Genomic DNA, 115,343 nt, shown 5'->3' on the forward strand with positions numbered 1-115,343 from the left:
AGTTGGTTGACACCAGTCAATAACACTTGAGAAAGCTGATTCAACCCAGTGGTCGTTCGACTAATCAGATCGCCCACCTGATGATTATCAAAAAAAGACATCGGTAATTTTTTGATTTTTTTCGTAATCAGTTTTCGAGTATTCAAAGTAAGTCGTTCGCTCAATGTCGCCATTGCTCGTTCTTGAACGTAAGAAAGTCCACTGCTGATTAGCGAAAACAGGACTAAAAGTAAGACCGTTGGAAGTAATTGCTCTGTAAGTAAGCCAAGAGTCACTGACAATGGTTCTTTCAGTTGGATGATTGCAACGATTTTATCAATACCTAATGCCATCAGGAAGGTCATTGCAACCACTAAAATATTTCCAAGCAAACTACAAAACATCAATAGATAAAAATATTTATGTTCAGAACGATGTAATTTCCAAAAGCGATACATCACATGTTTTTTATTCGCCACCATGTTGTTTTGTTTCATCTTATCACTCCTTCATTCCTTGCGAGGCTGCAATTTCTTGATAAATTTTATTGGTGCCTAACAATTCTTGATGTGTTCCTTCACCAGCTACTTTGCCATTGTCCATGAGGATGATGTGATCAGCATGGGCGATTGTACTCAAACGCTGAGCAATGATTACTAGTGTTTTGTTCGAAAATTCTTTGGTGAGTGCTTTTCGCAAAGCAGCATCTGTTTGATAATCCAAAGCAGAGAAGCTGTCATCAAATACATACATTGAAGCAGGTTTGATTAGTGCTCGTGCAATACAGATCCGTTGTTTCTGTCCGCCAGAATAGTTACTGCCTCCTTGTGCCGTGACTGATTCATATTTATCAGGTAAAGTATCTACAAATGGTTTTAGCTGAGAAATTGTTGCTGCTTGATCAATTTCAGCTGGCGTGGCATCCGCTTTTCCCATTAAAAGATTTGATTTAATTGTTCCTTTGAATAAAAATGCTTTTTGGGGAACATAAGCAACCTGTTCACGAATACTATTTTGTGTTAAAGCGGTTGTTGGGATATCATTCAATCTAATTTCACCACTTGTAGGGTCGTTGATTCGTAAAAGAAGCTTCATCAACGTACTTTTTCCAGAACCAGTTGCGCCAACAATTGCTGTTGTTTTTCCAGCTAGGATGGTCAATGAAATTTTTTCAATCACTGGATTGCTTTCTTCTCCGTAGGCAAAAGAAACATTTTGATAGCTAGCAGCGCTCGCATCTCTCGCATCTCTGATTTGAAAAGAAGGCGATTCTTTGGGGTCAATGATTGACGGTTCAAAATTGATTACTTCTTCTAGTCGTTTCAATGAAGCAACGGAGCGAGGGATGACCACAAAAACCATTGCTGCAAGCATAAGATATGAGAGTGCTAAAAGCGCATATTCAGTAATTGCTGCGATATTCCCGATTTGGATGGTCTGATTGCCAACTAGGTAGCCACCGACCCAAAGAATGGATGCGTAGACAACGCCCATAATCAAAAAAGCGGTAGGAGTGATGAAAGCGAAAATTTTATTCACTTGAATCATCTGATTTGCATAATTAGTAAAGGATTCATTGGTTTTTGCTTCTTCGTGGTCTTGATTATTGAATGCACGAATCATATTGATCCCAGTAAAAAACTCTCTTAGTTTGGTAGTAATACGGTCCATTTTGGGCTGAATACTTAATGCAATAGGCGTTCCTTTTTTCAGCAAAAATAATAATACAACCGAATAAAAGACGATGGCTACCAGTGGAATCCACAATAAGTTTGGAGCATTGAGATATGTCATGGTCAAAGCAAAAACAGCAATGATTGGAGCAGGTAAGATCAGTTGACAAAACATCACAATCATTTGTTGAACGTTGTCCACATCGTTTGTCATACGCGTGAGCAGGGTGCTAGAGCCAATTTTATCAATATCAGAAATGCTTAGTTCTTGAAATTTTTGGAAAAACGATTTTCTGATTTGGCGACCAAAACGTCCGCCAAGAATTGCTGATAGATAGCTACCAATCACGGCAGCAATTGTGCCTAAAATCGTAATGACAATCATTTGAACAGCGATGTGCTTGATTGCATCAAGATCATTTTTTAAAATACCAAGATTGATTAGTTGTGCTACTAACATAGGCACTCCTAAGATTCCGATGATTTGTAGAACAATGAAACTGCTGGTCAGAGCAACGATGCCCTTATTTTGTAACAAGAAATTTTTTAGTACTTTCATAAGTCATGCCTCCTTAGTTTTGACAATAATGGAGTATACAGGTTAAAGTAGCTTTAAGGTCAAGGAGGTTTTTTCAAATGACTAAAACATTTTCTATTGGTGAAGCTGCAAAATTTTTGAACTTGCCAACATCTACGATTCGCTATTGGGATTCGATTGGTTTGCTAACGAATTCCCGAAACGAAGCCAATGATTATCGGACATTTACATATGATGATTTGTTTGCATTGTACGATGTCAAATTCATTCGAAGTCTAGGTTTATCAATCAAAGACGTTCAGGGAATTTATCGAAAATCAGAAAAAGAAGTTTATGACGTATTGGAGCAGACAGAAAAACGTTTGGCAGAAGAAATTAAAAAATTAAAGGAAGAAATGGCACAAATTGAGCAACGAAAACGACATCTTTCATCAACTGGGTTTGATTTAACTGGAACACACGATTTGAAAATTGATTTTACGAAAATGGTTCGTGCCGATTTAGATGAAAACTTTACCGCACGAAAATATTTAGAAAAAAACTGCAACTCTGGGATTATTTGGCAAGAAAAAAATCAATCGTTAGAATATGTTTTTTGTATCGATGCAACATTTGAAGGTGAAATAGAAGAAGAAATCCTTTGGGAATACAATCCAGCGTTTGATTACCAACCAGTAATCATTGAAATAGATCCTGCCGATAATGATCGAAATAATCTGCAAGAGGCCGTCGCTTTGTTAACAGCCGAAGGTTATGAGATTCAGCAAATTATTGGCGAGTTTCTCGTAAGAAAACAATATGAGCAGACATCTGATAAGGAATATTATTTGTCATGGATTGAAATCAAAAATAAAAACAAACAATAGACGGTCGAGTGAATCTGTCTAAAAGTACGATTTGGAAATTTATCTTGTTCGTTGTAAGATAAAAGAAACCAACAAGTCATGATGAAGAGAAGGGAGAAGATGGTTAAAATAGAAGTAATCACCTTTGATCTTCAGGTCAAGATAAATTCCTTTGTTTCTAATTCAACTATTAATCCTAGATTCATCAATTTAATGTGAACGTTATTGCCGGAATTTGGAATGATAAAAAATAGTCACTAATCTTATAGATGAGGAGTATGTTTATAATGAAAAAGAGAATTTGCTTTGTCTTAGCGGTAGACGGTGGATTGGCCTATTCCACACTTCCTATAGGTTTAAGAAATCAGGAACGCTTAAAAGAGTTTTTCTCCAAAGAATATGAGGTTTCATTGAATTATCTTCGAGACAAAGAGCAGGTAGATTACCTGATCGTACCAAGACAATTGGCGCCATTCATCAATGAAAAAAAGTTGCCGATCATTGAAGTGCCATCCAATCTATTTGTTATCAAAGATTATCAAGGAATCAAAGAAATCATCGACCACTATTTTGAGCAGGAAACCAATTGATGTAGAAATAGGCTGAGGGACAGTCTTAAAAAATAGAAATATGAAGTGAAAAAACGTTTGACAGCGCTTTCTATAAATGGTAATTTATTTGTATAGTAAATTGAATAGGGAAAGACAATAGGATTGTGATTATTAAGTTAAGCAAGACCTGACTAGTTTCGGCTGGTTAGGTCTTTTTTTGTGTCATTCTATCTAAGGGTAGTTGGCAATAGAATTACATGTTACTAAAATGAAATTTTTAGTAACAAGAAGCTTAAAGAAAGGAGGAGTTAGATTAGTATGGCAACTTGCCATCACTAAAAAAGAATGTGCTAAAAAGTAAGTTGTTGTAGCATTCGATGAAATTTTTTACAAGTGCTTAAAAAAGAAAGGGGATAGAAATGAAAAAATGGTTGAAGGTAGTGGGAATAATTGGATTAATGTTTTCTTTATCAGCTTGTCAAGAAACAAATTCAGCAACAAGCAATGAAAAAGAGGCAAATAAAGAATCAGACCGAGTAGAAATTTATTTAGCGAGACATGGCAAAACCATGCTGAACACGACGGATCGCTCACAAGGCTGGATCGACGCACCGTTGACACCAGCAGGCATCGCTGTTGCAGAGGATTTAGGGAGAGGATTAGCAGATGTAGACTTTGATGCAGTTTACTCTAGTGATAGTGGGCGAGCAGTCGAAACTGCAACATTAGTATTGAAAAATAATGGACAAGAAAAGCTTTTAGATACATTACACACCGATAAACGATTACGTGAATTTAACTTTGGCACCTACGAAGGAATCCCCAATCCTGAAATGTGGAGTGAAATTGCTAAAGAGCAGGGCAAAACATTAGAAGAGTGGCAAAATGAAATGGGTGAAGAAGGATTTGTCAAAACCATTCAAGAGTTTGCCGACACCTTGCATGAATTAGATGAAAAGAAACTTGAAGAATTAGGAAAAGAACATGACGTCGCTGCTGATGAAGTGAGTTGGCAAGCGGAGGATTACCAAACCGTCATTGACCGTGTTTCGAGTGCAGTAAACGATATTGTCAAAATAGCAGAAGAAAAAGGTCAAGATAAAATATTAGTTACTTCACACGGCATGACAATTGCTTCATTTGTCGCATCAATCGATGAGTCAGCAGAAGTTCCATCAACTGGGTTAAAAAATGCTAGTATTTGTAAAATTATCTATCAAGATGGCAAATACACAGTAGAATCAGTTAATGATTTATCTTACTTAGAAAAAGGTGCAAAAGATAAATAGACTAAATTTTTAGGTAAATAGCAATTTTTTGAAAGTTCATACACAAAAATTTTTTATAAGATAACTAATCAATAGAAAAAACCTTGGCTTTTTTTGGATAGCCAAGGTCTTTTCTATTTTACTTTCAATAAAGTATTCATTCTGTTCATGCAAATAATCAGTAAGTTATCCAAATTACTCTTCGATTAGTTCTTTGAGCGCATTGGGGCGACTAGTTAAAGGTTTTCCAAGTACCTTCTGTAGATCATCAGAAACTACATCTAACTGACCTGTTTCAATATCCATTTGAAATGAGAGAAACATTTCGGCAATAGGTTGAGGAAGACCGCCCGCTACTAAGTTGTCGATAAATCCCGTTTCATCTGCAACCACGGCTTCGATTTCCTTACCACTTGCTTCCTTTAGTGCACTTGCTAATTCTGAATAGGTGATTGGTGTATTCGATAGTTCAAGAATTTCTGGATAGTCATTGTTAAACAAAACTTTTGCAGCAGCCTCAGCATATTCTCTTTTGAGAGCCCAACCAGTTTTTCCATTTTTTGCCACATATACAAATTTTCCAGTTGCTAATGCGCGCTGAATAATCGGCATTTCGTTTTCCAAATACCAATTATTTCTTAAAAAGGTATGTTTGATCTCTGCTTGTTTTATTTCTTTTTCAGTGAAAGAATGATCGGCAGCTAGTAGACTTGTTGATTGATCTGTCTTAGGAAAACTTGTGTAAACAATATATGAAACACCAGCTTTTTTTGCTGCTCTAACAACATTCCCATGTTCTGCTTGTCGATTTCCCGGAGCACCTGACACAAAGAGCAAACGATCGATTCCTTGCAGAGCTTCAACCATGGAATCCTCATCCGCATAATCACCTATTCGAACATTAAATCCCGCCTCTTGCAATTTTGCTCCTTTTTCATTATCTCGAGCTAAAGCATAAATACTTTTTTTATCAACTAGCTTGCTTAGATATTCTAATGCGTAGCCTCCAAATCCACCAGTTGCTCCAGTTACTAAATAGTTCATAATAAACACTCCTTTAAATTTTCGTCTGACAGCTGTACAAATATGATTTACACCTTTATCATAAAGAGTATGTTAAAATAAGTCAAGAAATAAATGTAAAGGAGCTTTAAAAATGAAATACTCCATACAAATGAGTGATGCAATCCACATTCTTGCTTACATCGAGCTTTTCAAAGATACAAATCAACTTTCTAGCGAAATGATTGCTAGCAGTGTTGAAACAAATGCTGCTAATATCCGAAAAATTATGGCGAGCTTAAAAAAAGCTGGTTTGATACACACAAAAGTAGGTAAGCCAACTCCTGTTCTTGCAAAAGATCCTAGTGAAATAACTTTTTTAGATATTTATAAAAGTATTGAGGGAAATACGAATCTAATCCAAGTCGATCCCAAAACAAATCCTAATTGTGTGGTTGGTGCAAATATCCAAGATGTTCTTCTAAAAGAGTATGATTTTCTCCAAAAAAAAGTGGAAGAACAGATGGAACAAATCACATTGGATACCATTCTTCACGATATCTCTTTATTGGAAGTTCAACGAAGACCAGAAAATAAAAAAATCATAGAAAAATATCTTTAAGCTAGCTAGAATGCAGGAGTACAAAGGAATAGTGAACTTAAATATAAAATCTTTAAAGAAAACTAGAAAGTGCGAAAAAAGCTGTCAAGGAAAAAATGACCTACTGGGGAACCTTGGTAGCTTTATTTATTTGTATACATAAGATAATTTTATTCCTCCTTTTGTTGATGTTTCTATAACAATGTTAGTTGTAGAAACCACGACGCTCCCATAAGTAAAACAAATAATTTTTTAGATTTGCTACTAGTATGTAAATGTTTACATCTAAAAGGATGACTGCATTAAATTTCTACGCATCAAAAAGATGAAAAAACGAGATGAGGTAAATGGTACGAATCAGCACGACAATGATTAGAATTTTGTAGTGGGTACAATAAAGTTCCTGAATAAATTTTTTGTTAAGGGTTTCTTGAAAAATTTGATTAAAATCAGATGATAATTTTCTGTTTTTCGTGATAATTGCATCAAATCTTTTGAAATTCTTGGCATTTAGTCAGAAAATAGCATCAGGAGGCAGTAAAATGTTAGACAAAGAAGTATACAATCAATTATTTAAACCATCTTTTTCAAAAAAAACACAAGTGACGTTTTGGGACGGTTCTACTAAAGAATATGGGGAGACTGAAGGCGAAGTCGCTTTTCACATTGTTTTTAATGAAAAAATCCCAGTGAAAGAACTAATCAACAATGCTTCATTAGCACTAGGTGAAGCGTACATGAACAAAAAAATTGAGATTGAAGGCGACTTACAAGAACTAATTTATGACGTGTATAATCAAGCACATGGTTTTTTTCACAATAATAACTTTAAAAAGTGGATACCAAAAGAAAAACATACAAAAAAACAGTCTGCTCATGATATCCATAGCCATTATGATTTAGGAAATGATTTTTACGAAATGTGGCTAGACCATACCTTAACTTATTCTTGTGCATATTTTGAAACACCAGAGGACACCTTGGAACAAGCACAAATCAATAAAGTCCATCACATCCTCGATAAACTATTTATCAAGCCGGGAGAAACACTCTTAGATATCGGCTGTGGTTGGGGGACTTTAATCTTAACAGCAGCCAAAGAGTATCATGTCAAAGCTAGTGGAATCACTTTGAGTGAGGAACAGTACCATCATATTCAAAAAATCATTAAAGAAGAAAACTTAGAAGAACTAGTTACGGTTGAGTTAAAGGATTATCGAGACTTAACTGAAACTTTTGATCATATAACTAGTGTTGGAATGTTTGAACATGTAGGAGCAGAAAATCTAAAAGAATATTTTGCAGTGATCAATAAACTTTTGGCAAAAAATGGAACAGCACTAATCCATGGCATCAGTCGTCAGCAAGGTGGTGCAAAAAATGCATGGATCAATAAATATATTTTTCCAGGGGGCTATATACCCGGTGTAACAGAATTAGTAGAACATATGACTGAAAATGATTTGCAGATAATTGACCTTGAAAGTCTACGTCGTGATTATCAATTAACTTTGGAACATTGGACGACTAATTTCCACCAAGTTGCTGATAAAGTGATTGAACAAAAAGATGAAGTCTTTTATCGAATGTGGGATCTATATTTACAGGCTTGTGCTGCATCATTTCAAGCTAGCAATATTGATGTTATCCAGTATTTATTAGTTCACCCAAATAACAATATGATTCCAATGCATCGAAATGTTTAAGGAGCGAATATCTCGCTTCTTTTTTTTTTTCGGTAAACAGATGATTAGATAAGAAATAATAAATAACTTTTGATTTTTCACAAGCATATGGTATGACAGATTAATTCGTTCGTACTATTCTGGAGTTGTGAGGGGAGAAATTAATTTTATAATAAGGAAGGAGATTTATCGTGAGTAAAAGTAAAGTTATTATTGTAGGTGCATCACATGGCGGACATCAATCTATTTTAGAGTTATTATCTAGATATGGTGAAGATGTGGAGATTACGTTATTTGAGGCTGGAGACTATATTTCGTTTATGTCGTGTGGCATGGAACTTTATTTAGAGGACCAAGTAACAGACGTAAATGATGTCAGAAACTTCCGACCAGAAAACTTTCCAGAAGAAAATGTCCACATTTTGAATAATCATTTAGTAAAAGCAATCAATGCGGATCAAAAGACAGTGACTGTCACTAATACACTGGAAGATCAAACTACTGATTATGCATATGACAAATTGATTTTAAGTTCTGGTGTTACACCCAATTCTCTTCCAGTTCCAGGTACTGATTTAGAAAATGTTTATTTGATGCGTGGATATAACTGGGCAACGAAAATCAAAGAAAAGCTCAACAACCCTGATGTTAAACAAGTAGCAGTTATTGGTGCCGGATACATCGGTATCGAGGCAGCAGAAGCTTTTTGTAAAGCCGGAAAAGAAGTAATACTTTTAGATATGATTGATCGCCCATTGGGAACTTATCTAGACCAAGAAATGACAGATATTTTAGAAAAACATCTAACAGAAAAAGGAATCCAAGTAATGACTGGCGCAAAAATTGAAGCATTTTTAGGAGATGGGAAAGTTTCAGCTATTCAAGTAAACGGCGAAGAAATTCCAACTGATTTAATCATTCAAGCAGCAGGAGTGAAAGCCAATACTGAATGGTTGGAAGGAACGGTTGACTTAGACAAACGTGGTTGGATCGTAACCAATGAATACTTACAAACAAATCTCCCAGACGTATACGCTGTTGGTGATGCAACACTTGCTTATTCGATTCCAGCACGTACAAAAATGCCGATTGCTTTGGCAACAGTGGCTAGAAGAGAAGCACGTTATGTTGTTCAACATTTATTTGAAAGTATCCCAAATAAACCTTTTGGCGGAGTGATCGGCTCATCAGCTTTGAGTGTGTTTGATTATCATTTTGCTGCAAGTGGTTTGAATAGTTTTACTGCAGATAAAGCAGGTGTATCGATCGCTTCAGCTTATTTTGAAGATACATTACGACCTAAATATGTACCAGAAAAATTCGGAAATACAAGTGTTTCTGTTCAATTGTTCTTCGATCCAATGACCCATCAAATTTTGGGTGGAGCTGTGTTATCAACCTATGATATTACTGCTCAAGGAAATGTGTTAGCTTTGGCAATTCAACAAAAATTGACCCTAGAAGATTTAGCTGAGGCAGACCTTTTCTTCCAACCAGGATTTGACCGCCAATGGAGCTTAGTGAATTTGGCAGCCCAACATGCATTAGCTGAAAAAGAATTTATTGAATAATTTTCGTATATTTATACGATGATTTCTAGCTAATTAAAAATAAAAAACACCTTCCAGATGTTTGTTTAACTTTTGGAAGATGTTTTTTTCGTTTCAGAAGGAATTAGGTGATGAAATGAATGAAAGAATTTTAAATAGATAAATCGGTGTGTACGAATGACAATGACAAAAAAGCAGAACCATTCATATTCAAAATAGAGATGCTTTGTTACTTCAACTGATTTGGATAACTTTAACACCAGTGTTTCGAATGTCGGTCAAAACTTTTTCAGAGCAAAAGCGATCCGTAATCAGATAGTCAAAGGCAGAAACATCCGCAATTTTAAATTTTGATGTTAAACCGATTTTTCGATGATCAGCAACAAGAATTTTACACTTGAAAGTTTGCCGAATCATCATTTCGTTAATGGTAGACTCATTCAAAATTTTTGTTGTTACACCGTTGTCAAGGCTTACTCCGCTACATCCAATAATGCAAACATCAGCATTCATAGAAGAAATTGTATTTAAAGCGATGTCACCAACTAAAGCTTCCTTTGGAAAACGCATCTCGCCTCCAGTTAAAATGTAATTACAGTTTTCTTTATGATAAGAATAGTTGATTTTTACATTATTTGTCACAACTGTTAGATGATTTGCATGAACAAATTCAATCGTTTTTAAAGCAGTTGAACTTGAATTTATAAAGACAGTGTCATAATCATTAATATATTTACTTGCCTCGCGAGCGATTGCTTGTTTCAATCGTTCTGGTCCAGATTGATCGAAATCAGTGTTGTTCTCATAATTATAAGAACAAGAACCATACGTTCGAATAATCTCATTTTTTTCCTCTAGTAAGTTTAGATCTCTGCGAATCGTGCTGATTGAAACCTTTAAGTTCTCAGACAACTCAAGAGCAGTCATTTGCTCTTGTTGTTGAAGTAAGTCCAAAATATTTTTTTTTCGTTCCTCAATATTTGCCAGTGAGTTTTTCACCTTTAACCTCCTATATAATTTTCTTTTTAAATTAAATGATTTTTTATCTCCGAAGAATCATATAAAGTTCTTTAACTGCATCTATCATACTAAAAAAATCATTAAAACTGTCAATAACGTCATATAAATTTCAAACAATCATATAAAAGGGTTCTCAGATTCTTTTTGACACATTATGATTTAAATGTAATTAAGAAAGGAGCAATGAAAATGACTAAACAGATCACCGATGTGACAAAAGAAAGCTGGATTCTAGAGACATTCCCAGAATGGGGCACTTATTTAAATGAAGAAATTGAAAGAGAAGAAGTAAAACAAGGAACGTTTGCAATGTGGTGGCTAGGCTGTACAGGTATTTGGCTAAAGAGTGATGCAGGTACCAATATCTTATGTGATTTATGGTGCGGGACGGGGAAACGCAGTCATGGAAACGGTAAGATGAAAAAAGGCCATCAAATGATGCGAATGAGTGGTGTGCAAAAAATGCAGCCCAACTTACGGACACAACCATTCGTAATCGATCCATTTGAAATCAAAAATGTAAACGCTTTAGTTGTTACGCATATCCATTCCGATCATTTGGATATCAATACAGCGGCAGCAGTCCATCAAAACTGTCCCACAGCAAAATTTATTGGACCTAAGGAAGTAGTGCATACTTGGTTGAAGTGGGGAATTCCAAAAGAAAAAACGATGATTGTTAAGCCTGGGGATGAAGTGAAAATCAATGATATCACGATTGTTGCGTTAGAGGCTTTCGATCGTACGGCATTAGTTACCTGCGAAGATCCAGAAGTAACATTAAAAGGAACGATGCCACAAGACATGGATGAGATCGCTGTGAATTATTTATTTGAAACATCAGGAGGTAATCTTTATCACGCAGGAGATTCACATTATTCAAATTTATTCGCCAAGCATGGGAATGAACATGAAATTGATGTTTGCCTGGGAGCATATGGAGAAAATCCTCGTGGTATCACTGATAAAGTAACCTCTGTTGATATGTTACGAATGGCAGAGTCTTTAAATGCGAAAGTAGTTATTCCAGTTCACTATGATATCTGGGCAAACTTTATGGCTGATCCAAAAGAAATTACTGAGATTTGGAAATTTAAAAAAGATCGTTTGAAATATGCGTTCAAACCTTACATCTGGCAAGTTGGAGGTAAGTTTACTTATCCAACAAATAAGGATGATTTGGAATTTAATTTTTACCGCGGCTTTGACGATGTATTTACTGTAGAAAACGATACACCATTTCCATCATTCCTATAGAAAAGAGGTAAAACAGCATGCTGAACTATTTTTTCGATAATGACTTGGTAAAATATTCCGATAAAAAAATCACTGATTGGAAAGAAGCAATTAATGAAAGCTGCCAACTATTATTAGATAAACAACTAATTGATCAAACCTATATTGATGAAATCATTCATTGTGTCGAAGAATATGGTCCTTACATCGTCATTGTTCCACAAGTTGCTATGCCACATTCTTCTGAGAAAAGTCGAGGCGTGTTTGGTACAGCTATCTCATTTACAAAGATGCAGGATCCCATTCAGTTTGAAAGTGACGGTGAAGAGAAATCAGCAATTTTATTTTTTACTTTAGCAGCTAAAAACCCAAAAGAACACGTGGAAAACATTCAACGTTTATCTGAGTTATTGATGACAGATGGTTTGATTGACCGGTTAGCAGCAACTCATTCGCTTGAGGAATATCAAATGGTGATGCAAGAGTACAAGTTATAGGAGGAAAAGTGATGGCGGACTTTTTATTAAATATTTGGACATATTTTGCAACAAACATCTTAACTCAGCCAGCATATCTCATTGGTTTTATTGTTCTGCTGGGCTATCTTTTATTAAAACGACCATTGTATGAGTGCCTTGCGGGTTTCCTTAAAGCTACGGTTGGTTACTTCATTTTGACGGTTGGTTCTGGAGGATTAGTCAACAACTTTCGACCAATTTTAGTTGGTTTAAAAGAGCGATTTAACTTGGATGCAATGGTTACCGATCCATATTTTGGTCAAAATGCAGTAGATGCAGGGTTAATGGAAACTTTTGGTCGAACGTTTGGCGATGTGATGATCTTGTTATTGATTGCTTTTGTCATGAATATTTTACTTGTACGTTTTCAAAAATATACGAAGTTGCGCTCAGTCTTTACCACTGGAAATGTCCAGATTCAACAGTCTGCAACAGCATTCTGGATTTTGCTGTTCTGTTTTCCAGATTTAGGCAGAATCCAAGTCTTGATTTTTATGGGCCTGATTCTAGGGTGTTACTGGGCCGTTGCCTCTAATTTAACAGTTGGAATTACGCAAGAATTGACAGAAGGTGCTGGGTTTGCCGTGGCGCATCAACAAATGTTTGGGATTTTTATCTTTGCCAAGTTAGCTGAATGGATGAAAAAGCGTGATAAGAGAAAAAATAAATCCAAAAAAGTTGATAAAAAAATAGAAGATATGGAATTGCCAGGATTCTTGTCAATTTTCAATGAAAACATGGTAGCAACTTCTTTATTAATGCTTTTCTTCTTTGGCATTATCTTATTGGTCTTAGGGCAAGATTATTTAATCCAAGCTGAGTTTATGCAAGAGGGTCAAAGCTTCTTATTCTATATTATGACAACATCACTAAACTTCGCAGTTTATCTTGCTATTTTACAATTAGGTGTCCGGACATTCGTTGATGAGCTGACACAATCCTTCCAAGGAATTTCAAATACAATTTTACCGGGAGCAGTACCGGGAATTGATGTCGCTGCTACGTTTGGTTTTGGTTCACCAAATGCTGTAACGATTGGCTTTTTATTCGGCGCTTTAGGTCAATTCTTGATGATTGCTTTACTCATTTTGTTTAAGTCACCAACCATTGTGATTGCAGGATTTATCCCACTGTTCTTTGACAATGCAGTAATCGCTGTTTTTGCTAACAATCGTGGAGGGTTTAAAGCCGCTTGTCTTTTCCCATTCATTTCTGGAATTATTCAAGTTGGTGGATCTGCCATTTTTGCCACATGGATTGGTATGTCCAAATTTGGTGGGTATATTGGAATGTTTGACTGGGCTACAGCATGGCCGCTCTTTACAATTATCATGAAGGTTTTAGGATATGTTGGAATTGCCATAGTTGTGATTGGTTTGTTGATTATTCCGCAATTGCAATACCGTAAAAATCCAGATGGGTACTTTATGATTGTCGATGATTACGAACAATATGCAGAAAAATATCAAAAACAAAACTAAGTAAATAAGGAAAACAAAGTGAACATTTAGGAGGAAATCAAAATGAGAATTTTAGTATCTTGCGCAAATGGATCAGGAACAAGTTTGATGATGATGAGAAGTGTGGAAAAGGCGATGAAAGAATTAAGTATACCGATCACTAAAATTCATCATTGTTCCATTTCAGAAGGAAAAAGTTCTGCAACACAATATGATGTAGTTTTTACACCAGTAAACTTTTTGACTATGTTTGCTCAAGCGCAGAAGAAGGGGATCACCGTTATTGGAATCAAAAATGTCATGTCAGCCAAAGAAATCAGTGAAAAATTTGCTGAGTCAGAACTCTATCAAAAAACTAAATAAAGGAGCACAACAAAATGAGTAGACCAACATTACAAATTGCTTTAGATCACAATCATTTGGAACATGCGTTAGCAGACGTTATCAAAGTTGGAAAAATCGTCGATATTATTGAAATTGGAACAATTTTATGCTTGCAAGAGGGATGGAAAGCGATTAGTTGCATCCGTAGTATGTTTCCAGAAAAAACAATCGTGGCTGATACAAAATGTGCGGATGCAGGTGGAACCGTGGCTAGAAATGTTGCGAAAGCTGGTGCTGATTTCATGACTGTTATCTGTTGCGCCACAATTCCTACTATGGAGGCTGCCCAAAAAGAAGTTAAAGAACTACAAGTAGAGCTATATGGTGACTGGACTTATCAACAAGCAACCGAGTGGCGACAAATTGGTATTAAACAAGTAATTTATCATCAAAGTCGAGATGCATTATTTTCTGGTGAAACTTGGAGTGAAAAAGATTTGTCAAAAGTCAAAACATTGATTGAAATGGGATTTGATGTATCTGTTACGGGAGGCTTAACCATTAGTACACTTCAATTATTTTCCGGAATCGATGTCTCTAATTTTATTGCTGGGAGAGGAATTTCTGATGCAACTGATCCAGTTAAGGCTGCAAATGACTTCAAAAAAGAAATCATTCGTATTTGGGGGGAATAGTCATGGCTCAAATCGGCATCTATGAAAAAGCTCTACCTAAAAATATCTCTTGGAAAGAACGTTTTGAATTGGCAAAGGAAATGGGATTTTCCTTTATTGAAATGTCTATTGATGAAACAGATGGGCGTTTAGCTCGTCTGGATTGGCCTACTGAAATGATTGCTAAACTACGTGAAGAGATGTTGGAGACAGACATCCGAATCCATTCGATTTGCCTAAGTGGTCATCGAAGATTTCCTTTTGGCTCTGCAAGCATAGCAAATCAAAAAAAAGCAAAAGCAATCATGCAAAAAGCAATCAAGCTTGCTCACAAATTAAATGTCAAGATTATCCAAGTAGCAGGATATGATGTTTACTATGAAAAAAAATCAATGTTCTCACGAGAAGCTTTCATTGATGGCCTGAAAGAAAGTATCAAAATGGCTTCGGAATATGGTGTCCTTCTTTCCATTGAGATTATGGATGATCCATTTATGAATTCAATGACTAAATTTTTGGAAATAAAACAACAAATTCACTCGCCTTATTTACAAGTATATCCTGATTTAGGCAATCTTTCCGCGTGGCCGGAGAACAATCCGAGTGTTGAGTTGGAGCGAGGAATTGACTACATTACCGCTATTCATTTAAAAGATACGTACCCATTAACTCAAGATTTCCCGGGACAATTTCGTGATGTACCATTTGGTCAAGGGTGTGTGGACTTCTTAGGTTTATTAAAGACGCTTAAACGATTAGAGTATGATGGGACCTTTTTGATTGAAATGTGGAGTGAAACAAACCCTGATTTTAAGAAAGAAATTGAAGCAGCAAAAAGCTATCTTTATCCAAAGTTAAAGGAGGCAGGTTATGTTATCGCATGAGCTGATCATCAAAGAAATGAAACAACGTGTGTATGAAGCTAATCTAAAACTGCCTCAATACGGATTAGTGAAATTAACATGGGGTAATGTGAGTGAAATTAATCGCGCACTTGGTGTAATCGTGATCAAACCAAGCGGGGTAAATTATGAAGAAATGACAGTAAATCAAATGGTTGTTACAGACTTGGCTGGAAATTTGTTAGAGGAGGATAGCATGAAACCATCTTCCGACTTGCCAACACATATAGTTTTGTACGAAGCTTTTGAACAAGTCAATGCGATCGTTCATACACACTCGACGAACGCTGTGATGTGGGCGCAAGCTGGTCGAGACTTACCCGCTTATGGAACGACGCATGCAGATGCTTTTTACGGAACAATTCCTTGCACGCGCCAATTGACGAAAGCAGAAGTCAAAGAAGCCTATGAAAAAAATACAGGCTGTGTCATTATTGAGGCCTTCCAAGAAAGAAAGTTACAAGCAACTGAAATTCCTGGTGTATTCGTTTATGGACATGGTCCATTTACTTGGGGAGAGACACCTGCGAAAGCTGTAGAAAATAGTTTGATTTTAGATGAGATTTGTTTGATGGCGAAAGAAAATGAAAAAATCAATCCAGAAATTCAGGAAATCCCACACTATTTGTTGGATAAACATTATTATCGTAAACACGGTATCCATGCCTATTACGGACAAAAATAGCAAAAGCGATCAATCAATTGATTGATCGCTTTTATGATTTCTTTTAGTTGTAGGAAGTCCTATTTATCTTGTGTGTATGCCCACGAAATATGCCGCAAAAGAATAGCTAAAAATATAGGTTGCAACAATACTATCTAAGTTATTCCATTTATAACATATATGGTTGTCATCAATCAAAAAATTGTTGTATTGCTATACAAAAAAGGAAAGGGTAACAAAAACATGCTACTATTTTTATGTAGTCAGAGTCGTTATTCAAAAATAGAGGAGGAATCTTAATGAAAAAAGGAGTCAAGGCAGGGCTAGCAACTTTCACGATTGTGGTATTTGGAATTGTAAGCGGTAATCAAACAGTGGCGGCGAGCGCGAATGATGCTGGAGCGAAATACGACGATAAACTCGTTACAATCCAGAGTGTCTTAGATCCTTGGTGGGTCGTTGATTATGACATAGAAACTTCAGAAATATCGACAGATTTGAGCCAAAAAATTGATAGCCAAAAATGGCTCATGTCCTATAATGAACAAGAAGATGCTTATTCTATTTCTTCGCACTATGTTCCTGCTGTATTCGATGAAGATGAACCATGGAGATATCCTAAATATTTAATCGCATCTTCTGTGAAAGATGCTCAAGGTAATGAGGTTATCAATACAGAAATAGAGTATCCTAATGAACGAAGCTTCTGGCGATTAGTTGAAGATGATGTACATAAGGATAAGGAAGTTTATTACTTAGAAAGCCTTTATAATGGTAAAGTAATGGACGCGCCAAAGTTACATTTGGGAAAAAATCATCAGTTGATTACATTCCCAAAAAATGGTGGAGATAATCAAAAATGGCACATTCAAGTTGAGGAAGCTGTCAATCAAAATTAAGTTGAAATTTTATTACATAAAAAAATATACTTGAATAACGAACGATGATTTGTAAAAAAACAGAGTGCTGTTTCATGAATCCCTAGACTTTTGCTTTAGGTTATTCATGAAACAACACTCTTTTTAGTAACGAATAGTGGATAAAAACAGTTCAAAATTTTGCGCGTCAGCTATCTTTTGCTGTAGTTTTTGATTTTCAACTAGATCAGATAAATATTCAAAAAAAACTTGTAGTTGCTCTTTATCTTCTTCAGCAACTGCCAGCAGAAAAATAATTTTGACTGTTGCAGTTTGACGCCAGACAATCGGTTCTTTCGAGATATAAACAAAAATTTTTGTTTGCTGGATCGATGCATCGATTGCATGAGGAATGGCAATCAAATTCGTGATATTCGTGGGTGCAATTTGCTCTCGTTCAATCACTTTTGCAATAAAATCTTCAGATACAATTTCTTGTTCTTGTAAAATCGTTCCGATTGACTGGATTAATTCGTCCCGCGTAATTTGTTGATTGTTGACGACAAATAAACTTGGATCGAACAGGCTTAAAAAATGGCGTTTTTCTTCTTCCTCCACTAAAAGTTTTTCAATTTTCTCCATTCCTTGTTTGATATCTAAAAAATCGATCTGGATAACAGGAATCTGTTTATTTTTAAGTGGAACTGTTGAGATGAGAAAATCAACAGTTGTTAGTTTTTTTGTTTGATAAGCTGCGTAAGAAATAGTATCAACGATTTCTAACTGATCAGCAAAACGCTTCTTTAACATCGCTTCAATCAGTCGACTAGTCGAGACACCTTGACCACAGACAACCAAAATTCGTTTTTTATCTGTTGTGTGTGCTTTTTTTCGTTCGATAGCTGCTGCAATGTGCAAAGCTAGGTACCCAATGTCATCTTCTGTGAACTCAAAAGTGCTTAGCCATTTACTATTGTTTGTTGCCAAAACTGCTAGCTCAAACGCATACGAAAAATTCTTTTTGATCTCCGATAATAGGGGATTTTTTTTATTTTTCATAATCTCCTTTAATGTCAGATAACTAGAAAAATGGGTAAAGAGATCCTTTCGTAAAATGTCATCTTGTTGCAGATCTTCACCAATCATTTCGTTAATTTCCATCAACATCTGGTCAATGAATTGATAGATTTTAGTTGTTTGACTACTAGAATGTTGTGGCTGTTGTAAATCTAAAAACAGATGATTCTGTAGCCAAATTTCGTCTTGAAGATCAAATCTGACTTGATTCTTTTTTTCAATAGCTGCTAAAAGTTTTCTGATTGAAGATTGAATCTTTTCATCGATGACAAAAAAACTGGAAACGGATTCAAGATGATGCTGATTTTTGACTCGAAGAATAGCAATTGCTAAGTGAATAACAAAGTTTTTTCGATGATAGTCAGAAATTTTATACAGATCAGGTGGGAAAAAATCTGTTACTAATTGAGATAGTTCGACTAAGTTGATTTCGTGAAACAGTTCGTATTCATCTCGTGAAAATTGTGAGATATAGCTCTCAAAGTTTTTTTCAATCAATTGATCTGAGATTACTTGACGAATAGCTGATTCTTCCCCCATGATTTTGTAGCCAATATTAACTTTTGAAGTGATTTTGACGTCGTAAGAAGCAAGTAATAAACGAAGCTGGCGAATATAACCTAAGATCGTCGTTCGTCCGACATATAATTGATTGCACAGTTCGTCTAGTGATTTTTCTTGCTCTGAGAATAAGAATAAAAACAATAATTGCCTGATTCGGTCTTCAGAAGTTTCTAATTGGTGGGATGGTGTAGTTGATTGTGAATGTAGCTCAGTAAATAGTTCTTGAACATTTTCTTTGTGTAACATTTCGTATCCCACGCCTCTTTTGAGCACGATTGTTGTATCATATTTTGATAGAAAATCATTTAGTTCTTTCACATCATTTCTGATTGTTCGCTTAGAAACCGAAAAATCAGAAGCTAGTTGTTCACTTGAACAATTTTTTTCGCTATAGAGTCGCTGAAACAACTGATTCAACCTCTTGTACGCAAACATACTTATCTCCCCCTTAATTGTTATCATATATAGGAATGATCTGAATTACAATTGGCAGATTTAGGTAAGAAATCAAAAAGATAGAAAATGCTTACAATGTCAAGGTACTATGATTAGTTCGAAGCTAGTCGAATGATTTCCGTTTAATAAAGGAAATCCTTGAACTAAAAAATTCATCTTTTTCCAGTTTGAAAGGGAAATAGAAGTGGTATCGAATGTATGCGATTTCATTTATAGTATGGATAGCAAGGAGGTAATCGAGTGAAAGAAATCAAACAGCACTATTTATGTGAAAAGCATCTGACATTCCAATCAAAAGTTGCTAACTGGGAAGAAGCAGTAAAGTTAGCCGCAGAACCTTTATTACAAGAGCGGATCATTGAAGAAAAGTATATTCAGGCAATGATCAAAAACGTTCGAGAAATGGGCTCGTACATGGTATTAGTACCACGAGTTGCAATGCCTCATGCTCGACCAGAAGCGGGCGCTTTAGGAACAGGATTTAGTATTTTGAAATTAGCTGAGCCAATTTCTTTTGGCGATGCAAAAGAGGTGTATCTCATTATTTGTTTAGCAACGGATAATAATGAAGCGCATCTAGCAATGCTTCAAAAAATCTCCGCACTAATTGATGAAGAAGAAAAAGTTGACGCATTATTAGAGACATCGACAAAAGCAGCATTTATAAAATTAGCAGAAAAGTTTATCAAAGAAGAGGAGGAATTTTAATGATTAAAATTATTACAGTGTGTGGGAATGGAATTGGTAGTAGTAATTTATTGGCGATGAAAATCAATCAGATTGCCAAAAAGAATGGGTTTGAAGTTGATGCGAAATCCAGTGATTTTAATGCAGCGTTAGGTGAAGAGCCTGATCTTTTTGTAACAGTCGATGAATTTGCCAAGCAGTTTCCTGCAAACAAAAAAGTTGCTGTCGTTAGAAGTTACGCAGACAAGAAAAAAATTTCAGAAGATATTTTACCAGTATTAGAAGAACTCAGTAACAGATAATCAATTATCTTATATGGCCGTATAAGAGGATTAAATAGATCAATAAAACAGGAGGATTCATAATGGAATTTTTGGAATTTCTCAAGGATATGTTTAGTGAACCAGCAATTTTGATGGGATTAGTTGCTTTGGTTGGATTGGTTGCAATGAAAGCACCCGGACACAAAATTTTAACTGGAACATTGGGTCCAATTCTTGGTTACTTAATGTTAGCGGCAGGTGCAGACGTTATTAGTGGAAATTTAGATCCACTTTCTCAAATGATTGAAAAAGGATTTCACATTACAGGAGTAGTACCAAATAATGAAGCTGTAACTTCTGTCGCACAAAAAATTCTTGGTGTTGAAACAATGTCAATTTTAATTGTTGGACTGATTGTTAATTTATTAGTCGCACGCTTTACTCGTTATAAATATGTCTTTTTAACTGGTCATCATTCATTCTTTATGGCGTGTTTATTATCGGCAGTATTAGGTGCAGTTGGCTTTTCTGGAACTTCTTTGATTTTAGTCGGCGGCTTTTTCTTAGGTGCATGGAGCGCGATCTCTCCAGCAATTGGTCAAAAATATACCCTTCGCGTCACTGATGGCGATGAAATCGCTATGGGACACTTTGGCTCGATTGGTTATTATTTATCAGCGTTTATTGGTAGCATCGTTGGGAAAGGCTCAAAGTCGACAGAAGATATTCAAGTGCCAGAAAAATTTGGATTCTTGCGAAACACGACAATTTCCACGGCATTAACGATGGTAATCTTTTATTTGATTTCTGCAATTGCAGCAGGACCTGAATTTGTTTCAACTTTATCAGATGGAAAATCACCGTACTTGTTCGCGATTCTTTGTGGATTGAAGTTTGCAGTAGGCGTTACAATTGTTTATTCTGGTGTTCGCATGATTCTTGCTGATTTATTACCTGCGTTTCAAGGGATTGCTGATAAGGTCATTCCAAATGCTGTGCCAGCTGTTGACTGTGCCGTATTTTTCCCATATGCACAAACAGCAGTTATCATTGGCTTTATTTCAAGTTTTGTTGGTGGTTTGATTGGCATGTTCATTCTCGGTGCTTTTGGTGGTGTGTTGATTATTCCAGGATTAGTTCCACACTTTTTCTGTGGTGCGACTGCAGGTGTTTATGGTAATGCTACTGGGGGAAGACGTGGCGCAGTGGTTGGTTCCTTCGTCAACGGCTTATTCTTAGCCTTTTTACCAGCCTTATTACTACCAGTTTTAGGACAGTTAGGGTTTTCAAATGCAACCTTTGGTGATTTTGACTTTGGTTGGATTGGTATTTTATTAGGAAAAGTTGGTGGTCAATTTGGACAAACGGGGATTTATGTCATCATTGTGGCAGTTCTAGTCGCTTTGATTGCCCCAAGTATTATTCGACCATCCAAAACAGCAATTAATAATGAAGAAATGGAGCTTGATTAAAATGAATTTTAACCTTGATATTTATTCAGATGGTGCAGTGATTGAAGAGATGTTGAAAATGAAAACTGCTGGAATCGTTTCGGGATTTACAACTAATCCTAGTTTGATGAAGCAGGCAGGAATCACGAATTATGTCGCTTTTGCAAAAGAAGTATTGGAAAAAGTTGAAGGATTACCTATCAGTTTTGAAGTTTTTGCCGATGATTTTGCGACGATGGAAAAGGAAGCTTTGAAACTCGCCGCATTGGGTGATAATGTTTATGTCAAAATTCCAGTCATGAATACGAAAGGCGAAGCATCGACCGAATTAATTCAACGATTATCAGAAAAAGGGTTGAAACTTAACATCACGGCTATCATGACTTTAGAACAAGTAGAAACTACAGTTGATGCACTAGCAAAGGGAACTGAAAACATCGTATCGGTTTTTGCTGGACGCGTTGCTGATACCGGGATTGATCCATTGCCATTGATGGAAAAGGCGTTGAAAATTTGTCGCCGTAAAGAAGGAACCAAATTACTTTGGGCAAGTTCCAGAGAAGTTTACAATATCGTGCAAGCGGAACAGTTAGGTGTTGATATTATTACAGTTACACCTGCAATTCTCTCTAAATTGTCGATGTACCACATGGATCTGAATGAACTTTCACTGGAAACAGTCAAAATGTTCAATCGAGATATCCAAACGTTAGGATTTACTATTTTAGATGAAGAATAACTCAATCAACTAAAAGAGAAGCTTGAGCAATCGTTTGATTGTTCCAAGCTTCTCTTTTTATTACGTTTATTGGACTAGTTAGCAGTTACTAGTTTATTTTTTACTTTCTCAGGTAAGTCTTTTTGATCAATTGCGTTGGGACCTTCGATGATTCGTTTTTTACTCATTTTTACTTTGACATATGAATTTGGACTTAATGGTTCTGCATTGTCATTAGAAATCTGAATATCGCGTTTTTCAGTTGAGCCGTCTTCCTTAACAAAAGTGAGGTCGTAATCGTAAGAATACCAAGGACTATTGTCACCAATCCCGCTTTCACTTTTATGTTTCACTTTAGTTGGGACTTCGTTTGGCACGTGTGCATAGGCGATTTCGCCAACGTAAGTATCCTGATAATACTGATACCCTTTAAATCCACCAAAAGCCAATAATACTAAAAAAACTAAACCAATCACTTTTTTCATCTTATCACCTTTTCTCCTAGAAATATGTCCTAGTATAGCAAGGTTGCTCCAAGTTTGGGCTAACAGGGTACTAACAGTTTTGCAAGAAGAGTGAGTAATGCAATCAAGATTAGCTATCCATTTAATTGCGAATTATAGAAAGTTAGTAACAACACCAATGATTTCCTTTGAATGATTGTAGATATCAATAGGTTCTTTTAGTTCATATACAGTATGATTTTCATCATTTAATTCAATTTTCATGCTATTGATGTTGAAGTATACGCGTAAAATCCACTTTCTAATATTATTATCAAGTAAGATATTGAAGTAACTTCTATTGTCACGATAGAAGAGTCGGTCCAAAGGAATAGTATCTTTTAAGACAACTTTACAAATTGTATATGATTCTAGTTCTTCAGGTGTGGTTATAATATCATTATCCGAACTGTCTGTTGTATCAGAATCTGATGGATTATCCCTTTCCTCAACGGATACAGAAGTTTTAAGAGCGGCACTTAATTTATCATTTACTCTTTCAGAGATCAATTGATTCAATCCTTTTTTAATTATCGGTTTAAACTTTTCAATTGTTTGTTTGGTTTTCATCCCATCATATATTTCACCGAGAAGATACTTAACGAAGTCTTCAGTAGGATCATTGAGTTCCGAAGTAAGATAATTTTTTAGAGAACTTAAGTATTTAAGTTCGGCAGCAGAACTAGTAATTTTATCTACATCAAAGTTGTCTTTATGGAATTTTGCTAGCTCAGGAATTTGATTATCCTTAATATTTGTTATATCGATAGTTAAAAAGGGTGAGAGGTCCATTTTGTTAGGCTCGTCTAAATCGGTAAAGAATTTATATTCTTCACCATTTGTTAGAATACCAAATTTTGACATGGTTGTACCAAAGTATCTAAATAGTTGTGAATCATGCTTTGTCAAAGGTTCGTTAATTGATTTTGCTTCTATAAGAATTGTGGGTATACCGTCAAGTACTATGGCATAGTCAACTTTTTCTCCTTTTTTTATGCCAACATCCGCTGTAAATTCAGGAACAAATTCTGTAGGATTAAAGATGTCATAACCTAATGCTGAAAAAAAAAGGCATGATAAGAGAAGTTTTAGTTGCTTCTTCTGTACCAATATCATCTTTTAATTCAATGACTCTTTTTCCTAATTGTTTTAAAGTATCTTGGAATTTTTCCGACTCCATTTTAATCCTCCTCAGGTGTTTACTACAAGTCAAAAAGGTATATAGTAAACACACAAATTTTATCATTAAAGAATGATGGTTAAAATAGGCTTTCCCCACAAAGTCTTACACATAATTCCTTATTATCTGTAATAAAACTAACGTACAAATCAAAAAAAGAATAGTGACATATTATCATGATATTTTCAATATCTTGTATGTTTTTTAAATTAAACAACTTCGTAAACGTTCTACTATTATTATTCTATCATGGATTAAAAAAAAGAGATAAAAGAGATAAAAAAAAATAAACAAGAAAACAAACGAGTAACTCTGACAGTACAAAAAAAGCAGACCAATAAATAGTCCACACTTAATGTCATAAAATAGTTCTTCTCTTACATTTTTATTATACCGCAAAAAAAATTGTAATTGTAGCCTTGTTTTTGACCTGAAGTGGCTGTAAACTGCTATTCCGTAGATAAATCATTTACGACACAGTTTTAGCAATTCATAAAATAGGCAAAGGGCGTGTTTTCTTGAAGGATGTAAAGAAGAAAGAACAACAGCATTTAACGTCAGTTTATCGAGAGTTGAAAGCAGAACAAAAGCGATTACTGCAGTTGATTCAACAAAAAGATCAGCATGGGCGACAACACATTGAAGAAATGACTGGTGATATTCGCTTAAATATGGATAATATCACGGATAATTTAGACACCTTTGCCAATATTGAAGCTTTGAATCGGCAAATCGATCAGTACAATATTCAACTGGATTCTGCTAGAAAAAATTTGAAAAAGGTTGAACGATTATTAGCCTCACCTTATTTTGGTAAAATTTCTGTGGACTTTTTAGAAGAAGAGCCAGAAGAAGATTTCTATATTGGGATCAATGGTTTTACCACTGAAAAAGGATTCGATTTGATCTACGACTGGCGTTCGCCGATTGCTGAACTATTTTATAACAATGAATTAGGGAATTCTCATTATCAAGTGGATGAACGAGAAATTGAAGTAGCAATTCAAAATCGTCGACAATTAATCACGAAGGAAGGTCAACTAATCAATTATTTTGATACTAAGACCACCATTCAAGATGATGTGTTGCTCGATGTGCTGGCACAAAATACTTCAAACACGATGCGAGATATTACGGCGACAATCCAACAAGAGCAAAATCGGATTATTCGCGAGCAAGAAGCAAAAAATGTGCTAGTAAATGGGGTAGCTGGCAGTGGGAAAACTTCGACAATCATGCAAAGAATCGCGTATCTCCTTTATCAAAATCAGCAGGAATATTCTGCAAAAGATCTGTTGATTTTCTCACCTAACCAAGCGTTTGGTCATTATATTGCAGATGTTTTGCCTAGTTTAGGGGAAGAAAATCCGCCGACTTTAACTATTTTACAATTAGCAAGAGACTTTTCAGAAATTGAAGTAGAAGATGAGACAACTTATTTTCAACGAATCAGTCGGCAAGAGACAACCAAAAAAGAGCGCATTTTACGAAGCCAAGAATTTATCACATTTATTTTAGAAAATACTCGTTCACTACAGATTACCTTCAATGAAATCAACCAGAAGAAACAAGTTTTCTTTACATCTGAACAAATTACTGAATTGTTTAACGCGACACCAACAAATTATGGCTTACGTGAACGAATTGCAGGTACCAAGGAAAAAATGCTTCAGCAGTGGGAACATCATTTGCTGCAACAAAGCCAAAGTGCAAAATTGCGAAATCAGTTACTGGAACTGACAGAAAAACAACAACAAAAATATTTTGGTAAGTTATTAACTGAACACTCAGAAGCAGCGTTAGCAAAATATGCCGAAATCTTGTTAAGAAAAAAATATCGGAAAGTAACAGAGCAAATCAACGAGTTGGATTGGATAGACAGTACAAACTTGATTGTACAACTGTATCAAGCATTTACTGGGGAAAAATATTTGCTACCAGAAATTTGGACACTTGATGAAGCCATCATCCAATTGTTTATTCACCATACTTTAGTTGAAAAGTTTGAATTATTGGATTACAAAGTCATCTTGATTGACGAAATTCAAGATTACACACCTGCTCAACTTCAATTAATTCGTCATTTTTGGCCACATGCTGATTTGACAATGGTGGGAGACGAAAATCAAAGTATTTTTAATAGTCAGATTTCTTTTTCTGAAATCACTGAGATGATAGGGGAAGACATTGTTTATTATCAATTGACAACGAGTTATCGTTCAAGTGGTGCAATCACCAAATTATTTGCGTCATTACTGGAAAATCCGGAAAACATGCAAATTATTCCTATCCGTCCAGACGGTGAAGCTATTCATTGGTTTTGTTACGATCAGACGTCAGCATTCAATCGGTTAGTCGGACAGTTTGATCCGGAAAAAAATTATACAATCTTGACAAAAACATTAGCAGAAGCAGAAGATGTACGGATATTACTTTCTGATCATATGTCTCAAAAAATACAAGTTTTACCAATTGAATTGGCAAAAGGATTAGAGTTTGACAATGTTATCTTATTCAATGTTTCGGCCAAAAATTATCAGACGGAACAAGATCAACGTCTGCTTTATACAGCGATTTCTCGTGGAACGCAAGCGTTGTGGATGACGTATGAAGAAGAATTGACAAATTTTTTAACCAAACAGTTGAAGCAAAATTGAATTGATTAAGTAAAGGAAGCTGTTTAAACACAGTACTCCTATTTCTGCTGAACCGTATTCAAGAAATAAATAGACAAGATTTTTATTTATTTCTTGAACCATTTTAGAACAGTCAAAACAAAGTAAAACTCCTACCCAAATTTTACCGGGTAGGAGTTTTTTTGCGTTAAAAAACAGTTGTGACATGTTTATTTTTAAATTCTAATGGAGTCAGATTTTCAAATTGCTTAAATATTTGAATAAAGTGACTTTGACTAGAAAAAGTGAGCAACGTTGCAATTTCTTTATAACTTTTATCCGTAAAAAGTAATAGGTGTTTAGCCTCAGCTACTTTTTTTTGATTAATATAGGTATGAACTGTCTGTCCAAGTGCTTTTTTAAATTCGGCAGTGATATGTGTTGGATGTTTTTGAACAGATTCTGCTAAATCTTTTAAGGTAATCCGCTCATAAATATGTGTATCAATATAGTTCAACAGGTCTTTTACCAAATAATTGGTTTCTGAATAGGGAAAATCGTGGATGAGTTCCATAAACAAAAAAGATGTTTCCTTGATATGCGACATACATTCTGCTATTGTATGGATTTTTTGGAGCTTTTGGAGTAATGAATCCGATAAACTATACGCTTGATTAACTGGGACACCTTCATTCACACTAACTCTTGTCAAAATAGTGATCAATCCAGAATATTTATATTTTAAATTTTCGACTTTATTGTGAGAAAGCTTTGAGTTATATGTGTAGTTTACCTTTTTAAATAACCATTCGATTTTTTCTGGTTCATTTCGACGAACTGCTTCAACATATCTTTTCTCAAATTCAAAAGAATCAAGGAATGGATCCTCGAATCTTCGATTGTATAAATTATCCGCCAATATCGTTTCAGTATGTGCAGTAACTCTTCGATTTCGATAGATCCATTTATGTTGTTTCTTTGAAAGCACCTGCCCATTTAAGAGGGAGTAGAGGAGTTCAACAAACTCAACAAAAGTTGGTTGTGTTTCTTTTGAGTAATGAACGCCAGCTAAGTAATCATGATCGTGGAAAGTAAAAGTATCACTCTTTGTCCCTAAAATGCCACAAGGACCCACTAAAACTTGGTAATTCTTATCAGATAAATCACAGGTAAAAGTAGAAAAGAAGTAGTCTTGATCTTCATAAAAGAAAACGGTATTTTTTGGCGGAAGTTTTAAATAGTCTTGGTTCAGGTAATCAATGGTCCAATCAGAATTTTGTGGAATAATAATGTGCCCTTCGTCATTGATAACAAACAAAGGAATGAGATATTTATGGTAAAGACGTTTTAAAATTAATGAGAGGGCTTCAAATTCCATTAGATACTCCTTTTTTGATATAAAGTCATTTATTTTAGTATATCTTAGTATGAAATCTTTATATAATCAACCTGAAATTTAAAACGGTTACAGGAGGGCGAGATGGAAGAGCAAAAGTTAAAAGAACTATTTGATTCATTATCGATTGACGACAAAGTTTCTCAAACCATTCAGTTAAATGGGGATCTCTTTGTTGAAAGTGGTGTAATGAATACCGGTCCAGTGAAAGAACTGGGATTTAAAAAAGAGCCGAACTTTTATGAAATTGGTTCAATTTATAACGTAAATGATTATCAAAAACTATATCATATTCAAAAAGATGTGTTAACAAATAGCTCTCATAAAATTCCATTATTATTTATGTCAGATATCATTTATGGTTTTCGAACGATTTTTCCCATTCCATTAGCACAAGCAGGGTCCTACGATTTTGATTTGATTCAGCAAGCAGCTGAAATTTCTGCTAAAGAAAGTTACTTGAATGGAATACATGTTGTTTTTTCTCCAATGTTGGACTTAGTTCGTGACCCACGGTGGGGACGCGTAATGGAATCTCCTGGCGAAGACGTTTATACAAGTAAACGATTCGCAAAAAGTGTGGTGAATGGTTATCAAGGTGAAAAAGAAATGTACTTAAAAGAAAACCATGTTGCAGCTTGCATCAAACATTTTGCTGCTTATGGAGCTCCAGAAAGTGGGCGTGAGTATAACCAAGTTGAATTATCCAATCAAAAATTATTCAATGAATATTTACAGCCTTATCAAGCAGCAATCGACGCAAATTGTGAATTAGTTATGACAGCATTTCATTTATTGAACGGTGTTCCAGCAACTGGAAATCAATGGTTGAACCAGAAAATTCTAAGAGAACGATTTGGTTTTAATGGCGTATTGGTATCAGACTATGCAGCAATTGCAGAATTGGAAACCCATGGTTTTGCAAAAGATTCAAAAGATGCAGCCAAAAAAGCGTTGCTTGCTGGTGTTGATTTAGATATGATGACAGCTACTTATGCCAATGGATTACCTGAATTGATCAAGGAGCCCGAATTCGCCAAACAGTTAGATGAAGCAGTTTGGCGTATCTTAGTCTTGAAGAATAAATTAGGCTTGTTTGAAGAACCTTTCCGAGGATTGACGCAGGTGAACACGGGTGAAATTTTAACATATGAAGCGAAAGCTGTTGCTACAAAATTAGTTGAAAAAAGTTGTGTGCTATTAAAAAATGAATCTTTGCTTCCGTTGAAACCAAAATCCAATCAAAAAATCGCTGTCGTAGGTCCCTATGCTGAAAGCCATTTTACATTAGGTTTTTGGGCATCCGTCAGTGGAAAATCTTCAGATGTTTTTACACTGAAAGCTGGACTATTAGAGCAATTTGACGAAAGACAACTTTTTTTCACAAGAGGATTCAATCTTTATGAGAACTATGAACAATTTGGCCCAATGAAGACTGGCTTTGAGCAATTGAATGGTCCAATCGAAGATGAAAGCTTTCTGTTGCAACAAGCGATTGAACAAGCAAAAGCAACAGACGTGATTATCTTAACGATTGGCGAACAATTTTTGGAAAGTGGGGAAGGTGCTTCAAAAACAAATCTTCAGTTACCAGAAAAGCAAATTCGATTAATCAAGAAATTAGCTGAATTAAATAAACCAATTATTGGTTTGCTGTACACAGGTCGTCCCTTAGTGTTAACTGAAGTAGAAGAGTATTTTGACAGTTTGTTAGTCGTCTGGTTTCCAGGTGTGATGGGCGGAAAAGGAATCACGAATCTTTTGACTGGAAGAGCGAATCCATCCGCTCGATTGTCAATGTCTTTTCCAAAAAACGAAGGTCAAATTCCTGTGTATTATGCCCAAACAGCTACTGGTCGACCAGTAGCTAGCAACACACACAGTGAACGTTTTGTATCCAAGTATATCGATGCACCAAATGAACCGTTGTTTTCATTTGGCGCAGGATTAAGTTATGCGACATTTGCTGGTCACTGGCAAGCAGCAAAGGAAAAGAAAGAAATGATTTATTGTTCTTATGAACTAAAAAATAAGAGTGAGCATGATGGATGGATCACCCCGCAAATTTATTTGCTTAATTTTTCAGCGGAAATCGTCCAACCGATCAAACGCTTGGTTGCTAGCCAGCATGTCTTCTTAAAAGCAAATGAACAGAAAGTGTTGACAGTTGAAATTCCGAAAACAGCATTCACTTATTTTGATAACCAAGGAGACTTACATTTCGATGCTGGAGAGTATGTTCTTCAATTAGATATCTTAGGAAAACAAGAAAATCTACCAATAAAAATCAGCTAAAGGAGATTCGTTATGGAAAAATTAGAAGCATTTTTAGGAAATAAATTATTGCCACTGACTCAGAAATTGCAACAAAACAAAGTATTAGGTGCATTGATGGAAGGATTTATTCGGACAAGTCCTTTAACCTTGGGAATCGCATTACTGACCATCATCGGCAATTTCCCAATTCCTGGATGGATCGATTATTTGACGAAAATCGGGATTTATCAGCACGTAGAAGCATTCACCAATGGCGTGACTGGTGTTTTTTCTTTATATGTTGTTTATAGCTTAGCGTTTTCTTATGCCAAACAATTACAAACAAATGAACGAAATGCAGCTCTGATTTCTTTGGCTAGTTTTATCATGTTGATGCCACAACAAATCATGACAACAGTTACCCAAAATGGAGAGGCAACAGAACAAGCAATCGGTGCTTTACGATTAGACTATCTTGGTGGACAAGGGTTGTTTATTGGAATGCTAGTCGCATTATTGGTTACTCGATTTTATGCTTATTTGTCAAAGAAAAATTTGATGATCAAATTACCAGAAAGTGTTCCACCAATGGTCACGCAGTCACTTGCGCCAGTTTTTGTGGTTACGATCATCTTTACGCTGGTTTTTTGTATCCGTGTAGGATTTGGTTACACCGTATCTGGCAGCATCTTTCAATTCTTTATTGATGTAATCAATGCGCCTTTGAATTCACTAGTTGCCAGTCCAATCTCAATTATTATCATCATGGAATTATTGGCTGTATTGTGGTTTTTTGGTATTCATAATGCCGTATTGCAAGGACCTCTTGGCGCAATCAGCATGACTATGATTGTGGGGAATATGACTGCCTTCCAAAGTGGAGAAAAATTGCCTTACTTGTTACCATCAGTGATTTATATGGGAATGTACGCAGCTGGTTTTATGGGATTTGTTACATTTTTCATGATTCGTTGTCAATCGGCAAAAATGAAGCAACTTGGAAAACTGTCATTTATTCCATCCATCTTTAATATCACAGAACCATTGATGTTTGGTATGCCCATCATTTTGAATCCAATTTTCTTTATACCACAAGTTTTCACACAATTAATTGCAGGGTTTGTTACGTGGGGATTAACAAGTACGATTTTACCGATTTCACTTAATCCAACAATGTCTCTTTTACCATGGACTACACCAACCTTTATTAAAATGCCGTTTGCTGGTGGGGTAAATTATACAATTTTGATGTTGATTTGCTTAGGGATTGGGATCGTGATGTGGTATCCATTTATTAAAATCGCGGATAAAAAAGAATATGAGTTGGAGCTTGCTTTAGAAAAAAATAATGTATCAACTGAAAAGAAAGATGAAATTCAAGCTTAGACGAGGATGATAATGAGGAAAAGAATGAAAACATTAAGTATTGATATTGGTGGAACTTTTGTGAAGTCAGCCTTGGTATATGGAAACCAGCTGTCTGATAAACAAAGTGTACCTACACCAGAAAGCTTGTCAGAATTAACGCATTTATTTCAAAAATTAATTGACGAATATCAGCAAAAAGCGACCTTTGAAAAGGTTGCTTTAGCTGTACCCGGTTCTATCACAGACTCTGGTGTCGTTGAATTTGGTGGTGCAGTACCCTATTTGGATCAAGTAAATTTAGTAGAATGTATGAACGCCTTTTTTTCAGGTGAAGTGGTGATTGAAAATGATGCGAAAGCCGCTACTCTTGGAGAACTGAATAAAGGGAATTTACAAAATACCAAGAATGCTGCAGCACTTATTTTAGGGACAGGTGTCGGATTGGGTCTGGTAATTGATGGAAAACTATACAGAGGAACGCACCATCAGTCAGGCGAAATCAGTTTTTTGATTCGTGATCGTACCATTTTAGGTACGGATTCTTTTGTTGGTAAAGGGCTTTCAGCCGTAGCACTGATTGAACAACTCGCAAAAGTCCTTGAACTTCCTAAAGACGGGAAATTAGTATTTGAACAGCTGAAACAGACAACGAATGAAGAGGCAAAAAAACTATTTGCGACCTATTGTTACGAAGTAGCCATTCTTTGCTTCAACTTACAAACGATTTTAGACATTGAAAAAATCATAATTGGTGGAGGAATCAGCCGACAAAAAATATTGATTGACGGAATTCAACATCGCTATAATCAATTATTTGAACTTTCACCAATAATCGAACAAACATTACGAAAAATACCAATTGAATCGGCAAAATTTAAAGCAGATGCTAATTTGATTGGTGCAGCGGAGGGAACGAAGGAATGAAAGAAAATTTTTTGTGGGGCGCATCCACGAGTGCATACCAAGTGGAGGGTGCCTGGAATGAGGATGGAAAAGGACCTTCTGTTCAAGATAATAAGGTGATTCCTGAAGGAACAACTGATTTCAAAGTAGCCATTGATCACTATCATCGCTTTAAAGAAGATGTGCAACTTTTCAAAGAACTTGGCTTGAAAGCATATCGTTTTTCCATTTCATGGAGTCGAGTGATGCCAAATGGTCAAGTAAATGAAGAGGGGATTGCCTTTTACGAGTCATTGATTGATGAATTGATTCACCAAGATATCGAACCAGTCGTAACAGTGTTTCACTTTGATTTACCTGTTTATATGGCAGAAAAAGGTGGCTGGGAAAACCGCGAAACGATTGACGAATTCGCAAACTATTGCCAATTGTTATTTGAACGCTTTGGGAAAAAGGTTCCTTATTGGCAAACAATCAATGAACAAAATGTGATGGCGCTTGCAGGATCTGTCATTGGAACAAGTACCAAATCAATGAAAGAAAAATTTCAAGAAAATCATCATATGTTAGTTGCCCAAGCCTTAGTAACAAAACACTTTCATGAACAAGGTCACCAAGGAAAAATTGGACCAGCACCCAACATCGCTAGTGTATACCCCGCAACTGATAAACCAGAAGATCAGTTAGCCGCTTTGTACATGAGTGCGCTACGCAATTGGTTGTTTTTAGATGTTGCTGTCTACGGAATCTATAATCATAATGCCTGGCATTTATTAGAAAGCATTGGTGCAGCTCCTACTGTAACAGAAGAAGACAAAGCAATCTTAGCTGCTGGTACCTGTGATTATATTGCATTCAATTATTACAATACAATGACGGTTTCAGCTTATTATGAAAAGGAAAATAAAATCGATCAACAATCAGGTTTTGGCATTCCTGGTTTCTTCCAAGCTGTTTCAAATGAGCATCTACCTCTAACAGAATTTGGTTGGCCAATTGATCCAGCAGGTTTTCGTTTTACATTAAATGAGATTTATTCACGTTATCGCTTGCCACTCTTGATTACCGAAAACGGCATTGGTGCGAAGGACACATTAACGACTACTGGAGAAGTTCATGACAATTATCGAATTGATTATTTGAAAGATCATATTGAGCAGTTGGAATTAGCCGTACAAGATGGTGTGGAGATTATCGGCTACTGTCCTTGGAGTGCGATTGATTTGATCAGTACCCACGAAGGAATCGAGAAGCGTTATGGTTTTATTTATGTGAATCGAACGGAAGAGGATTTGTTGGATCTAGCCCGCTATAAAAAAGATAGTTTTTATTGGTATCAAAAAGTGATTGAAAATAACGGACTATAAATAATTAGTGAGAGGTGTCACTATGTATACGCAAAAAATGACTTTTGATCCTCATGCTGATACGGGATTAACGCTTTATTTAAATGATCAGTTAGTTTCAATGGATCGAATTGAAAAACGGCCTTTTATTCTAGTGATCCCAGGTGGAGGTTATAGTTTTTGTAGCGAAAGAGAAGCAGAACCAATTGCTTTAGCTTTCGTTGCCAAAGGATACCATGCTGGTGTTTTACGCTATCACGTGGGTGAACAACGAGATTTTGAGCAGTCGTTACAAGATGGTGAACGTGCCCTAATTGAAATCAAAAAAATCGATCCATGCTTTAAAGTCGCACATGACCAAATTGCGGTGATAGGTTTTTCTGCTGGTGGTCATTTAGCAGCAGCAATGTCGACCTTATTAGAGGAGAAACCTGCTTTGTGTATTTTAGGTTATCCTGCTATTTTAGCTTCCTTTGCAGAAGTGATGAAAATCGAAGCGCCTTCGTTAGATGCTTGTGTTACGCCAGAAACACCACCAACATTTTTATTTTCGACATTTGAAGATAATGTGGTGCCAATTGAGAATTCTTTACTTTATTTAGCTGCATTAGAAGCAAATGATGTTCCCTTTGAAAGTCATATTTTTCAAAAAGGATTACATGGTTTGTCGTTAGCGACGAAATGGTTTGGTGCGTCACCTGAAATGATTGATGAGCGGTTTGCTCGATGGTTTGAGCTAGCTTACGAATGGCTTGAATTGAATTGGTCACAACCTAAGTCTTTGGCAAAGGGGGAAGAAGAGGAATCACTTAAGCCTGTGTTCGAACAATCATTACAGCATTTAATGAAAGAAAAGCGAATACAAGAACTACTTATCAAAGAATTTCCGAAACTTTCCGAAAAGAGTTATTACAAAATCATTCGTAAGTTTACATTGAATCAACTGCATCGGCTAGCACCTGAGATTTTTTCATCAACGAAACTGACACTTGTTCAAGAAAAAATCGAGAAAAATTTTTAGAAAGCGAGAAGAAAGCAATGAAATGTTTGATTGTACCAGAAAGTTACAAGGCTTCGACTAATCTTAGCCAAACGCGTCCGCAACAGTTGGAAAAAATAATTGGATTTCGGAACCAGTGCGCAGCTTTTCAAATTTTATTACATGACGGCAAAAAAAATCAGTTTAGCTTAGACCATCAATTCGCTATTCCAGATGAGATCGAGATTCCCATGTATCGTGTATCTATTGAAACAACTTTACCTTATGAGGCGCAGTTTGTAGATTATTATATGGGAAAAGATGAGATTGCTTACGCAGACAAATTACTTGAAGAACGCGCGCATACATTTAGTGGTGATCGTTATGCACCTATTTATGTCGAAATTCCGTTAAGTAAAGACCTATTAAGTGGTTCTTATTCCATTGATTTTTCAATTTACCGGTCATTTATCAATCAAGAGGAACAACTGATCTTACAAAAATCAGTTGAACTGATGGTTTCAGACTTTGTCTTTCCTGATTGTCCGCAAGAAGAGTTCAAATTAGATCTGTGGCAACAACCATCTAATTTAGCACGCACTTTTCAAGTACCTTTATGGGGGGAAGCGCACTTTGAATTAATTGATAAAATGGCAAAACTTTTATCTGAGATTGGACAAAAATCCGTAACGGTTATTGCTGGAGAGATTCCTTGGAAAGGTTGGTTTAATTATATTGTCAAAGATTACCCGGCTAATCTTTACGAATACTCTATGATTCCAATTCGGAAAGATCAAACGGGAAAGCTACTTTGTGATTTTTCAATTTTGGATCGCTATCTTGCTTGTTTTGCAAATTATGGCATTAATCAAGAAATTAATCTTTTTGGATTACTAGGTGTTTGGTCTCCACCTTATTTTCCGATCAATAAACAATTTGAGCACACTGAAAAATTAGTTCTTCGTTATTTTGACGAAAGCACAAAGCGAATTGCATTTATTGAGCAAAAAGGTGATTTCACTGCCTATTTGGAACAATTAGTCACCCATTTGAAAGAACTTGGCGTTTGGGAAAAAAGTTATTTCAATGCTGATGAGCCAAAAAAACATGAGATCCATCAATTTATGACAGCATTACAGGAACTAAAAGCGATTGAGCCCACAATTAAAACAAAAGTTGCTTTTGACAAAGAAGAGGTCTTACACAGTTTGTTACCAGTGATTGACTATCCTGTGACATCTTTTTATTGTACCTGTCAAAATTACCAAGAACTAACAAAAAAATTTCCGGGAAAAACACAATATTATGTTTGCAACTATCCGTCAAAACCGAATACTTTTTTGCACAGTCCACTATTAGAAACAAGAGTACAAGGTGTTCTTGCTTACTTTTTCAAGACAGATGGACTTTTACGATGGGCATTGAATTGTTGGCCAACTAACGCACGTACTGATATTCGTTACAACACTGCAGCTTTACCTATTGGCGATAACTGTTTGATCTATCCTGGAACCAATGGTCATTTGCTACTTTCTTTACGCTACAAACAATTAAAACGTGGCATTGAAGATTTCTGGTTGTTAAAAGCGACGGAAAAACAGGATAAGAACGCAGTCAAGAACATTTTAGAAGGATTCTTAGAAATCGACTCGACAAAATGGATGCTGGATAGTCATCAAGCCAATGAACAAGCATTTCAATTATCGGAGAAACAATATCAGCACTTGAGATCGTCATTGATCCAGCAATTAACCCAAATAAGCCAAGGGAGCAGTGTACAATGAAGAAAAAATTTCAAGTAGTTACATTAATTAGTGCGTTGATTTTATCAGGTATCTCTTTTTCTTCAGCAGATGCGGTAACCAATGAAGATACGGCAAGTAGTTCCAGTGAACGAATTGAAACAACAACCGATACACAACAGACAAGTGAAACAAGTACCAGTACAACACTTGATTCACAGACCGATGAAACAAGCACTAATACTTCAAATACTAGTGACTCAACGAAAACTGAGTCCACCAAGGAAACCGAGTCAACTAACACAACAACGGATACATCTGTTGATCCCAATCAAACGAAAGTTGCTGATCCCGATGAACAGGCAATTCTTGATGCAATTGGCAAAGGAGATAATTTTAACTCACGCTTATATTTGAATTATTTTGGTGGAAAATTGGATACATTGTTTGCTACGACTAGTGGAGATGGATTCAAATTTGGCTTTTTGATGTTATATAGTGGGCAACTTCGCTTAGCGAAAACACAATTTGAAGTGGATTCATTAGTAATCAAACAATTGATGTCTACCTACTTGCTGTATGATATTGCTTTTGCAAAGGACAGTCACTTTATGTCTTTATTAGCAAATAATGATGGTACATCACCTTCTGAATACACAGGTTTTTATCCGAATACACAGCCATTAGAAGGAACTGCGCTGAATAGTCAGACAGGGAAATCAATGAACTTAAAAGCATATTACGTCAATCAGAATTCTGACAAAACAGTGATGATCCATGGTGGTTTTCGTGGAAATTGGGACAACGGTGTGGTGACACCAGAATACGATAATTTTTATCAGGCGGGGTACAATTTATTATTTGTTGATTCCCGTACTACTGGTGGAAGTGACGGAGATTTCGTTACGTATGGACAATATGAGTCAGATGATGTGTTGTACTGGATCAATCGTGAAGTTCAAACAAAACCGAATCAAGGTATTTTATTGTATGGTGGATCAATGGGGGCAGCAACAATGATGTCTGTTTTGGCGAAACCCATACCAAAAAATGTAAAGGGCATCATTGAAAACTGTGGCTTCCAATCTATTGATGAACAGTTACGTTATACGTATACGAACTTAGTTGCTCCAGCACTAAAAGACTTAGCATCAATTGTTGATTTAGACATTGTTGCAGATCAGGCACATGAAGATCTTTATATGCAGCTGCTAAAAGAAAACTACTTTGATCAAGAACTACATTTAAATACGACTGAAAATCTTCCGATTTTAGGAATGAGCCAACCGAATATACCTAAGTTACTGATTCATGGAACGGAAGATAACGTCGTACCCGTTTCAAATGCACAAAATCTTTATGATGTGTCAAAAGGGTACAAAGATTTGGTCTTAATCAATGGAGCAGGACATGGTGAGGCACAAAAAGTGGATCCGACGACCTATAATCAGCATGTGAGCGACTTTTTAGCTGTAGTTTTTGATGACCAAGTAAAAGTACGTTATGTAGACGAAAAAAACCAAAGTCTGTTATCAGATAAAGAGCTCATACTTTCTGGTTCTTATGGAGAGTCGTATCAAACAGAAGCAAAAACATTTGATCACTATGAATTATTTTCTGTTGAAGGTCTTGAGCAAGGAACATTTAATGAAACTATTCCAGTTGTGACCTATAGATATAAAAAAGTCTCCTCATCAACAATTGACTCTTCTACAAACGCTGATACTTCAGAAACAACAACAGATCCATCTTCTTCACAGCCAATAGTTACATCAGATACAAAAAATACAAAAGATATAAAAGGCACAGGATCTGAAACAAAGAAAGATTCGCAAGCATCAGCAACAAAAGCTAGACCAAAAAGTTATCCCAAAACTGGCGAAAAGAAATCAATAGTATCGCCAATTTTGGGAGGCTTGGTAGTCGTAATGGTCGGAGTCATCAGTTTTTGGCAGAAAAGGAGATTGTAGATGAAGTGGTTGAAACGAATTTTATTAGGGACTTTAATACTCGTAGGGATGGTTTTTCTCGGAGGTTGGCTAACCGTTCAATTAACACCTAGTCCAGTCAGCCATTTCGTTCGTAAACAATTTGATACAAGCCAGCAAGCGCAAATTTATCCACGACCAGATTTTTATACGCATGACGCACAAGAAGTATCAATTGAGAAGGATATAAACTATCAATCAACGGGAAAAAATAATCTCATGGATGTCTATATTCCTAAAAACCAATCTGAAAAAATGCCTATTTTATTCTGGATTCATGGAGGTGCCTATGTTGGTGGAGACAAAAAGGATTGTGAAGATTACTTAACAATGTTAAGTGCAGAAACAAAAACGGTCATAGTCAATCTGAACTACGAACTTGCTCCAGAAGCAAAATATCCAACACCTGTTAGACAATTAAATGAAGCAATAGCAACAATCAAAGAACGTACGATTGCTAATATCGACTGGGAACAGGTTTTATTAGGTGGTGACTCAGCGGGCGCACAAATTGCTAGTGAATATTTAATTCATTTATCTAATTCACATTTGAAAGACATTAATCAATTAAAACCTGTACTAAAAAGTACGCAAGTGAAGAAATTCATTTCGCTTTCTGGCTTGCTTGAGCCAGATAAATTTGCAGATGTCGATGACCCATCTCAAGTTTCTTATTTAAACAAAGTGGTTGGGCATACTTTGACCAAAAAGATTTTGTGAATGACACAGATATCAAAGAGTTAACATTAGCAAATCATGCCAATGAGCTATCACAGGCTTTTTTCTTTACGGATGGGAATGAGAATACATTTACGGAACAAATGAAAACTACTGTAAAATCTTTAGAAAAAGCAGAATTATCTGTTACAGAAATTTCGTATAAAAAACCAGCTTTAGGACATGAATATCAATTTGATTTTAGTAAACCAGAAGCAGAAAAAACCTTTGATGCACTGGTTCGTTTTGTAAATGATCAAAGTTAACAAAGAGAGACTGAAACATACCTTTGTTTCAGTCTTTTTGCTCATCATCATGAAAATTAAAGTTTCCTGTTGACTAGATGCATGGTATGTCTTTGCTGCTGTTGAAACCATCAAAATGGTCTGTTATGATTAATTCAACATTTAAAGGAGGGCTTTGTTTGACAGACTTATGTTTACTTTCGGTAGTCGCATAGTTAATAAAAAAATAGCTATAGAGAGGTTATTACAAAGTATGCAAATTAGAACAATAAACAAAAAAGATTTTTTAAAAGTTGATAAAATGATTCGTGAAGCTTTCGAACATACAGAACGTGGATATGGTAACGAAGCTGAATTAGTTGATAAAATACGTGCTAGTGACACCTACGATCCTGCATTAGAAATGGTTGCTGTTGATGATGAGAACTTTATAGTAGGTCACGGATTATTAAGTGAAGTGGAGATTGTCGATTCTGATGGAGTTGCATATGTAGGATTAGTTTTGGCTCCTCTTGATGTGGAAGTTAGTCATCAAGGGGAAGGAATAGGAACGAATATCTTGATAGAGCTAGAAAAGATAGCAAAAGAACTTCGTTATCGATTTATCAGCATCCTTGGTCATCCAGAATACTATCCAAGACTTGGCTATGTACCAGCAAGCAAGTACAGTGTTAAGGCGCCTTTTGATGTCCCTGATGAAATGTTTATGATAAAACCATTATATGATAATGCATTAGATTCAATTAGCGGCACAATAAAATATTCTGATGCTTTCAATGAATAAAAAAAGAAGCTGATATCAGCTTCTTTTTTGCGTTGTTATTTTCTTTTTCAAAATGAATAGAGAAAAAATATATAGTAGAACAGTGTGTGGCTCAAGCATCGATAAAAAGCATTTACATTTCCCTCACGATCCAGAAAGAGTAAAATGGTTCATGGAAGGACTTTGATTTTTAGTCAAGAAGTGTACAAAATGGTCAATTGATGGAGGAAAACAAGATGAATATCAAAGAAGCAGCCCAATTAACGGGACTATCCCATGATACCATTCGTTATTATGAACGAATTGGCATCATTATGCCGGTACCAAGACAAGAAAACGGTCTAAGAAATTTTTCAGAGAGAAGTATTAACCAGTTGAAGTTTGCAAAGAAAATGCGTCATGCGGGAATGGGTGTGGAAAGTTTACGTGAATATGTAGCAATGATTTATGAAAACGATGATTTGACCATCCCAGCTCGCAAAACATTATTATTAGAGCAAGCTGACTTGATGCAAGAAAAAATAACCAAAATGCAAGCAGCACATGATTATCTGCTATTCAAAGTCGAAAACTATGAAGACCACATGCGCAAGTCTGAACAAAAATTACAATAAAATAGCTAAAAAATCCCACTTTACCATGTAGGCGAGTGGGATGAGTAAATAGAGGGTTAGTTGTTGATTCGCGTCCGATTTGTCATACTGACATTTCCTAGATAGCGGTATAAAGGTAAGATATCTGTCTTCTTGGGAAACTCGAATTTATGTAACGCGTGTACTTCGTTGTTTGAACGTTGATTAATATTTTTAAGATAAGTAATTGTGATCTCGCTGTCGTCTAATCCGGTTCCCGCAGTTTCCATATCGACTTCAACAATTGAATCGAGATGAATCGAGTGGAAGGCGGTTTTCTTACCAGTTGCTCCTTGTTTGTCTACGAAAATCACTCGATGATTTGTAAAAATCAACGCATCCCTGACCAATTGATAGCCCATCGTGATTTCTTCGTTGTCGAAAAGATATTCTCCATATTCTTGAGTCAATTGTTCTGGTGTTTTTTCCGAGTAATTTCCTAAAGCTCCTTGTACAAGATTATTAAATAATGCCATAATGTTGCCTCCTAGGTTGTATTTTTTGTTTCCACAATGAGCATGGTCAACTAGTTAGCTAATCATACCCTATTTTATCGTACCATGTCAGGCATATTTTTGGTTCTAAAGTTGTTCTTTATTATTAAAAACTGAATCAAATGGCTAAGTGGTGCTATAATAAACTTATGATAATTGAAATGAGGTCTGTGAAATAATGAATGAAACATTTTTGGAAGTAATGAAGCATGAAGGAGTAGTGACAATAATTTCTTCGAGCAAAGAAACTCCAGGATTTCATGCAGTGAATACTTGGAACAGCTATGTTCAAATCAGTGACGATGAATTATATATCCCTGCGGCTGGGATGCACAGTGTCCAACAGGATATCGAAAAAAATAATCATGTAACGCTAACGGTTGGAAGCAAAGAAGTCATCGGTACGGTGGGACATGGCGCAGGATTCCACTTACATGGAACAGCCAATTTTATCACAGAAGGACCAATTTTTGATGAAATGAAGGAAAAGTTTCCTTTTTTAAGCCGTGTATTGCAAATAACTGTTACTGATATTGAGCAAAAAATCTAACAAAAAAGGACCAGCTCTCAATGGGCAGTCCTTTTTTGTTAGATTTAACCAAGTATTCAAAACAGCATAGCTCTAAAACATCACAATGAGTTCACCTGATAATAAATTTGTTTTGGAAGCATTCAAAACAGCATAGCTCTAAAACCGACTATCTGTAACCGTTACTACTAAGTTAGTTTTGGAAGCATTCAAAACAGCATAGCTCTAAAACATAAAAATTTCATTGTCAAATCATTTACTGAGTTTTGGAAGCATTCAAAACAGCATAGCTCTAAAACAAACCGAACTGCGACAATTACGGTCAATGTGTTTTGGAAGCATTCAAAACAGCATAGCTCTAAAACTATTAAATTGTTTGATAGAGAAGCTAATAAGTTTTGGAAGCATTCAAAACAGCATAGCTCTAAAACCTCGGATCAAAATTTTTGAGGTTCCGTAATCGCACTATTTGCCCATAGCGAGGCTCCAGTTTGAATGCTTCTTTATACTTATTTAGTAATCTGTTGGTTATTTGAATGTCAACGAACAGTTTTCTTTAGTATAACATAAACTGACTTTCTGTTATAACCAGTTTTTTAGTTGCTGAATGAGTCGAAGCTACAAAAAATATTTTTTAATGATCCAACAAATCAAGATCATAATCAAATCCGTTTTCGTCACTTAGTTTTTTATAAAATTCACCACTTTTTTTGATTGTTCGTTTTTGCGTAGGTAAATCTAAGGAAACTAATCCGTAACGATTTTTGTAAGAATTGATCCATGACCAACAGTCAATGAACGTCCATAGATGATAGCCCTTGATGTTACATCCGTCATTAATTGCTTTCCAAAGATAAGCTAAGTGGTCTTGAATAAATTCAATGCGGTACTCATCGATTACTTGCCCAGTTTCGTCCATAAATCGTTCTTCATTGGCAACCCCCATCCCATTTTCGGAAATGAATGCCTCAATGTTTCCATAGTTATTCTTGATATCCATACATAAATCATAGATTCCTTTTTCATAAATTTCCCAACCACGATATTCATTCATACGACGTCCAGGCATTATATGATTCTCAAAGAACCATTCAGGTAGGAAAGGGCCTTCTGGATTAATTGCTGTGAGGCGAGCTTTTACTCTGCGAGGTTCATAGTAGTTCAACCCTAAAATTTGGGTGGTATTTTCTTGAATCGTTGCTAGATCTTCTTGAGTAAAGTCGAGTGGCAACTGGTCGTATTTGTTTAAAAGTTCTACTAATTTTGGTGGAAAGTTTCCTTTTACCATTGGATCTAAAAAACTTCGCGTGTAAAATAAGTCTGCAATCTCTGCGGCTTTGACGTCAGCAGGATTCTGACTTCGTGGGAAGGTTGGGCTAAGATTTAAAATGACACCAATCTTGCTTGATAACTTGTAAGTTTTAAAAACTTCAATTGCTTTTGCATGTGCTAAGATTGTAAAGAATGCAGCTTGACTTCCACGTTTAAAGTCAACCAAATTTGGGTAATGAAAGTCTTCTAAGTAGGAGCCAAGAATGGGCCCAAGTGGTTCGTTAAACGTAAACCAATGAAAGACTAAATCGCCAAATTCTTCAAAACATGTTTTTGCAAAATGGACATAGGCATCAACGACATCTCGTGATTCCCAACCACCTTTGTCTTGTAACTTAGCAGGCATATCAAAATGATAAAGATTAGCAAAAACTTTTATTCCGTTTTGATTCATTTCAGTAAATAAATCACGATAGAAAGCAATCGCTTGTGGATTAACTTCTCCTACGCCATCATGTGGAAACATTCTTGCCCAAGAAATAGATACCCGAAAAGAATTATGTCCAGTTTGTTTCATTAACTGAATATCTTCTTTGTAACGATGGATATGATCGCTTGTGATTTCTGAGCTGATTCTTTGGTAGAAGCGATTAGGTTGTTCTTTGTACCAACGTTCCCAAACAGTTTCAGCTTTTCCTGTTTCGCCACGCCCTTCAGCTTGCTCAGCAGACCACGCAGATCCCCACCAAAAGTTTTCTGGGAATGATAATTTTTTGATTGTACTCATTGATAGACCTCCTTTAAATTCATTCCAATCATAACATCGCTTTCAAATAAAATAAATACTTTTTATATAAAATATATATCTTTATCGAGAGAGCTTGTTTTTTTTAGTTAAAAATAGCTAAAAGTATGGTAAAGTATAGAAGAAGCTATTGTTTTAAGTGGAAGGAGGATACGTATGAAACAAATTCCCAAATATATGGAAATTTATTTAGATGTTAAACGGAAAATCATGGATGATGGGTATCAGGTTGGCACCAAATTACCGACTGGTAACCAATTAGCAGAAGAATATGGAACAAGCAAATTAACTGTAAAAAAGGGGATTGATTTATTAGTATCTGAGGGTGTTTTGCGGACGCGTAGCGGATTTGGTACAGAAGTTTTGCGTAAACCAATTGATAATTCAAAAGTTTTTGGTCCAAACGAAGGTTTACTGAGCACGATGGGGGAAGAACATGTGGACTCTGAGATCCATACTTTTTCGATTGAACTTCCTTCAAATGAGGTGGCAGAAATGCTACAAATCAGCGAGAAAGATTACATTTACAATATTATCCGAAGTCGATTCATAGACCACCAACCTTATTCAATTGAACAAACATTTATGCCACTGGCTATTATACCTGGGCTGGAACCTAAGCATTTGAAAAAATCAGTTTATGCTTATATAACAGACGAATTAAATCTGGAAATAAAGTCCTCTCATTTGTGGATCAAGGGAGATGTGGCTAATGAGTTTGATGCAAAAATCCTAAATATCGATCCTGGTGAATTTATGATTGAAGTAGATAAAGTTGTCTCGTTGTCCTCAGGAGTACCGTTTGAATATTCTTTATCTAGACATATTTACAAGGACTTTGTTTTTGAAGCAATCTTTGTTGAAAAATAAAAATCGCATATTCAACTAAAATAAACAGCAAGTTAAGTCTATTTCTTGCTGTTTATTTTTTATTTTTGCAAAAGTATATATTTTTTAAAAAAGATATTTACTTTACTTAGAAGACGAGTTATTATCTAGAGGAAGGCAATCGCTTACAAACAAAGGGGGAGAGTTTTATGGGTAAAAGTAAAAAAGAGGTCATCCTTGAAAAATTTGGGATAATCGCAACAAGATTAGGAAATCAGATTCACTTACGAACACTGCGAGACGCATTTGCAACGTTCATGCCGTTTATGATGTTAGCTGGGTTTGTTACTTTGATTAACTATGTCATATTGGAGCCAACAGGTTTTTTAGGTCACTTTATTCGGCCCGAAACTTTATCAACGATTCAAGAAATCGGAATTTCAATTAGCAACGGTACACTGAGTATTACAACGTTATTAGTTGTAGCAGCAGTCTCTTATCATATGTGTGTTAGCCGCAATTATCAAAATTCAATCGCTGCAGTGCTAGTTGCTATTTCTACTTTCATTGTTCTCACACCAATGGTTATGATGTTTACTCCAGAAAATAGTCAAAAAGCAATAGAAGTGAATGGCGTGATTCCGATTGCTTACACCGGAGCTTCAGGCATGTTTGTCGGTATTTTTGTCGGCCTTGCAGCCACCGAATTATTTATCAAATTATCTAAAAATGAAAAACTTCAGATCAATTTATCTGGCAATATTCCGCCAGCTGTTCTGAAATCATTTAATGTCTTGATTCCGATTATGTTGACCATTACCATATTCGCAATTGGTTCATTTACTATCAATCAGTTATTCCATATGGATGTCAATACATTGATCACAACGATTATTACAAAACCTTTGAGCAAAATCACTACTGGGCTACCAGGATTCTTATTGTTAACATCCATTGCAAATTTATTTTTTGGTTTTGGCATTCATCAGGCTGTCATTTCTGGTTCATTACTCGATCCTTTTTTGATTCAAAATATGCAAGAAAACATGGCTGCCTACGCTAATAAAGAAGAGATTCCTCACATCATCAACATGGCTTTCAAAGATACGTTTGCTGTAATGGGCGGCTCTGGTAATACGATTGCCTTACTTATTGCGATTTTTATTTTTAGTCGTCGTAAAGACTACAAAGACTTTGCTAAATTATCTGTTACACCCGCTATTTTCAATATCAGCGAGCCGATTATTTTTGGGTTACCCATTGTGTTTAATATTAGCTTGATTATTCCATTCGTTTTAGCACCAATATTTTCACTAACTGTTGCTTATTTTGCAACAGCAGTTGGATTGATCAATCACGTCGTTGTCCAAATTCCTTGGACGACACCGCCAATCATTTCTGGGTTCTTAGCGACTGGTGGGGATTGGCGTGCTGCAGTTCTTCAAATTCTGATTATTGCTGCCAGTGTGTTCATCTACTTACCGTTTTTACGTATTGACGAAAAAGTTACGTCGAATATGACAAAATAACTTTCAAATAGCTTAAAAAAAGCGAACAGCCAATTGTTCGCTTTTTGTTTGCTTAAACAAAAAATTTCTTTTCACTTCTGACAAAAGAAAAAATATGTTATGCTAGATAAGTAAAAAATAATAGAATCTACTCACAAAGGGGAGCCTTTCGAGGCTGAGAATGAGTTTACTCTAAACCCTCCGTACCTGTTTCGGTCATACGAACGTAGGAATTGTGACGAGTGGAAGTGTAGCTAACACTTCTCCTTTGTGAATTGTGATGATTCTAAAGGAGGAGTTTTTTTATGCATTCAGAAACAAAAGTGTGGATTGAAGGGACGATTATTGCAGCATTAGCGATGGTGCTTTCACTGATTCCACTCGATATTGGAAGCAGTTTTACCTTATCAATTGGACAAATTCCAATAACTATTTATGCTTTACGTAGAGGCTTTAAAGCAGGATTAGGTGCTGGGTTGATTTGGGGATTATTACACTTTTTAATGGGGAAAGTTCAATTTTTGAGTGTCCCACAAGTTTTAATTGAGTATCCAATCGCATTTACCTTTGCTGGGTTTGCTGGAGTGTTTGCCTTGTCCTTACATCGCGCAATGGTGAATGGGGAAACATCCAAAATTTATGGGATCCTAATTGTCTCATCGGTGGTTGGAACCTTCACTCGCTTTTTCTGGCATTTTGTTGCTGGTGGTATTTTTTGGGGGGATTATGCACCGGAAGGGATGAATCCTTGGATATTTTCATTTGTTATGAATGGCGCGAGTGGTTTAGCCACTGCAATTGTCGTCGCAATTGTGGTCGTTATCTGTTATCGAGTAGCACCAAAGCTATTTGATCCACAAAAATAAAACAAAAAACTCTTAAAAGACTTTTTGTTATCGAAGTCTTTTAAGAGTTTTTTGTTTATGCCAGCGATTTCTTTGCTAGCTGCGAAGGAGAAAGACCATAATATTTTTTGAAGAGTTTACTAAAATGATACGCATCTTGATAACCTACAGCTTGAGAAATTTCTCTGATTGTTAATTGTTCGTTTGCTAGTAGTTCCTTAGCATGTTTCAGTCGAACTTGGATAAGATAATTGATAGGGCTCATACCCGTAGACTCTTTAAAAACTTTTGATAAATATGTGGGGCTAACATACAACGTGTCAGCTAATTGCTCTAAAGTAATTTCTTGCGTGTGATGATTTTCCAAATAATAAATCGCATGGTTGACTAAATATTGTTTTCGTTTGGCATTTTTTGAAAGTGCCAAAGTGACCGTATTATCTTGCGTTTTTTCTAGACTTCTTAAAATGAGTACTAACATCTCAATGATTAACGCTTTGACCATTAATTGAAATTCTGGTTGTTCTTCACCATATTCTTTGACGAGGCGCCACGCTTTGTCGAGAAACTCCCATTGATATTCTCCAAGATTAAGAATTGCATTTTTTGTTGGTAAGTGATTTCTCTTTAGTCCGTCTAATGAAATATTCGTTAACCCAATATGAAGTTGATGAGAATAGGTTCCTTGTTTTTGTTCTTCCCCGTGATGGGTTCCAGGATTAAAGAGCATAATTTGACCAGCATTTAATTGAAATTCTTGTCCTTCGATTGTATAGTTCGCTTGCCCCTCTAACACGATACTGATTTCTAGAAAATCATGGGTATGGCTGTCACTTTTGTTTCCTTGTTCGTTCCAAGGATCAAAAGCATAAATAATTTCTGGGTTAAATATTTGGGCATTTGTATAACTCATGAATGAAAACCCTTTCTTTTAGATTTGATAATATTGTACATCAAAACAAGTAAGAATAACCATTTTCTTTCGAATTTATTAAGAATAAGCTAATACTTGATTGAGAAAAGGCTTTCGTATAGGAGGGAAAATAAAATGAGCAATTATCAATGGATTTGGCAGTATGTAAAGAAATATGCAAATAAAGGATTTCTGGCAATTATTTTTTTAATAATCAATGCGCTTTTAATTGTAGTCAACCCATTAGTGGCTGGTGAGATTGTAGATAAAGTAATTGAAAAAGGGGAAGCAAATTTATTAATTCCGTTATTAGCATTGATGATTGGTATCACGATTTTTCGAACAATCATTCGTTATACTTATCAGATTTTATTTGAACGAATTGGTCAGAACAGTTTGTTCGAGCTACGGCAAGAAATGTATCAAAAATTACAAGAACTTGATTTTGATTTCTTCAATCACACTCGAGTTGGCGACATCATGGCTAGAATGACAGGGGATACAGATGCTATTCGTCATTTTGTTTCGTGGGTAGTCTATAACATCATTGAATGTATTTTATGGTTCAGTATTGCTGTCATCGTAATGGCAACAATTAATTGGCAATTGATGCTGGCACTGGTTGCAGTCACCCCAATCATTTTCTTACTTACTCAAAAGATGTCGAAGCAAGCGCGACCAATCTTTTTTGAGATTCGAGAAAGTTTTTCTCGTCTGAACTCAATGGTTGAAGAGAATATTGGTGGCAATCGTGTCGTCAAAGCATTTGCTAGGGAAGATTTTGAAATTCAAAAATTTGTGGAGCACAACGAAGATTACAAAGCACAGAACATGAAATCAGCTGAAGTTTCTATGAAATATCTCCCTTGGTTAGATGGATTAGCTGGAAGCTTGAATGTGATTACGCTGATTTTAGGCGGGTTATTTGTTATACAAGGAAAGATGACTTTAGGTGACTTGATTGCTTTTAATGGTTTTTTATGGATGCTGAATCAACCGATGAGAATGAGCGGCTGGTTGATTAACGATGTTCAACGTTTTTCGGCAGCTTGTATCAAAATTCGGCAAATGTTAGGAACTAAACCACAAATTCCTGTATTGACTCACAATGAAGTAAAAAAAATCAAAGGTCATGTTGAATTTAGAGATGTTTCATTTCACTTTTCTGATGATCCTACTACGTTAGTTTTGAAACACATCTCATTCAAGATTAGCCCAGGGCAAACAATTGGCATCTTAGGAGAAACTGGTTCAGGAAAAACAACGCTAGTTAATTTAGTTGGTCGTTTCTATGATCCAACTTCAGGTGAAGTTTTGATTGATGGAAAAAATGCAAAAGAATATCCTGTTCGTCAGTTACGTGAAAATATCTCGATGGTTATGCAAGATGTCTTTTTATTTTCCAATACGATTGAAGACAATATTGCTTTTGGCAATCCATTAGCAAATGAAACATACGTCCAACAAATGGCACAGATTGCTGATGCACATGAATTTATCTCACGGATGCCGGAAGGGTATGAAACGATTGTGGGTGAACGTGGTGTTGGACTTTCTGGTGGACAAAAACAGCGAATATCGTTAGCAAGAGCTTTAACAAAAGATCCCTCTATTCTTATTTTAGATGATACGACTTCAGCAGTTGATATGGAAACCGAATTTAAAATTCAACGAGAGTTAACACAGTTAACAACTGAAAAGACAACATTTATTATTGCTCATCGTATTTCTTCCGTTCGTGAAGCTGATTTGATTCTGATGATGGAAAAAGGACAAGTGATTGAGCAAGGAACGCACAAAGAATTGCTGCAACAAAAAGGACGTTACTACGAAGTTTACCAAAAACAATTAGGCATCCAAGAGAAGGAGGGGAACTAATGGCACGCAATAAATTTGATGTAGATGAAACCTTGGAACAAGAATTCAACTGGTCACATTACCGTCGCTTGGCCATTTATGTGAAACCCTATAAAAAAGCAATTTTTAAGGCTTTGTTCGTTATCATCCTTGCCAATACTGCAGGGATGTTGGGACCTTACTTTACCAAAATTGCTATTGATGATGTGATCCCAAAAGAAAATACGACACTACTGATTCAGATAAGTGTGATTTTCTTGCTCTCTCTGTTTATCATTGGATGGTGTATGCGTTATCGAATTTATGCAATTACCGAGATTGGGCAAGATATTTTGAAAGATATGCGTTATTCAATCTTTGAACATTTACAACATTTACCATTTTCCTATTTCGACAACCGACCTCACGGGAAAATTTTGATTCGTGTCGTTAATTACATCAACACGTTGAGTGACCTGCTAAGTAATGGGTTGATTAATCTGATTTCAGACATTTTTAATGTATTGATCACACTGATATTCATGCTTTTTATTGATGTTAAATTAACGTTGTATAGTTTGATTTTACTACCAATTTTATTTGTGATTGTTATGGTCATCAAGACAAAACAACGTAAAGCATATCAAGTGTTGAGTAATAAGCAATCCAATTTAAATGCTTACATTCATGAAAGTATTTCTGGTATCAAAATCACACAATCTTTTGCTCGTGAACAGGAAAATTATGAAATTTTCAATGAGGTCAGTGACGAATATCGTTCTTCATGGATGAAAGCTGTCAAAGTCCAGTTCATGCTGTGGCCGGGAGTTCAAAACATCGCCGTAATGACAACTTGTTTGATTTATTTTGTAGGTATTCGCCAAATAGGGGTTAATGTTACAACAGGAACATTGATTGCTTTTATCGGTTACATCAATAATTTTTGGAACCCAGTAATCAATATTGGAAACTTTTATAATTCACTGATTACGGCAACAGCTTACTTGGAACGAATTTTTGAAACGATGGATGAAGTACCTGATATCCAAGATGAACCAAATGCACAGATTTTGCCACCGATTAAAGGGGACGTTCACTTCGATCATGTCACATTCCGTTATGAAGAGGGCAAGAATATCTTAAATGATGTCAGCTTCCATATTAATGCCGGTGAGAGCATTGCGTTGGTTGGCCCAACAGGGGCGGGGAAAACAACGATTATTAATCTTTTGAGTCGTTTTTATGATGTGAATGAAGGCAGTGTCAAAGTGGATGGTTACGACGTTCGGTCAGTCACACTGGCTTCATTACGAACACAAATGGGCGTTATGTTACAAGACACATTTGTTTTTTCTGGGACAATTATTGATAATATTCGTTATGGAAAGTTAGATGCGACGAAAGAAGAAATAATCGCAGCTGCTAAAATCGTTCGAGCGCATGACTTTATCAAAGAGCTAAAAGATGGATACGATACTGTCGTCGAAGAAAGAGGTAGCACACTTTCTGCGGGACAACGACAACTAATTTCTTTTGCCAGAGCATTGTTGGCGGATCCAAAAATTTTGATTTTGGACGAAGCGACTTCAAGTATCGACACCAAAACAGAAGAATTACTACAAGAAGGCTTGCAACAATTATTGAAAGGACGCACTTCCTTTATTATCGCTCATCGACTATCGACGATTAAAAATAGTTCTCAAATTTTTTATGTTGCAGGTGGAAAAATAGCCGAAGCAGGGACGCATGACGACTTGATGAAAAAACAAGGTCTTTATCACCATTTATATCAATCACAATATGATTTACTTCAAACAAATTGATGATAAAAAAACAGCAAGGAAGCTACGAGCTATCTCGTATACACCTTGCTGTTTTTTTATAAAATGAACGATAGCCCTCTCTGTTAAGAGAAGGCTATCTAACTAATCAATATTTATTATTCTAAAGTTGATGGTGACTATTACTAACAATTAATTTTTCTCATTTAAACGATGTATTCCCTAACCTCTAATACATCCTTGTAACTCCAAGGTTACGCCAGTGCTGATTAAATTTCATCAAACAAATTAATAATTCGCGATAAAAATATTTTTCGTGTTAAAAATAATAATAGCAGGTTGGGACTTTAAAAGCAAGAAATCCAGCTCTCAATTAAAGAAAACTAAATAAATAGACAAACCAAAAAAGCACCTACTGTATTTATCCAGTAGGTGCTTTTAATGACTAGAACTGCAATCATTCATATGAGGTATCTCTCCTATAGGGATTTTTTCAATTCTTGTACAGCTTGTTCAATCGTCACACCTGTAGCCACATGATTTGCGTTGTCTTTATCAAAAACGATAAACAAATTCAAATCAGTATTTAAAGTAACACGATATTGTAAGTTTTTGTTATAGAATGTCATAATTCATTCTCCTTTCTTAAATCTGAACGAAAGGCAACTAATACGTTGATAACGAAATTCCACAAGTAATATAACATAAAAAATAAAAAACTGCTAGTAAAGAATTTTTTAAGATCACTTGGCGAGTTTTCTTTTTTCAATTTTGCTTGCGTCAAGAAACCAATAATCATGATAATCGCCAATTAAAGCAGTGAAAGGAATAGGTGTTTTTTCTTGATCCAGTAATCTTTCTTCTAAATAATTTTTTAAGATCCACGGATCTTCGATTGCGACTGGTTGCAATCGCAAAATAGCGTCGATTTTTTTTGAAGTGGTTCTTAGCTCATCAGCAATTTCTTGCGTCGACAAACCTAGTAAAGCAAAGTTTTCTTGAAATTCATTAAGTGTATTTATTTGTTGTTGCTTGGTTAAAGACATCTGATCATCTCCTTGATAATAGTAAAAATGATAGTCCTAATGAACGGCAAACGCAAGTAAAACCTGTGATTAAATGTGATTCACTATTGGAAAGCTTTGCAATATGCAGTAAAGTAAAATTAGCGAGGAAATAAGTAAGAAAAGAATAAAAATTAAGAGGTGAACAATGAAATTAGTAGTGGAAAACATAACGAAAAATTTTGATGAAAAAGTAATTTTTGATGACGCTAGCTTTACCTTTGAAAAAGGGAAAATCTACGGTTTGCTTGGACGAAATGGTTCTGGGAAAACAACCTTGTTCAATTGTATTTCGAAAAATCTATTACTCGATAATGGTACGATTGGCCTTGAAAAAAATGGCATGCTCAACACGGATTATGATAACACAGAGATTGGTTTTGTTTATACAATGCCACATTTACCAGCATTTATGACAGCGTATGAGTTTGTAAAGTTTTTTATTGACATCAACCAAGATCGGATTCAAGAAATCAAAAGACCAGAAACTTATCTGGATTCCGTTGGGATCGAACGGCAAGACCAACACCGTTTGTTAAAAGATTTTTCTCACGGCATGCAAAATAAAGTACAGCTTTTGGTTTCACTTATGGTTCAGCCACCTGTCTTATTACTAGATGAACCATTAACCTCTTTTGATGTTGTTGCGGCCCACGAGATGAAAGAGTTGATTCTAAAGATGAAAGCAAACTCAGTTATTATTTTTTCCACTCATATTTTACAATTAGCACAAGACCTTTGTGACGAAATCGTGTTACTGCATCACAAAAAATTGATTGGTATCGAATCCGTTAAGATCCATGATCAAGATTTTGAAGAAGAAATCATTGACCTATTATCGGATAAAGAAGAACGGTCTACTTTTACAAAGGAAGAGGCATAGGCTATGAATCGGATATCTGATTATTTGCGTGACTACTGGCAATTAGAGCAAGTTTCAGTCACTAAAAAAGTCAATGGTTTTGTCTTTTATTTACGAAAGATACCTATTATCGGGAAATTCATACCGACTAGTTTCTATCAAAGCTATGAGTTGAAACAGATTTTAACTGTTATTGGTTTGATAATGGAAAATATTCGTAGTATTCTTGCAAAGTTTTTGTGGTTAGCATTTTATTATGGAGCGGCTATATTATTGAACGGAGAAAATTTGTCTTCTGGTAAAGCTTTTACTAACCAAACCGGCAAGCTTGGCTTATTTTTGTGGTTAATGATAGTGGTCGTTTTATTTAACTTTTATGATGGTTTCGTTATTTCAGGAGAAAAGCGGATTGTTGAATTTATTGAGCAGTTCCAGCGTCCTAAGCTGAGGATCATTCGTGGATATAAATTAACCGATAGTTTTATTCATGGATTAAGATATCTTCCTGCTGCCATTATTTATGGTTTTGTTATTGGAGAGCCAATTAAAGTAACATGTTTCATTTTGTTAACGTATATTGGTTCTCGCTGTTTTTATCTTTACCTAGGTAGAATGATTTTCACTTGGCACTTATCAAAACGTCAGCGGTTGATTTTGGGTAGTGTAGTGACTGTTGCTGTTATTAGTAGCGCAGTGATTTTTGTTTGGAAAGAATTAGCAGTGGTTCTGTTAACTGTTTTCCTTTCTTGGATTGGAATTACGATAGCCATCATTTTTCTTATCTGCAGTTGCTATGCTTTATTGCACTTTAAAAAGGAAATGGACTACGTCTTTTATTGGAGTGAGATGACTACTTTGTCAAATGTTGCTAGTCAAGAACTCGCTTCTGGTAAAAGTTATCTTAGTGACGGATTAGCAATGCAGAAAAAATTAGTGATGAACCAAGAGGAACGATTTGCTCATTTAGATGGTAACCAATATCTGAACGCATTATTATTTAGTCGATATCGTAAAATACTGAACAATGCTTTTCGATTACGTGTGTATACGATAGCAGCTTCATTAATTGTCGTCGTTATTCTTAGCTTCTTTGATGTTAGGAAAGTTTTGACTGAAGAAGATATGACAAGAACGTTAAGTCTGCTGTTTTTTATCATGTATGTCATGAGTTTTGGAAAGAAAGTCGTCCAAATGGTCTTTGTTAACTGTGACGTAGCAATGCTTTATTATCCATTTTATCGTGAAGCAGGAACAATCATTCGTGGATTTAATTACCGTTTCAAACAGACTTTTTTCTACAATGGCTTATTATCAGTCGGAATTTTCAGTGTGTATCTTCTGTTATCTGTACTTAACGGATTCTTTTTATCTTGGACTTTTTTTGGTGTTTTAGCTTTGCTGTTACTTGCATTATCTGCATTATTTTCATTCCATGAGTTATTTGTCTATTATCTGATTCAACCATTCACTAGTGAGATGGAAGTGGTCAGTCCACTATATAAAATTATTGCCATAATATTTTACTGGATAGCTTATGGGAATCTACAATTAAAAGTATCAGGATTCTTTTATGCGATTATCGTGTCGATAGCTTGCTTACTATATGTTGGAATTGGCTTCTTAGTCATTTATAAAAAAGCACCTAAAACGTTCAGAATTAAAGATTAATTCCAAATAAATATAAATTTATGAGCAAAGAGGTTGCTTTTGGTTAGTGCGCATGGTATAGTAAACAAGTAATTTATTTTGAAACGTAATTTGAGCTGTATGGCACATTATACAAAACTCCTTTTGCTTATCAACAATTAATTGCAACAAAAAACGTACTTGATACGTAATTAGGAGGAACTATAATATGAATAACGGTACAGTAAAATGGTTTAACGCAGACAAAGGTTTTGGATTTATCACTGGTGAAGATGGAAATGACTTATTTGCACATTTCTCAGCTATCCAAGGCGAAGGTTTCAAAACTTTAGAAGAAGGTCAATCTGTGACTTTTGATATCGAAGAAGGTCAACGTGGACCTCAAGCAACTAACATTGTAAAAGCTTAATTATTACATTGACTGTTAACCGTCTCATTTGAGACGGTTTTTTTGTCTTCGCTTTGACTGGATGGTTTTCTCAATCTACTAAAAAGTAAGTCATTGCAACGTATTATTTATGGTAACATTTCTTTTATTGAACAAACGATAATTTTCATCATTAATTGCGCTTTTTTTATAATAACCTATGTTTTTTTGTTATAATAGATGTGGCTCAAAATAGTTAGCTACAATTGAAAGCACTTTGAATAAAACGGTTGTAGTTCGGGAAATAGGGGGAGAACATTTTGGGAATACCTAGTTTCATCATTTTGGCTATGATCGTTGGACAGTTAGCAAGTATGTTATTTGTCTTAGGCTATTTAAATGATGAATTAACAAATAAAAAATATCTATTGTTTTGTGTTGGAATCATGATAATCTATGTGCTCACATATATGAAATTAGATGTGGTTTCAACTGGAATGTTATGGTTGTATATGTGCGGTATTTTATTATACTTTCAACGAGGCTACTATTGGTCTTTTTTCTCATCATCCTTGTCAATTTTACTGTATATTTTTGCTGACAATTTATTTGCCACTGGTTTATACCTCGCAGGCCTTGATTATGATAATCAGGTAAATCAAATTCTTCGTTTATTAATTAACACACTTATCTACTTTTTGTTAGCTTGGATATTCAAAAAAATTATTATCAAAAAATATTTGAGTAATGATCTTATCTTGAAAGTTAGTACAACCATCGTAACATTGACGTTTATGATGTACTTTTCTCTAATCGTAATTGATCGCTACCCCTCATTAAATGAGTACTTTGGACATGCAAATGCATTTTTTATTGTTTTGTACGGGATATTATCTGCATTGATTTGTTTTTCAATCATTTTCATCAAGCAGGCTGAATATGAGGCACGAGAGCAAAGAAACCGAATGAATTATTTGATTGACTATAGTGAACAAATCGAAAAAAATTATTCAGAACTTAGAAAGTTTAAACATGATTATAAAAATATCCTGATTTCCTTAGAAGATTATATCGAAAATGATGATGTAGCTGGTTTAAAAAACTATTTCTATTCTAGTATCAAAGGAACTGGGACGATCTTTGATCAAGAAATCTTGAAAATGGCATCTGTTAGTCATTTAGAAATTCGCGAAATCAAAAGTATTATTATCAGCAAATTGTATAGTGCATATGAACAAGGAATTCACGTCAATATCCATGTGCCAAAAACAATTGATAAGGTTTCAGTTCCATCGCTGATTTTAGTTCGAATGCTGGGGATTATTTTAGATAATGCGATTGAAGAATCACAAAATGTTGACGACCCCGAAATTGAATTAACAGCAACCATTCATAATCAGGCTTGTTTGTTTATCATTAGCAATCACTGTCGAAAGGAAATCCCTAAACTACATGTCTTGAAACAAGCGAACTTTTCTACCAAAGCAGAAAATCGCGGAATTGGTTTAACAAATTTAGATGAGCTGGTTCAATCTCAACCAAATGTGTATTTAGAAACAAAAATTGAAAATAATCAATTTATTCAAATCATTACGATCTTTGACAAATTGAAATAGATGATTCAAAAGTGCGCACTTTTTCTTAAATAAGGAGCACTTTTGATTGTTTAAGGTCTATATCACTTTTCTTATTATAATTTCTATAGAGTAGTAGCATATTATGCTATTATTTGATTATTGAATTAGGGGTGGAGAAGACATGAAAAAATTTTCAAATGTTAAGATTCAAATGTTAAGTATGGTATCTGCTGTTGCATTGGTTGCCTATGAGCTAGTTTCTACAAGTAGTATTTGTTTGTTAGCTACATACGAACCAAAAATGCCTGAAGCGTTGAAAAATGAATTAGAAAAATAATTATCATTAAGAGCTTTTCCTATTGAAGTGAAGAGCTTGTGTTTGTAATTGTTTTATCGACATAGCATTGTCAGTCGACAGTGTTATGTCTTTTTTTATGAGCTTTTGATTGGTGTTTGTTAAGCATTTTTTGTGATGGGTTGCCTTTTTCAAAATAGTGTTTACTATAAATGTAGAACAGTTGAACTATTTGAGAATCATTTCACAAAATAAATAAAAACTATGATACAATAATTTACCCAGGGCTATAATAATTGGGGACGTTTCGCTTAATAATAAAGCGGTAAAAATGAGAGATAAAGTGGGGCGATAGCTGTGTTGAAAATCTTTGTTTGTGATGATGAAACAGTTCATAGAAATCGAATTACCAAAATTGTAAAAAACTATCTAATGATGATGGATTATGATATAGAATTTGCCATGGAGACTCCTGATCCTAACGATGTTTTGAATTTTATTCGTAAAGAACGAACAGAAGGACTCTATTTTTTAGACATCGATCTTAATGCCGAAATGAATGGGATCATGTTAGGTGCAAAAATCCGTGAATATGATCCAACTGCTAAAATTGTTTTTATAACTTCTTACAGTGATATGGCTTATTTAACTTTTGTTTACAAAGTAGAAGCTATGGATTACTTAGTAAAAGACGATTTTGAAGAACTCCAGAAAAAAGTGATTAGTTGCATAGATACTGCGATGCAACGTTATATGAATACAGAACTACCTAGTCGCGAACAGATTCGGATCAAAAGTGGTGTGCTGGACATCAAATTATTCGTGGACGAGATCTTATTTTTTGAATCGAGCCAAACGCCGCATAAGCTGATTATTCATTTGGATAACAGAATGGTTGAATATACTGGAAAAATCAAAGACGTTGAAAAATTCAGTCAATCATTTTATCGCTGTCACCAATCTTATGTAGTAAATGTAAACAATATCAGTCGAATTGACAAAAAGGAACGCGTAATTACAATGGTCAATGATGAAGAATGTCTAGTGTCCACACGTCACTTAAAAAAATTAGTTGATCGTTTTAATCAAAAATAACTCTAGCACTTTTGTTGAAATAACTAGCACTTATGAGTTTGCTTTCTCTCACTTTCAACTCCTTATATAATCAAGGTCAGGGGAGATGAAAATATGACAAATGAATATGTTTCGCTAGAAGAGAAAATAGCAAAGAATTTAAGTCAAAAACTTGGCACAAGTTTAAAGCTATCTGAACTTGAAACTGCAAAAATCGAGTACGGTCTTTCGACATTACTTGTTGAATTAATTAAACTTGTCTTTATTTATGCTGTTGCGGCATTCTTACAAATTGTTCCAGCGGTTATTGTTACTCATGTTACGTTTTTTGCCATTCGCCGAAATTCTTATGGCTATCATGCAAGCAAAAGTTGGTTATGCACGATCCAAAGTATCTTTTTATTGGTGATTGTGCCATTCATTGCTATTTTTTTTGATATCACCGTTAGCAGACTTGTCTTTTTAAGCGCTGCGGCATTCTTGACAGTAATTATCGGAATCAAAGGACCAGCAATCAATCCTAAGCGTCTAAAAGCAGGGATTGAGAAAACACGAATGAAGGCGATCCTCGTAAGTATAGTAATTTTATTCATTGGCATAGCGATTCCTAGTGATTTTTATCGGACGGACATTCTATTAGGAATGATTAGTGCAACAATTCTTTTATTCATCAAAGTTAAAGAGTCGTAATTTAAAAAGTTACCTTTCAAATTGAGAGGTGGCTTTTTTTTAATTCTAGTTGTGTTTAACTCAAGACAAATAAATTGCAATTTCATTTCAATCCGGCTATTATTATCTCGAATTAGAGATATTTACTATTAAATAAAAGGAGGTGGGAAAATGTCACAAACAACTCAGGCATTAAATGCGTTTATTGGTTTATTACGTGTAAGTGGGAAACTAGAAGCTGTAGTGAAAAAGGATGTTAAAAATTATGGTTTGAATATTACCGAATTTTCCGTACTTGAGTTTCTTTACCATAAGGGAAAGCAAACACCACAAACAATCCAAGAGCGGATTTTGATTGCTAGTAGCAGTACAACCTATGTGATTGATAAATTGGTAGCAAAAGGTTTAGCCGAGCGTAAAACGAACCAAGCGGATCGCCGTGAAACATATGTTGCGATTACTGATTCTGGCTGTCAACTAATGGCTGAAATTTTCCCACAACATGCGGCAACAATTGGTCGATGTTTCGAAGATTTTGAATTAGACGAATTATTACAATTAGAAAAACTATTAAAAAAAGTAAAAGATAACTGACAATAAATAAAATTATGGAATGAGGAAATTTAAAATGAATATACAAGATAAACCTTTAGGAATTCATCACGTAACTGCAATGACAAGTGATATTAAGAAAAATTACCGTTTCTTTACTGATATTTTGGGGATGCGTCTGGTGAAAAAAACAGTAAACCAAGATGACATCCAAACCTACCACACGTATTATGCTGATGATTATGGTACACCTGGAACAACTATGACATTTTTTGACTTCCCTAATAATCCAAAAGGGAAGAAGGGAACGAATTCGATTTCAAGAATTGGTTTTCGTGTTCCCACTGATGCAGCATTAGAATATTATCTACAGCGTTTTGATGAATTTTCTGTAAAACATGAAGAAATTTCTGAACTTTTTGGTAAGAAGATTTTACGTTTTTGGGATGAAGATGAGCAAGCTTATCAATTAATTTCCGATGAAAAGAACAAAGGTGTTCGCCCCGGGACACCTTGGAAGAATGGACCAGTTCCAACTGAGTTTGCTATTTACGGTTTAGGTCCTGTCGAAATCACAATTTCTTACTTTGATGATTTTCGTGCACTTTTCGAAAATATTTTAACCTTTAAGGAAATCGCCGTTGACGGTAACCGTCATTTGTTAGAAATCGGCGAAGGAGGGAATGGGGCACAAGTTATTTTAGTAGAAGATACTACTAACCCTCAGGGACAACAAGGCTTTGGCGAAGTTCACCATGTCGCATTCCGTTTAGCTGATCGTAGTTCTTTGAAAGTTTGGCAAAAGATTTTTGACGACCTAGGGTTACCAAATTCTGGTTATGTTAACCGCTATTATTTTGAATCGCTATATGTTCGCTTGGGACACATTTTAGTTGAATTTGCAACGGATGAGCCAGGATTTATGGAAGATGAACCCTATGAAACTTTAGGCGAAAGCTTATCATTACCACCATTTTTAGAAAATCAACGTTCATCAATCGAAAGCGCGATTAAACCTTTTGATACAAAGCGTTAACAAAGGAGAATTCCATGCAGCCACTGAATAAAATTCATCATTTTTCTGCAACTGTTGCAGATTTAGATCAAACACTTCACTTTTATCGTGATATTCTGGACCTCCGATTAGTGAAACAAACTGTTAATTTTGATGATCCAGATAGTTACCATCTTTACTTTGGAAATCATGAAGCAGAGGTCGGTACAATTATCACTTTCTTTTCTTGGAAATATGAAACAATAGGCAGAGTAGGAAGTGGCCAAGTGGGAACGATGGCTTTTCAAATACCACTAGGAAGTATGCGTTATTGGCTTAGTCGTCTAGAAGACTTTTCAATTACTACGCAACAAACAGATTTATTTGGACAACCAACAATTGAATTCAATGACCCAGATGGTTTGACGATAGCTTTTGTTGAAAGTCAAATAACTTCGGAAACACCAGCGATTCTTAGCTTGTATGGTGGGGTACTACTTTCTGCAAATCCCCAAGCAACCGTTCAGTTATTGACTGAAGGATTGGGCATGACTTTAGTACGTAAATCAGCTTTTGGCTACCATCTTATTTTTGGTGAAGAGAATGAACAACAACTAATTGTTCCTAAAGAAACTTTGGCTCCTGGTAGATTTGGTCCAGGAACGGTTCACCATATCGCATTTTTAGTCGAAGATGATTCATTACCAGATTGGAAAACAAGATTGCAAGAAGCAAAATACGTTGTGACAAAAATCAAAGATCGAAAATATTTCCAATCAATCTATTTACAAGAACATGGAAATGTTTGGTTGGAACTAGCAACTGGGACACCAGGCTTTACAGTCGATGAACAGCTGGAAACACTTGGGGAAGAATTCATGTTGCCCGATAAATTTTTATCACAAAAATCAGAGATTTTAAAACGGCTACCCAAATTAAATGTGTTATAAAAGGAGAATGAAATGATCCAAAAGTCACCTTTAGAGTTAACTGAAAGAGAAAATTATAAATTACTGATTGGTTCAATCGTTCCTCGGCCAGTAGCTTTAGTAACTACGCGTTCTAAAAACGGAAGTGTAAATGTTGCACCGTTCAGCTATTTTTCTATCGTCAGCTCAAACCCGCCAATTGTTTCACTAGCGATTCAGCGAAAAACGAGCAAACTAAAAGATACAGCCGCCAATCTATTAACTACAAAAGAAGCTGTCATCCATATTTTAGATGAAGATAACGTTGTCGATGGAAATCAAACTGCGGCAACATTACCAAAAGAAGAAAGTGAATTATCACGAACAACTTTTTCGATAGATGATGCCCAAACAGTTGGAGCACCTGTTCTCAGAGAATCGAAAATTCGTTTTGAAACAGAGCTCTATCAACATATCGAAATCAAAGAAAAGGAGCAGATCACTGCAGACTTACTTTTATTAAAAATCAAGCACTATCAAGTGGATGAGTCAGTCTATGATGAGGGGCGTATCTTAATCGAAAAGTTAAAACCTGTTAGCCGTTTAGCCGGCAATAATTATGCTAAAATAGGAGAGATCTTTACCTTAGTTCGCCCTGATTGATTTCAAGTGGGAAGAGAGAAGAATTAATTATATAGATTAGAGGGGTTTATGATGTTAAAAATTACTTATAAAACTGCGGTCGATGCCAATAAAATGACGAAAGAATATGCTGATCCAGCAGCTTTCTTGCATGATCAATATCTAGAAGTACCACCTTTACAAGATTACTACCACGTGGTAGAAGCGATGTTGGATGGTCAAGTAATCGAGTTGAAAGATCAAACAATTGGTGGCTTATTTAATCAATTGAATCAAAAATAAAAGGTGAGGTTGGCGCTCTAAACGTTTCGCTTCAAACAATAAGAAATTTTTCAAAAACTAGCTTCCTAAGATTTTTATGAAAAGAGGGACTGTGACAAATGATTTGTCACAGTCCCTCTTTTTCTGTTCAGGTCGTTAAAGAAATAGAAACAAAAGTCATTGAAATAGCACAAAAAAACATGAAGGACTTACGGATATTTTTCTTTTTTTCTGTGCATTTTTATAACTCACTAAAGTCATGATTGATTGACTCTAAAAATTGAAATTCCTTATCTGAATAAGAAAAAACAAGAATACAACAATTTGAAAATTGAACCTTCTTTACTTCAGGAAAAGAAAGCCATTTTTGAAGAAACAGATACAAAGAGCCACCATGACTAACGGCTAACACTTCTTGATGGTCAGGTTTTTCCATGATTTCAGTCAGTGTATCGACCATCCTTTCTTGTAACTCTTGACTGCTTTCTCCACCAAAAGGGACAAAAAAGTCACCATATGAAGTTTCTCCTAGTTTATGAGGAGGGTTGAGCGACTCGCTTTCGCCTTCAAAGACACCAAAATTCCATTCTTTTAATCCTTTTACTCGCTGATAAGGAAGCGTGGTAACTTGTTCTACCGTATCAATGGCTCTTTCTGAAGTGGAAGTATAAGCATGATCTAAGGTGATTTGATTGTCAGAAAAATAATTACCAGCTATTTTTGCTTGAGCAATACCTTTCGCCGTTAGTGGTGAATCGCTCCAACCTTGGATTCTTTTTAGTTGGTTGAATAACGTTTCTCCGTGTCGCATTAGATATAATTTTTTTGTCATTTTTCATTCCTTCTTTACTTAAAATTTTGCTAATTGCAGCGTTTCCTTCTGTCTTTAATTAAATCATACAGGTTTGAGTGCACTCTAAGTCAACTGTTTATTCTAAAAATTCTGACCTTTATCCAATTTTCCGTTATAATAAATTTGATAGTCTGAAAAGTTCATGGATGAATGACTCTATTCAGCTGTCGACTTTTTACTTTTACTTGAATTTAGACTAAAAGGAGTTAAAAAATGAAAAAAATTGCTTATTTAAGCATTGCTATCGGCACACTTGGATTATTGGCAGGGTGCCAAAGTAATGAGAACCAGAATCAGCCCCAAAATCAATCGAACACACAGACAAGCAAAACACAAACAGTGAGAGATAGTAGTGCTTCCTCGAGCACAACAGGAAAATCGATTAAAGGTGATTTACGTGTTTCAGTTGAAGAGGCAATCAAAGCTTATCAAGATACTTATCCTGATAGTGACATTACCTCTCTTGAACTAGATACATCATTCGGTGCCTATTATTACAAGATTGAAGGAGTCAATGATACTACTGAGTTTGAAATCAAAGTGGATGGTGTCACGAAAAAGGTGGAGAAAGAACGAGAAGAACAACTTGATAGGGATGAGCAGAATGGCGTGAAACGAAGAGAAGATAAAATCGACATTCAAAACTTGTTAAGTATCGAAAAAGCTGCTGAGATTGCTGTCCAGCAAGTCGGTGGTGGAACAGCTACAGATTGGGATCTAGATAAAGATCTTGGAATTACTTTTTGGGAAGTTACTGTTGAAAACAATCAGCAAGAAACAACCGTCAAAATGAATGCTCAGACAGGTGAAATTTTAGAAACAGAAGTAGATGACTAAAATGTTTTTTCGAAAAAAAACGCTCTCAAAATAATTGAAATTCTTGTCCATAAGATATAGTATATACCGTGAAGTATATACTATATCTTTTTTTTGTAAAAATTCAGTCAAAATTAAAGGAGCTTAGACTATTTTTATGGTGGACAAAGAAACCAAAAACAAATTTACGCAAGTCGCTTCAAAAATCGAACAACGAATTGAAGAGGGGATCTATGTCAGTTCACAAAAATTACCTTCAGAATATGATTTAGCCAAAGAATTTCAATGCAGTCGTTTGACCATTCGAAAGGCAATTGATCTGTTAATTCAAAAAAACGTGTTAGTAAAACGACCAGGTAAAGGCAGTTATGTGATGTCTCAGCAAAAAATCCAAAGTGGCCGTGCAGGTCTCCAAGGATTTACTGAAGCAGCTAAATCATATGGAAAGACGAGCAAAACAGAAGTTATTTCTTTTCGAAAGTTACTCAAAGACAACGAAAAAATTCGTCACGCCCTACAGTTAACTCCTGACACAACCATTTACGAATTGATTCGAAGACGTTTACTTGACGGGGAACCGATGACTGTCGAAAAAATTTATTTAGCTGAAAGCTTCGTTGCAGATTTTACGATTGAAGACTTTAGTGGTTCGCTATTTGAGCTATTAGAAAAGCAAGTCGAAATCGCTTATTCTCATCAAGAAGTCGAAGCGATTTTAGTGGAAGAGGAAATGGCCGATTTACTAGATGTTTCTGTTGGTAATCCTTTATTAAGAGTCCAGTCTGTCACCTATGCAATTGATGCAGAACCTATTTTTTATGACATTTCATATTATCGAGCAGACCGTTATACATTTAAAAATACATTAACTCGTTATAGCCAATAGGAGGTCATTATGAATATTCACCAGCTAATTGAAGCAAACAAGGAACAGTTTTATCAAGATCTAAATGAAGTAATACAGATCAAAAGTGTGAAGGGCATACCCGAAAAAAATGCACCATTTGGTCGAGGGCCAAAAGAAGCGCTTGAAAAAGCCCTGTCTTTGTCTGAAAACTATGGTTTCAAAACAATGAACGTCAAAGACGCGGTTGGGTATGCACAATGGGGAACCGATTCTGAGTATATTGGAATTATCGGACATTTGGATGTTGTTCCAGAAGGTGCTGGTTGGTCATTTCCACCCTATCAGTTGACAAAAAAAGCTGGGCGTTTTTATGCACGTGGTATCTTAGATAACAAAGGTCCTATCATCGCATGTCTGTATGGTATGAAGTTATTAAAAGAGGCTGGATTTGTCCCTAAAAAAACGATTCGAATCCTTTTTGGAACAGATGAAGAAAGTGGTAGTTCTGATATTCCTATGTATTTGAGCCAAGAAAAGCCACCGATAGTTGGTTTCACGCCTGATTGCAAATATCCTGTTGTGTATGGAGAACGCGGAATCGTCAACTATCAAATTTTGACCACTTTTGATACGCAGGAATTAAATCAACTAGGAAATTTTGACGGTGACCAAGCAAAAGATCATGTACCTGACCAACTATCTATCACAATTAATCAAGAAAAAATAACGGTAAGCGGAAAACGTGCACCTTCTAATGCACCAGAGTTAGGTGAAAATGCCATTACTTTAATAGCCGAAAAAATCATAAAAGACCAATTAGTAACGGGAGAATTGCAGAATTATTTTTCTTGGATAGCAAATTCTCTTGCAAATCAACACAATGGGGAAGGATTAGCGTTAAATTTTGAAGACGAAGACAGTGGCAAACTGATTTTGACACCCTATGAATTGCTGAAAACAGAAACTGGGTTGATCTTATCAATTGCTATTCGTTATCCTGTTTCTATAACTGAAGAAGAAGTTACCGAAATGCTCCTTAGTCAGTTACCAAAAAATAGTACAATGAAAGTTGTGCGCCGAATCAAAAGTAGTTTGTTTCCTAAAAATGATCCGTTTGTCCAAAAGTTGACTGCGGTTTATGAAGATGTAACGAAAGAAGATGGAGCGCCTGTAACGACCACTGGTGCAACTTACGCCAGATTCATGCCGAATACCGTTGCATTCGGACCTTCATTTCCAGGACAAAAAGGGATTGCGCATAATCAAGATGAGTATATGGATGAAAGTGATTTATTGCTAAATCTGGAAATTTATATGCGGGCAATCATCGCTTTGACCGAATAAGAAGCCAAAAAGAATCTAGAACAAAAGTTTCCCAAATAGATAAACCGCCTAAAACTCGTTTCTAAAAAACGGTGATTTTAGGCGGTTTTAAAATTGAAAATAGACTAAGGTGACTGGATTTTTAGTTTTTCTCGTCTTTTTTTCAAATAAACAGTGTTTAAGCAGTAGTTCCTTTCAAGTAAGCCTAAATTTTATAAAAATTTGAGAATCTATTTTTAGAAACGTGTCCTTATTGCTTGAAGTTAAGCGCTTGGAGCTGCGACCTCTTTTCTTACAGAAATGAGAGCTTGATTGTTTTTTTATGAGAAAGTCAACTTTTTGATTCTTTCGGTATATACAAAATAGTATATACTAATTATAATGTTTTTATGAAAGCGCATTAGTTAAAACGAAATGGAAAGGGTGAATAGGATGCGAGGTGCGATTGCTACTTGGCGAATGGCACATGATGGTGTCGTTGAAGCACTACGAATTTTAGAAAAAAATGAACGAGCGGGCGATGCGGTAGAAGCACTGATTAAAACCGTGGAGGATTACCCGTATTATAAATCAGTAGGTTATGGTGGGTTACCAAATGCTCAAGGTATTTTAGAAATGGATGCCGCTTTTATGGACGGTGACTCTTTTAAAATCGGTGCTGTCGCTGGAATAACCGATGTTAAAAATCCAATTACGGTGGCTAGACGTTTAAGTGAGGAAAAATTCAACAGTTTTTTAGTTGGAAATGGTGCAACACAATACTCGATGTTACATGATTTTGAGCGAAAAAATATGTTAACACCTCGTGCGCATAAAATTTGGGAAAAGCGGTTAAAAGAAATCCAAGAAAAACAGCTAAATCCTTATGATGGTCATGATACGGTCGGAGCCATCACTTTAGACAACTACGGGTCGATGGCAGCAGGGACTTCCAGCTCGGGTTTATTCATGAAAAAGCCCGGACGTGTCGGAGATTCACCGCTTTCTGGTTCAGGCTTTTATGTAGACAGTACGATTGGTGGAGCAGCTGCAACTGGATTAGGCGAAGATTTGATGAAAGGTTGTTTGTCTTATGAAATTGTTCGATTGATGGGCAGTGGCGTTAGTCCTCAAGATGCCTGTGACCAGGCAGTCTATTCTTTTGAAACAAAACTCAAAGAACGCTATGGAAAAGCTGGTGCATTTTCACTCATTGCAATGAATACAGCAGGAGAGTGGGGGGTCGCCACCAATGTTGAATTTACCTTTAGTGTTGGTACACAAACACAAGCACCGCAAATTTTCCTTGCCAATCCAGGGAAAGATCAGACAACGCTGATTGAACCTATCACGAAGGAATGGCTGGAAGCCTATGAGAAAAGAATCAAAGCACCAATTGATTAAAAATAAAAAATAAGTTAAGGAGTGAATCAAATGAAGAAAAAAATTTATTTGTTTTGTGATGCTGGCATGTCCACAAGTATTATGGTCAATAAAATGATGGAAGTTGTCCAAGCACATCAGATGCCGTTAGAAATTACTGCATTTCCAGTTGCCAGAGCACAAGAAGTCGTTGATCAAGAAAAACCGATTGCGATTTTATTGGGGCCTCAAGTGCGCTTTTTGCTCGAAAAAGTTCGGACACAGTTTTCACCACAAAATATTCCAGTTGCTGCAATCTCTCCCGAAATCTATGGCATGATGGACGGCGAAGGTGCGTTGAAAGAAGCACTTAAATTGATCAAGAAAAATAAACAATAACGTGGAGGACAACTATGCAAAAATTTTTGAATTGGCTGGAAAAAGTATTAACTCCTTTAGCCAAAGTCATTGGTGAAAATAAATATTTAGTTGCTATTCGTGATGGATTCCTATTGTCAACGCCTTTATTGATCGTCGGCTCTGTCTTTCTTTTGATTGCTAATTTTCCTCTGCCCCAGTGGAACGAATGGATGTCTGCCTTGCTTGGTGACAACTGGGAGTCAATGATGTCCGTACCTGCCAGCGCGAGTTTCGATGTTATGACCATTTTAGCTGTAGTCGGAATTGCCTACAGTTTAGGGAAACAATTTCATGTTGACGCAATGCAGTCAGGGATTATCGCATTGGTTTCTTTCTTTATTTTAACGCCGTATCAGACATTGTTTACACCCGAAGGAAGCACCACTGTTTACGAAGTAACTAGCTTACCTCTTAAGTGGATGGGTTCTAGCGGTTTATTCCTTGGAATGATTGTTGCGTTGATCTCTACTCGTTTGTTTGTTGCAATGGTGCGCAAAGGTTGGACAATCAAGATGCCTGATGGGGTACCACCTACTGTGGTGAAATCATTTGAAGCACTTATTCCAAGTTTTGTCGTAGTGACGATGATGTTTTTGGTCAACTGGCTCGTTTCGTTGACTTCTTACGGCAATCTACAAGATGTTATCTTCACGTTTTTACAAACGCCATTATTAAGCTTAGGAAATACGTTAGGGGCTATGGTTATCGCATATCTGTTCTTGCATTTCTTTTGGTTTTTTGGAATCAATGGAAGCAGTGTCGTTGGGGCTGTATTCAACCCAGTCCTCCGAGCGTTATCCGTCGAAAATCTTCAAGCATTCAAAGATGGACATGAAATTCCGAATATCATTACTGGACAATTCCAAGATATGTTCGCGACTTTTGGTGGTGCAGGTTCAACTTTGTCATTAATTGTGGTAATGGTTCTTTTCTGTAAAAGTCAACGAATCAAAAAGTTATCGCAGTTATCTTTAATTCCTGGAATTTTTGGAATTAACGAGCCAGTTATTTTTGGATTACCGATCGTTTTGAATCCCATTTTATTAGTTCCTTTCGCTTTAGTTCCAACAATCAATATCATTATTGCCTACTTTTCAATGAATATCGGATTGGTTCCTTATACAAATGGTATTCAGTTGCCATGGACAACTCCACCAATCATTTCTGGATTTTTAGTTAGTGGATGGCAAGGTGCTGTGTTACAAGGAATTTTATTTGTTTTAGGAATGGCAATTTATTATCCGTTTATCAAAGTAATGGATGTCCAATATCTTCGAGAAGAGATGAAAACCAAAGAAGAAGAACTTGATGAAATCAACTTAGATGATTTTGATTTTGATGACATTTAACTTTTTAACTAAAAAGAACCAGCAAGGCAGTGATGATTTTTGTCTTGTTGGTTTTTATTTATTGGAAAAGAAGCGGTACATAAACAGAAAAACAACAAATTTTAAAGAATTTTAAGATAGCAACCTAGGCAATAGTTGGATATAATAGAAGTGTTTTAATGACTGATGAAGTGAATAGAAGTGATGAAACAAAAATTGGAGGATTCAAATGAAAAGAAGCGACCAGAAAAAACGAAAAAGCTTTATTCCATATATTCTAGGTGCCACAGCTGTTGTAGCAATAGCTGGTGGAGGTTTTTTTTATTATCAACATTCTCAAGAAACCAAAACTGTTAACGAAGCGAAAACAACGATTAAACAATTTGTGAAGGCACTTGATAAAGGCGATTACAAAAAAGCAACGACCTTATTAGTACCAACCACGAAAAAATCGGAATGGACGACTCAAGAAATTTTAGAAAAGTATCAAAATATCTATGATGCTGTCGATATAAAAGGATATACTGTATCGGATTTAACTGTCGAAAAAAAGAAAAAGGATACATATACTTTTTCTTATACAGCTAAAATGAGTACAGCTCTGGGCGAACTAAACGACCTAAATTTTGAAGGAACGCTAATTCGCGAAAAAGATGGACCCAAAATCAATTGGCAACCCAATTTAATTTTTCCTACTATGGAAAATGGGGACAAAGTTAGTTTGAACACTCAAGAGGCAACTCGTGGTGAGATACTAGATCGAAATGGCGAAGGATTAGCAACTAATGGTCAGTTGAAGCAACTAGGTGTCGTGCCAAGTAAGTTAGGCGAAGGCGAAGAAAAAAATGCCAATATCAAAACCCTTGCTGAGCGAACACAATTGACAGAAGACACAATCAATCAAGCCATCTCACAGAGCTGGGTTCAACCAGATTATTTTGTTCCACTCAAAATAATTGACGGGGAAACCCCAGAATTACCTGCGGGTGCAACAATTCAAGAAGTAACTGGGCGATACTATCCTTTAAGTGAAGCCGCTGCACAATTAATTGGTTATGTAGGAGATATTACTGCCGAAGATATTGAAAAGAATCCAAAATTAAGTAGCGTAGGAAAAATTGGACGTTCTGGTCTGGAAATGGCTTTTGACAAAGAGTTACGTGGAACTAACGGTGGAAAATTAGTTATCACAGACGAAAATGGCAATGAAAAAAATATACTTCAAGAACAAAAAGTTAAAAATGGTGAATCAATAAAATTGACAATTGATGCAAAAGCTCAAAAGATTGCTTATGATGAATTAGGTGGAGAAGCTGGCTCAACTGTGGCTACTACGCCAAAAACAGGTGATTTACTCGTTTTAGCAAGTTCACCAAGTTACGATCCCAACAAAATGACTAATGGCATCTCTGAAAAGGACTACCAAGCATATGCCGATGATAAAAACCAACCATTTATCAGCCGTTTTGCTACTGGCTATGCACCAGGTTCTACATTTAAAATGATCACTGCAGCAATTGGCTTGGACAATGGCACACTAAATCCTGAAGAAAATCTAACTATTGATGGATTAAAATGGCAAAAAGATTCTTCTTGGGGCTCTTACGAAGTTACGCGGGTAAGTGATGTAGCACAAGTTGATTTACGAAATGCGTTGGTTTACTCTGATAATATTTATATGGCACAGCAAACATTGAAAATGGGGGAAAAAGCATTTCGCTCAGGCTTAGACAAGTTCATTTTTGGCGAAGAGTTGGATTTACCTATTAGTATGAATCCTGCACAGATTTCTAATGAAGATAGCTTTAAATCAGAAATTTTGTTAGCAGATACTGGCTATGGCCAAGGAGAATTATTGATTACACCAATCCAACAAGCGACGATGTATTCCGTTTTTGCTAACAATGGAAAGCTTATCTATCCTAAGCTAGTTGTAGATGCGAAAACAAAAACCAAAGATGATGTGATTAGTGACGCTGCTGTTCAAACAATCTTGCCAGACTTAGAAGCTGTTGTAACTGATCCTAAAGGGACTGCACATTCTCTGGCTAGCTTAGGTATTCCTATAGCAGCAAAAACAGGTACAGCGGAAATCAAAGAAAAGCAAGATGAAAAAGGACAAGAGAATAGCTTCTTATTTGCTACAAATCCAACTAATCAAGGCTATCTCATGGTAAGTATGTTAGAGGATAAAAAAGAAGATGATTCTGCAACAAAACGAGCACCAGAATTAGTAAACTATCTAAATGCAACTTATCAATAAAGGTTGTAGCGCAAAATACTTAACTCCGACAATATAACAAGCAGTCACTCATGATAGCCCTTCATATTTTAAAGGGAATGCAAGTTCTATCGAGGAGTTATTTTGGGAACAACGAGGGAAAGGTTGTGGCGCAAGACGTTCAGCTTCAAGCAATAAGATTTTCTTTCTAAAAATAGTTCCTCATGTTTTTATCAAAGAAGAGCTTGTTGCTGAAGTAGTTGCTTTGGGAAGACTGCCTATTCAACAAAAGGAGGTATGACAAAAGTCTTGTCATACCTCCTTTTTGTTGGTGAAACCTACGTTGAATCATCTAGTTAAACGTTATTAAACCTTAATCTTAAGCTTACTGAAACGATAAATGGAAATTGATACCTTTTCCGGACATTCAAAAATCATTAAAAACTTGAAAAGTGTCTCAAAGAAAATGCTTTTTACTTAATAATCATTTTCTCAAATCTATCAATCAGCCAATCAAATGATACTTTTCAAGCGTATCAAGACTTTCTAAAATGGTTTCTTCGTTATTGCTAAGTGGTTGCCAACCTAAGAGATCTTTTGCCTTTTGATTACTGACATTACGATTGATTTCAAGCATTAGCTTGCCTTCTTGCGCGGAAGCATTGAACAGGGCACCTAACTTAACAAAGGTGTTGGGTAAAAGATGATTGAGTTTCATTTTTTTAGCCAGTTCTGGTCGTTTCTTTTTGATAAGCGCAATGATTTCAGCCATTGAGATTTGGCCATCCTCAGTAGCGATAAACCGTTGATTTTTTGCCTGTGGATGTGTCATTGCTCGAACGTGCAAATCAGCGACATCACGGACATTAACAAGGTTTAAAGGAAGGTTGGGCATCGGTGAACCATTGAACAGGCTGTTTAATAATACGAAACTACCAGAAACATGTTCATTAAGAGAAGCACCCATAATTGCAACTGGATTGATGGTAGTTAATTCTAATGACGTGTTTGAATCTTCAATAAATTTCCATGCTGCTTTTTCAGCCAACAACTTGGATTTTTCATAAGCAGACAAGCCTTTTTCATCGGGATTCGTCCAATTTGCTTCCGTTGTGAGTGAGGATCGGTCTTTGTTACTAAAACCTACTGCTCCAAAATTTGCTGTCATGACAACACGTTTTACTTTTGCTCGCGCGGCAGCTTTTAAAATTCGTAGTGTTCCTTCCTCTGATTGCTGGCTAATAGTCAAATCTTTATTTTTGGCATCGAAAAGAGGTGAAGCAACACTCAAGACATAGGTGATACCAGCCATTGCTTCCTCCCAACCTTCATCTTTAGCCAAATCAGCTTGGATAAAACTTAGTTTTTCACTATTTTCCACCTGATTATTCCTTAACGTTTCCCAAACATCTGCTTGTTTAGTGAGGGATCTTAATGTTGCGCGAACTTCATACCCTTGATTCAAAAGAGCTAAAATAATTTGCATACCTAAATAGCCATTTCCACCTGTAACTAATACTTTATCTGTCATTTTTCTATCTCCTATCAGTTGCTTTTTTTGATTCATTTGTTTATGCTACTTATACTAGACCCTAGAGCATACTCTAGGGCAAGGAAAAAAGAAAAAAGGTGAAAAAATGAGTTACTCAATCAAAGAAGTCTCTCAAAAAGTCGGGCTATCTATTTACACATTACGATTCTACGACAAGCAAGGACTGCTTCCTTTTGTAGCAAGAAATGACGCAGGTTACCGTGAATTTACAGAGGGTGACTTAAAACTGATTCATACAATTTGCTGTCTAAAAGAAACAGGAATGAAAATAAGTGATATTCGACAGTACATTGAATTTGTCATGGCTGGTCCTGAAACGGTTGATTTACGAAAGAAACTTTTGTTGAGTCACCGACAAGAAGTATTAGAAAGGCAGAAAAAAATCGAAGAAAGTTTACAAGAAATCGACTACAAGATTGGTATGTATAGTTCGGAGGATGCGAAAAAACAAGTTGCTTTAGAAGTAAGCTATGCAATTGCTGAAAAAGAAAAGAATGGTTTAATGAATCCTTATGTGGAATGAAACTAAAAAAGTGTAATAAACTTCGTCGTTTGGCGAGGTTTATTTTTTTGCAAAAAAATTTAGTTGGAAAAGAAAATAATTTTGTAAGACAAGCTAGTTGATTTTTACATTAAATAATTAATAAAAAATAGTTGACAAATAGTTCGGTGCCGAACTATAATGAGTGACGAAATAAAGTTCGGTACCGAACTAAAAGAAAGGGATTTTGAAAATGAGTGAATTATCTGAACGTTTGATGAAACAACTACGTTTTATTAGTGAAGCAAGTAATGCTTTTATGAGTCAAAAAAAGCAAAAGTTTACTGGACAGCAACGAGTATTGTCAATTTTACGACTAGAGGATGGATTAGTCCAAAGCTACCTTGCTGAAGTTTTAGATTTACGACCAAGCTCGTTGGCGGAACTAATGAAGAAAATGGAAAAAAGTGGGGATATTACTCGCGAAGAAGATGAAAATGATAAACGAACAAAACGTGTTTATCTAACGGAACAAGGAAGAGAAAAAGCGGAGAAAAATGCGTCCTTCAAGCAAGAAAACCAAAGCGAAATCTTTTTTGCTGGTTTAACAGAAGAAGAACAAACAACTTTCAGTAACTTGTTAGAAAAAATTTCTAGTGGTTGGAGTGGCGAATTTCATCGTCAATCCGAAAAATTTATTGATCCATTAGATCGTTTCCAAGCAATGCAAGAAATGCGTGAAGCTCTATTTGAAGAATACGGTGGAGATTGGCAAAATTTATCACCAGAGGATTTACGAAAAATGCGTCGCGAAATGAAACGAATGATGCGAAAATCGCCATTTGGTGAACGTGGTGGTCGTCCAGATTTCCCACAAGATTTTCCAAACCGATTTGGTCATGATTTTCGACGTGATTTCTGGCGAAGTGGTCCAAACAGAGGAAAACAACCATTTAACAACGATGATTCTCATAGAAACAATGAGGATGAATGGGAAGATTTTTAAACTATCAAAAATTTTAGAATGAGTTTTAGGTATTAGGAGGAAAAGAAAATGGCACGAGGTGGCGGCGGACAACCCGCAAGATTTGCTGAAGAACTACCAGCATCTACTGGAGCATTTAAATTCAAAGATTTTATGAAATTGATTAACAGTGTAAGCTCAAAGAAAGGTTTATTTTTATTTGGGATCTTACTTAGTTTAGTGACAAGTGGCGCAAGTTTGGTAGTACCTCAGTTAACAAAGGGGCTGGTTGATACCAGTGAATTATCAAAAATTGACGGGAAAATGGTCGCAGTGCTACTTGTTGCATTTGCTGTTTATCTTGGTTTTGGAACGATTGGTGGTTTTTTACTTCGTTATGTTGGTGAAGATTCTGTTAAATCTCTAAGAGAAAAGTTATGGGCACATTTGCTTCACTTACCTGTAAGTTATTATGATGAACATAAATCAGGTGAAAGCAGCTCTCGTTTAGTAAATGACACAACAGTGATCAAAGATTTAGTAACGACGCAATTTCCAAACTTTATTACCGGAGCAATCCAATTAGTTGGCTCAGTTATTATTTTGGTCATTATGGATTGGAAGATGGCAATGTTGATGTTTGTTGCAGTACCAATCGTCATGATTATCATGATTCCAATTGGTAAGATGATGTCTAAAATTGGGCGCCAACTACAAGGAGCAACTGCTGATTTTAATGCGGATGCTACAGAAAAACTTGCTGAAATCCGTTTGATCAAATCAAGTAACGGGGAAGAAGCGGAAAAAAATAGTGGTCGTACGTTTATCGAAAAGATTTTTGTATTAGGTGTCAAAGATGCCAAAATCGAAGCTGTTTTACAACCAATTATGATGACAGCAATGCTTGGATTGTTTGTTGGGATTCTTGGATATGGCGCAGTTCGTGTTCAAGCAGGTACGTTAACAAGTGGTGAACTAGTAGCATTCCTTTTGTATCTATTTAATATCATCACACCTGTGACAAGCTTTGCGATGTTTTTCTCTCAAGCGCAAAAAGCAATGGGGGCAACTGAACGTATCCAACAAATTTTGGAAACGAAGATTGAAAAAAACGGTGAAGTTGCTGTCAATGTTGCAGGAAAAACAATCCAAGTAGAAAATATTTCTTTCAGCTATGAAGAAAATCATCCAATTCTAAAGGATATTTCATTTTATGCAAAACCTAATACAGTGGTCGCTTTTGCTGGACCAAGTGGTGGCGGGAAGTCAACGATTTTCTCATTACTTGAACGTTTTTACCAACCAACAGCAGGTAAACTGACTGTTGGCAATCAAGATATTCAGTCGTTTGATTTGAATGAATGGCGTTCACAAATTGGCTATGTATCACAAGATAGTGCAGTTTTTGCTGGAAGTATCCGAGATAATTTGCAATATGGTTTGGGTAGAACATTAAACGATGACGAGCTTTGGCATGGGTTAAGTTTAGCGTATGCTGATCAGTTTGTTCGTGATTTCCCTGAACAATTGGATACCAAAATTGGAGAACGTGGTGTGAAATTATCGGGTGGTCAAAAACAACGAATTGCGATTGCCCGTGCATTTTTACGAAACCCACAAATTTTGATGTTAGATGAAGCAACTGCAAGCTTGGATTCACAATCAGAAGAAAAAGTCCAACGTGCATTAGATCATTTGATGAAAGGTCGAACAACCTTAGTCATTGCCCATCGTTTATCAACAATTGTCGATGCAGATCAGATTTATTTCATTGAAAAAGGAACGGTTACTGGACATGGGACTCACAGCGAGTTGATTCATTCCCATAGTTTGTATGCTGAGTATGTCAATGAACAGATCGTTAATTAAATTTTGTCATAAATAATAGTAAAGAAACAAGGTAGAACAAAATATATTGTTCTACCTTGTTTGCTTTTAATTTAAGTCTAATTGGCTTTAACAGTATAAATCTTTCTCGTAAAATATTTTAAAATCAATGGAGAAACTAAAGTCGTTAGTAAAATGATAATCACTAGTGGGGAATAATATTGTGCTTCAATCAACTTACTTTGTTGCCCTATTTGTAAAATAATCAAAGCCATTTCGCCACGCGAAATCATTCCCGCACCGACCATCAATGAACTATTCCCAGAAAAACCAGCCACTTTTGCACCAAGATAGCCACCGACCAGTTTAGTCAAGATTGCAATAATCGTGAAGGCTAGAATGAAGAACAATTGACTTCCAAAATTAGTAAAATCAACCTCTAAACCAACACTGACAAAGAAAACAGGGATAAAAATAGAATAACCCAGCGCTTCGACATTATGATAGACTTCTTGTTTAACTTTTGTTTGACTGACCGCGATTCCTGCAAAAAATGCGCCAATTACTGAACTAAGACCAACTAAGTCTGCCACAAAAGACATACCTAAACAGATGACTAAGGAAACAATGATCACAGCAGAATTCGCATAAATTTTTCCTGCAAAAGACATCAATAAAGGGGCAATCCATTTAACTAACAAGAAAATAAATACGAAATAAATCACTTGCTCCAATAAAATCAATGGGAGAGGTGTTTGGTTGGATGTATCACCAGTTAAGAATGAAAGACTTAAACTTAGCACTAAGACGACTAAAATATCATCCACTACAGAAGCCCCTAGAATCGTCGATCCTTCTTTGGTGTTGACCACATTTAATTCCTTCAATACCTCAACTGAAATACTTACTGAAGTTGCTGCAAGGATGATTCCAAAAAACAAGGCTTCATTTAACGGAACGTGAAAAGCCTCGCCTGTGAGCCAACCAAAAATTACTGGAAATAGGATTCCCAATAAAGCTACAAACATACCTGGCTTAAAATACTTTTTAAGTAAAGATAAATCACTTTCTAAGCCTGCAAGAAACATTAACAAAATCACACCAATTTCTGAAAAATCATGCACTAAGATGTTGGGATGTACCCAATTTAAACCTGCCTGTCCTAAAATCACGCCGACTAATAACTGTCCAATTACAGCAGGAATCCCAATACGGCGTGAAAGATGTGAACCAAGAGTTGTTGCAATCAAAATCAGACATAGGGTTCCAATAAATTCCATTTGATCATTTCCTTTCATTTGAATAAAAAAAAACAGAACGCCTGCTAGACAAAAAAATCAGGCGAACCATTTCTTTTCAATACGATTAATACTTAGATTAGTTGATCGTTATTTTTTTTAATTTGAAAAAACTGATTGCTTCTGACACGCCCATAATGATCAAAATCACACCAAAAATCTGGAATAACACTAACAAACTAGCAAATGGGTTGAATAGCAGAACGATTCCGCCAATCAATATTAATACACTGTAGATAAGCCACGGTGTTGACTTCATATTCAATCCCATTATCAATTGGAAAACGCCATTACAAATAATGGCCAAGCCTAACAGAACCGGTAAAATCGAAGCAATAGCTGGTGCAAAAAACAACACAACCAATGCCAAAATGAGAAAGACGATTCCACTAAACAGGCCAAAGCCCCAACTTCCGACTTGTTTTTTACGTTTATAATCTTCAAATAAATTAAACAGTCCTAACAAGCAAAAATAAGCAGTAATTAGATAACCAATGAGATTAAAAACAGCTCTTGGATTAATAACAATCAGCACGCCTAAAATGATATAAATAATAGCTCTGACTAAAGCATAAGTTTTAAAATTTCTTTTTAATCCTTCCATCATATGAAAACCTCCTTTTCTTTTATTCTATAACATAAGTTGTTAGTTTGCCAAGAAAACCGATTAGTATTCGCCAAGAAAAAAATAAGATACCTTATTTTAGAAATAACAAAGTGATTAAAAATTTAATAGCGCTAACAATTCATTTTCATTTGAAAATAAAATAGCATCATTTATCAAAACACTTGGAACGTCAGTTTGCGGAATAGGCTGATTGGTAATGATCAAATCAAATACGCTTAAATCATAGTCAACGATTTCTTCCTCTGTGATAGCTAACATATCTGAACGAATTTTGTGTAAAGAAAGCGTTGCATGGATATAATTACCGATATATTGGCTATGATTGATTCCCATATCACTGACGACTAAGATTTTTTTAGATGATGAAATACTTTGATTGATTCCTGGATAACCATTCAATAGCCAAAAAATGTAAGAAGAAGAATGGTTGAGTAAATTGGTTTCCAATAGGGCGGAAAAGAAGTGTAATTCTGCTTGAAGTCTTGCATATAAATGGAGTTGAGTAAAGTGAATATGTCTTGCAAATAAGGTTGCTCGTTGTGTTAATTCCGTCGTATCAAATGGGACTAATTGAGAGAATAAATAAAGACAAGTCAAGAGATGCACAATAAAATCGACTGCATCTTCTGTGAGCTTCTCTGTTTGTGAAAAAGAATTAAATTTTAGATTGATTCGTATTTTTTCGCTGATATCCCTTTTTTCTTCATAAGAAAACTGCTGGAAAGGCCCTTTTTGAAAATAATAAAGAACTTCTTGATACGTAGCAATGTCTAATCCGGAAAAATACTGACATAAATAGTCATGATCTTCATAGTTGATTTTCATATGCTCAGGAGATCGTTGCTCTGGGTAAAGTAGAAATCCCTGCTTCTCTCGCTCCAAGCTAACCATGAAATACATAATAAAAAAAGTGTGTTCGTAACTATTGTCACCACTAATGATATTCAGTTGGCAGTGATTACGACGCATTAATTGTTTCATTTCTTGCTTGTCGGCTTGATACGGCAGTGCGTAGTGACCATAATAAATCAAAAAGAAAAAGGTGACGAAAATCCGTAATGATAATTCACTTTCTGTGCTTGTCAACTGATAGCCTTGATCAACAACGATTTTCAGTGAATATTTCTCTAATACTTGATTACACTGTTTTATCTTTCGGGCAAAGGAAGAGCGACTGATACTGATGGCCTCACAATAATATTCAATTGTATTTCCTGGATTTTGAATAAATTCATTCAAAAGTTGGGTATTCGTTGAAGTTTGTGCCATATCCGTTAGCATCTGTAGATAAACCGAGACATTGAATCTCTCCAACCGATAGCCAAGTTTATGGGAGGTTTGAATCGTTAATGCTTTTCCCCAACGCTGTTTTATCTCTTCAACATAACGAATAAACGTAGACTCAGAACTTCCAATATATTTTGCAAGTTCTTTTTTAGTCATCCACTCGTCAGAAATGGATAATATTCTAATAATTTCTTCCATTTTCCTATAATTTTCTTCCAGTAGCCTAATCATACTTTTTCCTCCCCAACCCTTTACTTTAATGAAACAACCATCGAAAGAATGAAGCAATCTCATAAATGAAACCGCTCGGTATAAAAACTGGTGTGATTTAATTACCGGCTTCTTCGTATAATAATTATTAGATTAGAATAATGAAAAATTATGTCGTTAGCTATTCTAATTGAATTACTGACTCACAAAGGAAAGGAGAGAATAGAAATTAAATTATTGAAGAAACTTGGGATTGTTGGTGCTGTGCTACTACTTGTTTCATCTTATTTAATGCCAATTGCTGTGAATGCAGAAACTGTTGATACTGTTGAAATCACGTCAGCGCAGATAACGACAGATGAGAATAACCAGACCTCTTTACAAGTGGATCTGAAGCTTATCAATCAGACAGATACAGCATTAAAAAAGGAAATCAAGTTGACAAATGCCCGCTTGATCGATACAAAAGAACTTCAAAAAGATGGCTACTCTTACCAAGTAGAAGATCATATTCTCAGTTTAACAATTGCGAGTGGAACAAATCAGCAAATTCAACTTTCGTTAGCTGTTGATTCTCAATCCTCAGATGTTACCCAAACACCTAAGTTATTGTACGAAAAAAATGAATTTGAAGTATCTTTCATGCCTGATAAAACTGTGAGTGAAACAACTCCAAAAGAAACGGAAATAGATAGCACAACAGATAACACTATAGCAGAAGATAATGCTGTCAAGCCAACTGATGAAGAAATCGTTCGTCCTTTCGCCGAAGCAAAAATGGCTGCAGCTGCTGATTTTTCTCAAAAAGCGCAAGAGTCGATCATGCCAGAGTACACGACAGACAGCTCGGGAACTTACCCAACAGCTAGTTGGCAACCAACTAGTAATCAGCAAGTTATCAATCACCAAGGAAATAAACAAGGAAGCAGCACCGAATGGGACGGAGTAACTTCGTGGAATGGTGATCCTTTAAACAAAACGAACTCATATATTGAATACGGGGGTACTGGCGACCAAGCCGATTACGCCATTCGTAAATATGCAAAAGAAACTTCGACGCCGGGACTTTTTGACGTCTACTTAAATGTTCGGGGAAACGTTCAAAAGGAGATCACACCGCTAGATTTAGTTTTGGTCGTTGACTGGTCAGGAAGTATGAACGATAACAATCGAATCGGAGAGGTCCAAAAAGGGGTCGATCGTTTCGTCGATACTTTAGCAGATAGCGGAATTACTGACAGTATTAGTATGGGCTACGTTGGATATTCAAGTGATGGCTACAGAAATGGCACAGTTCCGATAGGTTCGTTTGACTCTGTAAAAGACCCAATCAAAAATATTACACCAGGTAGTACAACTGGAGGAACGTTTACACAAAGAGCATTACGTGATGCTGGAGATATGTTAGCAACACCTAATGGACATAAAAAAGTCATTGTTTTATTAACGGACGGTGTACCGACATTTTCATATAAAGTCAGCCGTGTTCAAGCCGAAGCAGATGGTAGCTACTATGGTACGGAATTTACGAATCAACAAGATACACCAAGCAATACTTCCTATATTTCAAATAGCTACAACGCGCGTGATCAAAATAATACGAACCGTCGAATCGACAGTACGTTTGTCGCGACAATTGGCGAAGCACTAGCATTAAAACAACGTGGTATTGAAATTCATGGATTAGGTATTCAATTGCAAAGTGATCCTCGTGCTAATTTATCGAAACAAGAAGTTGAAAATAAAATGCGACAAATGGTTTCTGAAGATGAGAATGGCGATTTGTACTATGAATCTGCTGATTATGCGCCAGATATCTCTGATTACTTAGCAAAGAAAGCCGTTCAAATTGCTGGAACTGTTGTTAACGGTAACGTTACTGATCCAATTGCTGAACCTTTTATTTATGAACCAGATACTTTAAGTATTAAAAGTGTTGGCTCAGTTCAAGTTCCATCTATGCCAAGCATCACAATGGACGGAACAACGGTAAAAAGTGATGGTATTTATTTAGGTAAGCAGCAAGAAATTCAAATTCATTATCAAATTAGGCTACAAACTGAATCAGACTCATTCAAACCAGATTTCTGGTACCAAATGAATGGGCGAACAACTTTTCAACCAGTGGCAACTTCAAATGAACTTGCAGATTTCGGCGTTCCTTCTGGTAAGGCGCCTGGAGTCAAATTGAATTTCAAAAAACTTTGGGAAGAATTTGATCAAGACACAAGCAGTCGACCAGAAAATGTTACTTATGAAGTTACGCGTAAACAAGTAACAAATTCAGCGAATTGGCAGACTGGTTACATCAAAATTTTGAAACCTGAAAATGACACTAGTAACACGTGGGAAAGAACCAATATCACACAGTTATCCAAAACAGCTGATGATTCTTATGATGAAACCCTTAGTCTTCCTCAATACAACAACCAAGGGGAAAATTTCAGCTATCAGATGAGTAATGAAGTTGCAGTGCCGGGTTATGACCAAGAAAAAGTAGATGAAACAACTTGGAAAAACACGAAGCAGTTCAAGCCATTAGATTTGAAAGTAATCAAAAACTCTTCAACTGGTGAAAAAAATCTTGAAGGAGCAATTTTTGAATTAACCGGAAATGGCGTGAAAACAAATTTGATTGACAACCAAGATGGTAGTTATTCGTTGCCTAAAGAAATTCGTTTACAAAAAGGGCAGACTTATACACTGACAGAGCTCCAAGCTCCGAAAGGTCATGAATTAGGTGAAAAGACAACTTGGAACATTGAGATCACGAACCAAGGTACAGTGAAGGTCGATGGAAAAGAAGTTACTACGAGTAGCCAAGTAATTTCATTAGAAATTGAAAACCAATTTTCCGAGTTGCCAGTCAATGTCAGAAAATACACGCTGCAAAACGGCGAACAAGTCAATCTAGCAGATGCAACATTTGAATTGCAAAGAAAAGATGAGCAAGGTATCTATCAAAAAGTAGGTACTGAAAAAACAGGCCAATCGGGGATCGCTCATTTTGTGATTGATCAATCGGGAATGTATCGAATGGTCGAAACTTCTGGTCCGCTCGGATATGACACGCTTGCTGGAAATTATGAATTCGAAGTTGATAAATACGGACAGATTCATTATGAAGGTAAGAATGTCGACGAAGAAGCAAAAGAATGGACAATATCTCACGAAAATCATTTAAAAGCTTTTGATTTGACTGTTCACAAAAAAGCAGATGATCAAACAGCACTAAAAGGAGCTAGATTCCGCTTAACTGGTCCAGATACAGATATTGAATTACCAAAAGATGGCAAAGAAACAGATACCTTCCTCTTTGAAAGCTTGCAACCTGGTAAATATACATTGACGGAAACATTTACTCCTGAAGGTTATCAAGGCTTAAAAGAACCTATTCAACTCGTGATTAGTGAAGAAGGGACAGTAACCATTGACGGAAAAGAAATCGATGATGTACTCATTACTGGTGAACAAAACAACCAAATCGACTTAGATGTAACGAACCAAGCAAAAATCCCTCTACCAGAAACTGGTGGGATTGGTCGTGTTTGGCTCTACTTGATTGCTGCAATTAGTTTAGCAACAGTCGGTGGTTATTTATTCATCAAGCAACGACCAGAAGGAGGGGTGTAACGAATGAAAAACGCGCGATTATTGAAAGTGTGTGTGTTCGTTCTTGTACTTTTTGGCTTTTCACAACAAGCATTGGCAGAAAGCAAGCAAGCAAACGTTCAGATTACTTTACACAAATTACTATTTCCTGAAGGTCAGTTGCCTACAGAACAAGAAAATTCTGGTGAAGAAGGTACCTTACTACAAAATTATCGTGGGCTCAATGATGTGGATTATCAAGTATTTGACGTAACGGATTCCTTTTATCAGTTACGTAGTGGGGGAGATTCTATTCAATCGGCTCAAACTAAATTAGCTCAAACTGGTGCTTCAGCCGGGGAGCTGGTTGCTGAAGGAACAACAAGCCGTGTGAACGGTGAAGATGGGATTTTATCTTTCACTTTACCAAGTAAAGATGAAAAGCAACGTGATAAAGCTTATCTATTTATTGAAGCTAACGCGCCAGAAGTTGTTAAAGAAAAAGCAAGTAATCTGGTCGTGATTTTACCAGTGCAAGATGCAAACGGCACTGATTTGTCGACAATCCATCTTTATCCTAAAAATGAAGAAAATGCGTACGACCTACCACCACTAGAAAAAACTGTGTTGGAGGGAGAATCTGGATTTACTGTAGGTGATGCTATTCATTATCAATTGAAGACAACCATCCCAACAAACATCTTAGATTATCAACAGTTTCGTATTTCAGATACTGCTGATCCAACGCTGACACCTTTACCAAATACACTGAAGGTATCCGTGGATGGACAAGAGTTAACTAATGGCTACACGACGAAGACGAACGCTCATGGATTTACGTTAGATTTTTCAATTCAAGAGCTCCAGAAGTTTGCGAAAAAACAACTAGCAATTTCTTACCAGATGACACTAGGAAAAGATGCGAAACCTGATACAGCTATTCTGAATGAAGGTCGTTTAGACAGCGACAAACATTCCATCACAAAGAAAACAGCTGTGCGAACAGGTGGCAAACGATTTGTTAAAGTCTCTAGTGAAAATCAATCAGAAAAACTGTCCGGGGCAGTCTTTCTCGTAAAAGACCAAGTAGGTAACTACTTACATGAATCAGCTAGTGGGTACACTTGGAACAAAGAGAAGCAAACAGCACAACAATTTTCATCTGATCGTTCTGGAAATTTTACAGTCAAAGGACTAAAAGATGGACGTTATTTCTTAGAAGAAATCAAAGCGCCTGATAATTACGTTTTAAGTCAGGAAACCATTCCATTTACGATTACAGAACATTCTTATTTATCTAATGGGCAAGAGACGATGCCTTTAAAAATCGTCAATAAAAAGATAAAACATTCAGGATTATTACCAAAAACAAATGACCAACAAACCGTTTGGTGGGGAGTAGTTGGAATAGTATTAATTGGTGTAGTGATTGGTTGGATCTTTTATCAAAAGCGAGGAGCAAAAAAATGAAACAGTTTAAAAAAGTTTGGTATTTATTAAGCACATTGTTACTGACCTTGCCACTTTTTACAGGTCTATTAAGTACAGTTCAAGCTTTCGCAGCAGAAAATAATGACACAGCAAAAGTGATTTTACACAAGAAAAAAATGACTGATTTTCCTGACCCATTGATTCAAAATAGTGGGAAAGAGATGAGTGAGTTCGACCAGTATCAAGGACTAGCTGGCGTCACATTTAGTGTTTACGACGTGACAGCAGAATTTTATGCACAACGCGAAGCAGGTGCAACAGTCGATGCTGCTAAACAAGCTGTTCAAGGGTTAACAACAGGCACACCATTTGCACAAGGTACAACCGATGCGAACGGAAATGTTCGTTTAGATTTGCCAAAGAAACAACAAAGTAAAGACGCAGTTTATACTATCAAAGAAGAAGCAAAAGACGGCGTAACTGCTGCTGCAAATATGGTCGTTGCTTTTCCTGTTTATGAACTAATCAAACAAGCAGATGGTTCTTACAAATACGGAACAGAAGAATTGACAACCATTCATCTTTATCCAAAAAATATTGTAGCCAACGATGGCGCATTACACGTCAAAAAAGTTGGTACTGCTGAAAATGAATCTTTAAATGGCGCAGAATTTGTTATCTCAAAGACAGAAGGAACTCCAAGCGTCGTAAAATATATCCAAGGTGTGAAAGATGGTCTTTACACTTGGACAACTGATAAAACCCAAGCGAAGCACTTCATCACTGGGAAAGATTATGCAATTGGTGAAAATGATTTTACAGAAACAGATGCTGCAACTGGTGAATTGACAATCAAAAATCTTGAAGTCGGTTCTTATGTACTAGAGGAAGTTAAAGCACCTGATAATGCAGAATTAATTGAAAGTCAAACAAAAACAGATTTTACAATTGAAGCGGATAACCAAACAGCTGTAGAAAAAACAATTAAAAATGACACGTCAAAAGTAGAAAAAACAACACCTAATTTAGATGGAAACGACGTTGCAATCGGCGAAAAAATCCAATATGAGATTTCTGTTAATATTCCTTTAGGTATTGCAGATAAAGAAGGCGATGCAAATAAATATGTTAAATTCAATCTGATTGATACTCATGACGAAGCCTTGACTTTTGACAACATTGCTTCAGGTAACAATGCCTACGCACTTTATGATGGCGATACATTAATCACGCCAGCAAATTATCAAGTAACAGAACAAGAAAATGGCTTCACTGTAGCAGTTGATCCTGCATTTATTCCTTCATTGACGCCAGGCGGTACTTTGAAATTTGTTTATTACATGCACTTAAATGAAAAAGCAGATCCAACTAAAGGATTTAAAAACGAAGCCAACGTCGATAACGGACACACAGATGATAAAACACCGCCAACTGTTGAAGTTGTTACTGGTGGGAAAAGATTTATCAAAGTGGATGGCGATGTCTCATCAACACAAGCATTAGCAGGCGCTTCATTTGTCGTACGTGATCAAGATAGTGACACAGCTAATTACTTGAACATCGATGAAGCAACAAAAGCAGTCACTTGGGTAAAAAACAAAGCAGATGCAACTACTTTCACAACATCAGCAGATGGACTAGTAGATGTAACTGGGTTAGACTACGGAACGTATTACTTGGAAGAAACAGTTGCTCCTAACGATTACGTTTTATTAACAAATCGAATTGAATTTGAAGTTGATGAACACTCATACGGAACAACTGAAAACTTAGTTGCTCCAGAAAAAGTTCCAAATAAACACAAAGGAACTTTACCTTCAACTGGTGGTAGCGGAATCTACTTGTACATTGGCACAGGTGCTTTATTACTGGTTGTTGTAGGGCTATACTTTGCTAAACGCCGCAAAGAAAATGTATAGAAGCTAAGCTTGCATTAAAAAGTGAAGCAAGACTTTCGATTTGAAAAATAATCGAAGGATTCTATCTACCAAAACAATAAAAGAGCCTGAGACATTGTGCTGTCCTGGGCTCTTTTATTTATTGATCTTCATCTAGGGAGGTATCCATGAAACGTAAAAACAGACGACGAGTGATCGACAGCATAATGATTCTTTTGTTGTTCATTGGCATAGGTGCTTTAGCTTATCCTTTTGTCAGTGATGCTTTGAATAACTACCTCGATCAACAGATCATTTCTCACTATCAAACAAAAGCCAATCAAGAAAATGCGGATGCAATGGCGAAATTACAAGAAAAAATGGAAAAGAAAAATAAACAATTAGCTAAGGAAGGTGGAAATCCAGGATTAGATCCTTTTTCTGAACAAAAAAAGCCAGAAAAAAAACCAGATAAAACTTATTTTGAAAGTCATACGATTGGTGTCCTGACAATCCCAAAAATCAATGTTCGGTTACCTATTTTTGATAAAACAAATGCATTATTATTAGAAAAGGGGAGTTCATTACTAGAAGGTACTTCTTATCCTACAGGCGGAACAAGCACTCATGCAGTAATTTCTGGCCATCGAGGGTTACCACAAGCAAAACTTTTCACCGACTTACCTGAATTAACGGAAGGTGATGAATTTTATTTAGAAGTAAATGGCAAAACTCTTGCTTATCAAGTAGATCAAATCAAGACGGTTGAACCTACGGATACGCAATATCTGCATATCGAAGAAGGAAAAGATTTAGTAACGTTATTAACCTGTACACCTTACATGATCAATAGTCATCGCTTATTAGTGAGAGGGCACCGTATACCTTACACACCAGAAAAAGTTTCGGAAGGGATTAAAAAAGTTACTCAGCGCCATCAACTTTTACTGTGGGGCATTTTTCTAAGTACATTGCTCCTGATTAGTCTGTTATTGCTCCTCTTTTATAGACGACACCAACGAAAAAAAGTGCGTAAGTAATAAACGTAGCGAACGAAATGGCGCTAAATAAAATCATTTGCCCCTAATTTTTCTGGTAGAGGATTCCACTAAGCTTGTGCTTATTCGTTTTTCAGCTATTAGTTGACGATAATTCATTGAATCATTAGAATGTAAAATGAAATGATTCCCAAGATGAAAGCAAGTGAACTTGCAAGATTAGGAGGAAATCCATGATTGTCAACCAAGAACATGCAAAAAAAGCCAGTACAACACCTGAAACTACACATAGAAACAAGGAACTTTTTTTAGATAGCGCTGACCAATTTACCTTTTTCAATCGTCACTTTATCAATCCCAATGAAGTAAGTCTTTCAGGAATTGAAAACAATCGTCACTTAGACACAACAGTCTTTAAAAAATATAAAAAAACTTTTTTTGAGGATTGGATTGTACCCGAAAAAGTATAAAGAACTACTAATAAAGAATTTATTTCAGTTTTTTAAAAAATAAAAGAACGGAGTGGAGAATTTCATGAAAGAATTTTATTATTGGCTAGACGAGTGGGGACGTAATGATAAAATGCGGTATATTTTTCTTATTGCATTTCTTTCTGGATACTCGGTCAATAAAGTAGATTCCTTTTTTCACATCCTGAATTTTTCCACTTCTTATTTATTTGCGGAGCCTTTTTATTAGGTGCGAGTATTCGCACAACTTTTTATTACAAAAAACACCCGCGTAAAAATTCTCAGCAAAAAAATTGACTATTCACCCTTGCATAAAACACCTGAAACGAATCATTGGTTTCAGGTGTTTTATTCTTCACTGTAATAAATCGTTGTTCGGATGTTTTGTTCATGATTCCCAAAGGTATCTCCAAATAAAGTAACACCTCCTTGATTAACCGCTCCTTCATCCACAGCAATTTTAAACCGATAAAACGGTTGATCTTCGATACCTAGATCAACTAATCGGACCTCTGAAATTTTGATTCCATCAATTCCAGTATCAGAATTAGTGATGCGTAAATGCTTTAAAAGTCCATACTGACTAAAACGATTCTTCCACCAAGCAGGTGTTAATTTCCCCCTGACATCTGAAAAATTTCCAGGACAAGTCCAAGTACCCAGCTTGATTCCATTAATGTAGAAACTAATGTCACTTGGCCAGTTATTATTTGATTCTGGAAATTCTGAGGAGATTTCAAAGGAGATCTCCAATAGTTGGAGCATCGAAGCAATTGGTGCTTTATTAGGAATAATGTATTCTACATACCCGCGAGAAAACCATAAAAGAGCAGCTTCTGATCGATGTTCATCAACAAAAGACTGTGGCTCATCTAACAAACCAATAATCGTTTCCGTATTTGCTAGTCCACAAGTGGGCATGACCATAAAGTCGGAGAATAAGCCTAGTCGAGTTTCGGCAGTTGCTTTTTGAAAAGGTAAAAAAAGTTTTTGAGGAAAAACAATTTCTACTCGATCAAGCGCCAACGAAAATAAGCGCTTGCGCTGCCCATCATCATTTAGACAAGAATCATCAAGTCGAATCAACTGACAATCTTCTAGTAGACGAACATGTCTTGAGATAATTGCCTTACTTAAATTAAGTTCCTTTGCAAGTTCGGTGACAGTCAAACCTCTTTCTGCTAGTAATTGCAAAATTGCTAACCGCGTTTCTGATGCCAATGCTTTATAAGTTGGTAAAGAATGTTGATCTAAATATAATTCCATCTTAATAATTCCTTTCATAAATAATTTAGTTATGTATGTAAGTAAACTATATCTCCGCTAAAGAATTCAATTACCTAATCGAATTGTTAACTATAGGGTTAACAGACCCTATAGAAAATAAAATGCACTCGTTAACTTCTCAGTTGAAAGTGGCTCGAACCTTGCTAAACTTATTGACGCCTCCCTTTGTTCAAGCTAATATTTTCACTTGTAAGCGCTTAATACTATCGATAGGAAACCAACCCAAAAGGAGAGTGTCCAAAGTGTACTACAAAAGAATCATCAAATTCGTGGGGATTGCCATTTTAAGTTTTAGTTTGGTTGCTTGTGGCAAAAGTTCAGAAGGTTCAGCCAAAACCGAAGAAATTCGAATCAGCTGGTGGGGTGGTGATGCGCGGAATAAGGTCATGCAAGAAGCCATCACAGATTTTGAAAAAGAAAATCCCACAATCAAAGTCAAGGCAGAGTTTAGTGGGTACGGAGGTTATCAAGAAAAAATGACGACACAACTATCTGGTGGCACAGCACCTGACGTCATTCGTTTAGATTCGATGTGGCTAAATCAATACAAAAACCAACTTGTTGATTTAGAGACTCTCTCAAAAGAGTTAGCCATTTCTACCAATTTTTCTGAAGAGTCCTTGGTTTCACTAAAATATGACAATCATTTGTTAGGGTTACCATTATCAACCAACTATCGTCCTTTGTTGTATAACAAAACAGTCACAGATAAATTCAATATCGAGGCACCTCAGTCTTGGGAAGATTTAATTGCCATGCGGGAAAAATTACCAGATGATTATTATCCGGCTGCGAATTTTTTTGGTGCTAAGTATGGTTCCCCAATTGTTCTCTTTCAACTTGTTGCGCAACAAACTGGATTACCCATTTCAGATGAGAATGGCAAGTTAAATTACACAGAAAAGGATTTCCTTACACTGATCGATTTTTATCATCAACTCGTTGAACAAAGAATCATTCCTTCTAAAAAAGATGTAGACAATGCAGGAACTATTGAAGGCGCGCCAGCACCAGCGTTACTTGAAGGAAAGTGGGTAACCCTCTTTGAATTTATTGCCAACGTGAATACCATCAAGAGTCAGTTGGAAGAACAAGGATTTGAATTAGCACTAGCAGGTTACCCTTCAATGAACAATGAAAAATCAACTGGGGTCTGGACGAAACCATCAATGGTTTATTCTATTCCAACCTCTAGTAAACACCAAAAAGCTGCTGCAAAGCTAATCAATTACTTAATGAATAATTCAGAAGCAAATAAAATTCAAAAATTAGAAAATGGCGTACCTGATAGTGAGAGTGGTAAGCAAGCTTTAGAAGAAAGTGGATTGATTACGCCATTAGCAACAGAAATTTTAGCGGAAGGCGAGAAGAAGGTCGATACGAATCTATCTACCATGTATCGTTGGGATACTGCCAAGTTAAATGATGCAACTTTAGATATCATTACTCGCTTGGATTATGGGAAAATCGACACTAAGCAGGCTGCAAAAGAATTTTACCAAGCATTCAAAGAAGAGGAAGACTCCGTGAACTAAGCGAGCTATGTTTTAAAGCACAGCAAATTATGTATCTGGTTCCTTAACTTTTATAGGAGGAAAAAAATGATCAAAAAAAAATACATTGGTCTTTTATATTTAACACCTTGGATGATCGGGATTCTCTTTTTCGTTGTTTATCCCTTTGCAATGTCGCTTTTTTATAGCTTCACGGATTATTCGATGTTAACTGAGCCAAAATTTATTGGCTTTGACAATTACATCAAAATGTTTACTGATGATCCTATTTTTTGGTCGTCAGTCAAAGCAACAATCAAATTCGTTTTCTTAACTGTTCCTTTCAAGCTGATTTTCGCACTCTTTGTTGCCTATGTGATGAATGCTAAGTTAAAGGGAATTGGCTTTTTCAGAACAGCTTATTATATCCCTTCTATTTTGGGGGCAAATGTCGCAATTGCTGTGTTGTGGCAGTTCTTATTCAAAAACGATGGTTTAGTCAACATGGTGTTAAACAGTATTGGCATTGCAAATGTTGCTTGGTTTTCTAGTGGGACGGGTGCCATGTTGACTATCGTGTTACTACGTGTTTGGCAGTTTGGTTCAGCTATGGTAATTTTCTTAAACGCGTTGACTGAGATGCCTCAAGATTTGTATGAAGCAGCAGCAATTGATGGCGCTTCAAAATTCCGACAATTTTTTTCTGTTACTTTGCCACAGTTGACACCAATTATTTTTTTCAATTTGATTTTGCAATTGGTTCAAGCATTTCAAGAATTTGATGGTCCATTTTTAATCACAGGTGGGGGACCAATGCGTAGTACTTACTTATTACCTATGTATATTTATGACAATGCGTTTAAGATTTTTAATATGGGCTATTCAAGTGCATTGTCATGGGTATTATTTGTAATGATCATGATCTTTACCGCAATTTTATTTAAGACTTCTAAAAATTGGGTCTTTTATGCCGATGGGAGGGACTAACCATGCAGCAAACATTGCCACACAAAACTGAAACAGAAAAAGTTAATCGACGAGTAAAACGAAAAAAACGATTGGTTTCGTCGGTCAAATATCTTATTTTGATTGCAGGTGCTCTCACCATGCTTTATCCAATTTTATGGTTGTTTGGTGCTTCCTTCAAAACAAATAGTGAAATTTTTCAATCCATTTGGTTTATGCCAAAAACGTTTGATTTTACGCCCTACATTGAAGGTTGGCAAACATCAAGTCAGTACACCTTCGCTACTTATTTTTTGAATTCTTTTCTGATTGTTATACCTAAAGTTCTCTTGACTTTGGTTTCCTGTACCTTGGCAGCATATGGTTTTGCTCGATTTGATTTTCCTTTTAAAAAAATTTTATTTCCAATAATGATTGCTACTTTATTTTTGCCAGGAATCGTTACTCGAATTCCGATGTATATTTTTTGGCGAAATGTAAATTTGCTTGATACGTATCTACCTTTGATTACGAATTCAGCCTTTGCCTGCGATACATTTTTCGTATACATGCTGGTTCAATTTTTCCGAACAGTACCGAAAGAACTAGACGAAGCTGCAACGATTGATGGTTGTAATTCTTTCACAATCTTAATAAGAATACTTGTACCAATTCTTAAACCGTCGTTAATTACGGCTGCTTTATTTCAATTTATCTGGACCTTTACCGACTTTCAAGGCCCGTTAATTTACATCTCTTCTGTAGAAAAATATCCGGTATCGATTGCCTTACGGATGGCAATGGACACTACCTCAGCAGATTTCAGTTGGAATCGAACAATCGCGATGTCGATTATTGGTTTGATTCCTTCCCTAGTTGTTTATTTCTCTGCCCAAAAACAGTTCATCGGTGGTTCAACTGCTGGCGGTGTGAAAGGATAAAAGGAAAAAAGAAAGGAAGAAAAAAATGACCGTAATAATTAGCGCATTCGCAGATGAAATCAATCCCAGTATGCAACAACAAATTGTTGGGCTACGCGAACAAAAAATTAAACACATTGAGTTACGAACACTTGATGGCAAAAATGTCAGTGAATTAACTATTGAAGAGGCTCACCGCTATAAACAACAATTAGATACAGCAGGAATCACTGTATCCAGTATTGGTTCACCTATTGGAAAAATCAACATCAATGACTCGTTTTCTGGACACTTAGAACTTTTTAGACACGTGTTACACCTAGCTAAAATTTTTCAGAGTCCCTATGTTCGTATGTTTAGTTTCTTTATTGATCCTGCAGAAAATCCAGATGATTATCAAGAAGAAGTAGTTAGTCGATGGAAAGCCTTTGTGGCTGCTGCAAAAGCATATCCTGAAATCACATTACTTCATGAGAATGAAAAAGAAATCTTTGGTGATACCCCCGAACGATGTGTCTATTTGCTCAATGAATTAAATAGTTCGCAAGTCAAGGCAGTTTTTGACCCAGCAAACTTTGTTCAATGCAACGTGGAAGCTTTTCCTGATGCGTATGAATTATTGAAGCCTTACATTGCTTACATCCACATTAAGGACGCTCGGTTCAGTGACCACGAAGTCAGACCAGCTGGTTTTGGTGACGGAAAACTTGAAGAAATCCTAAAAGATTTAACTAACAACGGTTATACCGGTTTTGTTTCGCTTGAGCCACATCTGACTTTCTTTGAAGGCTTTGAACATCTAGAACCAACTAATCACCAAATAACAAAAAAAGCTGACAATGAAAGAATGTTTATTCTTGCATCAGAATCCTTTAAAAAACTATTAACGAAACTTGATGTGGGGTGGCAATAATGAAACCAATTCGAATCGCGATTATTGGTGTGGGAAATATTGGAACTGCTCACGTAAATAACTTATTAAGTAATGAATTAAAAAATGTCGTATTGACTGGTCTTTGTGATAACCAGCCAGACAAGTTAGCCAACATCCGTGAAAAACTTGGAGAAAATTATCTGTATTTTACAAGCGCTGCCAGCGTATTTTCTTCTTCTAAAATTGATGCAGTTATTATTGCTACGCCACATTATGATCATCCCATTTTAGCCATTGAAGCCCTAAAAGCGAATAAACATGTCTTAATTGAAAAGCCTGTGGGTGTATATACAAAAAAAGTGCAAGAAATGTTAACTGAAGCAAAAAAACATCCTGAATTAACCCTCGCACTGATGTACAATCAACGGATGAATCCACTTTATCAAAAAGCAAAAGAACTTGTTGGTTCAGGAGAAATCGGCGAGCTTCGACGGACAAATTGGATCATCACTGATTGGTATCGTTCGCAAAGTTATTACGACTCTAGCAATTGGCGTGCGACTTGGAAAGGAGAGGGTGGAGGCGTTTTACTGAATCAAGATCCGCATCAGCTTGATTTATGGCAGTGGATCTGTGGTATGCCTCAGCGAATTTTCGCTTTTACTTATAATGGAAAACGCCGAGAGGTTGAAGTCGAAACAGAAGTTACCGCCTACGTGGAGTATCAAAACGGAGCCACTGGTGTTTTTGTTACAACAACCACTGAAACTCCAGGAACAAATCGTTTTGAAATTGTGGGTTCTAAAGGAAAAATCGTCATCGAAGATCAACAATTAAAATTTTGGCAAACTCGAATGGATGAAACCACTTGGAATCAAACCTATACAAAAGGATTTGGCGAACCAGAAGTTTGGTCTATTACGATTCCTATCACTTTTGATAGTGAATCTGGTCATAAAAAAATCACTCAAAATTTTATTAATCACATCTTATTTCAAGAAGAACTGATTTCTCCTGCAGAAGAGGGAATTAAAGGCCTAAGTATTTCAAACGCCATCCATCTTTCTTCATGGCTTGAAGAATGGGTACCATTACCAATTAATGAAGATTTATTTTTAGAAGAATTAACTAAAAAAATTGAGATATCAACTGAAAAACAACGAGTAGAAGTAATTTTAGACACAGAAAATACGTATTAGAAAGAAGGAAAAATAAAGTGGTCGGTGTCGGAATAATAGGCTGTGGTGCAATTGCCCAAACACATGCTAAAGTAGTTCAAACATTGGATGGCGCCCAGTTAGTCGCTTGCTGTGATATAGACCAGACAAATGGCATCACTTTCGCAGAACGATTCTCTTGTATTTTTCATCAAGATTTTAACCAGTTTTTAGCAATGAAAGAAATCGAATTGGTAATCATTTGTACTCCTCATGATTTACATCAGTCAATGAGTATCGCTGCACTGGAGGCACAAAAACATGTTCTCTGTGAAAAACCAATGGCAATAACGCTTCAAACAATACAAGACTTGATTTCTACCATAGAGAAACAATCCAAGTTTTACCATGTTTGCTATCAAAATCGATTGAACCCAACTTATTTACTACTAAAAAAACAACTAGTAGACAACATCTATGGTAAAATTACTGGCATCAAATGCGAATTGGCTTGGGAAAGAACGCCAGATTACTATCAATCGGATTGGAAGGGAACATGGCAACGAGAAGGGGGAGGTGTGTTGATTAATCAGGCAATTCATATGATTGATGCTGTTACTTGGCTAGTTGGCACACCAGAGAAAATTAAAGGAAAAATCATGACTGCTTGTTTGGATCATGTAATCGAAGTTGAAGATACAGCGATGGCAATTGCCCTATACTATGACGACACGCCTTTAGTGATCCAAGCAACAAATAACTATACAGGCAATCCATCGCCGAAACTTACCTTTGAATGTGAAAAAGGGCAGATTGAACTAACAGCAGAGCAATTGCTGTTCAACCAAGAAGTAATCCTAGAAGATCTACCACAACACTCAACTTGTATTTCAAAAAGATATTGGGGGCGTGGACATCAAGCAGTTCTTTCTGCTTTTATCAATGAAATCAATGGACAAGCGGACGAGCGTATAACAAGTCTTGCCGGAATGGATGCCCTTCAATCACTCAAAATTGTTTTAGGTATCTATGCTTCTAGTCGGGAAAACAACTGGATTTCACTAAATAATTAATTTAAAAGCCCTCAAGTTGTAAAAGTTCAATACAACTTGAGGGCTTTCGTTGTCTGCCTTTATTGTATAGGCTCACTTCTCAAAATCTTTTCCATTTTTTTACCTTTGGCTAACTCATCGATCAATTTATCAAGGTAGCGAATTTCTTTCATTAACGAATCTTCCATTTCTTCCACGCGAATACCACAAATCATGCCAGTCACCAGTGAACGTTTGGGATTCAATAAGGGTGCTTCTTCAAAAAAAGTTTCAAAAGTTGCTTCTTTAGCTAATTGCTGCGCTAATTCATCCTGTGTGTAACCAGTTAACCATAAGATAATTTGATTCACTTCTGCTTTTGTTCGCTCTTTCTTCGTTGCTTTTGTGACATAGTGGGGGTAGACACTGGCAAAACTGGTTGTGTAAATTCGATGTTTGGGCATCTTTTTTCCTCCTGATTGAGACTAACTAATCACACATAATCTTGAACAGTCGTTTTACTTTCTACTGCTTGTGAAAAATCCGTAAAAATTCGTTGTGTGATATCAATCCCCTTACTTCTAGATATAAACCAGCATAACACTTGAAAAGGTAAAATCAAAAGTAAAGGGCATTTGTTTTCATCGGAAATCTCTGGAAGTAGTAAATGACGATGGGGCTCAGCTAAAGTAGGAGTCTGTTTATTTTTAATTGAGATAACAAAAATGTGTGAAGTCACCTTTTCTTCGTATGTACGCAGTAGCTGTGCTTTTTTTTGAATAATAGGTTTAGCTGGCGTATCTAAAAAGAAAAGACGGTAAGTATCACTCACTTCTAAATAGGGTCCGTGCATAAATGCTTCCAAATCAAGTCCTTGTGATGGTACTCGAATCGTCTCTGAAAACTTTGTTTCCATTTCTTTAGCTGTCCCAAGCGCTGGACCGTATGCAATAGACATGAATCGTTGGCTTTCACGCAAACTTTGCTCATTTTTTTCGAAAAATGATTGACTTAATTTAATCGTTAACTCAATTTGCTCAAGCAATTGTTTAAATTCAGCTAACTCTTGTTTCTCTTGTTCTTCACTTACAATTCCTAAACGTACGCCCAAACGAAGTCCTAAAAGCATTAATGCTAAAACTGAAGCAGTGAAGCCGAGAGAAACATATCCCACACGTTCTTTACCCGATAAAATGTCCAAAGTAGTATCAGTTACTTCCGTTATTTCACTATCGGGAATACTTGTCACACCAATTTTAAAAGATTGATTGTTCAAATGATTCAATGCATCAATCGTTGAGGTGCTCTGACCACTTTGAGAAATACCCAAAACCAATTGTGGATGATTATTCTTATGTGCGTAATGTTGAAAATTAAATGGTTCTTGAATCGTAACAGCTTTCTTGGTCATCTTTTCAAGATAGCAACGGGCACTCATTGCTGCATTGATACTGGATCCTGTTCCTAAAATCAAGATATCATCAAAATCCTGTAATTGAAAAAGAGCAGCATCTATATTTTTTGGATATGCTGCTAAAGCTTCAAGTAAAATAGGCTGTTCTTGGTTGATGTAACTCCACATGGTCAGTTCCTTCATGATTATTCTCCTTTAGATTAAAATAGTTTGACAGGAAGTAGCCAATTCCTGATTGTTTGTTTGTCAATGTTTGATGTGTTGCATGTTTTTTCACTTCTTCGGATGCATTAGCCATTGCAACGCTAATGCCAGAAGCTGAAAACATTTCTAAATCGTTTTTACCGTCTCCGAATGAAATGGTTCTTTCTTTTGGAATTTGATAACGTTTTTGTAAATCCTGAATTGCACTGGCTTTACTGATTCCAGACGGCGTAACTTCAATATTATTTTCGTGAGAAGAAGAAAGGGTTAACTGTTCAATTGTAGCAAGCTGCTTTTTCAAAGGTTCTAAGATCGAATAATCGTTTTCTGCAATCACGATTGCGTTGACTAACTCATCTGCAACCTTTATTAGTTCTGTTTTCGAATCGATTCCAAACAATTGAGAATCTTGTCCAGAACTTAGCCTAGCTTGATCTTCTTTTTTAAAATATTCTGGTAGTTGATTCGTATAAAAAGTTTTCCTTTTACCAAAGAAAAAAAGTGCCGCCTGTGAATTATGAGTTAAGTCAACAAGCTGAGCTGCTGCTTGTGGATTGATTTTTTCACAAAATAAACGATCTTCATACTCATAAACACAACCATTAGAAGCCACAACTTGGACATCTGGACTTAGGAATTGAGCAATTTCTTTCGCAGCATAATGTTTTCTTCCAGTAGCAACATAAATAATATGTCCCATAGTGAGTAGCTGATTGATTACACTTTTATTTTTTTCAGAAATTTTTAAATCTGAATCAACTAAAGTACCATCAATATCCATAAATATAAGGTGCTTTTTCATTTTATTCTCCTTTTGTTTGTATACCACATGATTCTCTGATAATTAATTCAGGTGTATGTTTGTGTAAAGTTATAAGTGGTTTGTCATTGATTAAAGCTAATAGTGATTCCATTGCAGAAACTGCTAGTGTCGCATTTTTTTGATCAACGGTTGTCAAACGAGGAACAGTATATTCACCATCTGGGAAAGCATCACAGCTAACAATTTTTAGGTCTTTTGGACAATTCAATCCGTGATCAGTTAATGCTCGGATGGCACCAATAGCAACTTTATCATTAATGGTGATAACAGCACTTGGTTGTTTTTCAGCCGAGAGTAAAGACTCCATACTTTCATAACCATCTTTCGTGTAAAAATCACTTAGATAGACAAAATCTGGATCAAACTCCCCATAGAGGCTCATAGTTTTTTTAAAGGTTGCAAGACGTTCTGAAGTAATTTTGATGCCTGATTCTCCACCAAGAAAACCAATCTTTTTATGACCTAAAGCTAATAGGTGTTGAACTGCAGCTTTTGTTCCAGCAACTAAATCTCGTTCAATAAATGTTAGTGGAAAGATCGGATCTTTTTGACCAATAACTACAACGGGTATTTGCTGATTTAAATTTATTAGCGCCTGAATGTAAGTGTCAGAGGGATAATCCTTGTCGATTTCGCCACCAAGAATAAAGACACCATCAATTCGTTTTTCAAGGATAGTATGAAAAACAGATTGTTCTTGTTGCGTAGTGGGTAATGCTTTCTGTTTACCTGCAGCCATGGTGTTGAACAATAAAAGAGAATACCCAGCTTCATAACTTGCTGTCTCCAAATGAGAAACCAACGCAGTGAAATAGGGATTATTGATATCTGGTACAACAACAGCTAAATTTCGAGTCACACTTGATACCATGCCACGAGCGAGCATACTTGGTTGAAATTCTTGTTCATCAATTATTTTTTGAACAAGTTTTCTTTTTTCTTCTTTAACAGAAGGATGGTTGTTAATTACTCGTGAAACAGTTGTCACCGAAACACCTGCTTGTTGAGCAATTTCTTTGATTGTAATTTTCTTCTTCAAGAGAAAACCTCCTTTACAAAACAACTATAAAGGATATGCAACTAAAATACAACATTTTTTGATAACGTTACCAATTTGTATTTTTTAGTATTGACAGCGTTTTATAGTTCGGTTAACATAATCTTTGTAAGCGGTTCAATAGTTATTTTTTTGGTAACGTTATCAAATTTTTAGGAGTGTGAAAAATGCAAGAAACAGTATTAGCTGTAGATCTCGGTGGAACAAAACTACTTGTTGGAGAAATCAATCAACAAGGACACATCTTTGCCACAAACTATTATGCCTCAGATGTATCATCTCAACGGGCTGCTATAACACAAATTAAATTTGCTATTCAAGATTTCTTAACTAATACAAAATTAGTTGGTAAGATAATCGGGATTAGTTTAGCTATTGTCGGGCGCGTAGATGAGGATAGTGGTATCTGGTTCGAGCTTTCTCCAGGAAACTCAGATTCAATTGAGTTAGCAAAGGAATTAGAAAATTTTTTTACTTTACCATGCATCATCAACAATGATGTAACTAGTGCAACCTATGCAGAAAGTTATTTGGGGATAGGTAAGCAAACAAAAAACTTTGTGTATTTAAATGTCGGAACAGGAATTGCTGCCAGAATCGTAACAAACGGAAGTCTTATTCATGGTAACAGCTTTAATGCGGGGGAGGTCGGGCATATGGTAGTTGATATGAACATGAAGCGAAAATGTGCCTGTGGTCGAGTAGGTTGTGTCGAAACGTTTGCTTCAGGGCTAGGGATGAGCCATCAAATTGAGGAGTGGTTGCCCGATTTCCCTGAATCTTTATTGGCTAGAGCAGAAATGCCAAAACGTTACTATACCCAAGAGATATTTGAAGCAGCAGAAAAAGGAGATGATTTAGCAGAAAAAGTTCTTAAAAGAGCTGTTCAGGGAATCAGCGAACTTATCATGAATCTCGTGCGCGTTTCTGATACAGAAGCAGTTATTTTAGGTGGTGGAGTGATGAATAATCAGTTGTTTTTCCACCAAATTGTCACTCGTTTAAATAAAAAAACAATTCGTTTTGTAAAAAAAGGAATCCATCAAACTTCTTTGGATATCAATCAAATTACTTTAATTGGTGCTGGAATTCGAGGATTTGATAAACTACAGCAGGAGGAGAAAAAACGTGCAAAATTACGTGCTTAAAAGTCAAATAATCCACCGACCATTATCGCTAGACACACTTGATACTTTTGAAGAGAATCAACAAAAAAAAGTCAAAATAACCAAGCAAATTCCAATTTATGGTACTTGGCACAAGTCAGGTAGAGGAATAGTCTCGCAAACTGAGAAAGGTATACGTTTAACAGCTGAACCTAGTTATGATTCTTGGCCCGAGAATTACCCACAAGATGGTGATTACGTGAACTATGGATATACAAGAGCAAGTTTATCAGTCAATGCTGACTGGCAAGATTATTCACAGTTAAAAATGACAATCACTAATAATTGTGAAAATATCAGCAATCCCACACTAACAATCCATTTTGTTAACGATGGAAAGATAAAAATCCCTGATCGTTACGATCGTGAAAGTTACCATGTAATTAACCTCTTTTCTGGAACGAAAGAATATATTTTAGATTTTAGCAGTTTGCCAAGAGATGTCATTAAAGAGATTTCTTTTACGATTGGTTCCAATGGTTCATATATGAATCTTCCCGGCACATTGGACGTATCAATTGATGAACTCATCTTGGAAAAAAGTAATTACTCTCTCTCAACTAAAGGATGGCATGCCGATAAGGATAAAATTATTTTTTCGCACATCGGTTATCAAACAAATGGTCAAAAGGAAGCAATCATCTCTTCACTATACGCTGGTAAGACTTTTTACTTAGTTGAGGAAAATACGAGCACCGTCGTTTTCAGTCAGACTGTATCACTGATAACTAATGACCAAGGGCAATTTGGGATTCTTGATTTTACAGATTGGCAAGTTCCTGGAACCTATCATTTAAAAGTAGAGCAGCTGAGTACAAAGACCTTCGCAATTAAAAATCAGTTCATTTCATTGTTACAAAACTCGCTTTGGAAAAGTTTGAACTTTATTTTTTGTGAACGGTGTGGATGTCCAATCAGTGGGATACATGGCACATGCCATCAAGATGTACTGGCTACTCATGAAGGCAAAAAAATTATTTTTAATGGTGGCTGGCATGATGCAGGTGACCTCTCTCAACAATTAGTTCAAACGACAGAAGTTACTTTAGCCCTTTTTTTAGCAGCCGCGAGTCAAGATTCACAAGATACTTTGCTAGCAGAACGTCTAAGAGAAGAAGGGGCTTGGGGAATAGATTTTATTTTAAAAACTCGACTTGGCCAAGGATTTCGCGCTACCAGTGCGGGGGTGACACGTTGGACAAATAATCAATTGGGAGACATGGATGACGTAGTTGCACGAGTACATAACAGCCCTTATGATAATTTTTTAATTGTTGGTTGTTTAGCGAAAATTTTGGTAACGTTACCAAAAGAACATGAATTACATTCTGTTCTTTCTTCTATTCTAGAAGAAGACTATCAGGATGCAAAAATTGGTTTTGAACAAGCGCCGTTTCATCATGAGCCAATTTTTTGGGAACATACGTATAACACCTCAAAAAGTTTATATTTAGCTACGTTAATCTGGACCAATAGTTTGATGTATCAAGCGACCGGTAAATCCTTTTTTATTATTGAGACAGAGAAGCTACTTCCAAAATTACTAATGTGTCAGGAACAAACAGGTATTTCATTGGACGATGGAACACTTTTACAAGGATTTTTCTATCGTGATGAACAAAAAAAAATCATCCAACACTTTAATCATCAAGCAAGAGAGCATCTTTATGCCTACGCTTTCTCAGAGGCAATCAAAGTTGTGAATAAAAATCTACAAAGTGAGATTCGTATAGCCGCTAGACATTACGGTGACTATCTAACCTATTTAGCGAGTGCTACAGCCCCTTATCCAATGATTGCCAGCGGGATTTATAAAATGAGTGAGAAAGACGACGATGCATCATTTCATCGTCAACACCTATTGGTCGATGAAAAGGCGCGCGTCGAATTTAAAGAGCAGCTATTAGCTGGTCAAAAGATTGCACCAGGTCTTTATCTAAAAAAATTTCCTGTGTGGTTTTCCTTCCGTGGAAATAATGCTGTGCTTCTATCAATGGGTGAAAGTGCAACGATAATAGGAAATTTATTAACAGATGATAAGTTAAAGAATATTGGATTCAAACAGCTTCAATGGCTCATTGGAAAAAATCCGTTCGGACAATCAATGATGTATGGAGAAGGGTACAACTATCCGCAGATGTATACTGTTTCTTCAGGTGAAATGATTGGTGAACTACCAGTTGGGATTCAGACTTTTGAAAATCAAGATATTCCCTATTGGCCACAATTTAACAATGCCACATATAAAGAAGTTTGGGTTGGACTTGCAGGAAAGTGGTTGTCCGTCGTTCATGCATTGAGTATATAAAAAAGGAGAATGACTATGTTGAAAAATCCCGGAATAACTAAAGAAACAATCGGCGAAATAATTGCACTTTATGCAAATAAAATTTCAACCAATCGATACATTGCTGCTATTCGAGATGCTTTTGCCAGTACGATTCCAATTACAATTGCCTCCGCATTTTTTGTTTTGATTAATAATGTTTTGCTTGCTGAAGAAACTGGTTTACTACGAGAAATCACTGGAAGAACGTTCCTTTCAGAGCTCTGTGTCCAAGGTTACAACGGAACGATCGGGATGTTGGGTATTATGGTCACATTCTTGATTGGCTATCGTTTAGCACGTTCTTACGGAAATGACGGAGCGCTTGAAGGAATCATTGCCTTAGCTTGTTATATCACCTTAATTCCCAATACATTGACTATTGTAGGAAACAATGGAGAATCAATTCAAGCCAATGGTATTTTGACACAAACTTATACTAGCGCCTCAACCATGTTGCTAGGTATTTTAGCTGCGTTGTTTGGTATTACTCTTTTATGTAAATTATCTACTAACGAAAAATTGAAAATAAAAATGCCTGATAGTGTGCCCCCTGCAATCGCAAAGTCATTTAATTTACTTATTCCTGCATTATTGACGATCACTGTTTTTGCACTGTTGGAAACAGGTATCAGGACTTTAACTGGAGTAACTGTTCCTGAATTAGTCATTGAAGTGCTACAAGCACCACTAGTTGGCGGATTCCAATCATTGTCTGGTATTTTATTGTATGTTTTTCTTTCAACAGTTGTCTTCATTTTTGGTATTCACGGTTCATTCGTCTTTGGTGCAATTTCAGGTCCTGTTTTATTAACTTCTTTGCAACAAAATATTGATGCCATCAATAGTGGAAATGTAGTCCCTAATATTGTTACTCAGTCGTTTCTTGATGCCTATGTGTATATGGGCGGAGGGGGCACAATGATTTGTTTAGTAATCGCTGTGTTAATTGCATCTAAACGAAAAGATGAAAGAATGATTGCAAAATTAGGCGTCATTTCTAGTATTTTTAATATTAGCGAACCAATGATGTTTGGTTTACCAATCGTATTTAATCCAATTTATGCTGTCCCATTTTGTCTGACACCAATAGTAGCGACAGTTTCAGCTTATTTAGCAACAAGTTGGGAATGGGTCAAACCAACATATATTTCTATCCCATGGGTAACTCCGCCAATTCTTTCCGGTTACTTAGCAACAGCAGGTGATATCCGTGCTTCGCTTTTACAAGCTGTGATTATTTTATTAGGAATTCTTGTCTATTTACCATTCGTACTTTTATCAAATAAAATGATTAAAGAGGATTTATAATTCAAGAGAATTACCAGCTATCAAGAATATAAAAAGATTTTTAAACAGGTAAGTGTAGACAAAACTATTAGAAAAAGAGCCAATGATTTATAATTTTTTGGCTCTTTTTCCTGCTTATGCAAAATATTCTGGATATCTTTCTACAACTGACTCTTGCTCATTCAGCATCATATGCAAATGTAAAATCGTCAAAAAACGAACTTCTTCAGGATTTTTAGCCCCCAGTGCATCAAATAATTGCTGGTGCTGGTTCGTGATAGTTTCCCAAGGCAACCCAGAAATCGTTACCCGCAACCAACGAAATCGCTCTAAATGTGTATTATGATTGTCTAACCAATTCCAAACTTCTTTGCGTTCGGCAATATCAAAACAAGTCTCATGGAACAAATTATCCGCATAGAAAAATCCACGTGCATCTTGTTCTTCAATTTTTTTTTGTTGTAAATTTAATATTTCTTGTAATCGTTGTTGTGTTTCAGGCGTTAGTTTTGTACAACATTCAACCATGATTTGCTGTTCGAGTTGCTCGCGGACAAAGCGCGCATTTTGTGCAGAAGACAGATCAATTTTTGAAATATAGGTGCCACTTTGAGGAATCGTATAAACAAGTTCTTGTTGACGTAGCTGTATCAAAGATTCACGAATAGGGGTACGACCAATATCAAGTAAGTCTTCTAAACTTTTTTCAGAAATTTTGCGTCCTGGTTCTAAATCTGAAAAAATAATTCGTTTTCTAATTTCCTGGTATGCTTGATTTTGTAAGCTATCCATCATGTTCATTCCTCCAAATCCACCATCAATATCTGTTTTATTATAGCAGAAAACCATTGAAAAGTATGTTATGTAATCAGTAGCCATTTGCTCTTACTTTTATAGAAAAGACATGTAACATGTTACGCAAAATGTAACATGTTCTTTTTGTTTTCCATTCTTTTCTTAAACTAGAAAAGCCCTTACAACTCATAAGAAAAACTAGTATGCTCAAAATGTCAAAAGAATTACTCGAGTATAAACGACAAACAATAAATAACTGAAGGAGAATGCAAGATGCAAAAACGTGACTTTATCGATACAAATGATTATTCAAGAGAAGAAGTAGAATACTTGATTGAATTGGGATTAAAATTAAAAGAATCAATTGCGAATGGGTACTATCCTCCATTATTGAAAAACAAAACGTTAGGAATGATTTTTGAGCAATCTTCTACACGTACACGTGTATCCTTTGAAACAGCTATGACACAACTAGGCGGGCACGCACAATACCTTGCACCTGGACAAATTCAATTAGGCGGACACGAAAGTCTAGGAGATACGTCTCGTGTTTTATCTCGTTTGGTAGATATTTTGATGGCTCGGGTAGAACGTCATGACTCAGTAGTTGAATTAGCCAAGACAGCAACAATTCCTGTAATCAATGGTATGAGTGATTACAATCATCCAACTCAAGAATTAGGTGACATTATCACTATGACAGAACATCTACCAGTTGGCAAAAAATTGAGTGACTGTAAAGTTGTTTTTGTCGGAGATGCAACACAGGTTTGTGTTTCTTTAATGTTTATTGCAACAAAAATGGGTATGAACTTTGTTCAATTCGGCCCAAAAGGATTTCAAATCAAACCAGAAACATTGGCTATCGGTGAAGCAAATGCAAAAATATCTGGAGGAAGCGTATTAATTACTGACGATGCTGATCTTGCGATGAAAGATGCGGACTTTGTTTATACGGATGTTTGGTATGGCTTGTATGAAGCGGAATTATCCGAAGAAGAACGAATGAATGTTTTCTATCCAAAATATCAAGTCAATGCAGACTTAATGAAAAAAGCTGCGCCACACGCTAAATTTATGCATTGTCTACCAGCTACTCGTGGTGAAGAGGTAACTGATGAAGTATTGGATGCGCCTTGCTCAGTTGTACTAGACGAAGCCGAAAACAGATTAACAGCGATGCGGGCTTTATTGGTTTACTTCTTAAATCCATACTTAAACTATGCGAGTGAAGCAGTAGCAACAACATACGATAGTGAGTTTGAGCGTCTATTACGTCAAACGAAACAATACGAACGCAAAAATTAAAGTTAGAAAGGAGCAAGGATAATGGAAAAAAAGAAGTTCCGATTATTTGACGCTGTACTCATGGCAGTTGTGGTTATCTTGGTAGTAGAGTCTGCTGCCCCCGCCGCAGCAATTGGCTCCTCACAATTTTTTTGGTGGGGGCTACTACTAATTCTATTCTTTTTACCTTATGGATTAATTTCCGCAGAGTTAGGTACCACTTATGAAGGTGATGGTGGAATTTACGATTGGGTAAAAAAAGCTTTCGGTCGCCGATGGGGTGGACGAGTTGCATGGCTTTATTGGATCAATTTTCCTATTTGGATGGCAAGTCTAGCTGTTCTTTTTCAAGAAGTCTTCTCACAAATTTTTCAAATCCAGCTTAATTTGTTCATAGCTATTGGCATCCAATTGCTCTTCATTTGGATTGTTACTTTTATTAGTTGTTATCCAGTAAGTGACAGTAAATGGATCTTAAATCTTGCTGCTTTTGCGAAAGTTGCCATTATGATTTGTCTAGGCGTTCTAGGGATTTATCATGCAGTAACGAAAGGTGTAGCAAATGATTTTTCAGGAGCAGCCTTACTTCCAAAAATGGATATTAAGAGTCTAAGTTTTCTTTCTGTCATTCTATTTAACTTTTTAGGATTTGAAGTAGTAACCACTATGGCAAGCGACATGGATAATCCGAAAAAGCAGATCCCACAATCAATTATTTACGGCGGAATACTTATTGCATTCTTTTATCTATTCGCAGCTTTTGGTATGGGAGCAGCGGTTCCTGCCGAAGAATTGTCTGCGTCAGGCGGATTAATCGATAGCTTTATCTTATTAGTCGGTGGTTTGAATCCATTTGTAGTGATTATTGGGTTATTATTTATGTATACTTTAGCTGCCAATTTGATTTCGTGGTCTTTAGGAGTGAATTATGTTGCTTTATATGCAGCAAAGAACAAAGATATGCCAGCAATTTTTGCACGTGTAAATCCTAAAAATGAAATGCCTGTCGGTGCTTCTTTACTTAACGGAATCATTGCAACCTTGCTTGTTGTCGTAGCACCAATGATTCCCAACGAAAACATCTTTTGGGCATTCTTTTCATTAAATGTTGTTGCATTATTACTGTCATATATCATGATGTTCCCGTCATTTTTAAAACTACGCAAAATAGATCCCGATACACCACGACCATTCAAGGTGCCTGGTCCAACATGGTTTCTTCGAATCATGACCTATGTTCCATTCACTTTACTAGTCTTAACTTTAATTTTCTCAGTCGTACCACTTGATAATAGTCCCGAAGAGTTTTCCGGAAAAATTCCGGTATTAATAGGTACAATTCTTGTAGCATTGATTGGTGAAATAATGATAAAACACGCAGGAAAAACGTTAGAAAAAGGAGTTCATTCTCATGAAAACAATTGATAGTACCCCGAAACAAGATGGGTTTTGGATGCCTGGCGAATTTGAAAACCATGAGGGTGTTTATATTTTATGGCCCCAACGTTCTGATAATTGGCGCAATGGTGGAAAGCCAGCGCAACAAACATTTGTTGAAGTAGCCAAAGCAATTGCTGCCTTCGAACCTGTAACCGTCGGAGCAAATCCTGACCAATATAATAATGCACGTCATTTACTACCAGAAGAAATTAGGGTAGTTGAAATTGCTAGTGATGATGCTTGGGTGCGCGACTGCGGCCCAACATTCGTCAAAAATAGTAGCGGCGAAGTCCGTGGCGTTGATTGGTCATTCAACGCATGGGGCGGATTAGAAGATGGTCTTTATTTCCCATGGGATAAAGATGATCAAGTTGCTCAAAAAATTTGTGAAATTGAACGTAAAGATCGTTATCGGCTAGATAGCTTCGTCTTGGAAGGTGGGTCAATTCACGTCGATGGGGAGGGTACCTTATTAACAACAGAAGAGTGTCTACTTTCAAATGGGCGCAATCCTCAATTGTCTAAGGAACAAATTGAACATGTTTTAAAAGAACAATTAGCTGTTGAAAAAATTATTTGGTTGAAACGTGGAATCTATCTAGACGAAACAAACGGTCACGTCGACAATATTGCTAATTTTGTTAAACCAGGTGAAGTGGTTCTTGCTTGGACAGATGATACCACTGATCCACAGTACGAGATTTCTCAAGAATGCTTGAATATTTTAGAAAATGAAACAGATGCAAAAGGGCGGAAGTTGATCGTTCATAAAATGTATGTACCAAAACCTATTACGATTACTAAAGAAGAAAGCTTAGGTGTTGATGCGGTAGCAGGCACTTTGCCGAGAGAAGAGGGTGACCGTTTAGCTGCTAGTTATGTTAATTATTATACAGCTAATGGTGGAATCGTCTTTCCATTGTTTGGTGACTCGATGGATCATGAAGCAGAAAAACTTTTAGAAAAGTTATATCCAGATCGTACAATCAGTGGAGTTCCCGCAAGAGAAATTCTTCTAGGCGGTGGTAATATTCACTGCATCACTCAACAAATACCTAGTAGCCACTGACTAAAAAATGGATAATTAATTAAATGGTTTTCAATCAAAGATTTGAGGGTTCGCGAACATTTTTGTTTCGAATCCTCGTTTTTTGCTATACTAACAGAAGAAGAGGAGTTGTCTAAATGAAAATAGAACACAGTACCCCTAAACAAGATGGCTTTCATTTGCCGGCAGAAACAGTTCCTCATGAGGAATGCTTTATGATCTGGCCAGAAAGAACTGATAATTGGCGGAATGGTGCAAAGCCCGCTCAGCTTACTTATGCAGAAGTTGCACAAGCTATTGCAAAATTCGAACCAGTAACAATGCTTGTGTCAAAGAGACAATACAAAAATGCTCGCCACTTACTTAATGAAAATATCCGTGTCTTAGAAATGAGTTCCGATGATGCATGGATCAAAGATACAGGACCAGTCTATGTCATGGATACTTTAAAAAATCTTCGTGGTGTAGACTTTCGATTCAATGCGTGGGGCGGGCTGTTAGATGGTTTGTTTTTTCCATGGGATCAAGATGATTTATTGGCAGAAAAAATATGTAATTGGCAACGATTAGATTATTATTCCCTCGCAAATTTTGTACTAGAAGGTTGCTCCATTCATAGTGACGGAGAAGGAACAATTTTTACTACTGAAGAATGTCTATTATCTGAAGGAAGAAATCCACAATTTACGAAAACACAAATCGAGGAAATTCTTTTGGAATATTGTGGAGCTCAAAAAATCATCTGGCTTCCACATGGCTTCTTTTTAGACGAAACAAATGGCGATATCGATAACTTATTGAATGTCGTTCGTCCCGGCGAGATTGTTCTTAATTGGTGTGACGATCCAGAAGACCCAATGTATGAGATTGTAAGAGAAGCTTTTATGTACTTATCGAAAGCAACAGATGCCAAAGGACGGACATTAAAAATCCATAAAATGCCTTTACCGCAAGCACTGTACATTACTGAAGAGGAAAGTCTAGGAGTTGATCCAGTAAATGGTATGCTTCCACGCTTTCCCGGAGATCGTTTAACAGCTAGCTACGTTAGTTATTACACGGCAAATCAAGGCATAATCTATCCTATATTTAACGACAATAACGATCAAAAAGCTCATAGAATACTGCAGGACTTGTATCCTGGATATGAAGTCATTGGCGTTCCTGCACGAGAGATCCTTTTAGGTGGCGGAAATATCCATTGCATTGCTCAGGCACTACCAAAACATAGAAAGTAGGATGATTATGGATTTCTATGAAATTGTTAATTCCCATCTAGCAGAACTTACGAAAAATGAACGAGTTTTGTTTGATTATGTTATTTCAAACTTAAATGTAATTAAAAATAAAAGCATTAGAGAAGTTTCTGAAGAATGTTTTGTTTCAACCACAACTTTTTTACGTTTTGTTAGAAAAATAGGCTTTAGTGGTTATAGTGAATTTTCAACAGTTATCAAATATACCTTATTAACCAAAAATGACGTTCCTCAACAAACTCCATTTGTAGTTTCTCAAAAAGATTATCGGGAAGAATACTTGAAAAATTTAATTGAATCCGTTCGTGTAATGGATAGTGACAAGATTAAAAAAATTGTTTTGACTATGCAGGAAAAACCAAAGATTTTTTTGTTTGCTAAGGGAATGAGTAAAGAAATTATGGGTTATATCAAATATCTCTATACTACAGCGGGATTTTTTGTCATCTTTCCAGAGGATCAGCAAACAAGAACAATTGCTTTGCAGCAAGCTGAATCAAAAGACCTGGTCTTTGTTTTTAGTTATCGTGGTGAGGACAACGAGTTGATTACTCTGATTAGAAAATTAAAAGAACAGTCACATCCTTTTATTGTATCGATCACTGGTGCCGATAATAACCTGATGCAAAATACAAGTGATATCAATCTCTACTTATTCACGGACGAACTGTACCTGAATCAACTAAATCTTACTTCTCATATCTCAATGATTGCCTTGATGGAACTGTTGCTTTATCAATATATCGAAGGCTGCGACCCACAGGACTATCATCTGGTGTTTCGTTGAATCAACTACCTTTAGAGCTTAGAACAATGTGTTCTTTGTGTCTATAGGTAGTTTCTTTTTTGGCAAAAAGTTTCAGTTTTTTTTGATAAAAAGACCTTTTCTTGGTACAAACTACCAATTTTCAGTCGTTCGCTTACCAAAGAATCATTTTCATGGTTGAATGGAGTCACAACAGTTCAAGGAAAGGGAATTTTAAACAAAAGGGTGAACAATATGAAGTTAGCAATAATTGGTTCAGGAAAAATTGTACAAGACTTTTTAACAATTACAAAAGACTTACCACAAATCGAATTAGAAGCAATCGTCGGAACAACAAGAAGTAAAGAGACATTAGGAGAACTTAAAAAAATATATGGAATCAAGAACTATTTTACCGATTACGAACAATGTTTACGAGAGGATACGATCGATGCCGTTTATATTGCGGTTCCTAATCATTTACATTTCTCTTTTACAAAAAAAGCACTATTAGCTGGCAAGCACGTCATTTGTGAAAAACCATTTACTACTGATTACCAACAATTTTTAGAACTAAAACAGTTGGCAGAAAGCAAACAAAAAATCCTGCTTGAAGCAATTACAAACCAATACTTGGAAAATTACTTGGAAATCAAGAAGAAACTATCTTCATTAGGAGATATCAAGCTAATTGAATGCAATTATTCTCAATATTCTTCACGATATGATGCTTTTAAAAACGGAGAGATTGCTCCAGTTTTTGATGCTCAAAAAGGCGGGGGAGCATTGATGGATCTTAATATTTACAATATCCATTTTGTTGTGGGACTATTAGGAAAGCCACTGGGAGTCCATTACTTCCCTCATATGGAAAACCAGATTGATACTTCTGGAATTTTAGTCTTGCAATATAAGGAATATCAAGCAGTTTGTATTGCAGCTAAGAATTCTGATGCACCTGTTCGCTCAGTTATTCAAGGTGAAACTAGGTCGATCATAGTTGACAGCCCTACAAATGTTCTAACTTCTTTCGGTATCTATCAAAATAACCAACTTTTAGAAACGATCTCTGTGAATAGTCACCCGCACAGAATGTATCAAGAATTTGTTACGTTTGAGCAACTAATTCAAAACAAAGATTTTGTTTCCATGCAAAAAAGATTAAAGCATAGTGAATCTGTGATGTGGATCATTGATCAGGCAAAAACATCAACGCAATCCTAAAATTTGATCATCTAATTAAATTTTTTCACTGCAAATAAAAACTATCCATATCAAAAAGAAAATTTCCGATAACTTAGATAAAACAGAATTTTCCATTTTTGTTGGCAGCGATGTTAAGAAACAAACGCTTTACAATAAAGAAGATGATCTACTTTTAGGGGACATTCTTGTTTCTACAGGTAGTCATTTATTTATGGTAGACATAAAAAAGAGTAAAAAAAAACCATCCAAACTTGGATGGTTTTTTTTTACTCTTTTTTGATTACTTCACGCTGTTCTTTTTTTAGATGCAGTGGAATTTCTTTTACTTTTAGAATATCTAAGAAGAAAGTAAATATCGGAATACCGACAATTAATCCCCAGACTCCAAACAGGCGTTCACTTACTAATAATACGATGAAGGTATAAAAAATCGGTAACTCTGTTTTACTAGACATCAATTTAGGATTCAACACATAAGACTCAATCAAGTGGACAATCAAGATCGTGACCAAAATATAAACCACATCTTTGATTCCCCCTTGTGAATAGGCAATAAACGATAATGGAATACAAGAGATGATCACACCTGCTACCGGAATCAAACTCAAAATAAAAATCATGATTGCTAAGCTTGGTAATTGAGTGAATCCAAATGCAGCTAAAGCAATAGTCGTAATGACAGTATTTAAGATAGCAATCACAAATTGCGCCTCTAAAACTAAACCAAACGTATTAACAAATTTATCTGCGAAATAATAAATGTCTTGAAAAAACCAAGCAAATTCACTTTTTAAAAAGAGTCGAGAAAAAAGAACCGTTTTTTTCTTTTCAATCATAAAAAAGAAACTCAAAATAAAGGACATTGCAAATGCTACAGCCAGTTTCCCAACGTCTTGCAGATAGCCAATAGCAATTGATGCACCATTTTGTAATTGTTCAAAAAAATCATTGCGTTCAATATAATTCTGAACATACGTTAATAGTGGATTATCGTCTTTTGGCTGCTGCTCATAGAAGTGAATGACTGAACCAACCATATCAAAAGTCTGATGGATCAAAACAGGAATATACTTCGTTAGTGCCAGATAAATCAAATAAACTACTATTGAATAAATGACTACTGTTAGTGCAGCAGTAGGAATCTTAATAAAACGTTGGATAATCTGAACAAGGTGAATCATTAAATAAGTAAAGATAAATGTGAGCAAAACCGTCGTAATCATTGCTCTGGATAAAAAAAGTAGTAAGATAACTGAAAGTAAAACAGTCAACCTACGAATTTTTTCGTTTGCCAAAAACCGTTGGTAAAAAGACAATCACACAACCTCCTAAAAAAAATACTCGTAACAAATTCATTATAGAATGAACAAACTTAAAAAGAAAACTGTTAAAAGTAAGATTAGGTACTTTCTTATCAATTCCTTAGTAACATCCAAAAAAGAAAGGGTTTACATATTTAAGAGTTGTGTCATACTACTAAAGAGATATAAATATATGAATCAGAGGTGCAAATAAAATGGCAAAATTAACAGATTCCTTATCAATTTCTCCAGAAAGAGGAGTATCAATTGACATTGGACGCAAATTTTATTCATCAAGCTTTTTGAAAAACTTACTTGATTACATGTCATCGCTCAAAATGAATGCATTACAGCTTCATTTTTCGGACAACGAAGGATTTCGAATTGAATGTGAAACTGTGCCAGAACTAACTTCAACTCACTTTTTGACAAAAGTAGAAATCAAAGAATTAATTGCTTATGCTAAAAAAATTGGGATTGAAATTATTCCGGAGTTCGATAGCCCCGGACACTTGAAACGTTTACTTAGCATCTATCCAGAATGGCAGATAGAACGTTTAGGGGAAGATTCAGATGTATTTCCTGCAAATCGAGCCATAGATATTACAAACCAACAAGCAATCAACAAAGTCAAAGAAATTATCACAGAATATTTAGAACTATTTCCTGATTCTCGTTATTTCCACTTAGGAGCAGACGAGTATATTAGTTTTGATGAATTGGCCCGTTATCCTCAATTAACAAGAAAAGCAGAAGAAATTTATCAAGATGCCAGCAGAGCTTATGACTTATTTATTGATTATATCAACGATCTAGCTGACTTGATTGAGTCAGCTGGCAAAACTGCCCGTATTTGGAATGATGGTGTTTACAAAAAGAACCAAAGAATGAAGAGCACACTGAAAAAAACGATCCAAATCACTTATTGGACAAATTACAGTGAGCAAATGGCAGATGTCCAAACTTTTTTCAATGAAGGTCATCAAGTATTGAATTTCAATGATAATTATTTTTATTTTGTGTTAGGAGAAGGGGCTGGCTACCGTTATCCTACTGAAGATAAAATAAAAAACGAGTGGAATCCAATGATTTTTTCTGGCAACCAACACATTACACGAGAACAACTAACTAAAGTGACTGGAACTTATTTTGCCATCTGGTGTGACTATCCAAATGCTCTGACGGAAGAAGAGGTTATGGAGAAAATCAAAGAACCTTTGAAGGCTCAACAAGCCGTTCTTGAGAATTACTCTTTGAGGTAATTTATTTGCCATCAAAATAACACAGGACAAACAGATTCTGCAATTCCATTTATAACTTTTTTTTATAGAAACTATAAAAAATATCATCTTAACAAATGTAAAATATCATCATATAATTTTCATGAAAAGAAAATAAAATATGAAAAGGGACGATTATATATGATGAAAACAAGTAGAAAAGTTGTGATTGTAGGTACTGGATTTGTTGGAACAAGTATAGCCTATGCCATGATCAATCAAGGTATCACCAACGAATTAGTGTTGATTGATGTTAACCAAGAAAAAGCTGAAGGAGAAGCGCTTGATTTACTTGATGGTATGGCATGGGGAGAAG

The 115,343-nt window shown here is 35.9% G+C and carries 104 protein-coding genes, 1 pseudogene, 1 CRISPR repeat array and 1 riboswitch (2 of these 107 only partly in view); of the genes and pseudogenes, 80 read left to right on the forward strand and 25 right to left on the reverse strand.

Features of this window, described 5'->3' with window-relative positions; all coding sequences use genetic code 11:
• Both AC4BD1_RS05820 and AC4BD1_RS05825 read right to left on the reverse strand, forming a co-directional pair.
• Window positions 1–476: the start of an ABC transporter ATP-binding protein gene (locus AC4BD1_RS05820; protein WP_206909550.1), read on the reverse strand. 1,315 nt of this gene lie to the left of the window's left edge; 476 of the gene's 1,791 nt are visible here — the first part of the coding sequence; its start codon is at window positions 474–476; its stop codon lies off the left edge, out of view.
• 4 nt (window positions 477–480) lie between these two features.
• Window positions 481–2,211, reverse strand: a complete 1,731-nt coding sequence (locus tag AC4BD1_RS05825; RefSeq protein ID WP_490485976.1) for an ABC transporter ATP-binding protein — start codon at window positions 2,209–2,211, stop codon at window positions 481–483.
• 77 nt (window positions 2,212–2,288) lie between these two features.
• Between AC4BD1_RS05825 and AC4BD1_RS05830 the strand changes: the two genes are divergently transcribed.
• The 3 genes from AC4BD1_RS05830 (at window position 2,289) to AC4BD1_RS05840 (ending at window position 4,875) form a co-directional block, all read left to right on the forward strand.
• A complete protein-coding gene (locus tag AC4BD1_RS05830; protein WP_206909555.1) occupies window positions 2,289–3,056 on the forward strand; it encodes a MerR family transcriptional regulator in 768 nt (255 codons plus the stop codon).
• 266 nt (window positions 3,057–3,322) lie between these two features.
• Window positions 3,323–3,625 carry a hypothetical protein gene (locus AC4BD1_RS05835; protein WP_206909557.1) on the forward strand — a complete coding sequence of 101 codons (303 nt, stop codon included), beginning with the start codon at window positions 3,323–3,325 and terminating at the stop codon, window positions 3,623–3,625.
• A 380-nt stretch (window positions 3,626–4,005) separates the two neighbouring features.
• Window positions 4,006–4,875, forward strand: a complete 870-nt coding sequence (locus AC4BD1_RS05840; protein WP_490467225.1) for a histidine phosphatase family protein — start codon at window positions 4,006–4,008, stop codon at window positions 4,873–4,875.
• A gap of 174 nt (window positions 4,876–5,049) precedes the next feature.
• Here the strand turns inward: AC4BD1_RS05840 and AC4BD1_RS05845 are convergent, their stop codons facing one another.
• Window positions 5,050–5,898: an SDR family oxidoreductase gene (locus AC4BD1_RS05845; protein WP_490467226.1), complete on the reverse strand. Its 849-nt coding sequence runs from the start codon at window positions 5,896–5,898 to the stop codon at window positions 5,050–5,052.
• A gap of 112 nt (window positions 5,899–6,010) precedes the next feature.
• Here AC4BD1_RS05845 and AC4BD1_RS05850 point away from each other — a divergent pair, with 112 nt between their 5' ends.
• The 3 genes from AC4BD1_RS05850 (at window position 6,011) to AC4BD1_RS05860 (ending at window position 9,713) form a co-directional block, all read left to right on the forward strand.
• Window positions 6,011–6,478 carry an Rrf2 family transcriptional regulator gene (locus tag AC4BD1_RS05850; RefSeq protein WP_490467227.1) on the forward strand — a complete coding sequence of 156 codons (468 nt, stop codon included), beginning with the start codon at window positions 6,011–6,013 and terminating at the stop codon, window positions 6,476–6,478.
• Between the two features lie 521 nt (window positions 6,479–6,999).
• On the forward strand, window positions 7,000–8,163 hold the full coding sequence (locus AC4BD1_RS05855; protein WP_206909561.1) for an SAM-dependent methyltransferase: 1,164 nt from the start codon (window positions 7,000–7,002) through the stop codon (window positions 8,161–8,163).
• Window positions 8,164–8,333: 170 nt separating this feature from the next.
• Window positions 8,334–9,713 carry an FAD-dependent oxidoreductase gene (locus AC4BD1_RS05860; RefSeq protein WP_490485977.1) on the forward strand — a complete coding sequence of 460 codons (1,380 nt, stop codon included), beginning with the start codon at window positions 8,334–8,336 and terminating at the stop codon, window positions 9,711–9,713.
• A gap of 213 nt (window positions 9,714–9,926) precedes the next feature.
• Here AC4BD1_RS05860 and AC4BD1_RS05865 read toward each other — a convergent pair whose 3' ends face one another.
• A complete protein-coding gene (locus AC4BD1_RS05865) occupies window positions 9,927–10,691 on the reverse strand; it encodes a DeoR/GlpR family DNA-binding transcription regulator (RefSeq protein ID WP_490485978.1) in 765 nt (254 codons plus the stop codon).
• 210 nt (window positions 10,692–10,901) lie between these two features.
• Between AC4BD1_RS05865 and ulaG the strand changes: the two genes are divergently transcribed.
• From ulaG to AC4BD1_RS05905, 8 genes are all read left to right on the forward strand, one after another.
• The gene (ulaG, locus tag AC4BD1_RS05870; RefSeq protein ID WP_490467230.1) at window positions 10,902–11,969 is read left to right on the forward strand and encodes an L-ascorbate 6-phosphate lactonase; all 1,068 of its coding nucleotides are present in this window, start codon (window positions 10,902–10,904) and stop codon (window positions 11,967–11,969) included.
• A 17-nt stretch (window positions 11,970–11,986) separates the two neighbouring features.
• A complete protein-coding gene (locus AC4BD1_RS05875) occupies window positions 11,987–12,445 on the forward strand; it encodes a PTS sugar transporter subunit IIA (RefSeq protein WP_206909567.1) in 459 nt (152 codons plus the stop codon).
• A gap of 11 nt (window positions 12,446–12,456) precedes the next feature.
• Window positions 12,457–13,947 (forward strand): PTS ascorbate transporter subunit IIC, encoded by a 1,491-nt coding sequence (gene ulaA, locus AC4BD1_RS05880; RefSeq protein WP_490485979.1) that lies wholly within the window; start codon window positions 12,457–12,459, stop codon window positions 13,945–13,947.
• 42 nt (window positions 13,948–13,989) lie between these two features.
• The gene (locus AC4BD1_RS05885; protein WP_206909571.1) at window positions 13,990–14,289 is read left to right on the forward strand and encodes a PTS sugar transporter subunit IIB; all 300 of its coding nucleotides are present in this window, start codon (window positions 13,990–13,992) and stop codon (window positions 14,287–14,289) included.
• Window positions 14,290–14,303: 14 nt separating this feature from the next.
• A complete protein-coding gene (locus tag AC4BD1_RS05890; RefSeq protein ID WP_490485980.1) occupies window positions 14,304–14,945 on the forward strand; it encodes a 3-keto-L-gulonate-6-phosphate decarboxylase UlaD in 642 nt (213 codons plus the stop codon).
• Window positions 14,946–14,947: 2 nt separating this feature from the next.
• Window positions 14,948–15,808 carry an L-ribulose-5-phosphate 3-epimerase gene (locus tag AC4BD1_RS05895; RefSeq protein ID WP_490485981.1) on the forward strand — a complete coding sequence of 287 codons (861 nt, stop codon included), beginning with the start codon at window positions 14,948–14,950 and terminating at the stop codon, window positions 15,806–15,808.
• Entirely contained in the window at window positions 15,795–16,511 is a 717-nt protein-coding gene (gene araD, locus AC4BD1_RS05900; RefSeq protein ID WP_206909577.1) for an L-ribulose-5-phosphate 4-epimerase AraD, read from the forward strand. Before AC4BD1_RS05895 ends, araD begins: the two co-directional genes overlap by 14 nt.
• A 278-nt stretch (window positions 16,512–16,789) precedes the next feature.
• Window positions 16,790–17,389, forward strand: coding sequence for a hypothetical protein (locus AC4BD1_RS05905; RefSeq protein ID WP_490467235.1), 600 nt, complete (start codon window positions 16,790–16,792; stop codon window positions 17,387–17,389).
• A gap of 123 nt (window positions 17,390–17,512) precedes the next feature.
• Here the strand turns inward: AC4BD1_RS05905 and AC4BD1_RS05910 are convergent, their stop codons facing one another.
• A complete protein-coding gene (locus tag AC4BD1_RS05910) occupies window positions 17,513–19,423 on the reverse strand; it encodes a BglG family transcription antiterminator (protein WP_490467236.1) in 1,911 nt (636 codons plus the stop codon).
• 261 nt (window positions 19,424–19,684) lie between these two features.
• Between AC4BD1_RS05910 and AC4BD1_RS05915 the strand changes: the two genes are divergently transcribed.
• The 4 genes from AC4BD1_RS05915 to AC4BD1_RS05930 all read left to right on the forward strand — a co-directional run bounded on the left by AC4BD1_RS05915 (window position 19,685) and on the right by AC4BD1_RS05930 (window position 22,584).
• Window positions 19,685–20,152 carry a PTS sugar transporter subunit IIA gene (locus AC4BD1_RS05915; RefSeq protein WP_206909583.1) on the forward strand — a complete coding sequence of 156 codons (468 nt, stop codon included), beginning with the start codon at window positions 19,685–19,687 and terminating at the stop codon, window positions 20,150–20,152.
• Window positions 20,152–20,433, forward strand: coding sequence for a PTS sugar transporter subunit IIB (locus AC4BD1_RS05920; RefSeq protein ID WP_206909584.1), 282 nt, complete (start codon window positions 20,152–20,154; stop codon window positions 20,431–20,433). Before AC4BD1_RS05915 ends, AC4BD1_RS05920 begins: the two co-directional genes overlap by 1 nt.
• Window positions 20,434–20,495: 62 nt before the next feature.
• Window positions 20,496–21,866: a PTS ascorbate transporter subunit IIC gene (gene ulaA / locus AC4BD1_RS05925; RefSeq protein WP_067481908.1), complete on the forward strand. Its 1,371-nt coding sequence runs from the start codon at window positions 20,496–20,498 to the stop codon at window positions 21,864–21,866.
• A 1-nt stretch (window position 21,867) separates the two neighbouring features.
• Window positions 21,868–22,584 carry a transaldolase gene (locus AC4BD1_RS05930; RefSeq protein WP_490485982.1) on the forward strand — a complete coding sequence of 239 codons (717 nt, stop codon included), beginning with the start codon at window positions 21,868–21,870 and terminating at the stop codon, window positions 22,582–22,584.
• A 74-nt stretch (window positions 22,585–22,658) separates the two neighbouring features.
• On the opposite strand, the gene AC4BD1_RS05935 is transcribed toward AC4BD1_RS05930, so the two are convergent.
• Window positions 22,659–23,048 carry a YxeA family protein gene (locus tag AC4BD1_RS05935; RefSeq protein ID WP_490485983.1) on the reverse strand — a complete coding sequence of 130 codons (390 nt, stop codon included), beginning with the start codon at window positions 23,046–23,048 and terminating at the stop codon, window positions 22,659–22,661.
• Between the two features lie 132 nt (window positions 23,049–23,180).
• Window positions 23,181–24,246, reverse strand: a pseudogene (locus tag AC4BD1_RS05940) (type I restriction endonuclease).
• Between the two features lie 518 nt (window positions 24,247–24,764).
• Between AC4BD1_RS05940 and AC4BD1_RS05945 the strand changes: the two are divergent.
• The gene (locus AC4BD1_RS05945) at window positions 24,765–26,903 is read left to right on the forward strand and encodes a HelD family protein (RefSeq protein ID WP_490485984.1); all 2,139 of its coding nucleotides are present in this window, start codon (window positions 24,765–24,767) and stop codon (window positions 26,901–26,903) included.
• 166 nt (window positions 26,904–27,069) lie between these two features.
• Here the strand turns inward: AC4BD1_RS05945 and AC4BD1_RS05950 are convergent, their stop codons facing one another.
• Window positions 27,070–28,239: a helix-turn-helix domain-containing protein gene (locus tag AC4BD1_RS05950; protein ID WP_490467239.1), complete on the reverse strand. Its 1,170-nt coding sequence runs from the start codon at window positions 28,237–28,239 to the stop codon at window positions 27,070–27,072.
• A gap of 102 nt (window positions 28,240–28,341) precedes the next feature.
• On the opposite strand from AC4BD1_RS05950, the gene AC4BD1_RS05955 reads away from it, so the two are divergent.
• From AC4BD1_RS05955 to AC4BD1_RS06005, 11 genes are all read left to right on the forward strand, one after another.
• A complete protein-coding gene (locus AC4BD1_RS05955; protein WP_490485985.1) occupies window positions 28,342–30,552 on the forward strand; it encodes a glycoside hydrolase family 3 N-terminal domain-containing protein in 2,211 nt (736 codons plus the stop codon).
• Window positions 30,553–30,564: 12 nt separating this feature from the next.
• Window positions 30,565–31,899, forward strand: a complete 1,335-nt coding sequence (locus AC4BD1_RS05960; protein WP_490485986.1) for a PTS sugar transporter subunit IIC — start codon at window positions 30,565–30,567, stop codon at window positions 31,897–31,899.
• Window positions 31,900–31,923: 24 nt separating this feature from the next.
• On the forward strand, window positions 31,924–32,805 hold the full coding sequence (locus AC4BD1_RS05965) for an ROK family protein (RefSeq protein WP_490485987.1): 882 nt from the start codon (window positions 31,924–31,926) through the stop codon (window positions 32,803–32,805).
• Entirely contained in the window at window positions 32,802–34,151 is a 1,350-nt protein-coding gene (locus tag AC4BD1_RS05970) for a glycoside hydrolase family 1 protein (protein ID WP_490485988.1), read from the forward strand. The genes AC4BD1_RS05965 and AC4BD1_RS05970 overlap by 4 nt, the downstream gene beginning before the upstream one ends.
• Window positions 34,152–34,173: 22 nt before the next feature.
• Window positions 34,174–35,151, forward strand: a complete 978-nt coding sequence (locus AC4BD1_RS05975; RefSeq protein ID WP_490485989.1) for an alpha/beta hydrolase — start codon at window positions 34,174–34,176, stop codon at window positions 35,149–35,151.
• Between the two features lie 17 nt (window positions 35,152–35,168).
• Complete coding sequence (locus AC4BD1_RS05980) at window positions 35,169–36,893, forward strand: DUF4091 domain-containing protein (protein WP_490485990.1); 1,725 nt, start codon at window positions 35,169–35,171, stop codon at window positions 36,891–36,893.
• Window positions 36,890–38,821: an alpha/beta fold hydrolase gene (locus tag AC4BD1_RS05985; protein ID WP_490485991.1), complete on the forward strand. Its 1,932-nt coding sequence runs from the start codon at window positions 36,890–36,892 to the stop codon at window positions 38,819–38,821. The genes AC4BD1_RS05980 and AC4BD1_RS05985 overlap by 4 nt, the downstream gene beginning before the upstream one ends.
• Entirely contained in the window at window positions 38,822–39,559 is a 738-nt protein-coding gene (locus AC4BD1_RS05990) for an alpha/beta hydrolase (RefSeq protein WP_490485992.1), read from the forward strand.
• A complete protein-coding gene (locus AC4BD1_RS05995) occupies window positions 39,556–39,822 on the forward strand; it encodes a hypothetical protein (protein WP_490485993.1) in 267 nt (88 codons plus the stop codon). Before AC4BD1_RS05990 ends, AC4BD1_RS05995 begins: the two co-directional genes overlap by 4 nt.
• 232 nt (window positions 39,823–40,054) lie before the next feature.
• Window positions 40,055–40,585, forward strand: a complete 531-nt coding sequence (locus AC4BD1_RS06000) for a GNAT family N-acetyltransferase (RefSeq protein ID WP_490485994.1) — start codon at window positions 40,055–40,057, stop codon at window positions 40,583–40,585.
• A 215-nt stretch (window positions 40,586–40,800) separates the two neighbouring features.
• Entirely contained in the window at window positions 40,801–41,178 is a 378-nt protein-coding gene (locus tag AC4BD1_RS06005) for a MerR family transcriptional regulator (RefSeq protein WP_206909611.1), read from the forward strand.
• 56 nt (window positions 41,179–41,234) lie between these two features.
• Here AC4BD1_RS06005 and AC4BD1_RS06010 read toward each other — a convergent pair whose 3' ends face one another.
• Window positions 41,235–41,672 (reverse strand): PH domain-containing protein, encoded by a 438-nt coding sequence (locus AC4BD1_RS06010; RefSeq protein WP_206909612.1) that lies wholly within the window; start codon window positions 41,670–41,672, stop codon window positions 41,235–41,237.
• Between the two features lie 196 nt (window positions 41,673–41,868).
• On the opposite strand from AC4BD1_RS06010, the gene AC4BD1_RS06015 reads away from it, so the two are divergent.
• The gene (locus tag AC4BD1_RS06015) at window positions 41,869–42,240 is read left to right on the forward strand and encodes a pyridoxamine 5'-phosphate oxidase family protein (protein ID WP_206909613.1); all 372 of its coding nucleotides are present in this window, start codon (window positions 41,869–41,871) and stop codon (window positions 42,238–42,240) included.
• A 43-nt stretch (window positions 42,241–42,283) separates the two neighbouring features.
• A CRISPR array of direct repeats spans window positions 42,284–42,650; the repeat unit is 36 nt; unit sequence GTTTTGGAAGCATTCAAAACAGCATAGCTCTAAAAC.
• A 203-nt stretch (window positions 42,651–42,853) separates the two neighbouring features.
• On the opposite strand, the gene AC4BD1_RS06020 is transcribed toward AC4BD1_RS06015, so the two are convergent.
• Window positions 42,854–44,278, reverse strand: a complete 1,425-nt coding sequence (locus tag AC4BD1_RS06020; protein WP_490485995.1) for a glycoside hydrolase family 1 protein — start codon at window positions 44,276–44,278, stop codon at window positions 42,854–42,856.
• 174 nt (window positions 44,279–44,452) lie between these two features.
• Between AC4BD1_RS06020 and AC4BD1_RS06025 the strand changes: the two genes are divergently transcribed.
• From AC4BD1_RS06025 to thiT, 3 genes are all read left to right on the forward strand, one after another.
• Entirely contained in the window at window positions 44,453–45,166 is a 714-nt protein-coding gene (locus AC4BD1_RS06025) for a GntR family transcriptional regulator (RefSeq protein WP_490485996.1), read from the forward strand.
• Window positions 45,167–45,333: 167 nt separating this feature from the next.
• Entirely contained in the window at window positions 45,334–46,653 is a 1,320-nt protein-coding gene (locus AC4BD1_RS06030) for a PTS sugar transporter subunit IIC (protein WP_490467250.1), read from the forward strand.
• Between the two features lie 127 nt (window positions 46,654–46,780).
• Window positions 46,781–46,882: riboswitch (TPP riboswitch) on the forward strand.
• Window positions 46,883–46,937: 55 nt separating this feature from the next.
• Entirely contained in the window at window positions 46,938–47,498 is a 561-nt protein-coding gene (gene thiT, locus AC4BD1_RS06035) for an energy-coupled thiamine transporter ThiT (protein WP_206909617.1), read from the forward strand.
• Between the two features lie 55 nt (window positions 47,499–47,553).
• Here the strand turns inward: thiT and AC4BD1_RS06040 are convergent, their stop codons facing one another.
• A complete protein-coding gene (locus tag AC4BD1_RS06040) occupies window positions 47,554–48,390 on the reverse strand; it encodes an AraC family transcriptional regulator (RefSeq protein ID WP_206909618.1) in 837 nt (278 codons plus the stop codon).
• A 135-nt stretch (window positions 48,391–48,525) separates the two neighbouring features.
• On the opposite strand from AC4BD1_RS06040, the gene AC4BD1_RS06045 reads away from it, so the two are divergent.
• Together AC4BD1_RS06045 and AC4BD1_RS06050 are read left to right on the forward strand one after the other, a co-directional pair.
• Entirely contained in the window at window positions 48,526–50,268 is a 1,743-nt protein-coding gene (locus tag AC4BD1_RS06045; RefSeq protein WP_206909621.1) for an ABC transporter ATP-binding protein, read from the forward strand.
• Window positions 50,268–52,049, forward strand: a complete 1,782-nt coding sequence (locus AC4BD1_RS06050; RefSeq protein ID WP_490467251.1) for an ABC transporter ATP-binding protein — start codon at window positions 50,268–50,270, stop codon at window positions 52,047–52,049. Before AC4BD1_RS06045 ends, AC4BD1_RS06050 begins: the two co-directional genes overlap by 1 nt.
• 437 nt (window positions 52,050–52,486) lie before the next feature.
• Here the strand turns inward: AC4BD1_RS06050 and AC4BD1_RS06055 are convergent, their stop codons facing one another.
• Both AC4BD1_RS06055 and AC4BD1_RS06060 read right to left on the reverse strand, forming a co-directional pair.
• Window positions 52,487–52,636, reverse strand: a complete 150-nt coding sequence (locus AC4BD1_RS06055; RefSeq protein ID WP_169819312.1) for a hypothetical protein — start codon at window positions 52,634–52,636, stop codon at window positions 52,487–52,489.
• Window positions 52,637–52,750: 114 nt separating this feature from the next.
• Window positions 52,751–53,053 (reverse strand): DUF2316 family protein, encoded by a 303-nt coding sequence (locus AC4BD1_RS06060; RefSeq protein ID WP_490467252.1) that lies wholly within the window; start codon window positions 53,051–53,053, stop codon window positions 52,751–52,753.
• 166 nt (window positions 53,054–53,219) lie between these two features.
• On the opposite strand from AC4BD1_RS06060, the gene AC4BD1_RS06065 reads away from it, so the two are divergent.
• From AC4BD1_RS06065 to AC4BD1_RS06120, 12 genes are all read left to right on the forward strand, one after another.
• Window positions 53,220–53,954 (forward strand): ABC transporter ATP-binding protein, encoded by a 735-nt coding sequence (locus AC4BD1_RS06065; protein ID WP_490467253.1) that lies wholly within the window; start codon window positions 53,220–53,222, stop codon window positions 53,952–53,954.
• A gap of 3 nt (window positions 53,955–53,957) precedes the next feature.
• The gene (locus AC4BD1_RS06070; RefSeq protein ID WP_490485997.1) at window positions 53,958–55,601 is read left to right on the forward strand and encodes a hypothetical protein; all 1,644 of its coding nucleotides are present in this window, start codon (window positions 53,958–53,960) and stop codon (window positions 55,599–55,601) included.
• Window positions 55,602–55,788: 187 nt separating this feature from the next.
• Window positions 55,789–55,989: a cold-shock protein gene (locus tag AC4BD1_RS06075; RefSeq protein ID WP_067481945.1), complete on the forward strand. Its 201-nt coding sequence runs from the start codon at window positions 55,789–55,791 to the stop codon at window positions 55,987–55,989.
• 278 nt (window positions 55,990–56,267) lie between these two features.
• A complete protein-coding gene (locus tag AC4BD1_RS06080; protein ID WP_490485998.1) occupies window positions 56,268–57,563 on the forward strand; it encodes a GHKL domain-containing protein in 1,296 nt (431 codons plus the stop codon).
• A gap of 142 nt (window positions 57,564–57,705) precedes the next feature.
• Window positions 57,706–57,861: an AgrD family cyclic lactone autoinducer peptide gene (locus AC4BD1_RS06085; RefSeq protein WP_490485999.1), complete on the forward strand. Its 156-nt coding sequence runs from the start codon at window positions 57,706–57,708 to the stop codon at window positions 57,859–57,861.
• 315 nt (window positions 57,862–58,176) lie between these two features.
• The gene (locus AC4BD1_RS06090; RefSeq protein ID WP_067481947.1) at window positions 58,177–58,914 is read left to right on the forward strand and encodes a LytR/AlgR family response regulator transcription factor; all 738 of its coding nucleotides are present in this window, start codon (window positions 58,177–58,179) and stop codon (window positions 58,912–58,914) included.
• 93 nt (window positions 58,915–59,007) lie between these two features.
• Window positions 59,008–59,583 (forward strand): accessory gene regulator B family protein, encoded by a 576-nt coding sequence (locus AC4BD1_RS06095; protein ID WP_490467255.1) that lies wholly within the window; start codon window positions 59,008–59,010, stop codon window positions 59,581–59,583.
• Window positions 59,584–59,733: 150 nt separating this feature from the next.
• Window positions 59,734–60,156, forward strand: coding sequence for a MarR family winged helix-turn-helix transcriptional regulator (locus AC4BD1_RS06100; protein WP_206909637.1), 423 nt, complete (start codon window positions 59,734–59,736; stop codon window positions 60,154–60,156).
• Window positions 60,157–60,190: 34 nt separating this feature from the next.
• The gene (locus AC4BD1_RS06105) at window positions 60,191–61,150 is read left to right on the forward strand and encodes a ring-cleaving dioxygenase (protein WP_490486000.1); all 960 of its coding nucleotides are present in this window, start codon (window positions 60,191–60,193) and stop codon (window positions 61,148–61,150) included.
• A gap of 14 nt (window positions 61,151–61,164) precedes the next feature.
• Window positions 61,165–62,058 (forward strand): VOC family protein, encoded by an 894-nt coding sequence (locus AC4BD1_RS06110; RefSeq protein WP_490486001.1) that lies wholly within the window; start codon window positions 61,165–61,167, stop codon window positions 62,056–62,058.
• Window positions 62,059–62,070: 12 nt separating this feature from the next.
• Window positions 62,071–62,679, forward strand: coding sequence for a flavin reductase family protein (locus AC4BD1_RS06115; RefSeq protein ID WP_490467258.1), 609 nt, complete (start codon window positions 62,071–62,073; stop codon window positions 62,677–62,679).
• A 51-nt stretch (window positions 62,680–62,730) separates the two neighbouring features.
• Entirely contained in the window at window positions 62,731–62,940 is a 210-nt protein-coding gene (locus AC4BD1_RS06120) for a DUF4649 family protein (RefSeq protein ID WP_490467259.1), read from the forward strand.
• A gap of 220 nt (window positions 62,941–63,160) precedes the next feature.
• Here AC4BD1_RS06120 and AC4BD1_RS06125 read toward each other — a convergent pair whose 3' ends face one another.
• Window positions 63,161–63,751, reverse strand: a complete 591-nt coding sequence (locus tag AC4BD1_RS06125; protein ID WP_206907861.1) for a histidine phosphatase family protein — start codon at window positions 63,749–63,751, stop codon at window positions 63,161–63,163.
• Between the two features lie 234 nt (window positions 63,752–63,985).
• Between AC4BD1_RS06125 and AC4BD1_RS06130 the strand changes: the two genes are divergently transcribed.
• The 7 genes from AC4BD1_RS06130 (at window position 63,986) to pbp4 (ending at window position 72,110) form a co-directional block, all read left to right on the forward strand.
• Window positions 63,986–64,609, forward strand: a complete 624-nt coding sequence (locus AC4BD1_RS06130) for a PepSY domain-containing protein (protein ID WP_206907863.1) — start codon at window positions 63,986–63,988, stop codon at window positions 64,607–64,609.
• A 136-nt stretch (window positions 64,610–64,745) separates the two neighbouring features.
• Window positions 64,746–65,474, forward strand: coding sequence for a GntR family transcriptional regulator, LSA1692 subfamily (locus AC4BD1_RS06135; RefSeq protein WP_490467260.1), 729 nt, complete (start codon window positions 64,746–64,748; stop codon window positions 65,472–65,474).
• A 9-nt stretch (window positions 65,475–65,483) separates the two neighbouring features.
• The gene (locus AC4BD1_RS06140; RefSeq protein ID WP_490486002.1) at window positions 65,484–66,779 is read left to right on the forward strand and encodes a Sapep family Mn(2+)-dependent dipeptidase; all 1,296 of its coding nucleotides are present in this window, start codon (window positions 65,484–65,486) and stop codon (window positions 66,777–66,779) included.
• A gap of 411 nt (window positions 66,780–67,190) precedes the next feature.
• On the forward strand, window positions 67,191–68,141 hold the full coding sequence (locus tag AC4BD1_RS06145) for a glycosylasparaginase (protein ID WP_206907869.1): 951 nt from the start codon (window positions 67,191–67,193) through the stop codon (window positions 68,139–68,141).
• Between the two features lie 30 nt (window positions 68,142–68,171).
• Window positions 68,172–68,498: a PTS sugar transporter subunit IIB gene (locus tag AC4BD1_RS06150; protein ID WP_206907871.1), complete on the forward strand. Its 327-nt coding sequence runs from the start codon at window positions 68,172–68,174 to the stop codon at window positions 68,496–68,498.
• Window positions 68,499–68,512: 14 nt separating this feature from the next.
• Window positions 68,513–69,868, forward strand: coding sequence for a PTS cellobiose transporter subunit IIC (gene celB / locus AC4BD1_RS06155; protein WP_490486003.1), 1,356 nt, complete (start codon window positions 68,513–68,515; stop codon window positions 69,866–69,868).
• Between the two features lie 208 nt (window positions 69,869–70,076).
• Entirely contained in the window at window positions 70,077–72,110 is a 2,034-nt protein-coding gene (gene pbp4 / locus AC4BD1_RS06160; protein WP_490486004.1) for a penicillin-binding protein PBP4(5), read from the forward strand.
• 463 nt (window positions 72,111–72,573) lie between these two features.
• Here the strand turns inward: pbp4 and AC4BD1_RS06165 are convergent, their stop codons facing one another.
• Entirely contained in the window at window positions 72,574–73,599 is a 1,026-nt protein-coding gene (locus tag AC4BD1_RS06165) for an SDR family oxidoreductase (RefSeq protein WP_206907877.1), read from the reverse strand.
• A 106-nt stretch (window positions 73,600–73,705) separates the two neighbouring features.
• Between AC4BD1_RS06165 and AC4BD1_RS06170 the strand changes: the two genes are divergently transcribed.
• The 3 genes from AC4BD1_RS06170 (at window position 73,706) to AC4BD1_RS06180 (ending at window position 76,934) form a co-directional block, all read left to right on the forward strand.
• Entirely contained in the window at window positions 73,706–74,143 is a 438-nt protein-coding gene (locus AC4BD1_RS06170; RefSeq protein ID WP_206907879.1) for a MerR family transcriptional regulator, read from the forward strand.
• A 211-nt stretch (window positions 74,144–74,354) separates the two neighbouring features.
• On the forward strand, window positions 74,355–75,107 hold the full coding sequence (locus tag AC4BD1_RS06175) for a MarR family winged helix-turn-helix transcriptional regulator (protein ID WP_490467263.1): 753 nt from the start codon (window positions 74,355–74,357) through the stop codon (window positions 75,105–75,107).
• A 132-nt stretch (window positions 75,108–75,239) separates the two neighbouring features.
• A complete protein-coding gene (locus tag AC4BD1_RS06180; protein ID WP_490486020.1) occupies window positions 75,240–76,934 on the forward strand; it encodes an ABC transporter ATP-binding protein in 1,695 nt (564 codons plus the stop codon).
• Window positions 76,935–77,011: 77 nt separating this feature from the next.
• On the opposite strand, the gene AC4BD1_RS06185 is transcribed toward AC4BD1_RS06180, so the two are convergent.
• From AC4BD1_RS06185 to AC4BD1_RS06195, 3 genes are all read right to left on the reverse strand, one after another.
• A complete protein-coding gene (locus AC4BD1_RS06185) occupies window positions 77,012–78,172 on the reverse strand; it encodes a cation:proton antiporter (RefSeq protein WP_206907885.1) in 1,161 nt (386 codons plus the stop codon).
• A gap of 97 nt (window positions 78,173–78,269) precedes the next feature.
• Window positions 78,270–78,797 (reverse strand): HdeD family acid-resistance protein, encoded by a 528-nt coding sequence (locus AC4BD1_RS06190; protein WP_206907887.1) that lies wholly within the window; start codon window positions 78,795–78,797, stop codon window positions 78,270–78,272.
• A gap of 114 nt (window positions 78,798–78,911) precedes the next feature.
• Entirely contained in the window at window positions 78,912–80,336 is a 1,425-nt protein-coding gene (locus AC4BD1_RS06195) for an AcpB/EbpR/MafR family transcriptional regulator (RefSeq protein ID WP_490485320.1), read from the reverse strand.
• A 150-nt stretch (window positions 80,337–80,486) separates the two neighbouring features.
• Here AC4BD1_RS06195 and AC4BD1_RS06200 point away from each other — a divergent pair, with 150 nt between their 5' ends.
• From AC4BD1_RS06200 to AC4BD1_RS06220, 5 genes are all read left to right on the forward strand, one after another.
• Window positions 80,487–83,948, forward strand: coding sequence for a SpaA isopeptide-forming pilin-related protein (locus AC4BD1_RS06200; protein WP_490485321.1), 3,462 nt, complete (start codon window positions 80,487–80,489; stop codon window positions 83,946–83,948).
• A gap of 3 nt (window positions 83,949–83,951) precedes the next feature.
• A complete protein-coding gene (locus tag AC4BD1_RS06205; RefSeq protein ID WP_490467266.1) occupies window positions 83,952–85,376 on the forward strand; it encodes a SpaH/EbpB family LPXTG-anchored major pilin in 1,425 nt (474 codons plus the stop codon).
• A complete protein-coding gene (locus tag AC4BD1_RS06210) occupies window positions 85,373–87,256 on the forward strand; it encodes a SpaH/EbpB family LPXTG-anchored major pilin (RefSeq protein WP_490485322.1) in 1,884 nt (627 codons plus the stop codon). The genes AC4BD1_RS06205 and AC4BD1_RS06210 overlap by 4 nt, the downstream gene beginning before the upstream one ends.
• 146 nt (window positions 87,257–87,402) lie before the next feature.
• A complete protein-coding gene (locus AC4BD1_RS06215) occupies window positions 87,403–88,254 on the forward strand; it encodes a class C sortase (RefSeq protein ID WP_490485323.1) in 852 nt (283 codons plus the stop codon).
• Window positions 88,255–88,445: 191 nt separating this feature from the next.
• A complete protein-coding gene (locus tag AC4BD1_RS06220; RefSeq protein ID WP_490485324.1) occupies window positions 88,446–88,682 on the forward strand; it encodes a hypothetical protein in 237 nt (78 codons plus the stop codon).
• A 348-nt stretch (window positions 88,683–89,030) separates the two neighbouring features.
• Here the strand turns inward: AC4BD1_RS06220 and AC4BD1_RS06225 are convergent, their stop codons facing one another.
• On the reverse strand, window positions 89,031–89,948 hold the full coding sequence (locus tag AC4BD1_RS06225; protein WP_490485325.1) for an ArsR/SmtB family transcription factor: 918 nt from the start codon (window positions 89,946–89,948) through the stop codon (window positions 89,031–89,033).
• 263 nt (window positions 89,949–90,211) lie between these two features.
• On the opposite strand from AC4BD1_RS06225, the gene AC4BD1_RS06230 reads away from it, so the two are divergent.
• The 6 genes from AC4BD1_RS06230 to AC4BD1_RS06255 all read left to right on the forward strand — a co-directional run bounded on the left by AC4BD1_RS06230 (window position 90,212) and on the right by AC4BD1_RS06255 (window position 96,431).
• Window positions 90,212–91,504, forward strand: coding sequence for an extracellular solute-binding protein (locus AC4BD1_RS06230; RefSeq protein WP_206907904.1), 1,293 nt, complete (start codon window positions 90,212–90,214; stop codon window positions 91,502–91,504).
• A gap of 69 nt (window positions 91,505–91,573) precedes the next feature.
• Window positions 91,574–92,449: an ABC transporter permease subunit gene (locus tag AC4BD1_RS06235; RefSeq protein WP_206908249.1), complete on the forward strand. Its 876-nt coding sequence runs from the start codon at window positions 91,574–91,576 to the stop codon at window positions 92,447–92,449.
• A 2-nt stretch (window positions 92,450–92,451) separates the two neighbouring features.
• On the forward strand, window positions 92,452–93,348 hold the full coding sequence (locus AC4BD1_RS06240) for a carbohydrate ABC transporter permease (protein WP_206907905.1): 897 nt from the start codon (window positions 92,452–92,454) through the stop codon (window positions 93,346–93,348).
• A gap of 25 nt (window positions 93,349–93,373) precedes the next feature.
• Complete coding sequence (locus tag AC4BD1_RS06245) at window positions 93,374–94,240, forward strand: sugar phosphate isomerase/epimerase family protein (RefSeq protein ID WP_490466066.1); 867 nt, start codon at window positions 93,374–93,376, stop codon at window positions 94,238–94,240.
• Window positions 94,240–95,400, forward strand: a complete 1,161-nt coding sequence (locus AC4BD1_RS06250; protein WP_490466067.1) for a Gfo/Idh/MocA family protein — start codon at window positions 94,240–94,242, stop codon at window positions 95,398–95,400. Before AC4BD1_RS06245 ends, AC4BD1_RS06250 begins: the two co-directional genes overlap by 1 nt.
• 17 nt (window positions 95,401–95,417) lie before the next feature.
• A complete protein-coding gene (locus tag AC4BD1_RS06255; RefSeq protein WP_490485326.1) occupies window positions 95,418–96,431 on the forward strand; it encodes a Gfo/Idh/MocA family protein in 1,014 nt (337 codons plus the stop codon).
• 59 nt (window positions 96,432–96,490) lie between these two features.
• Here the strand turns inward: AC4BD1_RS06255 and AC4BD1_RS06260 are convergent, their stop codons facing one another.
• From AC4BD1_RS06260 to AC4BD1_RS06275, 4 genes are read right to left on the reverse strand one after another with little or no spacing between them, the layout of a single operon-like run.
• A complete protein-coding gene (locus AC4BD1_RS06260; protein WP_490485327.1) occupies window positions 96,491–96,853 on the reverse strand; it encodes a DUF2200 domain-containing protein in 363 nt (120 codons plus the stop codon).
• A 29-nt stretch (window positions 96,854–96,882) separates the two neighbouring features.
• The gene (locus AC4BD1_RS06265) at window positions 96,883–97,986 is read right to left on the reverse strand and encodes an SIS domain-containing protein (RefSeq protein WP_490485328.1); all 1,104 of its coding nucleotides are present in this window, start codon (window positions 97,984–97,986) and stop codon (window positions 96,883–96,885) included.
• Window positions 97,931–98,809, reverse strand: coding sequence for an HAD family hydrolase (locus tag AC4BD1_RS06270; protein WP_490466071.1), 879 nt, complete (start codon window positions 98,807–98,809; stop codon window positions 97,931–97,933). The genes AC4BD1_RS06265 and AC4BD1_RS06270 overlap by 56 nt, the downstream gene beginning before the upstream one ends.
• A gap of 1 nt (window position 98,810) precedes the next feature.
• Window positions 98,811–99,869: a LacI family DNA-binding transcriptional regulator gene (locus AC4BD1_RS06275; protein WP_490485329.1), complete on the reverse strand. Its 1,059-nt coding sequence runs from the start codon at window positions 99,867–99,869 to the stop codon at window positions 98,811–98,813.
• Between the two features lie 185 nt (window positions 99,870–100,054).
• Between AC4BD1_RS06275 and AC4BD1_RS06280 the strand changes: the two genes are divergently transcribed.
• From AC4BD1_RS06280 to AC4BD1_RS06290, 3 genes are read left to right on the forward strand one after another with little or no spacing between them, the layout of a single operon-like run.
• Window positions 100,055–101,035, forward strand: coding sequence for an ROK family protein (locus tag AC4BD1_RS06280; RefSeq protein WP_490466073.1), 981 nt, complete (start codon window positions 100,055–100,057; stop codon window positions 101,033–101,035).
• Window positions 101,016–103,361: a cellulase N-terminal Ig-like domain-containing protein gene (locus AC4BD1_RS06285; RefSeq protein WP_490485330.1), complete on the forward strand. Its 2,346-nt coding sequence runs from the start codon at window positions 101,016–101,018 to the stop codon at window positions 103,359–103,361. Before AC4BD1_RS06280 ends, AC4BD1_RS06285 begins: the two co-directional genes overlap by 20 nt.
• Before the next feature lie 15 nt (window positions 103,362–103,376).
• Window positions 103,377–104,690, forward strand: a complete 1,314-nt coding sequence (locus tag AC4BD1_RS06290) for a PTS sugar transporter subunit IIC (RefSeq protein WP_490485331.1) — start codon at window positions 103,377–103,379, stop codon at window positions 104,688–104,690.
• 114 nt (window positions 104,691–104,804) lie between these two features.
• On the opposite strand, the gene AC4BD1_RS06295 is transcribed toward AC4BD1_RS06290, so the two are convergent.
• On the reverse strand, window positions 104,805–105,464 hold the full coding sequence (locus AC4BD1_RS06295; protein ID WP_490485332.1) for a GntR family transcriptional regulator: 660 nt from the start codon (window positions 105,462–105,464) through the stop codon (window positions 104,805–104,807).
• A 273-nt stretch (window positions 105,465–105,737) separates the two neighbouring features.
• Between AC4BD1_RS06295 and ptcA the strand changes: the two genes are divergently transcribed.
• The 6 genes from ptcA (at window position 105,738) to AC4BD1_RS06325 (ending at window position 112,464) form a co-directional block, all read left to right on the forward strand.
• Window positions 105,738–106,772, forward strand: coding sequence for a putrescine carbamoyltransferase (gene ptcA, locus AC4BD1_RS06300; protein WP_490466076.1), 1,035 nt, complete (start codon window positions 105,738–105,740; stop codon window positions 106,770–106,772).
• Window positions 106,773–106,790: 18 nt separating this feature from the next.
• Window positions 106,791–108,176, forward strand: coding sequence for an APC family permease (locus AC4BD1_RS06305; RefSeq protein ID WP_490467296.1), 1,386 nt, complete (start codon window positions 106,791–106,793; stop codon window positions 108,174–108,176).
• Complete coding sequence (gene aguA, locus AC4BD1_RS06310; protein WP_490466077.1) at window positions 108,163–109,260, forward strand: agmatine deiminase; 1,098 nt, start codon at window positions 108,163–108,165, stop codon at window positions 109,258–109,260. Before AC4BD1_RS06305 ends, aguA (AC4BD1_RS06310) begins: the two co-directional genes overlap by 14 nt.
• Window positions 109,261–109,376: 116 nt before the next feature.
• Window positions 109,377–110,477 carry an agmatine deiminase gene (aguA, locus tag AC4BD1_RS06315; RefSeq protein WP_490485333.1) on the forward strand — a complete coding sequence of 367 codons (1,101 nt, stop codon included), beginning with the start codon at window positions 109,377–109,379 and terminating at the stop codon, window positions 110,475–110,477.
• 7 nt (window positions 110,478–110,484) lie between these two features.
• Entirely contained in the window at window positions 110,485–111,282 is a 798-nt protein-coding gene (locus tag AC4BD1_RS06320; RefSeq protein WP_206907936.1) for a MurR/RpiR family transcriptional regulator, read from the forward strand.
• Between the two features lie 213 nt (window positions 111,283–111,495).
• On the forward strand, window positions 111,496–112,464 hold the full coding sequence (locus tag AC4BD1_RS06325; protein ID WP_490485334.1) for a Gfo/Idh/MocA family protein: 969 nt from the start codon (window positions 111,496–111,498) through the stop codon (window positions 112,462–112,464).
• A 248-nt stretch (window positions 112,465–112,712) separates the two neighbouring features.
• Here the strand turns inward: AC4BD1_RS06325 and AC4BD1_RS06330 are convergent, their stop codons facing one another.
• The gene (locus AC4BD1_RS06330; RefSeq protein WP_206907939.1) at window positions 112,713–113,762 is read right to left on the reverse strand and encodes an AI-2E family transporter; all 1,050 of its coding nucleotides are present in this window, start codon (window positions 113,760–113,762) and stop codon (window positions 112,713–112,715) included.
• 200 nt (window positions 113,763–113,962) lie between these two features.
• Here AC4BD1_RS06330 and AC4BD1_RS06335 point away from each other — a divergent pair, with 200 nt between their 5' ends.
• On the forward strand, window positions 113,963–115,009 hold the full coding sequence (locus AC4BD1_RS06335; RefSeq protein ID WP_490466080.1) for a beta-N-acetylhexosaminidase: 1,047 nt from the start codon (window positions 113,963–113,965) through the stop codon (window positions 115,007–115,009).
• Window positions 115,010–115,168: 159 nt separating this feature from the next.
• On the forward strand, window positions 115,169–115,343 hold the beginning of the coding sequence (locus AC4BD1_RS06340; RefSeq protein ID WP_206907943.1) for an L-lactate dehydrogenase. Its footprint extends 770 nt past the window's final position; 175 of the gene's 945 nt are visible here — the first part of the coding sequence; the start codon lies at window positions 115,169–115,171; its stop codon lies off the right edge, out of view.

It is taken from the genome of Enterococcus sp. DJ147D b, from assembly GCF_058216655.1.

What these genes read in the sequence shown, in the direction of transcription:
- AC4BD1_RS05825 (WP_490485976.1), bottom strand. Translation starts at nt 2,211, where the DNA reads ATGAAAGTACTAAAAAATTTCTTGTTACAAAATAAGGGCATCGTTGCT.
- AC4BD1_RS05830 (WP_206909555.1), top strand. Translation starts at nt 2,289, where the DNA reads ATGACTAAAACATTTTCTATTGGTGAAGCTGCAAAATTTTTGAACTTG.
- AC4BD1_RS05835 (WP_206909557.1), top strand. Translation starts at nt 3,323, where the DNA reads ATGAAAAAGAGAATTTGCTTTGTCTTAGCGGTAGACGGTGGATTGGCC.
- AC4BD1_RS05840 (WP_490467225.1), top strand. Translation starts at nt 4,006, where the DNA reads ATGAAAAAATGGTTGAAGGTAGTGGGAATAATTGGATTAATGTTTTCT.
- AC4BD1_RS05845 (WP_490467226.1), bottom strand. Translation starts at nt 5,898, where the DNA reads ATGAACTATTTAGTAACTGGAGCAACTGGTGGATTTGGAGGCTACGCA.
- AC4BD1_RS05850 (WP_490467227.1), top strand. Translation starts at nt 6,011, where the DNA reads ATGAAATACTCCATACAAATGAGTGATGCAATCCACATTCTTGCTTAC.
- AC4BD1_RS05855 (WP_206909561.1), top strand. Translation starts at nt 7,000, where the DNA reads ATGTTAGACAAAGAAGTATACAATCAATTATTTAAACCATCTTTTTCA.
- ulaG (WP_490467230.1), top strand. Translation starts at nt 10,902, where the DNA reads ATGACTAAACAGATCACCGATGTGACAAAAGAAAGCTGGATTCTAGAG.
- AC4BD1_RS05875 (WP_206909567.1), top strand. Translation starts at nt 11,987, where the DNA reads ATGCTGAACTATTTTTTCGATAATGACTTGGTAAAATATTCCGATAAA.
- ulaA (WP_490485979.1), top strand. Translation starts at nt 12,457, where the DNA reads ATGGCGGACTTTTTATTAAATATTTGGACATATTTTGCAACAAACATC.
- AC4BD1_RS05885 (WP_206909571.1), top strand. Translation starts at nt 13,990, where the DNA reads ATGAGAATTTTAGTATCTTGCGCAAATGGATCAGGAACAAGTTTGATG.
- AC4BD1_RS05890 (WP_490485980.1), top strand. Translation starts at nt 14,304, where the DNA reads ATGAGTAGACCAACATTACAAATTGCTTTAGATCACAATCATTTGGAA.
- AC4BD1_RS05895 (WP_490485981.1), top strand. Translation starts at nt 14,948, where the DNA reads ATGGCTCAAATCGGCATCTATGAAAAAGCTCTACCTAAAAATATCTCT.
- araD (WP_206909577.1), top strand. Translation starts at nt 15,795, where the DNA reads ATGTTATCGCATGAGCTGATCATCAAAGAAATGAAACAACGTGTGTAT.
- AC4BD1_RS05905 (WP_490467235.1), top strand. Translation starts at nt 16,790, where the DNA reads ATGAAAAAAGGAGTCAAGGCAGGGCTAGCAACTTTCACGATTGTGGTA.
- AC4BD1_RS05910 (WP_490467236.1), bottom strand. Translation starts at nt 19,423, where the DNA reads ATGTTTGCGTACAAGAGGTTGAATCAGTTGTTTCAGCGACTCTATAGC.
- AC4BD1_RS05920 (WP_206909584.1), top strand. Translation starts at nt 20,152, where the DNA reads ATGATTAAAATTATTACAGTGTGTGGGAATGGAATTGGTAGTAGTAAT.
- ulaA (WP_067481908.1), top strand. Translation starts at nt 20,496, where the DNA reads ATGGAATTTTTGGAATTTCTCAAGGATATGTTTAGTGAACCAGCAATT.
- AC4BD1_RS05930 (WP_490485982.1), top strand. Translation starts at nt 21,868, where the DNA reads ATGAATTTTAACCTTGATATTTATTCAGATGGTGCAGTGATTGAAGAG.
- AC4BD1_RS05935 (WP_490485983.1), bottom strand. Translation starts at nt 23,048, where the DNA reads ATGAAAAAAGTGATTGGTTTAGTTTTTTTAGTATTATTGGCTTTTGGT.
- AC4BD1_RS05950 (WP_490467239.1), bottom strand. Translation starts at nt 28,239, where the DNA reads ATGGAATTTGAAGCCCTCTCATTAATTTTAAAACGTCTTTACCATAAA.
- AC4BD1_RS05955 (WP_490485985.1), top strand. Translation starts at nt 28,342, where the DNA reads ATGGAAGAGCAAAAGTTAAAAGAACTATTTGATTCATTATCGATTGAC.
- AC4BD1_RS05960 (WP_490485986.1), top strand. Translation starts at nt 30,565, where the DNA reads ATGGAAAAATTAGAAGCATTTTTAGGAAATAAATTATTGCCACTGACT.
- AC4BD1_RS05965 (WP_490485987.1), top strand. Translation starts at nt 31,924, where the DNA reads ATGAAAACATTAAGTATTGATATTGGTGGAACTTTTGTGAAGTCAGCC.
- AC4BD1_RS05970 (WP_490485988.1), top strand. Translation starts at nt 32,802, where the DNA reads ATGAAAGAAAATTTTTTGTGGGGCGCATCCACGAGTGCATACCAAGTG.
- AC4BD1_RS05975 (WP_490485989.1), top strand. Translation starts at nt 34,174, where the DNA reads ATGTATACGCAAAAAATGACTTTTGATCCTCATGCTGATACGGGATTA.
- AC4BD1_RS05980 (WP_490485990.1), top strand. Translation starts at nt 35,169, where the DNA reads ATGAAATGTTTGATTGTACCAGAAAGTTACAAGGCTTCGACTAATCTT.
- AC4BD1_RS05985 (WP_490485991.1), top strand. Translation starts at nt 36,890, where the DNA reads ATGAAGAAAAAATTTCAAGTAGTTACATTAATTAGTGCGTTGATTTTA.
- AC4BD1_RS05990 (WP_490485992.1), top strand. Translation starts at nt 38,822, where the DNA reads ATGAAGTGGTTGAAACGAATTTTATTAGGGACTTTAATACTCGTAGGG.
- AC4BD1_RS06000 (WP_490485994.1), top strand. Translation starts at nt 40,055, where the DNA reads ATGCAAATTAGAACAATAAACAAAAAAGATTTTTTAAAAGTTGATAAA.
- AC4BD1_RS06005 (WP_206909611.1), top strand. Translation starts at nt 40,801, where the DNA reads ATGAATATCAAAGAAGCAGCCCAATTAACGGGACTATCCCATGATACC.
- AC4BD1_RS06010 (WP_206909612.1), bottom strand. Translation starts at nt 41,672, where the DNA reads ATGGCATTATTTAATAATCTTGTACAAGGAGCTTTAGGAAATTACTCG.
- AC4BD1_RS06015 (WP_206909613.1), top strand. Translation starts at nt 41,869, where the DNA reads ATGAATGAAACATTTTTGGAAGTAATGAAGCATGAAGGAGTAGTGACA.
- AC4BD1_RS06020 (WP_490485995.1), bottom strand. Translation starts at nt 44,278, where the DNA reads ATGAGTACAATCAAAAAATTATCATTCCCAGAAAACTTTTGGTGGGGA.
- AC4BD1_RS06025 (WP_490485996.1), top strand. Translation starts at nt 44,453, where the DNA reads ATGAAACAAATTCCCAAATATATGGAAATTTATTTAGATGTTAAACGG.
- AC4BD1_RS06030 (WP_490467250.1), top strand. Translation starts at nt 45,334, where the DNA reads ATGGGTAAAAGTAAAAAAGAGGTCATCCTTGAAAAATTTGGGATAATC.
- thiT (WP_206909617.1), top strand. Translation starts at nt 46,938, where the DNA reads ATGCATTCAGAAACAAAAGTGTGGATTGAAGGGACGATTATTGCAGCA.
- AC4BD1_RS06040 (WP_206909618.1), bottom strand. Translation starts at nt 48,390, where the DNA reads ATGAGTTATACAAATGCCCAAATATTTAACCCAGAAATTATTTATGCT.
- AC4BD1_RS06045 (WP_206909621.1), top strand. Translation starts at nt 48,526, where the DNA reads ATGAGCAATTATCAATGGATTTGGCAGTATGTAAAGAAATATGCAAAT.
- AC4BD1_RS06050 (WP_490467251.1), top strand. Translation starts at nt 50,268, where the DNA reads ATGGCACGCAATAAATTTGATGTAGATGAAACCTTGGAACAAGAATTC.
- AC4BD1_RS06055 (WP_169819312.1), bottom strand. Translation starts at nt 52,636, where the DNA reads ATGACATTCTATAACAAAAACTTACAATATCGTGTTACTTTAAATACT.
- AC4BD1_RS06060 (WP_490467252.1), bottom strand. Translation starts at nt 53,053, where the DNA reads ATGTCTTTAACCAAGCAACAACAAATAAATACACTTAATGAATTTCAA.
- AC4BD1_RS06065 (WP_490467253.1), top strand. Translation starts at nt 53,220, where the DNA reads ATGAAATTAGTAGTGGAAAACATAACGAAAAATTTTGATGAAAAAGTA.
- AC4BD1_RS06070 (WP_490485997.1), top strand. Translation starts at nt 53,958, where the DNA reads ATGAATCGGATATCTGATTATTTGCGTGACTACTGGCAATTAGAGCAA.
- AC4BD1_RS06075 (WP_067481945.1), top strand. Translation starts at nt 55,789, where the DNA reads ATGAATAACGGTACAGTAAAATGGTTTAACGCAGACAAAGGTTTTGGA.
- AC4BD1_RS06085 (WP_490485999.1), top strand. Translation starts at nt 57,706, where the DNA reads ATGAAAAAATTTTCAAATGTTAAGATTCAAATGTTAAGTATGGTATCT.
- AC4BD1_RS06095 (WP_490467255.1), top strand. Translation starts at nt 59,008, where the DNA reads ATGACAAATGAATATGTTTCGCTAGAAGAGAAAATAGCAAAGAATTTA.
- AC4BD1_RS06100 (WP_206909637.1), top strand. Translation starts at nt 59,734, where the DNA reads ATGTCACAAACAACTCAGGCATTAAATGCGTTTATTGGTTTATTACGT.
- AC4BD1_RS06105 (WP_490486000.1), top strand. Translation starts at nt 60,191, where the DNA reads ATGAATATACAAGATAAACCTTTAGGAATTCATCACGTAACTGCAATG.
- AC4BD1_RS06110 (WP_490486001.1), top strand. Translation starts at nt 61,165, where the DNA reads ATGCAGCCACTGAATAAAATTCATCATTTTTCTGCAACTGTTGCAGAT.
- AC4BD1_RS06115 (WP_490467258.1), top strand. Translation starts at nt 62,071, where the DNA reads ATGATCCAAAAGTCACCTTTAGAGTTAACTGAAAGAGAAAATTATAAA.
- AC4BD1_RS06120 (WP_490467259.1), top strand. Translation starts at nt 62,731, where the DNA reads ATGTTAAAAATTACTTATAAAACTGCGGTCGATGCCAATAAAATGACG.
- AC4BD1_RS06125 (WP_206907861.1), bottom strand. Translation starts at nt 63,751, where the DNA reads ATGACAAAAAAATTATATCTAATGCGACACGGAGAAACGTTATTCAAC.
- AC4BD1_RS06130 (WP_206907863.1), top strand. Translation starts at nt 63,986, where the DNA reads ATGAAAAAAATTGCTTATTTAAGCATTGCTATCGGCACACTTGGATTA.
- AC4BD1_RS06135 (WP_490467260.1), top strand. Translation starts at nt 64,746, where the DNA reads ATGGTGGACAAAGAAACCAAAAACAAATTTACGCAAGTCGCTTCAAAA.
- AC4BD1_RS06140 (WP_490486002.1), top strand. Translation starts at nt 65,484, where the DNA reads ATGAATATTCACCAGCTAATTGAAGCAAACAAGGAACAGTTTTATCAA.
- AC4BD1_RS06145 (WP_206907869.1), top strand. Translation starts at nt 67,191, where the DNA reads ATGCGAGGTGCGATTGCTACTTGGCGAATGGCACATGATGGTGTCGTT.
- AC4BD1_RS06150 (WP_206907871.1), top strand. Translation starts at nt 68,172, where the DNA reads ATGAAGAAAAAAATTTATTTGTTTTGTGATGCTGGCATGTCCACAAGT.
- celB (WP_490486003.1), top strand. Translation starts at nt 68,513, where the DNA reads ATGCAAAAATTTTTGAATTGGCTGGAAAAAGTATTAACTCCTTTAGCC.
- pbp4 (WP_490486004.1), top strand. Translation starts at nt 70,077, where the DNA reads ATGAAAAGAAGCGACCAGAAAAAACGAAAAAGCTTTATTCCATATATT.
- AC4BD1_RS06165 (WP_206907877.1), bottom strand. Translation starts at nt 73,599, where the DNA reads ATGACAGATAAAGTATTAGTTACAGGTGGAAATGGCTATTTAGGTATG.
- AC4BD1_RS06170 (WP_206907879.1), top strand. Translation starts at nt 73,706, where the DNA reads ATGAGTTACTCAATCAAAGAAGTCTCTCAAAAAGTCGGGCTATCTATT.
- AC4BD1_RS06175 (WP_490467263.1), top strand. Translation starts at nt 74,355, where the DNA reads ATGAGTGAATTATCTGAACGTTTGATGAAACAACTACGTTTTATTAGT.
- AC4BD1_RS06180 (WP_490486020.1), top strand. Translation starts at nt 75,240, where the DNA reads ATGAAATTGATTAACAGTGTAAGCTCAAAGAAAGGTTTATTTTTATTT.
- AC4BD1_RS06185 (WP_206907885.1), bottom strand. Translation starts at nt 78,172, where the DNA reads ATGGAATTTATTGGAACCCTATGTCTGATTTTGATTGCAACAACTCTT.
- AC4BD1_RS06190 (WP_206907887.1), bottom strand. Translation starts at nt 78,797, where the DNA reads ATGATGGAAGGATTAAAAAGAAATTTTAAAACTTATGCTTTAGTCAGA.
- AC4BD1_RS06195 (WP_490485320.1), bottom strand. Translation starts at nt 80,336, where the DNA reads ATGATTAGGCTACTGGAAGAAAATTATAGGAAAATGGAAGAAATTATT.
- AC4BD1_RS06200 (WP_490485321.1), top strand. Translation starts at nt 80,487, where the DNA reads ATGTCGTTAGCTATTCTAATTGAATTACTGACTCACAAAGGAAAGGAG.
- AC4BD1_RS06205 (WP_490467266.1), top strand. Translation starts at nt 83,952, where the DNA reads ATGAAAAACGCGCGATTATTGAAAGTGTGTGTGTTCGTTCTTGTACTT.
- AC4BD1_RS06210 (WP_490485322.1), top strand. Translation starts at nt 85,373, where the DNA reads ATGAAACAGTTTAAAAAAGTTTGGTATTTATTAAGCACATTGTTACTG.
- AC4BD1_RS06215 (WP_490485323.1), top strand. Translation starts at nt 87,403, where the DNA reads ATGAAACGTAAAAACAGACGACGAGTGATCGACAGCATAATGATTCTT.
- AC4BD1_RS06220 (WP_490485324.1), top strand. Translation starts at nt 88,446, where the DNA reads ATGATTGTCAACCAAGAACATGCAAAAAAAGCCAGTACAACACCTGAA.
- AC4BD1_RS06225 (WP_490485325.1), bottom strand. Translation starts at nt 89,948, where the DNA reads ATGGAATTATATTTAGATCAACATTCTTTACCAACTTATAAAGCATTG.
- AC4BD1_RS06240 (WP_206907905.1), top strand. Translation starts at nt 92,452, where the DNA reads ATGCAGCAAACATTGCCACACAAAACTGAAACAGAAAAAGTTAATCGA.
- AC4BD1_RS06245 (WP_490466066.1), top strand. Translation starts at nt 93,374, where the DNA reads ATGACCGTAATAATTAGCGCATTCGCAGATGAAATCAATCCCAGTATG.
- AC4BD1_RS06250 (WP_490466067.1), top strand. Translation starts at nt 94,240, where the DNA reads ATGAAACCAATTCGAATCGCGATTATTGGTGTGGGAAATATTGGAACT.
- AC4BD1_RS06260 (WP_490485327.1), bottom strand. Translation starts at nt 96,853, where the DNA reads ATGCCCAAACATCGAATTTACACAACCAGTTTTGCCAGTGTCTACCCC.
- AC4BD1_RS06265 (WP_490485328.1), bottom strand. Translation starts at nt 97,986, where the DNA reads ATGAAGGAACTGACCATGTGGAGTTACATCAACCAAGAACAGCCTATT.
- AC4BD1_RS06270 (WP_490466071.1), bottom strand. Translation starts at nt 98,809, where the DNA reads ATGAAAAAGCACCTTATATTTATGGATATTGATGGTACTTTAGTTGAT.
- AC4BD1_RS06280 (WP_490466073.1), top strand. Translation starts at nt 100,055, where the DNA reads ATGCAAGAAACAGTATTAGCTGTAGATCTCGGTGGAACAAAACTACTT.
- AC4BD1_RS06290 (WP_490485331.1), top strand. Translation starts at nt 103,377, where the DNA reads ATGTTGAAAAATCCCGGAATAACTAAAGAAACAATCGGCGAAATAATT.
- AC4BD1_RS06295 (WP_490485332.1), bottom strand. Translation starts at nt 105,464, where the DNA reads ATGATGGATAGCTTACAAAATCAAGCATACCAGGAAATTAGAAAACGA.
- ptcA (WP_490466076.1), top strand. Translation starts at nt 105,738, where the DNA reads ATGCAAAAACGTGACTTTATCGATACAAATGATTATTCAAGAGAAGAA.
- aguA (WP_490466077.1), top strand. Translation starts at nt 108,163, where the DNA reads ATGAAAACAATTGATAGTACCCCGAAACAAGATGGGTTTTGGATGCCT.
- aguA (WP_490485333.1), top strand. Translation starts at nt 109,377, where the DNA reads ATGAAAATAGAACACAGTACCCCTAAACAAGATGGCTTTCATTTGCCG.
- AC4BD1_RS06320 (WP_206907936.1), top strand. Translation starts at nt 110,485, where the DNA reads ATGGATTTCTATGAAATTGTTAATTCCCATCTAGCAGAACTTACGAAA.
- AC4BD1_RS06325 (WP_490485334.1), top strand. Translation starts at nt 111,496, where the DNA reads ATGAAGTTAGCAATAATTGGTTCAGGAAAAATTGTACAAGACTTTTTA.
- AC4BD1_RS06335 (WP_490466080.1), top strand. Translation starts at nt 113,963, where the DNA reads ATGGCAAAATTAACAGATTCCTTATCAATTTCTCCAGAAAGAGGAGTA.